General features: G+C 66.7%; 107 protein-coding genes and 1 pseudogene (1 of these 108 running past the window's edge). 51 read left to right on the forward strand and 57 right to left on the reverse strand.

Annotated elements, in window-relative coordinates; all coding sequences use genetic code 11:
* The 5 genes in view from HMUK_RS14810 to HMUK_RS14830 are tightly spaced (at most 34 nt apart) and all read right to left on the reverse strand, a layout consistent with a single transcriptional unit that may run on beyond the window.
* Nucleotides 1-109 carry the beginning of a DUF7283 family protein gene (locus HMUK_RS14810; protein WP_015764002.1) on the reverse strand. It extends 356 nt beyond the left edge of the window, so the window shows 109 of its 465 coding nt (coding positions 1-109); its start codon is at nt 107-109; its stop codon lies off the left edge, out of view.
* Between the two features lie 34 nt (nt 110-143).
* Nucleotides 144-1838: a hypothetical protein gene (locus tag HMUK_RS14815; protein ID WP_015764003.1), complete on the reverse strand. Its 1695-nt coding sequence runs from the start codon at nt 1836-1838 to the stop codon at nt 144-146.
* The gene (locus HMUK_RS14820) at nt 1835-3688 is read right to left on the reverse strand and encodes an ATPase, T2SS/T4P/T4SS family (protein WP_015764004.1); all 1854 of its coding nucleotides are present in this window, start codon (nt 3686-3688) and stop codon (nt 1835-1837) included. Before HMUK_RS14820 ends, HMUK_RS14815 begins: the two co-directional genes overlap by 4 nt.
* 22 nt (nt 3689-3710) lie before the next feature.
* Nucleotides 3711-4166, reverse strand: a complete 456-nt coding sequence (locus HMUK_RS14825) for a DUF7311 family protein (protein ID WP_015764005.1) — start codon at nt 4164-4166, stop codon at nt 3711-3713.
* Entirely contained in the window at nt 4163-4747 is a 585-nt protein-coding gene (locus HMUK_RS14830) for a DUF7310 family coiled-coil domain-containing protein (protein ID WP_015764006.1), read from the reverse strand. Before HMUK_RS14830 ends, HMUK_RS14825 begins: the two co-directional genes overlap by 4 nt.
* Before the next feature lie 80 nt (nt 4748-4827).
* Between HMUK_RS14830 and HMUK_RS14835 the strand changes: the two genes are divergently transcribed.
* Nucleotides 4828-5904 (forward strand): tubulin/FtsZ family protein, encoded by a 1077-nt coding sequence (locus HMUK_RS14835; RefSeq protein WP_015764007.1) that lies wholly within the window; start codon nt 4828-4830, stop codon nt 5902-5904.
* Between the two features lie 287 nt (nt 5905-6191).
* Here HMUK_RS14835 and HMUK_RS14840 read toward each other — a convergent pair whose 3' ends face one another.
* Complete coding sequence (locus tag HMUK_RS14840; RefSeq protein WP_015764008.1) at nt 6192-7535, reverse strand: alkaline phosphatase family protein; 1344 nt, start codon at nt 7533-7535, stop codon at nt 6192-6194.
* Between the two features lie 371 nt (nt 7536-7906).
* On the reverse strand, nt 7907-8440 hold the full coding sequence (locus HMUK_RS14845) for an inorganic diphosphatase (RefSeq protein WP_018258046.1): 534 nt from the start codon (nt 8438-8440) through the stop codon (nt 7907-7909).
* Between the two features lie 240 nt (nt 8441-8680).
* On the opposite strand from HMUK_RS14845, the gene HMUK_RS14850 reads away from it, so the two are divergent.
* Nucleotides 8681-9040 (forward strand): PadR family transcriptional regulator, encoded by a 360-nt coding sequence (locus HMUK_RS14850; RefSeq protein WP_015764011.1) that lies wholly within the window; start codon nt 8681-8683, stop codon nt 9038-9040.
* An 18-nt stretch (nt 9041-9058) separates the two neighbouring features.
* Here HMUK_RS14850 and HMUK_RS14855 read toward each other — a convergent pair whose 3' ends face one another.
* Nucleotides 9059-9655: a DUF7108 domain-containing protein gene (locus tag HMUK_RS14855; protein WP_015764012.1), complete on the reverse strand. Its 597-nt coding sequence runs from the start codon at nt 9653-9655 to the stop codon at nt 9059-9061.
* Nucleotides 9648-10241: a ribonuclease HI gene (gene rnhA / locus HMUK_RS14860; protein WP_015764013.1), complete on the reverse strand. Its 594-nt coding sequence runs from the start codon at nt 10239-10241 to the stop codon at nt 9648-9650. Before rnhA ends, HMUK_RS14855 begins: the two co-directional genes overlap by 8 nt.
* 171 nt (nt 10242-10412) lie before the next feature.
* On the opposite strand from rnhA, the gene HMUK_RS14865 reads away from it, so the two are divergent.
* A complete protein-coding gene (locus HMUK_RS14865) occupies nt 10413-10889 on the forward strand; it encodes a DUF5797 family protein (RefSeq protein ID WP_015764014.1) in 477 nt (158 codons plus the stop codon).
* A 1-nt stretch (nt 10890) separates the two neighbouring features.
* Here the strand turns inward: HMUK_RS14865 and HMUK_RS14870 are convergent, their stop codons facing one another.
* Nucleotides 10891-11958 carry a DUF5787 family protein gene (locus tag HMUK_RS14870; protein ID WP_015764015.1) on the reverse strand — a complete coding sequence of 356 codons (1068 nt, stop codon included), beginning with the start codon at nt 11956-11958 and terminating at the stop codon, nt 10891-10893.
* A gap of 104 nt (nt 11959-12062) precedes the next feature.
* Here HMUK_RS14870 and HMUK_RS14875 point away from each other — a divergent pair, with 104 nt between their 5' ends.
* On the forward strand, nt 12063-12515 hold the full coding sequence (locus HMUK_RS14875) for an RDD family protein (protein WP_015764016.1): 453 nt from the start codon (nt 12063-12065) through the stop codon (nt 12513-12515).
* A gap of 13 nt (nt 12516-12528) precedes the next feature.
* Here HMUK_RS14875 and HMUK_RS14880 read toward each other — a convergent pair whose 3' ends face one another.
* The gene (locus HMUK_RS14880; RefSeq protein ID WP_015764017.1) at nt 12529-12954 is read right to left on the reverse strand and encodes a bis(5'-nucleosyl)-tetraphosphatase; all 426 of its coding nucleotides are present in this window, start codon (nt 12952-12954) and stop codon (nt 12529-12531) included.
* Nucleotides 12955-13179: 225 nt separating this feature from the next.
* Between HMUK_RS14880 and HMUK_RS17695 the strand changes: the two genes are divergently transcribed.
* The 4 genes from HMUK_RS17695 (at nt 13180) to HMUK_RS14895 (ending at nt 15362) form a co-directional block, all read left to right on the forward strand.
* Entirely contained in the window at nt 13180-13341 is a 162-nt protein-coding gene (locus tag HMUK_RS17695; protein ID WP_164731970.1) for a hypothetical protein, read from the forward strand.
* A gap of 53 nt (nt 13342-13394) precedes the next feature.
* Entirely contained in the window at nt 13395-13721 is a 327-nt protein-coding gene (locus HMUK_RS14885) for an uS10/mL48 family ribosomal protein (protein ID WP_015764019.1), read from the forward strand.
* A gap of 181 nt (nt 13722-13902) precedes the next feature.
* Nucleotides 13903-14880, forward strand: a complete 978-nt coding sequence (locus tag HMUK_RS14890) for an aldo/keto reductase (RefSeq protein WP_015764020.1) — start codon at nt 13903-13905, stop codon at nt 14878-14880.
* Nucleotides 14881-15035: 155 nt separating this feature from the next.
* Complete coding sequence (locus HMUK_RS14895; protein ID WP_015764021.1) at nt 15036-15362, forward strand: hypothetical protein; 327 nt, start codon at nt 15036-15038, stop codon at nt 15360-15362.
* Between the two features lie 15 nt (nt 15363-15377).
* Here HMUK_RS14895 and HMUK_RS14900 read toward each other — a convergent pair whose 3' ends face one another.
* The 3 genes from HMUK_RS14900 to HMUK_RS17700 are packed head-to-tail and all read right to left on the reverse strand — an operon-like array spanning nt 15378 to nt 16839.
* Nucleotides 15378-16190, reverse strand: coding sequence for an endonuclease III domain-containing protein (locus HMUK_RS14900; RefSeq protein ID WP_015764022.1), 813 nt, complete (start codon nt 16188-16190; stop codon nt 15378-15380).
* A 33-nt stretch (nt 16191-16223) separates the two neighbouring features.
* A complete protein-coding gene (locus tag HMUK_RS14905) occupies nt 16224-16640 on the reverse strand; it encodes a DUF371 domain-containing protein (RefSeq protein WP_015764023.1) in 417 nt (138 codons plus the stop codon).
* A 25-nt stretch (nt 16641-16665) separates the two neighbouring features.
* Nucleotides 16666-16839, reverse strand: a complete 174-nt coding sequence (locus tag HMUK_RS17700; protein WP_015764024.1) for a hypothetical protein — start codon at nt 16837-16839, stop codon at nt 16666-16668.
* Between the two features lie 108 nt (nt 16840-16947).
* On the opposite strand from HMUK_RS17700, the gene HMUK_RS14910 reads away from it, so the two are divergent.
* The 3 genes from HMUK_RS14910 to HMUK_RS14920 all read left to right on the forward strand — a co-directional run bounded on the left by HMUK_RS14910 (nt 16948) and on the right by HMUK_RS14920 (nt 20679).
* Nucleotides 16948-18777, forward strand: coding sequence for a glycoside hydrolase family 2 protein (locus tag HMUK_RS14910; protein WP_015764025.1), 1830 nt, complete (start codon nt 16948-16950; stop codon nt 18775-18777).
* A gap of 254 nt (nt 18778-19031) precedes the next feature.
* Entirely contained in the window at nt 19032-19922 is an 891-nt protein-coding gene (locus tag HMUK_RS14915) for a coiled-coil protein (protein WP_015764026.1), read from the forward strand.
* A 91-nt stretch (nt 19923-20013) separates the two neighbouring features.
* Nucleotides 20014-20679 (forward strand): LysE family translocator, encoded by a 666-nt coding sequence (locus tag HMUK_RS14920; RefSeq protein WP_049940851.1) that lies wholly within the window; start codon nt 20014-20016, stop codon nt 20677-20679.
* On the opposite strand, the gene HMUK_RS14925 is transcribed toward HMUK_RS14920, so the two are convergent.
* On the reverse strand, nt 20676-21395 hold the full coding sequence (locus HMUK_RS14925) for an HD domain-containing protein (protein ID WP_015764028.1): 720 nt from the start codon (nt 21393-21395) through the stop codon (nt 20676-20678). The genes HMUK_RS14920 and HMUK_RS14925 overlap by 4 nt on opposite strands.
* A 660-nt stretch (nt 21396-22055) precedes the next feature.
* Between HMUK_RS14925 and HMUK_RS14930 the strand changes: the two genes are divergently transcribed.
* The gene (locus tag HMUK_RS14930; protein ID WP_015764029.1) at nt 22056-22781 is read left to right on the forward strand and encodes a GNAT family N-acetyltransferase; all 726 of its coding nucleotides are present in this window, start codon (nt 22056-22058) and stop codon (nt 22779-22781) included.
* Nucleotides 22782-22868: 87 nt separating this feature from the next.
* On the opposite strand, the gene HMUK_RS14935 is transcribed toward HMUK_RS14930, so the two are convergent.
* A complete protein-coding gene (locus HMUK_RS14935) occupies nt 22869-23048 on the reverse strand; it encodes a hypothetical protein (protein WP_015764030.1) in 180 nt (59 codons plus the stop codon).
* Between the two features lie 114 nt (nt 23049-23162).
* On the opposite strand from HMUK_RS14935, the gene HMUK_RS14940 reads away from it, so the two are divergent.
* Nucleotides 23163-23579 (forward strand): Rieske (2Fe-2S) protein, encoded by a 417-nt coding sequence (locus HMUK_RS14940; RefSeq protein ID WP_015764031.1) that lies wholly within the window; start codon nt 23163-23165, stop codon nt 23577-23579.
* Nucleotides 23580-23624: 45 nt separating this feature from the next.
* On the opposite strand, the gene HMUK_RS14945 is transcribed toward HMUK_RS14940, so the two are convergent.
* Together HMUK_RS14945 and HMUK_RS14950 are read right to left on the reverse strand one after the other, a co-directional pair.
* The gene (locus HMUK_RS14945) at nt 23625-23915 is read right to left on the reverse strand and encodes a transcriptional regulator (protein WP_015764032.1); all 291 of its coding nucleotides are present in this window, start codon (nt 23913-23915) and stop codon (nt 23625-23627) included.
* Nucleotides 23916-24120: 205 nt separating this feature from the next.
* Nucleotides 24121-24756 carry an FAD-dependent oxidoreductase gene (locus HMUK_RS14950; RefSeq protein WP_015764033.1) on the reverse strand — a complete coding sequence of 212 codons (636 nt, stop codon included), beginning with the start codon at nt 24754-24756 and terminating at the stop codon, nt 24121-24123.
* A gap of 178 nt (nt 24757-24934) precedes the next feature.
* Between HMUK_RS14950 and HMUK_RS14955 the strand changes: the two genes are divergently transcribed.
* From HMUK_RS14955 to HMUK_RS14965, 3 genes are all read left to right on the forward strand, one after another.
* Nucleotides 24935-26698: a 2-oxoacid:acceptor oxidoreductase subunit alpha gene (locus HMUK_RS14955; RefSeq protein ID WP_015764034.1), complete on the forward strand. Its 1764-nt coding sequence runs from the start codon at nt 24935-24937 to the stop codon at nt 26696-26698.
* A complete protein-coding gene (locus tag HMUK_RS14960; RefSeq protein WP_015764035.1) occupies nt 26695-27558 on the forward strand; it encodes a 2-oxoacid:ferredoxin oxidoreductase subunit beta in 864 nt (287 codons plus the stop codon). Before HMUK_RS14955 ends, HMUK_RS14960 begins: the two co-directional genes overlap by 4 nt.
* Before the next feature lie 501 nt (nt 27559-28059).
* Complete coding sequence (locus HMUK_RS14965) at nt 28060-28377, forward strand: RPA12/RPB9/RPC11 RNA polymerase family protein (RefSeq protein ID WP_015764036.1); 318 nt, start codon at nt 28060-28062, stop codon at nt 28375-28377.
* 174 nt (nt 28378-28551) lie between these two features.
* Here HMUK_RS14965 and HMUK_RS14970 read toward each other — a convergent pair whose 3' ends face one another.
* Nucleotides 28552-29718, reverse strand: a complete 1167-nt coding sequence (locus HMUK_RS14970; protein ID WP_015764037.1) for a hypothetical protein — start codon at nt 29716-29718, stop codon at nt 28552-28554.
* Nucleotides 29719-29845: 127 nt separating this feature from the next.
* On the opposite strand from HMUK_RS14970, the gene HMUK_RS14975 reads away from it, so the two are divergent.
* The 3 genes from HMUK_RS14975 to HMUK_RS14985 are packed head-to-tail and all read left to right on the forward strand — an operon-like array spanning nt 29846 to nt 32354.
* Nucleotides 29846-31078, forward strand: a complete 1233-nt coding sequence (locus HMUK_RS14975; RefSeq protein WP_015764038.1) for a digeranylgeranylglycerophospholipid reductase — start codon at nt 29846-29848, stop codon at nt 31076-31078.
* Nucleotides 31079-31129: 51 nt separating this feature from the next.
* On the forward strand, nt 31130-31873 hold the full coding sequence (locus HMUK_RS14980) for an NAD(+)/NADH kinase (protein WP_015764039.1): 744 nt from the start codon (nt 31130-31132) through the stop codon (nt 31871-31873).
* 52 nt (nt 31874-31925) lie between these two features.
* Complete coding sequence (locus tag HMUK_RS14985) at nt 31926-32354, forward strand: DUF7313 family protein (RefSeq protein WP_015764040.1); 429 nt, start codon at nt 31926-31928, stop codon at nt 32352-32354.
* A 370-nt stretch (nt 32355-32724) separates the two neighbouring features.
* Here HMUK_RS14985 and HMUK_RS14990 read toward each other — a convergent pair whose 3' ends face one another.
* The 8 genes from HMUK_RS14990 to HMUK_RS15025 all read right to left on the reverse strand — a co-directional run bounded on the left by HMUK_RS14990 (nt 32725) and on the right by HMUK_RS15025 (nt 37822).
* The gene (locus tag HMUK_RS14990) at nt 32725-32997 is read right to left on the reverse strand and encodes a DUF7314 family protein (protein WP_015764041.1); all 273 of its coding nucleotides are present in this window, start codon (nt 32995-32997) and stop codon (nt 32725-32727) included.
* Nucleotides 32990-33304: a DUF7315 family membrane protein gene (locus HMUK_RS14995; RefSeq protein WP_015764042.1), complete on the reverse strand. Its 315-nt coding sequence runs from the start codon at nt 33302-33304 to the stop codon at nt 32990-32992. The genes HMUK_RS14990 and HMUK_RS14995 overlap by 8 nt, the downstream gene beginning before the upstream one ends.
* A gap of 64 nt (nt 33305-33368) precedes the next feature.
* The gene (locus tag HMUK_RS15000) at nt 33369-34136 is read right to left on the reverse strand and encodes a cytochrome b family protein (RefSeq protein WP_015764043.1); all 768 of its coding nucleotides are present in this window, start codon (nt 34134-34136) and stop codon (nt 33369-33371) included.
* Between the two features lie 2 nt (nt 34137-34138).
* Entirely contained in the window at nt 34139-34942 is an 804-nt protein-coding gene (locus HMUK_RS15005) for a cytochrome b (RefSeq protein ID WP_015764044.1), read from the reverse strand.
* A 4-nt stretch (nt 34943-34946) separates the two neighbouring features.
* Nucleotides 34947-35804 (reverse strand): Rieske 2Fe-2S domain-containing protein, encoded by an 858-nt coding sequence (locus HMUK_RS15010; RefSeq protein ID WP_015764045.1) that lies wholly within the window; start codon nt 35802-35804, stop codon nt 34947-34949.
* Nucleotides 35805-35806: 2 nt separating this feature from the next.
* Nucleotides 35807-36223: a DUF7318 family protein gene (locus HMUK_RS15015; RefSeq protein WP_015764046.1), complete on the reverse strand. Its 417-nt coding sequence runs from the start codon at nt 36221-36223 to the stop codon at nt 35807-35809.
* Nucleotides 36223-36897: a halocyanin domain-containing protein gene (locus HMUK_RS15020; RefSeq protein ID WP_015764047.1), complete on the reverse strand. Its 675-nt coding sequence runs from the start codon at nt 36895-36897 to the stop codon at nt 36223-36225. Before HMUK_RS15020 ends, HMUK_RS15015 begins: the two co-directional genes overlap by 1 nt.
* A gap of 61 nt (nt 36898-36958) precedes the next feature.
* Nucleotides 36959-37822, reverse strand: coding sequence for a DUF7319 domain-containing protein (locus HMUK_RS15025; RefSeq protein ID WP_015764048.1), 864 nt, complete (start codon nt 37820-37822; stop codon nt 36959-36961).
* Nucleotides 37823-37936: 114 nt separating this feature from the next.
* On the opposite strand from HMUK_RS15025, the gene HMUK_RS15030 reads away from it, so the two are divergent.
* Nucleotides 37937-38422 (forward strand): DUF7321 family protein, encoded by a 486-nt coding sequence (locus tag HMUK_RS15030; protein ID WP_015764049.1) that lies wholly within the window; start codon nt 37937-37939, stop codon nt 38420-38422.
* A gap of 19 nt (nt 38423-38441) precedes the next feature.
* On the opposite strand, the gene nth is transcribed toward HMUK_RS15030, so the two are convergent.
* Both nth and HMUK_RS15040 read right to left on the reverse strand, forming a co-directional pair.
* Nucleotides 38442-39128: an endonuclease III gene (gene nth, locus HMUK_RS15035; RefSeq protein ID WP_015764050.1), complete on the reverse strand. Its 687-nt coding sequence runs from the start codon at nt 39126-39128 to the stop codon at nt 38442-38444.
* Nucleotides 39129-39308: 180 nt separating this feature from the next.
* Nucleotides 39309-39770, reverse strand: a complete 462-nt coding sequence (locus tag HMUK_RS15040; protein ID WP_015764051.1) for a redoxin domain-containing protein — start codon at nt 39768-39770, stop codon at nt 39309-39311.
* 109 nt (nt 39771-39879) lie between these two features.
* Between HMUK_RS15040 and HMUK_RS15045 the strand changes: the two genes are divergently transcribed.
* From HMUK_RS15045 to HMUK_RS15055, 3 genes are read left to right on the forward strand one after another with little or no spacing between them, the layout of a single operon-like run.
* Complete coding sequence (locus tag HMUK_RS15045) at nt 39880-40413, forward strand: GNAT family N-acetyltransferase (protein WP_015764052.1); 534 nt, start codon at nt 39880-39882, stop codon at nt 40411-40413.
* 34 nt (nt 40414-40447) lie between these two features.
* Nucleotides 40448-41890 carry an RNA-splicing ligase RtcB gene (locus HMUK_RS15050; RefSeq protein WP_015764053.1) on the forward strand — a complete coding sequence of 481 codons (1443 nt, stop codon included), beginning with the start codon at nt 40448-40450 and terminating at the stop codon, nt 41888-41890.
* A gap of 5 nt (nt 41891-41895) precedes the next feature.
* Nucleotides 41896-42147 (forward strand): hypothetical protein, encoded by a 252-nt coding sequence (locus HMUK_RS15055; protein WP_015764054.1) that lies wholly within the window; start codon nt 41896-41898, stop codon nt 42145-42147.
* A 56-nt stretch (nt 42148-42203) separates the two neighbouring features.
* On the opposite strand, the gene HMUK_RS15060 is transcribed toward HMUK_RS15055, so the two are convergent.
* On the reverse strand, nt 42204-43346 hold the full coding sequence (locus tag HMUK_RS15060; protein ID WP_015764055.1) for an acyl-CoA dehydrogenase family protein: 1143 nt from the start codon (nt 43344-43346) through the stop codon (nt 42204-42206).
* A gap of 168 nt (nt 43347-43514) precedes the next feature.
* On the opposite strand from HMUK_RS15060, the gene HMUK_RS15065 reads away from it, so the two are divergent.
* Nucleotides 43515-44315, forward strand: a complete 801-nt coding sequence (locus HMUK_RS15065; RefSeq protein ID WP_049940852.1) for an RIO1 family regulatory kinase/ATPase domain-containing protein — start codon at nt 43515-43517, stop codon at nt 44313-44315.
* Between the two features lie 6 nt (nt 44316-44321).
* Here the strand turns inward: HMUK_RS15065 and HMUK_RS15070 are convergent, their stop codons facing one another.
* Both HMUK_RS15070 and HMUK_RS15075 read right to left on the reverse strand, forming a co-directional pair.
* Nucleotides 44322-45203 (reverse strand): DMT family transporter, encoded by an 882-nt coding sequence (locus HMUK_RS15070; protein WP_015764057.1) that lies wholly within the window; start codon nt 45201-45203, stop codon nt 44322-44324.
* Between the two features lie 61 nt (nt 45204-45264).
* Complete coding sequence (locus tag HMUK_RS15075) at nt 45265-45846, reverse strand: NAD(P)/FAD-dependent oxidoreductase (RefSeq protein WP_015764058.1); 582 nt, start codon at nt 45844-45846, stop codon at nt 45265-45267.
* A gap of 150 nt (nt 45847-45996) precedes the next feature.
* Here HMUK_RS15075 and HMUK_RS15080 point away from each other — a divergent pair, with 150 nt between their 5' ends.
* On the forward strand, nt 45997-47949 hold the full coding sequence (locus HMUK_RS15080) for a methyl-accepting chemotaxis protein (protein WP_015764059.1): 1953 nt from the start codon (nt 45997-45999) through the stop codon (nt 47947-47949).
* Nucleotides 47950-47989: 40 nt separating this feature from the next.
* Here the strand turns inward: HMUK_RS15080 and HMUK_RS15085 are convergent, their stop codons facing one another.
* From HMUK_RS15085 to HMUK_RS15115, 7 genes are all read right to left on the reverse strand, one after another.
* Entirely contained in the window at nt 47990-48469 is a 480-nt protein-coding gene (locus HMUK_RS15085; RefSeq protein ID WP_015764060.1) for an SRPBCC family protein, read from the reverse strand.
* A 121-nt stretch (nt 48470-48590) separates the two neighbouring features.
* Entirely contained in the window at nt 48591-49844 is a 1254-nt protein-coding gene (locus HMUK_RS15090; RefSeq protein WP_015764061.1) for a Glu/Leu/Phe/Val family dehydrogenase, read from the reverse strand.
* Between the two features lie 84 nt (nt 49845-49928).
* Entirely contained in the window at nt 49929-50759 is an 831-nt protein-coding gene (locus tag HMUK_RS15095) for an HpcH/HpaI aldolase/citrate lyase family protein (protein WP_015764062.1), read from the reverse strand.
* Nucleotides 50760-51059: 300 nt separating this feature from the next.
* A complete protein-coding gene (locus tag HMUK_RS15100; RefSeq protein WP_015764063.1) occupies nt 51060-52211 on the reverse strand; it encodes a double zinc ribbon domain-containing protein in 1152 nt (383 codons plus the stop codon).
* Nucleotides 52212-52253: 42 nt separating this feature from the next.
* Nucleotides 52254-53405: a PP2C family protein-serine/threonine phosphatase gene (locus HMUK_RS15105; protein WP_015764064.1), complete on the reverse strand. Its 1152-nt coding sequence runs from the start codon at nt 53403-53405 to the stop codon at nt 52254-52256.
* Complete coding sequence (locus HMUK_RS15110) at nt 53402-54622, reverse strand: FHA domain-containing serine/threonine-protein kinase (RefSeq protein WP_015764065.1); 1221 nt, start codon at nt 54620-54622, stop codon at nt 53402-53404. Before HMUK_RS15110 ends, HMUK_RS15105 begins: the two co-directional genes overlap by 4 nt.
* Before the next feature lie 25 nt (nt 54623-54647).
* Nucleotides 54648-55829 carry a vWA domain-containing protein gene (locus HMUK_RS15115; RefSeq protein WP_015764066.1) on the reverse strand — a complete coding sequence of 394 codons (1182 nt, stop codon included), beginning with the start codon at nt 55827-55829 and terminating at the stop codon, nt 54648-54650.
* Between the two features lie 832 nt (nt 55830-56661).
* Between HMUK_RS15115 and HMUK_RS15120 the strand changes: the two genes are divergently transcribed.
* The 4 genes from HMUK_RS15120 to HMUK_RS17705 all read left to right on the forward strand — a co-directional run bounded on the left by HMUK_RS15120 (nt 56662) and on the right by HMUK_RS17705 (nt 57898).
* Nucleotides 56662-56946, forward strand: a complete 285-nt coding sequence (locus HMUK_RS15120; protein ID WP_015764067.1) for a hypothetical protein — start codon at nt 56662-56664, stop codon at nt 56944-56946.
* A gap of 83 nt (nt 56947-57029) precedes the next feature.
* Complete coding sequence (locus HMUK_RS15125) at nt 57030-57224, forward strand: hypothetical protein (RefSeq protein WP_049940853.1); 195 nt, start codon at nt 57030-57032, stop codon at nt 57222-57224.
* Between the two features lie 2 nt (nt 57225-57226).
* Nucleotides 57227-57673 (forward strand): hypothetical protein, encoded by a 447-nt coding sequence (locus tag HMUK_RS15130; protein ID WP_015764069.1) that lies wholly within the window; start codon nt 57227-57229, stop codon nt 57671-57673.
* A 60-nt stretch (nt 57674-57733) separates the two neighbouring features.
* On the forward strand, nt 57734-57898 hold the full coding sequence (locus tag HMUK_RS17705) for a hypothetical protein (RefSeq protein ID WP_015764070.1): 165 nt from the start codon (nt 57734-57736) through the stop codon (nt 57896-57898).
* Between the two features lie 34 nt (nt 57899-57932).
* Here HMUK_RS17705 and HMUK_RS15135 read toward each other — a convergent pair whose 3' ends face one another.
* From HMUK_RS15135 to HMUK_RS15145, 3 genes are all read right to left on the reverse strand, one after another.
* Nucleotides 57933-58901, reverse strand: a complete 969-nt coding sequence (locus HMUK_RS15135) for a phosphoadenosine phosphosulfate reductase family protein (RefSeq protein WP_015764071.1) — start codon at nt 58899-58901, stop codon at nt 57933-57935.
* Between the two features lie 177 nt (nt 58902-59078).
* Nucleotides 59079-59678, reverse strand: coding sequence for a DUF7110 family protein (locus tag HMUK_RS15140; RefSeq protein ID WP_015764072.1), 600 nt, complete (start codon nt 59676-59678; stop codon nt 59079-59081).
* A 205-nt stretch (nt 59679-59883) separates the two neighbouring features.
* On the reverse strand, nt 59884-60222 hold the full coding sequence (locus HMUK_RS15145; protein WP_015764073.1) for a 2Fe-2S iron-sulfur cluster-binding protein: 339 nt from the start codon (nt 60220-60222) through the stop codon (nt 59884-59886).
* A gap of 224 nt (nt 60223-60446) precedes the next feature.
* Between HMUK_RS15145 and HMUK_RS15150 the strand changes: the two genes are divergently transcribed.
* On the forward strand, nt 60447-61823 hold the full coding sequence (locus HMUK_RS15150; protein ID WP_015764074.1) for a geranylgeranyl reductase family protein: 1377 nt from the start codon (nt 60447-60449) through the stop codon (nt 61821-61823).
* Nucleotides 61824-61991: 168 nt separating this feature from the next.
* Here the strand turns inward: HMUK_RS15150 and HMUK_RS15155 are convergent, their stop codons facing one another.
* Both HMUK_RS15155 and HMUK_RS15160 read right to left on the reverse strand, forming a co-directional pair.
* Entirely contained in the window at nt 61992-63263 is a 1272-nt protein-coding gene (locus HMUK_RS15155; protein ID WP_015764075.1) for an amidohydrolase, read from the reverse strand.
* 78 nt (nt 63264-63341) lie between these two features.
* A complete protein-coding gene (locus tag HMUK_RS15160) occupies nt 63342-65246 on the reverse strand; it encodes a beta-CASP ribonuclease aCPSF1 (protein ID WP_015764076.1) in 1905 nt (634 codons plus the stop codon).
* 236 nt (nt 65247-65482) lie between these two features.
* On the opposite strand from HMUK_RS15160, the gene HMUK_RS15165 reads away from it, so the two are divergent.
* From HMUK_RS15165 to HMUK_RS15195, 7 genes are all read left to right on the forward strand, one after another.
* Nucleotides 65483-65971, forward strand: coding sequence for a hypothetical protein (locus tag HMUK_RS15165; RefSeq protein ID WP_015764077.1), 489 nt, complete (start codon nt 65483-65485; stop codon nt 65969-65971).
* 47 nt (nt 65972-66018) lie between these two features.
* Complete coding sequence (locus HMUK_RS15170; RefSeq protein WP_015764078.1) at nt 66019-66744, forward strand: hypothetical protein; 726 nt, start codon at nt 66019-66021, stop codon at nt 66742-66744.
* 84 nt (nt 66745-66828) lie between these two features.
* Nucleotides 66829-68283 carry a proline--tRNA ligase gene (proS, locus tag HMUK_RS15175; protein WP_015764079.1) on the forward strand — a complete coding sequence of 485 codons (1455 nt, stop codon included), beginning with the start codon at nt 66829-66831 and terminating at the stop codon, nt 68281-68283.
* Between the two features lie 377 nt (nt 68284-68660).
* On the forward strand, nt 68661-70532 hold the full coding sequence (locus HMUK_RS15180; RefSeq protein WP_015764080.1) for a NosD domain-containing protein: 1872 nt from the start codon (nt 68661-68663) through the stop codon (nt 70530-70532).
* A 519-nt stretch (nt 70533-71051) separates the two neighbouring features.
* Complete coding sequence (locus tag HMUK_RS15185) at nt 71052-72305, forward strand: Glu/Leu/Phe/Val family dehydrogenase (protein ID WP_015764081.1); 1254 nt, start codon at nt 71052-71054, stop codon at nt 72303-72305.
* Nucleotides 72306-72567: 262 nt separating this feature from the next.
* Nucleotides 72568-77136: a glutamate synthase large subunit gene (gltB, locus tag HMUK_RS15190; protein ID WP_174259128.1), complete on the forward strand. Its 4569-nt coding sequence runs from the start codon at nt 72568-72570 to the stop codon at nt 77134-77136.
* 162 nt (nt 77137-77298) lie between these two features.
* Nucleotides 77299-78285: an NAD-dependent epimerase/dehydratase family protein gene (locus tag HMUK_RS15195; RefSeq protein ID WP_015764083.1), complete on the forward strand. Its 987-nt coding sequence runs from the start codon at nt 77299-77301 to the stop codon at nt 78283-78285.
* A 217-nt stretch (nt 78286-78502) separates the two neighbouring features.
* On the opposite strand, the gene HMUK_RS15200 is transcribed toward HMUK_RS15195, so the two are convergent.
* Nucleotides 78503-79441: a hypothetical protein gene (locus tag HMUK_RS15200; protein ID WP_015764085.1), complete on the reverse strand. Its 939-nt coding sequence runs from the start codon at nt 79439-79441 to the stop codon at nt 78503-78505.
* Nucleotides 79442-79582: 141 nt separating this feature from the next.
* Here HMUK_RS15200 and HMUK_RS15205 point away from each other — a divergent pair, with 141 nt between their 5' ends.
* Nucleotides 79583-80641 carry an NAD(P)-dependent glycerol-1-phosphate dehydrogenase gene (locus HMUK_RS15205; protein ID WP_015764086.1) on the forward strand — a complete coding sequence of 353 codons (1059 nt, stop codon included), beginning with the start codon at nt 79583-79585 and terminating at the stop codon, nt 80639-80641.
* A gap of 146 nt (nt 80642-80787) precedes the next feature.
* On the opposite strand, the gene HMUK_RS15210 is transcribed toward HMUK_RS15205, so the two are convergent.
* Both HMUK_RS15210 and HMUK_RS15215 read right to left on the reverse strand, forming a co-directional pair.
* Nucleotides 80788-81261, reverse strand: coding sequence for a hypothetical protein (locus tag HMUK_RS15210; protein ID WP_015764087.1), 474 nt, complete (start codon nt 81259-81261; stop codon nt 80788-80790).
* Nucleotides 81262-81375: 114 nt separating this feature from the next.
* Nucleotides 81376-83166 carry a S9 family peptidase gene (locus tag HMUK_RS15215; protein ID WP_015764088.1) on the reverse strand — a complete coding sequence of 597 codons (1791 nt, stop codon included), beginning with the start codon at nt 83164-83166 and terminating at the stop codon, nt 81376-81378.
* 151 nt (nt 83167-83317) lie between these two features.
* On the opposite strand from HMUK_RS15215, the gene HMUK_RS15220 reads away from it, so the two are divergent.
* On the forward strand, nt 83318-84151 hold the full coding sequence (locus HMUK_RS15220) for a hypothetical protein (protein ID WP_015764089.1): 834 nt from the start codon (nt 83318-83320) through the stop codon (nt 84149-84151).
* Between the two features lie 11 nt (nt 84152-84162).
* Here HMUK_RS15220 and HMUK_RS15225 read toward each other — a convergent pair whose 3' ends face one another.
* The gene (locus tag HMUK_RS15225; protein ID WP_015764090.1) at nt 84163-84891 is read right to left on the reverse strand and encodes a Yip1 family protein; all 729 of its coding nucleotides are present in this window, start codon (nt 84889-84891) and stop codon (nt 84163-84165) included.
* 123 nt (nt 84892-85014) lie between these two features.
* Between HMUK_RS15225 and HMUK_RS15230 the strand changes: the two genes are divergently transcribed.
* The gene (locus HMUK_RS15230) at nt 85015-86073 is read left to right on the forward strand and encodes a glycosyltransferase family 4 protein (RefSeq protein WP_015764091.1); all 1059 of its coding nucleotides are present in this window, start codon (nt 85015-85017) and stop codon (nt 86071-86073) included.
* Nucleotides 86074-86149: 76 nt separating this feature from the next.
* Here HMUK_RS15230 and HMUK_RS15235 read toward each other — a convergent pair whose 3' ends face one another.
* On the reverse strand, nt 86150-88420 hold the full coding sequence (locus tag HMUK_RS15235) for a methyl-accepting chemotaxis protein (protein WP_164731969.1): 2271 nt from the start codon (nt 88418-88420) through the stop codon (nt 86150-86152).
* 411 nt (nt 88421-88831) lie between these two features.
* Between HMUK_RS15235 and HMUK_RS15240 the strand changes: the two genes are divergently transcribed.
* Entirely contained in the window at nt 88832-90724 is a 1893-nt protein-coding gene (locus HMUK_RS15240) for a DEAD/DEAH box helicase family protein (protein WP_015764093.1), read from the forward strand.
* A gap of 115 nt (nt 90725-90839) precedes the next feature.
* Here the strand turns inward: HMUK_RS15240 and folP are convergent, their stop codons facing one another.
* The 6 genes and pseudogenes from folP to HMUK_RS15265 form a co-directional block, all read right to left on the reverse strand.
* Nucleotides 90840-91934, reverse strand: coding sequence for a dihydropteroate synthase (folP, locus tag HMUK_RS18150; RefSeq protein ID WP_394324821.1), 1095 nt, complete (start codon nt 91932-91934; stop codon nt 90840-90842).
* 138 nt (nt 91935-92072) lie between these two features.
* Nucleotides 92073-93344: pseudogene (locus tag HMUK_RS18155) on the reverse strand (bifunctional folylpolyglutamate synthase/dihydrofolate synthase); the annotation flags it as partial.
* 97 nt (nt 93345-93441) lie between these two features.
* Nucleotides 93442-95133: a glycosyl hydrolase family 18 protein gene (locus HMUK_RS15250; RefSeq protein WP_015764095.1), complete on the reverse strand. Its 1692-nt coding sequence runs from the start codon at nt 95131-95133 to the stop codon at nt 93442-93444.
* A 195-nt stretch (nt 95134-95328) separates the two neighbouring features.
* Complete coding sequence (locus HMUK_RS15255; protein ID WP_015764096.1) at nt 95329-95859, reverse strand: hypothetical protein; 531 nt, start codon at nt 95857-95859, stop codon at nt 95329-95331.
* Nucleotides 95860-95898: 39 nt separating this feature from the next.
* Complete coding sequence (locus tag HMUK_RS15260; protein ID WP_015764097.1) at nt 95899-96477, reverse strand: SHOCT domain-containing protein; 579 nt, start codon at nt 96475-96477, stop codon at nt 95899-95901.
* 127 nt (nt 96478-96604) lie between these two features.
* Nucleotides 96605-101374: a PAS domain S-box protein gene (locus HMUK_RS15265; RefSeq protein ID WP_015764098.1), complete on the reverse strand. Its 4770-nt coding sequence runs from the start codon at nt 101372-101374 to the stop codon at nt 96605-96607.
* A gap of 320 nt (nt 101375-101694) precedes the next feature.
* Between HMUK_RS15265 and HMUK_RS15270 the strand changes: the two genes are divergently transcribed.
* From HMUK_RS15270 to HMUK_RS15275, 3 genes are read left to right on the forward strand one after another with little or no spacing between them, the layout of a single operon-like run.
* Complete coding sequence (locus tag HMUK_RS15270) at nt 101695-101928, forward strand: HalOD1 output domain-containing protein (protein ID WP_223270960.1); 234 nt, start codon at nt 101695-101697, stop codon at nt 101926-101928.
* A 2-nt stretch (nt 101929-101930) separates the two neighbouring features.
* Nucleotides 101931-102086 carry a hypothetical protein gene (locus tag HMUK_RS17710; protein WP_015764100.1) on the forward strand — a complete coding sequence of 52 codons (156 nt, stop codon included), beginning with the start codon at nt 101931-101933 and terminating at the stop codon, nt 102084-102086.
* 47 nt (nt 102087-102133) lie between these two features.
* Nucleotides 102134-102901: a PAS domain-containing protein gene (locus HMUK_RS15275; protein WP_015764101.1), complete on the forward strand. Its 768-nt coding sequence runs from the start codon at nt 102134-102136 to the stop codon at nt 102899-102901.
* A gap of 75 nt (nt 102902-102976) precedes the next feature.
* Here the strand turns inward: HMUK_RS15275 and purH are convergent, their stop codons facing one another.
* Nucleotides 102977-104587: a bifunctional phosphoribosylaminoimidazolecarboxamide formyltransferase/IMP cyclohydrolase gene (gene purH, locus HMUK_RS15280; protein ID WP_015764102.1), complete on the reverse strand. Its 1611-nt coding sequence runs from the start codon at nt 104585-104587 to the stop codon at nt 102977-102979.
* Nucleotides 104588-104698: 111 nt separating this feature from the next.
* Between purH and HMUK_RS15285 the strand changes: the two genes are divergently transcribed.
* The 3 genes from HMUK_RS15285 to purB are packed head-to-tail and all read left to right on the forward strand — an operon-like array spanning nt 104699 to nt 107720.
* On the forward strand, nt 104699-105262 hold the full coding sequence (locus tag HMUK_RS15285) for a hypothetical protein (protein ID WP_015764103.1): 564 nt from the start codon (nt 104699-104701) through the stop codon (nt 105260-105262).
* A gap of 47 nt (nt 105263-105309) precedes the next feature.
* Nucleotides 105310-106299 carry a PrsW family intramembrane metalloprotease gene (locus HMUK_RS15290; protein WP_015764104.1) on the forward strand — a complete coding sequence of 330 codons (990 nt, stop codon included), beginning with the start codon at nt 105310-105312 and terminating at the stop codon, nt 106297-106299.
* A gap of 38 nt (nt 106300-106337) precedes the next feature.
* Nucleotides 106338-107720 carry an adenylosuccinate lyase gene (purB, locus tag HMUK_RS15295; protein ID WP_015764105.1) on the forward strand — a complete coding sequence of 461 codons (1383 nt, stop codon included), beginning with the start codon at nt 106338-106340 and terminating at the stop codon, nt 107718-107720.
* A gap of 87 nt (nt 107721-107807) precedes the next feature.
* Here purB and HMUK_RS15300 read toward each other — a convergent pair whose 3' ends face one another.
* Nucleotides 107808-108260, reverse strand: a complete 453-nt coding sequence (locus tag HMUK_RS15300; RefSeq protein WP_015764106.1) for a winged helix-turn-helix domain-containing protein — start codon at nt 108258-108260, stop codon at nt 107808-107810.
* Nucleotides 108261-108413: 153 nt separating this feature from the next.
* Here HMUK_RS15300 and HMUK_RS15305 point away from each other — a divergent pair, with 153 nt between their 5' ends.
* The 4 genes from HMUK_RS15305 (at nt 108414) to HMUK_RS15320 (ending at nt 112071) form a co-directional block, all read left to right on the forward strand.
* A complete protein-coding gene (locus HMUK_RS15305) occupies nt 108414-109028 on the forward strand; it encodes a hypothetical protein (RefSeq protein WP_015764107.1) in 615 nt (204 codons plus the stop codon).
* A gap of 46 nt (nt 109029-109074) precedes the next feature.
* Nucleotides 109075-110403 carry an MFS transporter gene (locus HMUK_RS15310; RefSeq protein ID WP_015764108.1) on the forward strand — a complete coding sequence of 443 codons (1329 nt, stop codon included), beginning with the start codon at nt 109075-109077 and terminating at the stop codon, nt 110401-110403.
* A gap of 66 nt (nt 110404-110469) precedes the next feature.
* The gene (locus HMUK_RS15315; protein ID WP_015764109.1) at nt 110470-111354 is read left to right on the forward strand and encodes an alpha/beta fold hydrolase; all 885 of its coding nucleotides are present in this window, start codon (nt 110470-110472) and stop codon (nt 111352-111354) included.
* A 39-nt stretch (nt 111355-111393) separates the two neighbouring features.
* Nucleotides 111394-112071 (forward strand): helix-turn-helix domain-containing protein, encoded by a 678-nt coding sequence (locus HMUK_RS15320; RefSeq protein ID WP_015764110.1) that lies wholly within the window; start codon nt 111394-111396, stop codon nt 112069-112071.
* Nucleotides 112072-112081: the final 10 nt, after the last annotated feature.

Below are 112081 nucleotides of genomic sequence, written 5' to 3' on the forward strand. Positions count from 1 at the left end.
CGTCGGGCGGTGCGGTCGTGGGGAGCGCGACGACGACGCCGAGCACCGCGACGCTGACGGCCGCGACGCCGAGCCACGCGTACAGTGCGTCGACCGGGACCTCGAACATGGCACGCCCTGGCCCCGCCTTCGGACTTAAACCCTCACACGAGCGAGGTCGCGCCGACGAACGCGGTGAGGTACGTCGCCGTCGCGGCCAGCAGCGCCAGGCCGACGCGATAGCCGACGAGCGACCGGTCGAGCCCGTCGGTCAGTCCGGTCGCCAGCGTCGTCAGGACGATCGCGAGCACGAGGACGTACCACCCGACTGCGAGGCCGAGATCGGCGGTCGCGACGCTCCCGCCGAGGGGACCGGCCGATCCCATCGCGGCCGACAGCGCGACCGTCGCACCGCCGACCAGTGGCGCGAACACGGCCGCCGTGTTCGAGAGCGTGTTCGTCACCTGTGCGACCGCACGGCGGTTCGCCTGCTCGGCCTCGTCGATCGTCTGGAGGTGATCGGCCATCGCCAGCAGGGCGTCCCCGGCGGGTCGCCCCTCCCGAGCCGAGAGGGCCAGTAGCGAGGCCGCGCTCTCGGCCCGTTCGCTCGGCACCGTCGCCAGCGCGCCGCGTTCACCGACGAACGCCGTCCGGAGGTCGACCCCGAGGCGACGCTGACGACCGGCCACCTCGGCCAGCACCGTCCCGGTCGCTCCCGGAACCGCCGTAGCGACGTCTTCGACGGCGCGCTCGGTCGCAGTCCCCCGTGTGACGCGCCGGCCGATCAGCGAGAGCGCGTCGGGGAGACCCGCTTCGACCGCCTCGACGGTCGACCGGACCGACTGCATCGGCTGGAAGGCGACCACCAGCGCAGTCCCCAGCCCGGCCCCGGCCGCGGCGACGAATCCCATCCAGTCAGAGAGGACGAGACGGACCGACCAGCCGGCGAGGAGAGCGGCCGCGATGCCGGCCACGGCGGCGTGAGTGGGACGAGACCACACGTCCGGATGGGATCGGCGTACCGGCGTCGGGCGGAACGCGACCGGCCGCTTCGTCAGCAGCCAGGCGCTGGCGAGGGTGACTGCGAGGGGCAAGAGCACGTCGTAGACGACCACGAGCAACGACAGCGGTGCCGGCACGCCGGCCGCGTCCAGGGCGGGCAAGAGCGCCACGAGTGCGAGGGGCAACAGGACGCCGAAGGCGTACAGCGCGGTCGCCGGCCCGCTGATCGAGGCCGCGAACGCGGCCGTCCGGTCGTGGATGCCGTCGAGGACCGTCGTCCGAGCGCGTTCGAGCGTCGCCCCGCGCTGCTGGGCCGGTTCCCGCCCGGCGCTCTCGACGAGCGAACACGCGCGTTCCAGTTCGGGCAACCACGGTCGCCACTCTCGCCCGAACGACTGGAGACCGGTGTTCGGCCCGTTCGCCGTCCGGCGGACGTGACTCGCCAGACTGTCGGCTAACGCTCCCGGAACGGACCGGGCACCGAACGCCGCGGCGGCCCCCGGTGCCGGCGTCAGGGACAGCCGCATGGTGAGCCGAGTCACGAGCGCCGGTGCGTCACCCAGCGCCTCCGCTCGCCGGACGCTGGCGAACGCGACGACGAGCTTCGACGTGGCGAGCACGATCGCGGCACAGACGAGACAGCACCCGGCGACGGCCAGCCCGACACTGCCGCTCAGGACGGCCTGAACGAAGACGCCAGCCGTAGCCAGCGCGACGGTCGCCGCGTAGCTCGCCCCCACGACCATCTCGGCGTCGACGCCCCAGCCGAGGAAGGCGACCGCACGACGGAGGTCGGGGTCGGGTGACACGGAGAGAGGCCAGCACCGCGCGACGCCCCGGAGCAGCGCCCGCTTCATGCCTCGACCGTCCGGCCAGTTCTTCGTTCCCGGCGTCTGATCTCGTCCGTGCGCTCGGTCAGTCCCGCACGCACGTCGGCGTAGGATTCGTCGCTGTCGGCCAGCGCAGCGAGGAGTTCGCTGTTGCCCCGTTCCAGCCGATCGGTCGACTGCAAGCGTCCCTCCCGGAGCCGATACAGCGGCTCGAAGTCCACCGCGTCCCCAGCGGAGACGACCTCCTCGATCGCCGCGACGCGACGCGCCGGCCCGTCCTCGGTCTCGAAGCGCCCCATGGTGACGACGAGATCAGTCGTCGCGAACGACGAGGCGGGCACGTCGAGGTCGGCGACGACGCGTTCGCGCACGTCCTCGCCCCCGTCGCCGTGGATCGTCCCCAGAACGGCACTACCGCCGGCACCGACACGCATCGCCTCGTAGAGGACCTGGGCCTCCTCGCCGCGGACTTCGCCGACCGCGAGCGCCCCCTCGCCGAGTCTGAGCGCCGTCCGCAGCGTCTCGTCGGCCGGCAGTCCGGGACCGTCGCCCCGCGCCGTCACCAGTGACTGGACCTCCCGTCCGTCGGCCTGGAGCTGTGCGACCGGCAGCTCCGGGGTGTCCTCGATGACCAGCGTTCGTACGCCGGGGTCGAGCTCCCACAGCAACGCGCCCAGCAGCGTCGTCTTGCCCGCTCCGCGGGGGCCGGCGACCAGCGTGGCAGCCGCACGGTCGACCGCCAGCGAGAGCAGTGCGGCGGCTGCCGGCGGGACGGTGTCGTTGTCGACGAGCTGTGGGAGCGTCCACACCGTCCGGTCGTGGGCTCGCAGCGCGAAGGCCGGGCCGTCACTGACCGGCGCTGTCGTCCCGGCGATCCTGACCCGCCGGTCGCCGACCGTCGTGGTGGCGTCAAGCGTCGGGCTGGCTCGCGAGAACGCCCGTCCGCTCTCGCGGCGGAACTGCGAGGCGAGTGCTTCGACGCCGCGCCGGCTCACCCGAACGTTCGTCGTCGCCAGTTCCCCGTCGACGCGTACCCGAAGCGGGTTCGACGCGACCGGCGCGGTCGCGAACACGTCCGTCACGCGCGGGTCGTCGAAGCACTCGGCGAGGACGCCGTACCCGGCGGTGTGTCGGTCGAGCACGCGTCCGAGCCGTTCGACCGGATCGTCCTCGCAAGCGACGGTCCGGATCGCACGCCAGGCGGCACGCTCGCCGGTCACCGTCCCGTCGGCGACGAGCTCCCGACCGCGTTCGAGCGTCGCCATCGCAGCGTCGTCCAGCGTAGCCCCGAGCGGTTCGAGGTGATACACCGGGAGGTCGTCGTCGCGTTCGTAGAGTCGCACGCGTCCGCCAGTCGAGAGCCGCCGGCTGTCGCGGAGCCGACCGTCGGCCGGCGGGTCGGCCCCGAGACGGGTGTGTCCGATGGTCGGGCCGACGTGCGGGGAGAGCGACGCGATCTCGCCGACTCGACGAGCACACAGCCCCAGGCCGGTCTCCGCTGCGATCGACGCGACTGGACCCGCGCGACCCACGGCCTCCCGGGCGGCGTCGATCGGATCGGTCACGGCCCGTTCGGCGAGGGCCTCGTCGTGGAACCGCGTCCGTTCGACGAACCGGCCGGCCGCACAGAGCAGGGCCGCGTGATCGTCGAGATAGGCCCGTTCGCGACCGTTCGACCGCGTCACCACGCGCTCGGCGTCGCGTTCGGCGAGCGCCTCGACGACCGTCCGGCGACAGGCTGGCGACTCGGCCAGTCGACCGCCGTCTGGACAGTCCGTGGCGTCGACCAGCAGCGTCTCGCCGGTGTCGTTGCGTCCTCGTCGTACTGTACATCCGCAGTCGGGGGCCGGCGTCGAACGGCTGAACCACCCTCGCATGGGCGGCGGTGGCCCCCTCATCTCACTTCAACCGTCGGACGGTGAGCACCGGCGCACCCGGCCGCCCGTCGAGCGAGAGGACGAGCCGGTGGCGACCGCCGCGTCGGAGCACGACGGGACCACCGTCGGGCGTTCTCAGCGGGACACCTGGGAGCTGTCGCGTTCGGGGCTGTCCGTCCGTGAGGAGCCAGGAGAGCCGTGCCGGGGCCTGGTCTGTCGGAGGGCGCAGAGAGACGCGCTCGACGCCGCCGCTGGTCCACGTCCGGGTCGGAACGCGGAGCGTCACGACGCGACGCGCACCCGGCCCGTCGAGCGGATCGTCCGTTTCGAGGAGCGTGTCGGCGACGCGTTCGATCTCGCTCGCCTGATCCGAGACCATCGCCGAGGTGCGCTGTCGACGCGCGTCGTCGATCGGGCCGAGCGTCGCGGCGACGAGCGCGGTCGCGAGCACGACTGCCAGCACGACGCGATAGATCACAGCCGCGACCGGAGTCGGGCGAGGACACCGCTCTCGTCTGCGCTGTCGCCGCCATCGACGCTGTCAGTGCCGTCGGGCCCAGCGGCCCCGTCGATCGGGCCGGCACCACGGTGGCCGTCGCCCGTCGCTCCGGAGACGGGCCGGTCGCTCCGGTCACGCCTCGGCGAGTGGGCCGATCGCTGTGTCCCGCTCGCTGTCCCCGTCGACACCGGTTCTCGGCGGTGGCCGTCCGGAGCGGCGTCGGTGGGATCGGTCGGCCGCGACGCGCTGTCTGATCGGCGATCGGCCGCGCCGTCGGCGAGTCGCTCTTCGAGTCGATCCACCGCGGCCACCGCGGCGTCGGCCCGTTGCTCGACGTCCTCGTTGACCGACCGGACGTTGCCCACGTAGCCACGGAGCGCCTGCGTCGCGGCTTCGAGCTCGTCGATCCGTCGCTGGGCACTGTCGAGTTGTTCCTCCAGTTCCTCGACCCGGCGGGCGAGATCGCCTCGTTGCTGGAGGGCGTCGAGATCGTGATCGTCGCCCGTCAGCGTCCGTTCGACCGCCCGCAGTCGCCGGTCCAGGCGTTCTCGGTCTGGCATGGCCGTCGGTGGTCCTGTCATCGCATTTGAACCCTCGGAACGGGGCAACGTTGATTAGTCGCCCTGTTCAGTCCTACAGTATGAAAGTCGTCCTGATTGGTGTCGGTCAAGCCGGGGGGAAGATCACGCAGGCACTCGCAGAGTTCGACTACGACATGGGCTTCGACGCCGTCAAGGGGGCACTGGCGGTCAACACGGCCCGTCCGGATCTGAGCGAACTCGACATCGACACGCAGCTGATCGGCCAGGACAGGGTCAAGGGCCACGGCGTCGGCGGCGACAACGAACTCGGCGCGGAGATCATGCAAGAGAGCGCCACCGAGGTGATGGACAACCTCGACGGCCGACTCACCACCGAAGCCGAGGCGATCGTCGTGGTCGCCGGCCTCGGCGGCGGGACGGGATCTGGCGGCGCACCGATGCTCACGCGTGAACTCCAGCGCATCTACAACATCCCCGTCTACGTCCTCGGCGTCCTCCCCGGCAGAGACGAAGGCGGACTGTACCAGGCAAACGCCGGCCGCTCGGTCAAGACCTGCGCCCGTGAGGCCGACTCGCTCGTCCTCATCGACAACGACGGCTGGAAGGCTTCCGGAGACAGCCTCGAAGCCGGCTTCGAACGCATCAACGACGCCATCGCCCAGCGGATCGGCCTCCTCTTTGCCTCCGGCGAGGCCGTCGAAGGCGTCGGCGAGAGCGTCGTCGACTCCTCGGAGATCATCAACACGCTCAAGGGTGGCGGCATCGCCTCCGTGGGCTACGCCGCCGCCGAATCGAGCGAAGACCCCGGCGAGAACGTCAACACGATCACCAGTGTCACCCGCAACGCGCTCCTGACGAGCATGAGCCTCCCGGACGCGATCGACGCGGAGCGTGGCCTCCTCGTGATCGCCGGCCATCCCGAGCGGATCTCGCGAAAGGGCGTCGAACGCGCCCGCAAGTGGATGGAAGAGGAGACCGGCAGCCTCGAAGTTCGTGGCGGCGACTTCCCCATCGACAGCGGGAAGCTCGCCTCGCTGGTCGTCCTCGGCGGCGTCGAACGCTCCGAGCGCGTCCAGGAGTTCATGGATCGCGCACGCGAGGCCGAGCAAGAGAAGAACAAGGAGATCGATCCGATGGAGGGCCTCGAAAACGACGGGCTCGACGATCTGATGTAAGACCATCTTTTTCCCGCTCGGGTTCGAGTCGCGCCTCCGGCGCGCTCGAACCACTCACGGCAAAAACATGGGTGAAAAAGGCTCGCTCTCACTGCGTTCGAGCGAGTGAACCGGCCGACCTGCCGGGTCCTGACGGACCGCTCGGTCGCCCGGATGCTTCCGGTGATCAGTACAGGGAATAGGAACAACACATCGGTAAGAAATTGTTGAATTCGCACGCGGATTGAACATCCGGTTCGCCCGAGAGGCGCTGCGAAGCAATTCACGCAGAGACGGAAACGGGCGTCTCAGACCAGACTGGAGCCGTCGAACTCCGTCCTGTCGAAGTCCACGTCCATCAGGTCCAGAATCGTCGGCGCGATGTCGTAGAGGTCGGCGTCGCTGATCCGGGCGTCCGGGTCGTCGACGAACAGCGTCGCGTTGTCGAAGCTGTGCATGCCGTTGCGCGGGCCGACGCCGAAGACGTCGTCCGAGCCCTTGAAACCGGCCTTGAGGTCGAAGCCGTGGTTCGGGACGACAGTCAGGTCGGGCGCGATCTCGTCGTGGTCGCCGCGGTAGGCCTGTTCCTTGGTGACGACGCGGTCCGCGACGGGGTTGCCGTCGGGACCGGTCAGGTTCTCCAGCTTCTCCCGGAGCTCGTCGCGGACGGCCTCGTACTCGTCTTCGGGCACGGAGCCACGCGGCTCGCGGCCTTCGAGGTTGATGTAGAAGCGACCGGGGATCAGGGAGTACGCCTTCGTCGACTCGTCGATGTCGCCGAGCGTCTCGTGGTCGTCGTCCTCGTAGGTGAGCCACCCCTCCTCCTGGAGCCACTCGTTGAGGTGGACCTCGTAGTCGAGACTGGTGAAGCCGTGGTCGGAGGCGACGACCATCGTGACGTTGTCGGCCAGCAGGTCACGGAGCCGTCCCAGGTAGTCGTCGACCTTGCGGTAGAACTCCAGGAACTCCTCTTTGTACTCGCCGTCCTCCTCGTAGTGTTTGAACAGGAAGTGGTTCACCCGGTCGGTGGTCATGAAGACGCCGAAAAAGAGGTCCCAGTCGTCCTGTTCGATGTAGTGTTTGAACGCTTCGAAGCGCCGGTCCAGAGTCTTGTGTGCGTCTTCGATGAACTCCTCTTTGTCCTCGCTGTGGCCGAGCTTGGCGTTGACGTCGATGCGGTAGTCGTTGTCGTCGAGGTAGTCTCCGAGTTCGTCGGGATAGGCGGCGTCGTCGACGCCCGGCGAGAGGAATCCGGAGACCATCCGCTGGACGTTGCGCTGGGGCGGGAACGTGACGGGGACGTTCAGCACCGTCGCGTCGCCGCCGTCGTCTGCGACGCGGTCCCACAGGCGTGTTGCCTGCACGTCGCGGCCCATCGGAACGTAGGTGTCGTAGGAGCCGATCTCGCGGTCCTGAAAGCCGTAGACGCCGGTCTCTCCGGGGTTGACGCCGGTCGTCAGCGCCGGCCAGCACGCGCTGGACTCCGGTGGAACGATGCTGTCGATCGGTCCGGCGGTGCCGTCCTCGGCGATCGCCGCGAGGTTCTCGAACTCGTCGTAGTGGTCCGCGATCAAACTGTGCGGTACCCCGTCGACGCCGAAGAAGGCGACTCGGGGTCCGTCGTCGCCGCGAATACGGTCGAACAGGCCCATGTCACCTCGTTCATCGTTCGGGGACAAGAAGCTTCTTTTCGCGGCCGAGTCGGGTGTGCGTCACCGGAACCGGCAATCACTGCTCGGGCTCGGCGGGGTCGTCGTCGGCCGACGAGGAGTCGTCGCGATCGAAGTTCGCCGGAACGACCGTCAGGTGGTTCATACCGACTGTCTGTTTCGTAGCCATCACGGGAGACAGTTCACCCTCGAAGGTCAAGTAATTACCCATAATCATAATTAATCGGCAAGACGGACCGCCATTACTCCGGAACATGCAAGCGCCGTGTCTGTTCGATTCCCGCAGCGATGGCTGGGTGGACGGATCGTACCACCTCGCAAAAATAGCGGAGTCGAACAGCGACGCGGCTCGCTTACGCGATCTGCTCGTCGTACAGCTCCTGGGCGTGTTCGATCGCGTCGTAGGCGGCCTGCTTGTCCTCCCAGCCCAGCGTCTCGACTTCCTTGCCGGCCTCGAGGTTCTTGTAGGTCGCGAAGAACTCGTCGATCTCGTCGAGTTGCTGCTGTGGGATGTCGTCGAGGTCCTCGATGTGGTCGTAGCGCGGATCCTCGCTCGGGACGGCGATGACCTTGTCGTCTTGCTCGCCGTCGTCGTCCATCTTCATCAGAGCGACCGGACGCGCCTCGATGATACAGCCGGGGAACGTCTGGTCCTCGACGAGGACGAGCACGTCGAAGGGATCCTCGTCGTCGTAGTACGACTGCGGGATGAAGCCGTAGTCCGACGGGTAGTGGACGTTGCTGTGGAGCACGCGATCGAGGACGACGCCGGGAACGTCCTTGTCGTACTCGTACTTGTTGCGCTCGCCTTTCAGGCACTCGACGACCGCGTAGATCTCTTCTGGCGGGTTCGGACCGGTTTCGAGGTCTTCCCAGAGGTTCGTCATCATCGGCGACTCCGACGGGCGTCCAAAAAGTACTTTCGTAATCAACTACGACTACCGAGAGGAAGCGCAAGACGACGGGTATTTCCCCGCCGGTGATATTCGCTGGTGATAACAACACCCGTTATTTGGAATATTTTCGATACACTGACGCAGCGACCACGACGGCGCAGTCTCTCGGTAACGCGCCGACCTGCGAGCGAGTTAACAAGTGTTAAATAGCTTGATGACATTCAGCTAACCATGTCAGAGGCACAAACCAAAACTGACACACCCGGTATCGCAAGTGAATTGACGGCGTTCCAGCAGAACATCCTCGTCATCCTCTCCGAAGAGCCACGCTACGGGCTGGCCATCAAGCGAGAGCTGGAGAGCTACTACGACGACGAAGTCAATCACGGGCGTCTGTACCCGAACCTCGACGACCTCGTCGAACTCGGCCTCGTCGAGAAGAGCGAACTCGACAAGCGAACGAACCAGTACGGACTGACCGAAGCGGGGAAGGAAGCTGTGCTCGACCAGCTTTCGTGGGTCTTCGGGAAGTTCGTCACCGAGGAATCGCGCGCCGAAGAACTCCGGGACCTCGTCCAGCAGCACGAGTAAGAAACACGATCCCCCGAGTCACTCGGGGTGATCGCTGCCGAGTGGGTACGGCACGTCCATTTTTTCGAAGGTGCGACGAAGTGACTCGTTCAACAGCGACGCCTGCCGGTCGTCGGGCCAGACGTTGCGCTCGAAGTAGTCGTCCCGAAACTCGACGAGCTCTGCCCGCGTGAGGTCCTCGATCGGTTTCGCGTAGTGGTTGCTCGCGAAGTCCGCCAGCGCGCGGGCGTTCGCTGCGTGGACCTCGCCGTCGGCGTCGGCGACCGCTGCGACGAGTTCGTCGTTGTGTTCGGCTACGACCGCCCAGTCGCTCCCCTCGCCGGGACCGGACAGCGGCCGTTCGATTCCACGGTCCACGTCGTCGATCCGGTCCGGATGGATCCGTCCGTCGGAGGCCCACTCGCGCGGGTGACAGACGAGCACGTCCCTGGCGTCGTCTTCGCGGACCCGAGCGGTGTACTCGTGCTCGGCGAGCAGTTCGTCGCGCTCGTCGCGGTAAGCCCGCGCTTCCGCGTCGTCGACGGCGTCTCTGGCCAGTCGGGTGAGTCGCTCGGCCTCGTCGACCACGTCGGTCGGCAACGCCGAATCCGTCGTCGAGTCGTCGTGTTCAGGCATCGTCGAGTGCCTCGTTGGCCAGTTCGTCTGCGCGTGCGTTAATCTCTCTCGGTACGTGTTCGATCGACCACTCCTCGAAGGCCATCAGTCCCTCGCGGGCGTCGACGCGGTGCTCTCGGAGTTCGGGATCGTTCGTGTTCCACTCCCCGCGGACCTGCTTGACGATCAACTCGGAGTCGCCCCGGAGGCGGATCTCGTCGAACCCGTGATCGCGTGCGACTTCGAGCACGCGAAGCAGCGCCCGGTACTCGGCCTGGTTGTTCGTCGCGGTGCCGATCCGCTCGCCGCCGTCAGCGACGATTCCGTCGTCGGTCACGAGCACCCAGCCGACCGCGGCGGGGCCGGGATTCCCGCGCGAGGCCCCGTCGAAGTACGCGTGGACCCGCCCGCCGTGTTCGCGAAGGAGCCCCTCCAGCCGGGCCGTGTCGCCGCCCTGGACGACGACTTTCCCCTCGTAGGCGACCGCCGTCCCACCACCGTGGCTCGCCCGCCACTCCTCGTGGTCGGTGTTGCCCGCCTCGACGGTGACGCCCGCCGCTTCGAGGCGTTCGCGAGCCCTCGTCTCGTCGCACTCGATCGTCGGCATCGTCTCGTTGATCACCGACGGATCGATAAAACGCTTCCCTCTCCGAGACCGGCGGCGGGTCACGGCACACGTGTGCCGCGTCGTGCGGCGGGACACGCCGCGGCGACGCCCAACCGCCGGCTGGCGAGAGTCCAGAACCACCAAGTATGGTGGTGGTCGTACAGGCTACCGATGGCACTTTCCGAGGAGGCTCGCGACCGGCTCGCCGACATCGTCGAGCTCCAGCCCACGAAAAACGCGGATCTACAGGATCGGTGGGGGATGGACAGCGGGAGCGAGGTCCACCAGTACCTCGAAAACGAGCTCAAGGAGTACTACTACCGCGACGAGAGCAGCCTCATCTGTGCCACGCCGGAGGCCGTCGAGGTCGTCGGCGGCGATCCGGCAGACGGCCAGCAGGTGACGGTCACGGAGCTACAGCAGGCGGTGATCGACTGTCTGGCCGGCCCGGACGAGGAGAGCCAGAGCGTCGTCTCGGTCCTCCACGACCTGCGCGAGGCGGGCCACGACCCCGAGGTGGACGACGTTCGATCCGCGCTGCGGTCGCTCGCGGACAAGGGGATCGTCGAAACCGTCCAGAAGACCGTCCCGACTTTCCGGCTGGCCGTCGAACACGAGCGGATCGACGTGGCACAGCTCGACGACTGATTCACCCGGTCCCGTCGTCGAGGCCGGGTCTGTGACGCCGTCGCTGGTCGTCGAGCAGGCGTCTGATCCCCGCGCCGGGTCCGCCGTCGATGGGCCACCCGCCGGTTCGCCAGGCCGGTGGTTCGGGCTCGCACTCGCGACAGCCCGAACGACACGTCGACGGCGTCGGCACTCGTTCCTTCGCTTCGCAGTACGGTACGACGCTGTCGCCCTCGGTCCGGAGCTGGAAGTGCCGACAGTCCGGGCGCAGCGAGTCCGCGTAGGCCCGCCAGCCCCGTTCGTAGGCGCGTTCCGCGATCGAACGCCGCTTCTCGGCCTTCCACTCGGGATCGACGTACTCGAAGCGCGCGGCGCTCAGGTCGTCGTCGGGTCGCTCCACGATGCGCGTGCCCGGCTCCGAGACCGCGAGAGACTGGGGGTACCACGCCACGTCGGCCTCGACCGTCGACGGATCGACCGTCAGGACGCCGGCCGCCGCGGGCAGATCCTCCAGCAGGATCGGTTCGATTCGCTCGTCGGTCCGCTCGGTCGCGACCCACACCTCGTCGGCCAGCCCCAGCGCCACGTCCCGTTCGAGCTGGGGCGCGAGCCTGCGGGCAGCACTCGCGTCCAGATCGGGCTTGTTCTCGATGGCGACGATCCGCTCGATCCAGTCGGGGTAGGCGTGCCGCCGTCGAATCTCGATCCGGTTGCCCCGCTTGCGCCGGTCCAGAACGCCGCGGTCGGCGGCCGTGTGGATCGCCTCGCGGACGTACCGCCAGGGGTAGCCGGGGTCGGGCAGCGCGTCCCGGTAGTACGCCCACTCGGTGGGCGCGTGTCCGAGGACGTGACGGAGGTCCGAATCGAGTCGCTGGCGGCCGAAGTTCGCTCGCTGGCGGAGTCCCGCGGGATCGCACTCGACGACGATCGTGTCCCAGCGGCGTCGCTTCGTGCCCAGTTGCCGAGCGACGAGAACGGGGCTGTCGCGGTCGCCGTCTGGCGGCCACGCTCGCTCGGCCCACTGGCAGACGTGCAGTTCGAAGGCGAACTCGGAATTGGCCACGGCCAGACGTGGCTCCCCAGCCAGCATAAGTGACTCGCTGGTAGAATGGCCTGGCCGGTTCGGCCCACTGCACGAATCTGACGGGTATAGATCACGAAGATTTATCCTGCGATAGGCTGCACCCAAAGTGTATGCAAAAGCATCCAAGTGGCGACCTGAATCGGAAAGCTGGCATCGGCTCGCGGTTCCTGGCGTTCTTGCTCGACAGTCTCCTCGTCGGTTTCGTGGCGGGGATCCTCGTCAGTGTCCCAATATTTGCCCTCGGATTCGGTTCCGACAGCGGAGCGGTGTTCGGACTCATGGCGGTCCTCCAGCTTGTGAGCGTCGCACTGGTGGTCGGGTACTTCTTCGTCTTCGAAGCGGTCTATGGCTACACGTTGGGCAAGTACGTGCTCGGGATCGTCGTCACTCGCGACGACGGCTCGCCGATCGGCTGGTCCGAATCGATCATCCGAAACATCCTGCGGATCGTCGACGCGCTCCCGACGCTGTACTTGCTCGGTGCGATCCTCATCTTCGCGACCGACGACGAGCAGCGCCTCGGCGACATCGCCGCCAACACGGTCGTCGTCAAGCGGGCCTGACCGCCAGACCGAACTACTCCGCTAGCTTCTCGTCGAGGAACTCGTGAGCCTGTTCGAGGATCTCACGAGGACCGTCCTGCGTAACGGTGTTGATCGCCTGCTCGTAGTCGCGCCACTGCAGGTCGCGGTGTTCGTTGGACAGCTCTGCCGATGCCTCGTAGGACTTCGCGACGAACAGGTGCACCGTCTTGTGGATGGTGTTGCCGTTCGCCTCGAAGACGTAGTCGTAGTCTTCGCGAAAGCCATCTAACAGCCGGAAATCGCCGATTCCGGCTTCCTCTTTCACTTCGCGGATGGCGGTCTGTTGTAGCTCCTCGTCTCCTTCGACCCCGCCCTTGGGGAACTCCCAGTCACCGGGTCTGCTCTTGAGCAGCAGGTACTCCCGCCGGCCACGCGTGTCGCGAAAGAGGATGGCTCCCGCGCTCGTGGCCTCGATCATTAGCGTAGCTTAGACCGGCCCTACTTATGAGGATATCGGAGCGACGACGGCCAGACGGACACCCGCCGCGGGCACGATCGGTCCACCACGCCGGGACTCGCCCCCTCTGTGCCGTCCGTGTGCAGCGTCGCCAGACCGGACTGGCGGCCCTCGTCACGACCGCGGGCCGACGGTCCCGACCGCGATGCGACACTGTTTTGATCGTGGTTTCGTATGCAAAAACGTATGCCGTACATGTCGGCCGACGACTTCTCGGTCCACGACGACGACTGCGAGAAACAGGAGAGCGACTGGATGCCGCTCTCGGACCTTCCCGACGAAGTCACGTCGATCGACGACCTCGACTGCGAGTGCTGGGCGGACTACGAGTCGCTGTCGGAGATCTAGTCCGGTCCGAAAGCGAGCCCTTTTGAGCACGCTCGCCGACACAAACACCAGAGATGCCCTTCGTGACGAAACTCACACTGGAGAGCGGAGATCGACGGCGTCTGGACAGCGTCGTCGACGAGATCAAAGAACAGGCCGAACGGAAGGGTGTCGAGCTCAAGGGGCCACACCCGCAGCCACCGGACCACCTGCGCGTGCCACAGTCGAAGACGCTCGGTCCCTCGGGCGGACGCTTCGAGTCCTGGGACTACACCGTCTACACGCGCACGATCGAGATCGTCGACCACGAGGAGTTCGCCCGCGCGGTCGCGGGCCGCGAGTTCGACGACGGGATCCACGTCGCCGCCGAGGTCGAACAGCGCAGTCATCTGGGTTCCTGACGGGACCCAACAGGAGAGACCACAGGCCCCGATCAGTATTTTCCCGCTTGGACGTTCGGCACAGACGCACAGCCGGTAGCACCAGCGACGGCAGCCGTCACCGCCCCGAAGCCGGGACCGCCGTCCGGCGCAGGCCGTCTAGACCACGATTTTTATGTGAGTAGAAAATCGTTCACAACACATGGAGTACACACGACTCGGTTCGACCGGGCTGCAGGTGTCACCGATCTGTCTCGGAACGTGGCGGTTCGGGCTGGAACACGAGGACAGCGGCGTCGTCGAGACCGACCGCGAGGACGCCCACGAACTGCTCGACGCCTTCGCAGCGCAGGGCGGGAACTTCATCGACACCGCCAACGGCTACGGGCAGGGCCGCAGCGAGACGTGGATCGGCGAGTGGCTCGAAGACCGGGACCGCGAGGACTTCGTCGTCGCCTCGAAGTGCTACTGGTCACAGGTCTCTCGGTTCCAGGAGAACCTCTCGAAGAAGAACGTCAAGGCGGAGGTCGAGGGCTCGCTCGACCGGCTGGGCACCGACTACCTCGACATCCTCTACTGCCACCGCTTCGACGACGGGACGCCGCCAGAACACACGCTACGCGCGCTCGACGACCTCGTCAGCCAGGGGAAAGTCCACTACGTCGGCATCTCGACGTGTGACGCCTGGAAGCTCACGAAGGCGCTGTGGGAGGCCGACGTGAACAACTACGAGGCCTTCACCGTCACTCAGCCCCAGTACTCTGCGACCTACCGCGAACCGGTGGCGGAGTACCTGGACGTGTGCGCCGATCAGGACCTCGCGGTCTGCCCGTACTCGCCGCTGCACGGCGGCTTCCTCACCGGCAAGTACGAGCGCGTCGGCGACGGCGAGGTCGAGGCCCCGGACGGTTCCCGCGGCGACATCGACGACCACTTCGAGGACTGGTATCTCACAGAACAGGCCTGGGACGTGCTCGACGAGGTTCGGGCCGTCGCCGACGAGGCCGACGCCACCCCCGCGCAGGTCTCCCTGCGCTGGCTGATGGACCACGAGCGGTTCACCTGTGTGCCGATCATCGGCGCTCGAACGACCGACCAACTCGACGAGAACCTCGACGCCATCGAGGTCGAACTGACCGACGACCAGTTCGACCGCATCGACGACGCGATCGAGGCGTAAGCGTTCGAATCCTGATTTTCTGTCGCTCAGACCGGTCGAGTAGCCCCCGGCTCGCCGCTCGTTCGCAGCGACCGTTTCCGTTGCGTCCTGTAACAGCTCGCAACACTTCGTTGCAATTCGTTACGCTTTTTGCTATCCCCCGGGAATAGAGATGCATGTCCGAGACGGTGCGAATCCGAGACGAGGACTACGAGAAGATCGAGGCCGCACAGGAAGTGCTTGGACTGTCCTTCCCGGAGGTCGTCCATCTGGCGCTGAACACCGACGTTCTCACGGAGAGCCCCGCGCAGAACGCCCGCCGGGCGATCCGGTACTACTACACGTACATCGTCATGGAGTACGACGACGTGCAGGACGTGCCGGTCGAGGAGCTATCCCTCGACAGCGCGGACCAGGCCAAGGCGGGGCTCACCGTCGGTGCCGAGAAACACGAGAACGATCTGGAGAAACAGCGCGCGGCCGACGCGGAGTCAGGGGACTAAGCCGTTTCGACCGACTCACTCTGCTCGCTCGGCGGGATCGAACACCTCGCCGGTCGCCGGTGAGACGCCGAGCTGTTCGCACTGATCAGCCAGCGGACAGGCCTCGGGATCGTCGAGACACGCCGGTTTGCGGGCCGAACAGTACTCGCGACCGAACTGGATCATCGCGGTGTGACCGAAGCCACATTTCTCGGCGGGAATATCATCTTCGAGGGCCGCACGGACGCCCTCGTGATCGGCGTCGGCGGGTGCAAGCCCCATCCGTCGGGCGATGCGGTGGACGTGCGTGTCGACGGGGAAGACGCCGCCGCGACCGCCGGCGAACAGGAGCACACAGTCGGCGGTCTTCGGCCCGACCCCTTTCATGTCCAGCAGCGCCGAGCGCACGTCGCCCGGGTCGCCGCCCCTGACGAACGCGTCGAATTCGGCCCCGAAGCCGTACTCCTCGCACACGCGCCCGGCGAGTCGAACGATCGTCTCCGATTTCTGGTTGTGCAGGCCCGCCGGCTGGATGGTCTCGGCGAGGCGTTGCTGGTCCGCATCGGCGAGCGTCGCGGCCAGATCCTCCCCGTCGGCCCCGTACCGCTCCATCAGCGCGTCGTGGGCGGGCTGGCTGGCCTTGTCGGAGGTGTTCTGCGAGAGGATGGTCCGGACGAGACACTCGAAGGCGTCTCGGCCGCCGTAAGCCTTCGTCCAGTAGAGCTCTCCCAGTCGGTCGACGACTGCTTCGGCCCGCGTCTCGGCGTCGGCCGGTTCGAACTCGACTGCCGCGCCGCCCCCGCTCTCGCCGCCGCTGATGTTGACCGAGGGCTCGGCGTCGTCGCTCATGCGTGGCAGTGTGCCCGCCAGCAACTAAAGGACTCAGACATCGACGCTGAAGGTGATCGTCGCCTCGGCGCCGTCAGCGAGCGTGTCGACCAGCTCGCGATCGAGGTCGGTCGCCGCCGCGTCGGCTTCGACCATCACCGTCCGGTCGTCGACGTAGTCGCTGGTCCGGCAGACGTGGCTCCGGTCGCTCTCGAAGGTCAGGTCGGGGTGGCCGTTGCCGGAGACCGTCGTCGAGTGGCCGTCGGCCTCGATCGTCGCCGTGATCGTCGCATCGGCGTCCTGGCAGGCAGCGACGAACTCGGGGGCGAACTCGCCGGGTACCCGGTCGGCCTCGATCGCGAGAATACAGTCGCCGGCGGGCGTGAGGAAGTCGTCGCTGGTGATCTCGAGCGTGCTCTCGTGCTCGGCGCTCACGTGTTCGTGACCGTGTGCGTGTACGACCTCGTCCATACCGACGGGAGCCGACGAGCGCACTTCAGCGAGTCGACTCGGTCCGGGAGACGGTGATCGTCACCGCACCGCAGGCACACTCGTAGGCCGACTGGCGACCGGCGGCCGTCTCGAAGACGATAGACGGTTCGTCGGGCAGCGTTCGGTCGCAGTCGGGGGCCTCGCAGGTGTCTGACCCGGTCGTGAGTTCTTCGATCATACTCGTTCGTAGGCCCCGACCCCACGTCAAAGCCCGCAAACCCCGGAGTGAAAGTGAAAGTGGTAGTCGAGGGTAAAGGATATGCCCACGGGGAACGCCCGATGATGCATGTCGCTGGAGTGGAGCGCTGGGGCGGTCGATCCGGGGGGAGATCCGCCGTCAGCCGAGACCTGGCAGCCGATCGACGTGCCCGGGCGACCGACCGAGTTCGTCGACGCCGAGGCCGTGGCCTACCGGGCGACGTTCGAAGACCCACGGGATCCGGCACAAGCACACGCCGTCCTCGTTCTCGAAGGAGTCTACGCTCACGCGCGCGTGTGGCTCGACGGTGAACTGATCGCGGAACACGACGCGTACTTCGAGCCACTCCGAGTGCCCTTGCCCGTCGGCGAAGACAACGAGTTGCTCGTCGAGTGTCGCCGTCCCGAAGATCGGTTCGGCGGGATCTACGACACCGACCGCGTTCCGACCGCGTCGTCCGTGCCGGGAATCTGGTGGGACGCACGCATCGAGACCCACCCGGACCCGTACGTCGCCGACCTGAACGTCGCCCCCCGCGTCGACGGGGAATCGACCTCGGTCGAGGTCGAGGCGACGGTCGTCACCGACGAACCGCTCGACGACCGGCTGACACTCTCCTTGCGGCCGACCGGCGAGGTTCGGGGCGGAGGCATGATGAACAGAGCGCGGGTCGACACCGACGCCGGCCGAGCCACGGTCACCCACGAGATCGACGTACGAGACCCCTCGCTGTGGTGGCCCCACGACGTGGGGAGCCAGCCGCGCTACGCCGTCCGGGCGAAGCTGGCCGACGACGAGCGGACGGTAGAGACCGGACTGCGGTCGGTGTCGTACGATGAGTCGGGACTGCTCGTCAACGGACAGCGCGTCCCGGCGCGGGGCGTCACTCTCGTCGACGGGACGGTCGAAGACGTTCGGCGGGCGGTCGACGCGAACGCGAACCTCGTTCGAGCCCACGCCCACGCGCTCTCGCCCGCAGTGTACGAGGCCTGTGACGAGCAGGGAGTGCTCGTCTGGCAGGACCTCCCGCTGACCGGACCCGGCGGATTCGACGCCGACCGCGCGGCGGCTCTACTGGAGCGGCTCGTGTGGTCGCGCCGTCGGCACCCGAGCCTCGCGGCGGTCAGCGTCCACGACGGGCCGATCCCAGACTACGCCGACGGGCTGGGTTCGGGACTGCTCGACCGAGTTCGGTTCCGCTGGCGGGCGTGGCGTGCCGACTACGACGGTGCGCCCGCGGGGCGGGTGGCCGACGGCGTCACCGAGGTCCCGGCGTTCCCCGTCGTCGGGCCGGCGGGCATCGACCCCGACGCGGCGACGATGTATCCCGGCTGGACGTTCGGCGAGGCTCGCGACGCCGAGTGGCTCTGTGATCGCTACGGGCTCGGCACCGTGGTCGCAGCGTTCGGTGCCGGGGCGCTCGCGAACGGCGACGACGAGGCCACCGACTTCGAGGGGGAACGCCGCGCTGCCCGCGTCGACGGCGGTGTCGACGACTCCCAGGCGATGCAGGCCAGCGTCGTCGGGACCGTCGCCGAGACGCTCCGCCGACGCGACGCCGACGTACTCGCCGTCGACACGCTCCGAGACGCCGACGGGGCCGGCATGGGCGTCCTCGCCGAGGACGGGACGCCCAAAGCCGCCTTCGAGCGACTCCAGAGCGCCTACGAGCCGACACAGGTCCTGCTGGCCGACCCGACGCCGGGCGACAGCGAGGTGGTACTGGTCCACGACCGGCCCACCGGCGGTCTCGCGACGGTCGAGTGGGACGTAGACGGCGACAGAGAGCAGACCGAAGTCGAGATCGAGGCCTACGGTCGCCAGACGGTGACGACGATAGCGCCGCCGGCCGGCTCGGACGTGACCCTCGCGGTCGCGATCGACGACGTGGTCGCACGGAACCGGTACACGGTTTAAGTTGACTGCGTTCCGTGTGAATATCTCACAATCACCGTTCTGGGCCGTGTGACGGGCAACCACGGTAGTTGGTGCACCGGAATATTTAAACCATATCCACCCAAATGTGTAGCTACCAGAACGTCTTCGACGTTCAGGCAGTATCGCGTTACGCCCAGCATGACAGGGAACCCTGCTTATCGGAGACAGCCCATCATCGTTAGGGAGTCGACTGCCCAGCGTCGTGGCGGACATGGCATCGAGGATTAACAACAATGGTAGATTCGATAGATCAATCGAAGAACGTAGAACTCACAGAAGACGATCTCGAAAACAAGTCCAAAGGCGAGCTCATCAAGCTCGCGGGACAGCTTCGAGACCGACGAAACGAACTCAACCAGATGGCGTCCGAGCGCGCGTCCGACCGGGACGATCTCAACGCCAAGACGCGTGAGAAGGTCGACGAGGCCCAGGAACACCGCGAGGAGCGCGACGAGCTCAACGAAAAGGTTCAGGAACACAAAGAGAGCCGCAACGATCTCAACGCCGAGGCCAACGAGCTGTTCGACAAGGTCGAGCAGCTGAAAAACGAGATGGAGCTGGACGAGGGCAAGTCCATCGAGGAACTCGAATCCGAGATCGAGGACCTCGAATTCAAACAGCAGACGGAAGTCCTCTCCAGCGAGGACGAGCGCGAACTCATCGAGAAGATCGAGGAGAAGCGCGACAAACTCGCCAGCAAGAAAGAGAAGCTCGACCAGACCGAGGACCTCGACGGCCTCAAAGAGGAGGCCGAGGAGGTCCGCTCGGAGGCCAGCCAGCACCACCAGAAGGTGACCGAGCTCGCCGACGAGGCCCAGAAGCACCACAACGAGATGATCGAGGCCTATCGCGAGGCCGACGACATCCGTGACGAGGCCGACGAGATGCATGAGAAGTTCGTGGAGGCCCAGGAAGCGGCCGACCAGCACCACGAGGACTTCGTGCGCGTCCAGAAGCGCCTGCGCGAACTGGACAAGAAGGAGGAAGCCGAGGAACGCTCGGCTCGCGAGGAAAAGCAGGAGGCCGCCCGCGAGGAGGCCGAAGAGATCTACCAGAAGTTCAAGGAAGGCGAGACCCTCGACACCGAGGACCTCATGAAGCTGCAGAAGGCCGGCAAGCTGTAAGCTCTCTTTTACTCTCTCCCGTTTGCACCCGTCCAGCAGTGCCGACGGTCGCGAACGACAGGATTACACCGGACAGAGACCAACGCCTCCCGTGGAACTGTTCGTGACACTGCTTGGCGGCGTCGTGTTCGGACTCGCGCTGGCGGCCCCGCCGGGGCCGATGAACGCCGTGATCGCCGAAGAGAGCGTCCTCCGAGGGTGGCACGCCGGCTTCCGGGCCGGCCTCGGCGCGATGATCGCCGACCTGGCCTTTCTGGGCCTCGCGATCGTCGGTCTGGTGACGGTCGTGCGCGACAACCCCAACGTGGAGACGGTGATGCTCGCGGTCGGCGGACTGTTGATGCTGTACTTCGCGGTGGGTGCGGTCGACGACGCACAGACGTTCGTCGGCGACGATCCGGGAGACGGAAACGGGTTCTGGAAGGCTTTCCTGCTGGCGCTGACGAACCCCTATCAGGTGGTGTTCTGGCTGACCGTCGGCGTTGGACTGCTGGAGCCGGGTCGACTGGACGTGCTGGCACCGCTTCCCGTCGTCGGCCCGTCGCTGGCAGAGCGGGTCGTCGTCCAGACCGGCCATCCAGTCCTGCTGGTCGGGCTGTTCGCGGGCATCGTACTGTGGATCACGAGCTTTCCCGCGGCGCTCGTAGGGGCCCGAGAGCGTGTCGAGCGCCTCGCACCGGCGGTGGCGTGGCTGTCGGCGCTCGTGCTGGCGGGCTTCGGTGGCCTCTTTCTCGTCGAAGCGGTGGGTCGGCTCTAGTCGTCGCCGCCGACGCCGGTGGCCACGTCGCCGACCTGCGAGTCGTCGTCCATCTCGGCGACTTCCATCTCCAGCCACTCCTGGAACCACTTGGCTCGCTTGAGCCGGCGGTGGACGATCGCTTCGGCGGTCTCGCTCTCGATGCGCTGGCGAGCGTCTTCGCCGCGTTCGATCACGCGGCCGACCATCTCGGCGGCGTCCATGTGCGAGCGCGACTCGTAGCCCATCCGCAGGAGCATCAGCGCCGTCCCGTTGGCACCGACCTTGTCGAGCACGTCGGCCTCGATGAGACACTGAGTCTCCAGCGGGAGGTCGGTCAGATCGTCCTGGTAGGAGTGGTCGCGGACGGCGCTACACACCTGTTCGACGAACGAGTCCGGGTAGTCGCCGTGGCTCAGCAGGTACTCGCGGGCGATGGTCGCGCCGACCTCCGCGTGGACGTCCTGCTCGGCCTCCAGCTTCGCGATGTCGTGAAACAGCGCGGCCACGCGGGTCACGTCGACGTTTGCCCCCTCCTCGCGTGCGATCTCGACGGCGAGATCGACGACGTTCAGGATGTGGTTGAAGCGATACTCCGCGGAGTGCCACGGGTACCACCGCATTCGGCCGCCTTCCTCTTCGTTCTCGACGCTCGCGGCGAGATAGTCGTGGACGAAGTCCCGCATCGCCTCGAACTCGGCGTCCGAAACCGGTGATTCACGGATTTCGACGCCCACAGAAGCACCTCCGTCGTCGCAGTTCGGTATTCATCTTACGTACAAAAAGGTCCGTTCGACTCTTTAGCGTTACGACACCTCCAACGACTCGAAACGATCCCGAATTCCCCCACGAGCAGGCACTAGAAGCGCCACAGCGACACTCTCCGTGTCGGCCGGTGCAAAGAGAGGGACGAACGCGTGTCTCAATCGTGGTCGTCGAACGTCACTGCGCGTCCGATAGCGACTGGACGAGTGTTCACTGCTCCGTCGGTCGGCTGTCAGAGCCGTCGGCTGACACACGGTTAGAGAGCCGCAAAACGAAAAGAGACAGGGGCGACAGATTCGACCGCGGTCGTGGTTGAGCGACGTATGGAATGCGGTCGAGACCTGTCACCGAGAAGTACGCTCTGGAGCGTCGACTGCCAGAGCAGAGCCGATGGGATCTTCTGTCACCGTTCGAGCTTTCGTTACCGTATCGTACACCTCCGACAACAGAAGGCAGGCATTCGGACAGTAATAAGCGTTTCTTCGGGAAAGAATAAAGTAGTAAATCACGGCCCCCACACCTCTAGGAGTTCTAGGGAACTGTGCGGGGAAGCGGGGCGAGAACACACGACTCCACCAGAAGTAGTGTTGCTCGTCTGAATTTTTATGCCACCGGAGCCCGAACGAGGACGTATGTCGATCAGAAGAGCGGCGTCCGCCGACAAGCCCGCGATCCGCGACGTTGCCCGACGGTCGTTACAGGCGTCGTACTCGCTCGGACCGCACGCGATCACGAGTGCGATCGAGGAGTGGTACGGCGAGGAGCGACTCGACGAGACGCTGTCCGACGACGGTCGCGTGCTGCTTGTCGCCGTCGAAGACGAGCAGGTCGTCGGATTCTCCGAAAGTACGCTGGCCGGCCCAGAGATCGGGACGCTCCTCTGGTTGCACGTCGACCCGGCCTACCGGGGTCACGGCATCGCCTCGGAGCTGTTCGAGGCGACGAGGACGGAACTCGAATCGCTCGGTGCCGAGCGAATCCACGGACGCGTGCTCTCGGACAACGCGGACGGTAACGCGTTCTACCGTTCGAAGGGCTTCGAGCCTGCCGGCGAGGAGTCCGTCGAGATCGACGGGCGAACCTACGTCGAGCGACGCTACGTCGAAACCAGCCCGAGCGGTCGCGAGCCAATCGAGACCGACGGTACCACCGTGTTCGTCGACCACGACGCGACCGAGAACGGCTCCGTCGACGCCTTTCACGTGGTGTACCGAGACCAGGCGGGCAGCGAGCTGTACGGGTACTACTGTGCGAACTGTAGCACGCTCGCGAACGCGATGGACGCGATGGGACGGATCGAGTGTGACAACTGCGGCAACGCCCGCAAGCCCACGCGCTGGGACGCCGCGTACCTCTAGGTGCGTCTCCTCGTACGGATGTTACAGCGGCAGAGAGACGCCGTCACGAAGAGAGCCGAGAGAACGGGCATCGATGGGGCCATCGACTCAGGGATCGGAGCCGCGGCCGTCCCGTGCTGGGCGTAACACGAGCGCGTAGTAGAGGACGAACACTGCGATCGCGATGGCGACGCCCAGAATCGTGTCCATCAGGACCGTTTCGAGCGACGAGTGCAACGCGACGGCTGAAGCGATCGTACTCCCGAAAACGAAGCTTCGGACGAACATGGGCGTAGTTCGAACCACCGTTATATAAACGGAGATCCCCGTTTTCAGTCGCTGGGAGAGGCCCGTACAGAATCGGGGCGTTGAAACGGACCTCCCTCCAACGGAGAGGCGAGCATGGACGCCGACCGACGTATCGTCGATACCGAGGCCGTTCCCGACGACGGTACCGTGCTGTTCACTATCGTCGACGGGAGCGAACGGAGAGAGGGGATCTTACTGCGACTGTCCGACGGCATCGTCGCCTTCGAGAACTACTGTCCACACTGGCGAGACGTGCGTCTCGACAAGGGTTCGGGAGCGACGCTACGGGGAGCCGAACTCGTCTGTGAGAAACACGGCGCGACCTTCGAGACCGACACCGGATACTGCAACTTCGGTCCCTGTGAGGGCGCGACACTCAGCGAGGTCGACGTGACCGTCGCGGACGGCGGCGTCTACCTCACCGAAGACGGCTGCGAGTTCGGCGGGCTGGGACCGGCCGACGACGGAGACCTGTCCTCGGGGAGCCGGATCGGCTTCTCGGGGAACTGAACACGGCACGCCGAGCAGTCTGTCGGAGCCCCGGTCCCGACAGCGTCACTCGATGCGATAGGCGGGTTCGGAGATCGCCTCGCTCTTGCACTCGGGGCACCTGCTGGGTCGGTTGGTCAGATCGTCGAAGTCGTCGAACCCACACTCCTCACAGGCCGGCGGTGCGACGAGCAGCTGCTCGTCTGTCGACTCCAGCGAGCGAGCGATGTGTTCGACGTGATCGAGCGCGTCGCTGGTCCGTATTTCGAACTCTCGAGCGATCGCGCCCGCGGCGAGCGCCTCGGCCCGGAGTCGGTCGGCGATGCGCTGGCGCGTCGTCCGACTTGCCTCGCGCATGGTATCCTTTGGCACACTATCGGTAAAATACTTTTTGTCTCCGGAATCGCCCGGCGACGACGGTTCCGATGCCGCAGTTGTACTGTGGCTGTTACGAGAGGCCGAGCTCCCGACGAGAGACAGGCAGCAGAGGCGAACGGCGAGCGGTGCCAGCAGACGACGCTGTCCTCCCGAGGCCCCCAGCAGAGCACCCTGGGACTCCCAGCTATCCGAAGTTCTCGATCTTGGCGTCCTCGGTCGTCCCGCCGGCATCCTCGACGGCGGCCGTCGCCGCGTCGATGAAGTCGGCGAACCCGTAGACGAACAGCTGGCCGCCGTCTTCGAGCGCCGCGGCGGTGGCGTCGGTCAGATCCTCGTCGATGTCCAGGAGTCGCACGAACGCACCGGCGTCGTCGAGAGCCGCCAGTCGCTCCTCGTGGACCGGCTCGTCGTCCCGGTAGACGATCGCCGCGTCGTTTCCTTCGGCCAGCGCGCGCTCGGCGATCCCGACGGCGGGGCCGACACCGGGACCCCCGGCCAGCACGACCGCTCGTGACTCGTCCTCGTAGTAGTCGCTGCCGAAGGGACCGGCCACGGTGACGGTGTCGCCGGCCGTCAGATCGCCAAGCAGCGGTCCGACCGTCCCGTCGGGATCGATTCCGACCGTGATCTCGAACGTCTCGGCCACCTCGGACGAGGAGATCGTGTAGAATCGCGGTTCGGTCTCGCCGTCGACTTCGAAGGTGAGTTTGACGAACTGTCCCGGTCGAGCCGAGAAGTCCGTCGGCGTCTCGATGTCGATCGCCACCGTGTCGGGGCCGACCTCTCGGACAGCCGCGACGCGACAGTCGGTGTCGTCCATGGGATCGCTTGGTGGATCGGCGGCAAGCCGGTTTCGGTCCCGACGACACACCGTGTGACGAAAGTTGTGACTCGGAACCGGGTATATGTTCCCGCCGCCACGATCGCAGCATCACTTCACCCGATAGTCAACGGTTTACAGAAGGTTTTTCCTTTGGCGACGGGTACCCGAGGCTAGAATGCCCGAAGACCTCAACTGGGCCATCGGCGGCGAAGCCGGCGATGGAATCGACTCTACCGGGAAGATCTTCGCCCAGGCACTCTCACGGGCAGGTCGACACGTCTTCACGTCCAAGGACTTCGCGTCGCGTATCCGCGGTGGGTACACGGCCTACAAGGTCCGGACAGCTGTCGACCGCGTCGAGAGTGTCGTCGACAGACTGGACGTACTCATCGCACTGACAGAGCGCACCATCGACGAGAACATGAACGAGCTCCACGATGGCTCGGTCATCATCTACGACGGGGAGCGGACGACGATGCAGAACGTCGAGATCCCCGACGAGATGATCGGTCTCGAAGTGCCGCTCAAGCGACTCGCCGAAGAGGCCGGCGGCGCGATCATGGCCAACGTCGTCGCCCTCGGTGCAGCCTGTGAAGTGACCGGCTTCCCCATCGAGAACTTAGACGAGTCCCTGGAGAAGCGCTTCGGCGACAAAGGCGAGGCGATCGTCGAGAACAACAAGAAGGCGGCCCGCGCCGGCCAGGAGTTCGTCCAGGAGGAGTACGACCACGACTTTGGCTACTCGCTGGAGACGACCGACAACGATTACGTCCTGCTCAACGGTGACGAGGCCATCGGCATGGGCGCGATCGCCGCTGGCTGTCGGTTCTACTCCGGCTACCCGATCACGCCCGCGACGGACGTGATGGAGTACATGACCGGCCGCGTCGACCAGTTCGGTGGCAAGGTCGTCCAGGCCGAGGACGAACTCGCCGCGATCAACATGGCGCTTGGCGCTGCCCGTGCCGGCGCACGAGCGATGACGGCCACGTCCGGCCCCGGGATCGACCTGATGACCGAGACCTTCGGGCTCGTCGCGACCACCGAGACGCCGCTGGTGATCTGTGACGTGATGCGCTCTGGCCCCTCCACGGGGATGCCGACCAAGCAGGAACAGGGCGACCTCAACATGGCGCTGTACGGCGGCCACGGCGAGATTCCGCGGTTCGTCGTCACGCCGACGAACATCTCGGAGTGCTTCTGGAAGACCGTCGAAGCGTTCAACCTCGCCGAGAAGTACCAGACGCCGGTCTTCCTCGTGTCCGACCTCGCGCTGGCAGTGACCGAACAGACGTTCGCGCCCGAGACCTTCGACATGGACGAGGTCGAGATCGAGCGCGGCAAGGTCGTCGACGAGGACGATATCGACGGCTGGCAAAACGAGAAAGACCAGTTCCAGCCACACTTCCCCGCCGCCGACGGCGTCTCGCCCCGTACCTTCCCCGGGACGAGCGGCGGCGCACACATGACGACCGGCCTCGAACACGACGCGCTCGGTCGCCGCACCGAAGACACCGAGGTCCGCGAGGAACAGGTCGAGAAGCGCGAACGCAAGGTCGAGACCGCCCGCGAACAGGAAGACTGGGACTACCGCGAGTTCGGCGATCCCGACGCCGACACGCTGGTCGTCTCGTGGGGCTCGAACGAGGGCGCGATGCGCGAAGGACTGGAGATGCTCGCCGAGGACGGCCTCGACGTGCGCTTCGTCTCGGTGCCCTACATCTTCCCGCGGCCCGACCTCAGCGAGGAGATCGAGGCCGCAGAGCAGACGATCGTCGTCGAGTGTAACGCCACCGGGCAGTTCGCCGACGTGATCGAACACGACGTGCTCGAACGCGTCGACCGCGTCAACAAGTACGACGGCGTCCGCTTCAAGGCCGACGAACTGGCCGAAGAGATCAAAGACGCGGTCGCCGAGGAGACAGAGGTGTCAGCATGAGCTCAGACATTCGCTTTACCGACTTCAAGTCCGACAAGCAACCGACCTGGTGTCCCGGCTGCGGTGACTTCGGGACCATGAACGGCATGATGAAGGCCCTGGCCGAGACGGGCAACGACCCCGACAACACCTTCGTCGTGGCCGGGATCGGCTGTTCGGGCAAGATCGGGACCTACATGCACAGCTACGCGCTCCACGGCGTCCACGGGCGCGCGCTCCCGGTCGGCATCGGCGTCAAGCTCGCCAACCCCGACCTCGAAGTGATGGTCGCTGGCGGCGACGGCGACGGCTACTCCATCGGTGCCGGCCACTTCATCCACGCCGTCCGCCGGAACGTCGACATGACCTACGTGGTCATGGACAACCGAATCTACGGGCTCACCAAGGGACAGGCCTCGCCGACTTCCCGGGAGGACTTCGAGACCTCGACCTCGCCGGACGGTCCGAACCAGCCGCCGGTCAACCCCAAGGCCCTCGCGCTGTCGGCCGGCGCGACGTTCATCGCTCAGTCCTTTTCCTCGAACTCCCAGCGCCACGCTCAGCTGGTCCAGGAGGCGATCGAACACGACGGCTTTGGCTTCGTCAACGTCTACTCCCCGTGCGTGACGTTCAACGACGTGGACACCTACGACTACTTCCGCGACTCCATCCAGGACCTAGAGGAGACCGACCACGACGAGACCGACGCCGATCAGGCCAAAGACAAGATCCTCGACGGCGACAAGGAGTACATGGGCGTCCTCTACCGCGACGACGACTCCGTGCCCTTCGACGAGCGTGAAGGGTTCGACCAGAATATGGCCGAGATCCCGGACGGCGCACCCGACGGTGCGATGGATCTCGTCCGAGAGTTCTACTAGACCACCTTTTTCCGCTTCGGGTTCGCGCGGAGCGCGAACCGCTCGCGCAAAAACGTGGGCGAAAAAGACCGCGAGTCGTGCCTGACTCACGGCTTCGCCGTTCGTCTTTCGAGATTCCGAAGGAATCTCGCCACCGGCGCGCTCGCGGTGTTGTGCGTGAACACCGCGAACGCACTGCTCGTCAGAGCTTGCTCTGACGGTGAATCGCGCGAACGACCGGGTTCTTCGAGCCGTTCGTTCGCACGAGTGCTACAGTTCTCCAACCGGCTACGATGATCTCGATCAGTACGATCAACACGAGCAGTTACCGGCTGTTGATTCTTGTCGCCGTTTGCCCGGGCCACGGCGTCCGACTGAACGCTGTGAGAACCGGCTCTGGAGACGAGGGCCGGAGTCTCCCGGTGACGTACGGTCGGTCCGGTAACGATCGACAGTCCTCCGTCTGAAATCCACGAACGAAAGTTAACACATATATCCGACAACCGCGTGTTCCGACGGTGTATGCGATTCTGTGACGAGTGTAGTTCGATGATGCACACGGAGGGCGACACGTGGGTGTGTCGCTCCTGTGAGAACGAGGAATCACGGGACTCGCACGCCGAAGCGGCGATGACGACCCAGGACGGACAGCGGGACGACGGGGCACCCGCCGTCGCCGACGCGACCCAAGACGCCACCGAGACGATGCACGAGTCCTGTCCGGCCGAAGGCTGTGACAGCGACCGGGCCGGCTACGAGATGCTGCCCAAGCCGGGCGGCTCCTACGAGGTTCGACTGTTCACCTGCGTCGAGTGTGGCCACAAGTGGCGCGAGTCCTGACGGCGCAACGCCCGTCGAATCAGGGTTTGCCCGGCAGTACTTCGGGCTCTCCAGACCGATGGATATCCTGGCAACCACCTTTTTCCCGCTCGGGTTCGCGCTTCGCGCGAACCGCTCTCGGCAAAAACGTGGGCGAAAGAAGCGGGATTCGCACACAGCGCGAATCCCGTCGAATCAGGGTTTGCCCGGCAGTACTTCGGGTTCTCCAGACCGATAGATGTACTCCACGGCCACGCCGGTCAGCGGCGAGTCGACGGCGGTCGCGTACTCCTTGGCCAGATCGAGGTACTGTTCGGTGATGTCGACGACGCGGCGGTAGGCGGCCTCGTCGTCGGGGGCCAGCAGGTACTCGGCGGTGACTGGGGTTAACTGTCCCTCGCGGCGGTCGTCGGCGTAGTCGTCCACGTCGTCGAGCCAGATCTGTGCGCCGACGATCGCGAGCACGATGGCGCGGGCGAACTCGTCTTCGATGTCGAGGCCGGCGAGTCGGTACAGGTCGAGCATGCCGTCGTACAGCACGCCGACCCGAGCGTACTGCGTCTTCATGTACGGTAGCGCTCGTTCGGTCTCGGAGAACAGTTCGGCGACGTCGTCGTCGGTGAACGCGGCGAACTTGTACTCGTCGCGAACGTCTGCGAGTGCCGTGTCGTCGCCGTCTTCGGCGGCGTCCACGAGGTCCCGAAAGTGGGCGTCCCGGTCCTGGTGGGCCTCACTGTAGTCGACGGCCCACTGGTAGCGCCGGGCGACGATCGGCGGCAGCCCGTCGAGGATCTCTTCGAGGTGGTCCTGGAGCGCGCGCTGTGCGACCTCGGCGACGCGGCGCATCTCGTCGGGCTCGAAGTCGACGGCGAAGTCCTCGAACTCGGCGTCGTTGATCGCGTCGCGCATGTCGCCGTCGATCAGCGCCTCGATGGAGAGGCGGGTCATCTGCTCGGCCCGAACGACCATCTCTCGGGGCGACAGCTCCTGACCGGGGCCGGCCTGGAGCGCCGTCTCGTCGACGCCGGGAACGCCGCTTTCGATCTCGTCGGTCACGGGGTCCTCGCCGGCCCGCTGGCGCGCGCGGCGGTAGACGTAGCCAAGCGTCAGCTGTGCGGGCAACACGAGCTTCGTGTCGTACTCGAAGCTGACGCTGTCGCGGTCGAACGCCTCCGCGAGAGCGTCCTCGACGAGCGCGAACACGTCGTCGATCATCCGCTCGGTTCGATCGTCGATCTCGCCTTTCAGCGACAGACTCCCGTAGTCGAAGACGCCAGCGTCGGCGTAGTAGCCAAGCACCGCTCTGACTGCCGTCGGGAGCCGACTGCTGTCGGCGAGTCGCCCTGCACCTGTCTTGAGCATTGAGACCACCTGCGGACGAAATCGCCCGCGCTATCGAAGTGCTGTGCTCGGCGGGGGCTTTACGCTTTCGAGAGACGCGGCGACGACGTTCAGCAAGACTCATTACCGACACGTCGTATCACAGGATATGAGTGAGCGTTTTGACGTGGTCGTCGCCGGTGCCGGGCCAGCAGGAGCCCAGTGTGCCCGGGACCTGGCTGCGCGGAACTACGACGTTCTCGTCCTCGAAACGGAGCCAGAAGACGGGTTCCCACGTCAAAGCAACAAGTCGACGGCAGGTACCTTCCCCTCGATGATGGCGTCGTTTTCGATCCCCGACGACGTGGTCATGCAGTACACGGACAGCGTCGTCCTCGAATCGCCCAACGACTACTACGTCCAGGACCAGGCCGGCGCGGTGCTGGAGTTCGCCGAGTTCAAGCAGTTCCTCGTCGCCGACAGCCGCGAGAAGGGCGCAGAGTATCGCTTCGACTCGCGGGTGACCGCCCCGATCACCGAAGACGGCGAGATCGTCGGCGTCAGCTACAACGGCGATCGAGAGGTCTACGCCGAGATCGTCGTCGACGCGACGGGACCGGCCGCGCCGCTGGCGAAGAAACTCGACGTGTGTGACCTGAAGCGCGAGCACCAGGCCATCGGGATCGAGTACGAGTTCGAGAACGTCGACGTGAACCACCCCGAGTACGCCGACCTCCGGGACGCGATGATGCTCCGACTGGACCACGACCTCGCACCGGGTGGGTACTCGTGGATCTTCCACACGGGCGGGCGCTCGGCGAAGGTCGGGCTCTGCTACATCCAAAACGACTCTCACAGCCAGCGGGCGAAGGATGGAATGGGCATCGACGACTACCTCGACTACTGGCTCGACCGCGATCCCCGCTTCGACGACGCCGAGAAGCTCGAATCGAAACAACACCGCGGCTCGGCACACATCCAGCGGCCGTCCTCTATGAGCACGGACTCGTTCATGGCGATCGGCGACACCGTCCCGACGATCGATCCGCTGTGGGGCGAGGGGATCCACAAGGGGATGAAGTCGGCTCGGATGGCCGCGATCACCGCCGACGCCTGCCTCACGCCCGAGACGCCCAACACCGACGCCGAGACGATGGCGACCTACGACAAGCTCTGGCACAGCGAGGTCGCACCGCGGGCCCGCGAGCGGCTGTTGATGACGGAGCTGCTCTATCTCGTTCCCAACAGCCGCTACGACCAGCTGATGGCCGACCTGAAGGAAGTCGGTGCGGGGACGCTCGCACGCGTCAACGCCGGTGAGAAGCGCGCGATCAGCAAGCTGTTGCACCTCTCGGACCTGCCGACGCTCGTGAAGTACGCCCGTCGGCGACTGAGCGCCTGACTGTCGCGGTCGTTCAGCAGCTTTTTTGCCGGCCACCCGGATGCACTACCAATGAGTTCTGGGGCACCAGTCGTCGGTGTCGTCGGTGAGGTCGACGACGACCTCGCCGACGCAATCGAAGACGCAGGGGGCCAGGTGCGAACCGGCACAGCCGAGGCCGTCGTCGCAGACGCCCCTGACGTAGTGGTCGCCGTCGGCGAGCCCGCGACGCTCGCGGTCGCACGCCAGCGACCGTCGATGCCGGTCGTGCCCGTCGACGCGGGTCGTGGGCTCCGCTCGGTTCCCGGAGCGGCCGCCGTCGAGGCGGCCCCCTCGATCGTCGCCGGAGAGTGGACGACAGAATCTCACCCGCTCGTTGCCGTCGAGTTGGACGGCGAGCGAGTCGACTGCGCCCTGCTCGACGTGACCCTCGTCACGTCGGAGGCCGCCCGGATCTCCGAGTTCGCCGTCACCGCACGGGCGACCCACGTCGGGCAGTTCCGGGCCGACGGCGTCGTCGTCGCCACGCCGGCCGGAACGCCCGGGTACGCACGGCAGGTCGGAACGCCGATCGTCGCCGCCGAGACCGGCGTCCTCGCGGTCGCTCCGATCGCACCCTTCGCGACCAACCCCGACCACTGGATCGTGGGCGACGAACGGATCACTCTCACCGTCGAACGGGACGAAGCCGACGTGACGCTGTTTGCCGACGATCGGTCCGTCGCTCCGGTCCCACCCGGAGAGACGGTGACACTGACGACAGAACGATCGGTCACGGTCGCCGTGCTTCCGGCGAGTCGGCCCAGATTCCCGTAGGCCGGACCGAGAATTGGAAAGACACTAATGGGCGTCGGACGGATTTGCTTCTATGGAGCCGTTCGTCAACATCTTCGGGCAGCTGGACACGCTCCAGAGTTTTATCGAGCCTGTCCTGCTCGTGCTCGTCGTCGCCAACATGGCGACGCGATACCTCGCCCACAACCGTCACGTCGAACAGTACGAGGACGGCGGTGCGGACGCGATCAGCCGCTTTATTCCTCACGAGGCGACCAACGTGCTGTTGATGCTGGCCTCGTTTTACTACCTCACCGTCAACCACCACGGGGGGATGGTCCTCTCGATGTTCGTGGCGGGACTGCTCATCACCGACCTCTTCGAGTTCGAGTCCCGGAAGGTCGAAGCCCGTCGTGACGTCCCGCTGGATCGGCCGAAGGCGTCGCTGAGCCTCTGGACGCTGTCGCTTCTGTACCTGGGCTTCCAGATGCTCTTTACCGGGACGATCGGAACGATCATCTGAGACGGGCCGTCGCCGTCGTCCGGTCGACCGCACGTGGCGTGCGGTCGGCCGGTGATTGCTACCGAGCAGTGTGGGACCGACAGTCGTCGCTTCGTCTCCGATCGGGGACACGCATTCGTGGCCACGTTTTTGCTCTGTGATTGGCAGCTCCCGTTTCGACGCCGCCAGAGCGCTCGCCGGCTCAGCGCCCACAGTGGTGTAGTCGGCCGTCGCCGTCACGAGCGCTGCGCTAGGCCCGGTACGAACTGTGTCGAGACGGCGCAAGCGATGTTGCTGGCGTCGCCCGCTCCACGAAGCACCGCAATCTCACGGCAGAGAGCAAACCCGCTGTCGACCTCACGTGCCGGAACACCGAGACCGACGCCGTCGATCAGTTGCTACGCTCGGCCCAGACCTGACGGCCTTCCTCGACCAGCGGGATCAGGAGCCAGAACGTGAGCGCGCCGATGATGGCGAACCAGAAGAAGGCGTCGCCCATGAACAGGGCCACCTGGTCGTAGACCGTCAGCGCCTCTGCGGGGGGCGCTTCACCGGTCAGCTGTGCGCCTTCGAAGCTCGGAGTCTTGTACCAGCCGGCGACCGTCATCCAGCCGAGACCCCCGATCACGAGGGCAGATAGCCCTTTGATGAACTCGTCAGCCATTACCTGAATCTTCGGCAGCGTCGTCTTTAGACTTTCCCATTTCCTCGGTGCGAAAGCGCGTCGAGAAGGCGTAGACGACGGCACCAAACACGATCAGTCCGATCCCGGCGAGTGCGACGATCGGGTCGATCTCCGAGGCCGGAAGCGTCGCTCGTTCAGTTGCCCGGTCGACGAGCACGAAGCCACCGACGACGCCGACGACCGCAAAGAGCGTCGAGAACACGGTGACGGTCTTGTACACCCGGAGCGGGACGACCACGTCTCGGTCCTGGTCTGTGTCCGCGTCGACCGACTGTTCGTCCGTCATCGGCTGCTCTAGGAGCGGCAGCTACTTATATGGGGCGAGACGGCGACAGAAGAGCGACGACGGATTACTTCGGCGGTCGCAGCCGGTAGTAACGGCGGTTGAGGTTGAACATGTACCCCTCTCGCATCGTCCGGAGCGCGGCGTAGGTGATCGCTCCACAGACGATCGGGAACAGGAAGCTCAGGTCGAGCAGGAGGTCCGAGCTCATGGGAATGAGGTTCTGGACCGACAGCGCCGCGATGGTCAGGCTGAAGACGACGCCAGCCATCCCGACGGCCGCCCAGAACGGCTGTTCGACCGGCCGGCGCGCCGAGCCCTTGTTGAGGAAGGGGACGATCGCGACGAATCCGACGACGACGACGTTCGCGATGACGCCGTACATCCGGTCGCTCATCAGCTTCTGGCCGCCGAGGAGGCTTATTTCGGGATTGAGCGACTGGAGCTTCAGCAGGCCAAAGGACCAGTACAGATACCAGTCGGGCAGGATGATCGCCGGGGTCTGGTTGGCGTTGGCCGGGTGGGGCATCTCGGGGGGGAGCGCGGCCGAGAGGAACAGGATCATGCCCACGAAAAAGGAGGTGAGCGCGAGGTTGCGCATCATCTCGTGGGGCCAGGCCGGGAACGCCAGCACGTCGCGCTCGACGTAGTCCGACTGCTGGCGCAGGTCCTGGTCTTCACGCCGGGACCGCTCGAAGTACTCGTAAGTCAGGCGCGCGAGTCCCTCGGTTCGTTCCTTGCGCTCTCGCCACGTCGGCGTCTCGTCGTCCGGCGCGACGATGCCTGTGCCAGACCCGTCCGTGCGAACGTCGTCGTTGGTGTCGTTGTCGCTCATGATTAGTGTGGTTCAGCGATGCCCTGCATCCAGACGATACCGATGTGGACCGCGATGATCGCAGTCGTGATGAACGGCAGGAAGAACACGTGCAGGATGTACATCCGTTGTAACGTGCTCTGTGACAGGGTGAACCCGCCGAACATCAGCTGTGCGACCCACTCGCCGATGAGCGGGATCGACAGCGCCATCTCGACGCCGATCTGGCCGGCCCAGTAGCTCAGCTGGCTCCAGGGCAGCAGGTAGCCCGTGTACCCGAACACGAGCGTCAGCGAGATCAGCACGATGCCGATGATCCAGTTGACCTCACGGGGTTCCTTGTACGCGCCGGTGAAGTAGACCCGGAGCATGTGGAGGAACACGGCGGCCACCATCACCTGCGCGGACCAGCGGTGGATCGAGCGCAGGAGGTACCCGAGGTTGAGCTCGCCCATGATGAGCTGGACCGACTCGTAGGCGACCGTCGCGGTCCCGTCGGAGGCGGCCGCGGCCGGTGCGTAGTAGAACCCGAGCAAAGCCCCGCTGATCGCCGCGACGACGTAGGAGATCGTCGAGAACGACCCGAGCGCGTACAGCGGGTACCAGTACCAGAACTTGTTGTCGAGGTTGTACTGTTCCGTGTGGCTCTTTGGCATCTGCATGTTGACCTTGTAGTACAGGTCTTCGAGCAGTTCCAGGTAGTCGACGATGCGCAGTCGCTTGTCGAGCCACAGCAGCGCCGTCAGGTAGATGGATTCCAGCGTCGTCAGCTCTCTGGACTCCATCCACCCTTTGTGGTCGTGGTCGTCTTTGCGTTCTAAACTCATTGTTCTATTGTAGTGGCCGCGGCAGCGCGGTGAACGTCACCTGGGTCGGGCTGAACGGATCGTACACCGACTGGTGGCACTGGCAGTACACCTTGTCTTCGGCGTTGTACGCGGCAGCGCCCGAGAGCGTCTTGTAGCCGGGAACACAGCAGAAGTGGGTACACTTGTTGACCCAGGCCATGAACGACTGTTCGGTCGCCTCGGCGAAGTACTGCTGGACCGGGCCGGGGATGCTGGAGTACTTGCCTTCCCCGTTCGCGATCTTGGGGACCTCCGGGGATCGGAGGACCTGGACGGTGATGTTCTGTACGTCACCCTCGGACCGCCAGTTCGCGGTCGCGGGTTTGCCCAGTCCTTCGCTCCCGATGTCGTTGCCCCACTCCTCGTAGTCGTCGAACATGTCGACCGTGAGGGGGTCGCCGTCGGAGTACTCGGACTGCCAGTCGTAGTCACCCGTCGTCATGGTGAACGTGTTGTTCTGTTCGGCCTGTGGCTGGACGCCCTCGGCCGTCTGGAGTCCACAGTACTGGAGCATCTGCGAGGAGTAGGGGATACCGCTGCCCCCGAAGTCGTCCTCGATTGCGATCCCGCGCTCGGGGTCGTACTCGGGCCAGTGACCCTGTAGCTCCCCGCTCTCGATCGTGATCGGGATGATCGGCATACCTCGTGGAGCCGGACCCGCCGTGTTTTCGATCGCGACGTAGGTCGAGGAACCGCCACCGACACCGCCCGACGAGGTCGTGGTTTCGAGGGCCGCCGCGCCGCCAGCGCCGACGCTCGACAGCGTCGCGCTCCCGACGACGCCCTTGACGAACCGTCGACGGCCGGATTCGGCCGGATACTTGTCTTCGTCTAGTGGCATAGTTATTTCTTGTAGTAGGGGTAGACCGCTCGTTTGATGCTCTCGACGGGATCGTCACCGCCGAAGGACTCGCCGTCGACGTCTTCCTCTCGGATGTAGAGGTCTTCCCACTTGCGACGACGCTTCTTGACGATCATCACGTCGGGGAGGAACTCCTTGCGATACAGCAGCATGATAAAGGCGAGGTCGACGAAGATCACGGTCAACACGCCGCCCATGAACATGTTGGCGTTGATGAGCCGCGATGTCAGGGACGGCCCGACGCCCGAGGCCCAGCCCGCGAGGATGCCGTAGGTGAACAGACCGACGAAGACGACCTCGATGATCGTCAGGAGGACGATCCCCAGGGCTGCCGCCGTACTCTCTCGTGGCTGTTCGTAGCGATGAATGTCGCCGTAGTTAGAGCCTGTCGAGGACATCAGTTGTTCCCTCCTTTGGTGTTCGCCGATTCACCGTACTTCAGCAGGTAGAACGTGAAGATCGTCGAGACGACCATCGCGAGTCCTGCACCGATACCGACCCAGTGGGGCTGGATCGGCACACCGGCTTCCTCGGGATCGAGGGTCTCGACTTCACCGCCGCCGTCGCCGCCGGAGTCAGCCGTGGGGTAGTCGGAGCCGACGACGATGGCACCTTTCATGTTGAGGCTCTTGTGGGGCACACAGTAGTACGGGTAGATACCGTCCTCTTCGAAGGTGTGCTCGTACTCGACGCCGGTCGTGTCGACGGCGTCGCCGGAGTCGAGCGGTCCGTCGCCGTCGGAGACGACGTTGTGTCGGCCGCCTTCGCCGGTCCACTCGAACTGGACGGTCGCACCGTTGTCGACGTGGACCGCTGCTGGCCCGAAGCCGAAGGCACCGCCGTTTGCCTGGACGCCGACCTCGACGGTCGTCGAGTCCTGCCCCGTGGCGTCGACGGTCTCGCCGTCGAAGTTGCTCACGCTGCCTAACCAGTCGCCGTAGTCCGGTGTGCCGCCACCGCCGCCGCCGTCGCCGCCTTCCTCCTCCTGGGCGACGGCAGCACCGGTGGCGCTGGCGGCCGCGGAGGCCCCAGCGACACCTCCGGCAGTCCGGACAAACTCCCGCCTATTCATAGACGTGCTGAACTCAGGACCGAATTTGTATAAACCCACCGAATACCGCCAGCAGGCACCGTTATCCTTCGTGTTGACCGTCCTCACTCTCCCCGGAACTGTCGGGTTCCAGCGCCGGTACGAACTCCGGACGCTCTCCGTCCGAGAGGCCGATCGCCCGGAGCCGATCGCGGTACTCCTCCGAGCGGAACTTGTCCGAGAGGCGGGCGTTGGCGACCACCAGGAAGAGCACGAGCGCGATCGCCAGGAACGCCAGCCCGGCGACGATCAGTAGGACCGGGCTCGCACCCGCACCGCCGATCTGATCGATCGCTGCGAGGAAACCGCCGCCGAGCAGTACGATCCCGGCGAGCAACTGGATCCCGGCGATCAGCTGGAGCATCCAGTTGCCAAGCTCGCTGCCCCCCTCGGGGACCTCGTCCGGTTCCGGGAGCGGGTCGTCGCTGGGCGGTTCCGGCACGTCGTAGTCGTCCATCGAACAGAGCGCGACGGTCGGCTTCACGTCGCGCAGCACCGTCCCGTGCCCCTCGACGGTCCCGTCGGGAAAGACCAGCGCGTACCCCTCGTCGGAGTACGCGAGCACGCGCTGGGGGTCCGTGTGGCGTTCGACGCGGGCGAACACCTCGCGGGTGGCGACGCGCGAGCGGAGGTCGTCGGCCACCCGATCGAGCAGCGCGCCACCGGTGATCCAGCTCTCCTCCTCGAAGGCGACTTCCCACTCTTGGGCGGTCATCTTCGCCATGTCCTCGGGGCCGAAGTCGTCGAAGTCGTACTTCTCTTCGACCTCCGCCCGGAGCGCCTCGACCGACGCCTCGTCGGTGGCTGACCCGGACGACTGCTCGCCGTCGGCGTCGATCCCGCTGTCGGCTGTCGCCCCCTGCTGGTCGGCGTCGTCTCCCGGCGGCGTCGATTGCGGGTCGGCCATGTGGCGACGCTAGGTCCCAAAGGCTCTTGTGCTTTCTGACATCACCGCTGTCGCCGTCCGGCAACGCGATCGGGGCTCCGGCACGTTTTAGCGCGGGCTTTCCCTAGGTTGGGTATGCCGGTCTCCGACGCCCTCGTCGCGACGATCGTCTTCCTGGCCGTGACCGCGAGTCTCCCGTGTTTCCTCTACGGTGCGTACTACATCATCGAGACCGAGCCCGTCACCTGGGGGGTCCTGATGCACCACCTGAAGTTCGTCGTCACCGGCCTCGTGTTGACGACGGTGCCGATGCTGGGCTGGATGCTGCCCCGGCTGCCCGACCAGTTCGGTGGCCTCTCGGCGCTCCACGCCGTCCTCGGACTACAGGCGTACGCGATGCTGTTGTTCGGGATGACGGGGATCGTCCGCATCTTCAAAGCGAAGTACGAACACGACCTCTACGAGGAGTACGATCAGGACCTGCTGCTCGACGAGATCGGCGGCGACCGGATGGACCACTGGCGCAGTCGCCTCCGGATCGGCGTCTTCGGTTACGTGATCTTCTGGCTGCTGGCCTACGTGGTCGGCGTCGTCCGCTACGTCATCAGATACCTGCTGTGACGGGCCGACACGCACCCGATCACGACCAGGGCTCGCCGCTGGCGAGGTCCACGTCGCCGTCGCCCTTCTGGGACGGACAGATGTCGGCCAGCACGCAGTCGCCGCAGTCGGGGTTGCGAGCGTCACACACCGCGCGGCCGTGGTCGATCAGCAGGTGTGTGAACTGCTGCCACTCCGACTCGGGGACGATCGGCATCAGGTCTTCCTCGATCGCTTCGGGGCGCTCTTCGTCGGTCAGTCCCAGTCGTCGCGTGATGCGCTGGACGTGCGTGTCGACGACGATCCCCTCGACCACGTCGTGGCCGTGCTGGAGCACGACGTTGGCCGTCTTACGTCCCACGCCCGGCAGGTCGGTGAGCCCGGACATGGTGTCCGGCACCGCCCCGTCGTACTCCTCGACCATGATCTGGCCGGCCGCCGTGAGGTAGCCGGCCTTGTTGTTGTGGAACGTGATCCCGTAGATGTCCTCGGCCAGTTGCTCCTCGTCGGCCTCGGCGTAGTCGCGGGCGGACTGGTACTTCTCGAAGAGGTCTGCGGTCACTTCGTTGACCCGTTCGTCCGTACACTGCGCCGAGAGGACGACGGCGACGAGCAGCTCCAGTCGACTGGCGTAGTTCAGCGAGATCGCGGAGTCGGGATACTCCTCGTGCAGTCGCCCGATGACTTCCTCGGCCTGTGCCTCCCGCGTCGCGAGCGTCGTGCCCATAAGCGTGGGTCGGCCCGGCGGGGCTTGAGCGATTCGACTCCGGCATGCCTGGCGATACCTGTGACCGCCGACGGAACCACTGCGAACAACCAGAGAGTTCCACCCTCCGGCCGGTCGGTCGGCCGACAGTGATCGAAGGGGCGATTCTACGAGCGGGACGCCAGTCTCGCTCTCGACAGTTCAGAGGGACGCGAGTGTCCCGAGCACGTCGTCGATCGGCGGATCTGGAGCCGGACCGTCCGCACGCCACGCGAACCTGAACCGACAGGAGCGGTCGACGACGAACAGCGCGTGCCGAGGCCGCCGGCCCCCTGGCGTCTCCGCGAGGGCGTCGTACCGCTCGGCGAAGAATGCGTTCGGGTCCGCGAGCAGCGGGAACGGGAGATCGAGGTCAGTGGCCAGCGCTCCGACGGTGTCGAGATCGGCGACGACGACCCCGAACACCGAGAGCCGGTCGATCGATCGCGACCAGTCGACGACCGCGAGATTTCGGAGGAGCGCCGTCCCCGCGTCGTCGGGCGCGACGAAGGCGACGACGACAGGCGCTTCGCTGGCCGCCGCCGAGAGGCGATAGGTCTGGTCGCCGTCGGCGGTCGGGCGCGGGAGGTCGAAGTCCGGAGCGGGATCGCCGGCATCGAGCATACCGAAACGGAGGGGCGACCGGCACAAGAAAGCGCGGTGTGTCTGAAAATGCGGTACCACGAACCACACCGGGGAAACACTCAGGTGTGTCTCACCGGTGGGTTGGCGTATGCCCGGCCCAGTGTTCATCGACGGCGACGGCGTCGAGTTGCGGACGATCGAGCGCGAAGACCTCGACTTCTGTCGGCAGACCCTGAACGATCCGGCGGTCCGTTCGGGACTCGCCGCGACCGATCCGCTGACGAGTAGCGACGAAGAGGAGTGGTACGAGCGCCACGTCGTCGAGGGAGACGACGTGCACTTGCTGGTCTGTGACGACGGCGAACCAGTGGGGACCGTCGGCCTCAACGGCGTCAACGAGACGTTCGGCAACGCGGAGCTTGGCTACTGGATCGCCCCCGACTACCACCGGAACGGCTACGCGACGGCGGCGGCCCGAGCGCTCGTCGACTACGCGTTCACGGAGCGGCGGCTCCACAAGGTGTACGCCAACGCCTTCGCGTTCAACGAGGGATCCCAGCGTGTCCTCCAGAAGGTCGGCTTCGAGCGGGAGGGAGTCCACCGAGAGCAGGCCTTCATCGACGGCGAGTACGTCGACGTGTACCGATACGGCCTCCTGGCACCCGATCACACGGCACCGTGAGGTTCATGCGCGCGAGCGGAGTATCACCTCGCGTATGATCGAACTGACGGGTGACCACACCACGGCCCGGGTCATGGTCGAGGACGAGTCGCTGGTCGAGGAGAACTGCCTCGACCAGATCCGGACGCTGATCGACCACCCCGCGTTCACCGAACCGGTCCGCGTGATGCCAGACACCCACTGGGGAGCCGGCGCACCGATCGGCTTCACGATGCCACTCGGCGAGCGCATCGTCCCCAACATCGTCGGCGTCGACGTGGGCTGTGGGATGGCCGCGACGAAGTTGGGCTCGACGCTCCCGCTCTCGGACGCCGAGCGCGAACGCCGCGTGCGCGAGGCGATTCCGATGGGCCAGACCGTCCACGACTACGACGACGCGGTCCACCTGGTAGAGGAGTTCCCCTTCGAGCGGGCCAACGAGGTCTTCGAGGCGTTCGCGGCCAGCTTCGAGGAGCGGTTCGGCACCGCGATCGATCCCCTGGAGTTCGACTTCGAGGGCTACGACGCCGACTACTTCGAGTCGCTCTGTGAGCGGGTGCTGGCCCAGCAACGCCAGAGCATGGGCTACGTCATCCGCGGGGTCGGGACGCTGGGCGGTGGCAACCACTTCGTGGAGTTCGCTCGCGCCCAGACGACCGGGGACTACTGGCTGATCGTCCACAGCGGCTCGCGATACCTGGGCAAGTCGGTCGCCGAGTACTGGCAGGGCAAAGCGACCGAGCGGCGCAACGTCGCGACGATCCGCGATTCACTCCCGGAGCGGTACCACGAGTACCTTCAGTTTGACCCCACGGCGGTCTCGGATCGAGACCTCTACGAGTGGGTCACCGGCGGCAAGGGCGAGTCTCACCTCCGGAAAGACGCCATCCGCGAGGCGTTCGACGGCGGCGAGATCGAAGACGTCTTCGACCGGCTGAGCGATCTCCGGCCCGACAGCGGCGACCGCAACACCGACCTCGACTACCTGGTGGGCCGGGAGGCCCACGGCTACTACGTCGACATGCTGTTCGCCCAGCAGTACGCCCGCTGGAACCGCGCGGTCATGTCCGACCGGATCTGCGAGGTCATCGGCGTCGAGCCCGTCGAGCGCTTCCAGTCGATCCACAACTACGTCGACTTCCGCGACCTGACGATCCGCAAGGGCGCGACGCCCGCTCGCGAGGGCCAGCGACTGATCGTCCCCTTCAACATGGCCGAGGGGTCGCTGCTGGCACGCGGGCGGGGCAACGACGAGTGGCACGACACGGCCCCCCACGGCGCGGGCCGCGTGATGGGCCGAGGCGAGGCCCACCGCACCGTCGACATGGACGAGTTCGAGGCGGCGATGGAGGGCGTCTACTCCGAGTCCGTGGTCGAGTCGGTCCGCGACGAGGCACCGATGGCCTACAAGTCCGCCGACGCCATCGCCGACGCGATCGAACCGACCGCCGAGGTCGAAGACTGGCTCGACGCCGTCCACAACCTCAAGGCGAAGTAGCGTCGATGCAGATTACAGCCCCGCACTCGATCGACCTGTTCCACATCCTCTTCAGCTGGCCGATAATCCTCACGGCGTATCTGGGGACCGTCCTCGTCTACGTCGACGCGCGCCGCCGCGGACTCCGAGCGAAGTCCTGGGCGGTCGTCACGTTTCTCGCGGGACCGCTCGCACTGACGGTGCTGGTCGTCTACTGGATGCACACCAGGGAGCGAACGGGACCGTTCGATCCGATCGGCCGCCAGGGCGAGCCGTAGTCCGGGACGGCGCGGTGCCACGAGAGCAGCGACGCCGACGCTGGTGACGCGCCCAGCTACAGCCCCAGTTCCCGTCCCAGTACGAGCCGCTGGATCTCGCTGGTTCCCTCGCCGATCTCCATCAGCTTGGCGTCGCGGTAGAACCGCTGGGGTGCGAAGTCGGTCGTGTAGCCGTAGCCCCCGAGCACCTGGACGGCGTCCTCGGCGACCTCCCGGCAGATCTCGCTGGCGTCGAGTTTCGCCATCGAGGAGAGCCGTCCCACGTCCTCGCCGGCATCGTACTTCGTGGCGGCCTTGTGGGTCAGCAGTCTGGCCCGCTCGATCTTGCGGTCCATCTCGACGAGCATGTCCCGGACGGCGTCGAACTCGCCGATGGGCTGGCCGAACTGTTCGCGCTCTTTCGCGTATTCGAGGGCGGCTTCGAACGCGCCCTGTGCAAGCCCCACGGAGAGGGCGGCGATCGAGATACGCCCGCCGTCCAGCGTCTTCTTCGTCTGCTCCCAGCCGTCGCCGGGCTCGCCCAGCATTCGGTCTGCCGGAATCCGGCAGTCGTCGAACCGGATCTCGCAGGTCGGCGAGGCGTTGAGGCCCATCTTCTCCCACTCCGTCGTCACTTCGAATCCGTCGTCGGCCTCGGGATCGACGAGAAAGGTCGAGATGCCGTCGTAGCCCGCGTCCGGTTCGGTGACGGCCTTGACGACGAGCGAGCCGGCGACCGAGGCGTTGGTGATGAACTGCTTGGTGCCGTCAAGCACCCACTCGTCGCCCTCTCTGGTCGCGGTCGTGCTCATGTCGCTGGCGTCGCTCCCGCTCTCTGGCTCGGTCAGCGCCCAGCCGCCCAGATACTCCCCCTCGGCCAGAGGCCGGAGCCAGCGCTCGCGCTGGTCGTCCGTGCCGAACAGCTCGATCGGCTTCGAGGCCAGCGAGACGTGGGCTGCGTAGGAGAGCCCGATCGAGCCGGACACTCGGCCCAGTTCCTCCGTCACGAGGGCGTACATCAGCTGGTCGCCGCCCAGTCCGCCCCACTCCTCGTCGATGGGGACCCCCATCACGTCGAGTTCGGCCAGCTGATCGAAGATCTCGGCGGGGAAGCGGTGCTCGTCCTCGATCTCCTGGGCGATGGGCTCGATCTCGGCCGCACAGAACTCACGGACCGAATCGCGAATCATCCGGTGTTCGTCTGGGAGGGTAAAGTCCATGTCACCGCCTTCGAGGCGAGCAAACATATAGCATGGTGGCGGCTGGCGTCAGAACCGCTTTGATACGGTTTATTGTAGTTGCGTGCCGGCGATCGTCGCCACGGGGTAGACGATCGCCGGTACGTCGCTACAATAATTCGTATGAGTGTGGCTCCCCTCGGTACGGCCATGGCGTTTCGACGGTTCCTGCGCGGTCGCGTCCCCTGGGAGACCCTGGAGGGCGTCGCCGGGGAGATGTGCGAGCGGTACGACGAGCCGTCGGTTCGCGTCGAGTTTCTCGACGCGGACAACTGGCTGTCGACTCCGATGGCCGTCGACGATCGCTGGTTCGTGAAGCTGATCACCGAGCAAAACTCTCTGGTCCACGCGCTGTTGACCGCCGGCCGGAACCTCGGAGCCTTCTCCTCGGGGACCGAGGGCTTCTTCGAGCACTTCGGGACGCCCTACGAGATGGCCGACCACGAGCTGGCGGCGACCCGGACCATGCGCGAACTGGGAGTGAACGCGCCCGAGCCGATCGAGGCCTTCGAGTACGAGGGCCACGGGGTGCTCGTACTGGAGTACATTCCCGACTTCGCCGTCCTCGAAGAGCTGTCGGACGAGACCGCGAGCGACCTCGCACCGGTCGTCTTCGACTTCCTCCATCGGATGCACGAGGCGGGGCTCGCACACGGGGACTTCCGGGCCGAGAACGTCCTCGTCGCCGACGGCGAACTGTACTTCATCGACGCGACGAACGTCCGTGACGGTGCGATCGACGACGCCCGGTCGTACGATCTCGCGTGTGCCCTGGGTGCGTTGACGCCCCTGACCGGCGGACGGCGGGCCGTCGACGCCGCTGCCGACCACTACACGCCCGCAGAGTTGCTCGCGGCCCGCGAGTTCCTCGATTTCGTCAACATCCGACCGGACCACGACTTCGAGGCCGCCGGCCTCAAAGGCGAGATAGAGAAGCTCGCAGAGCAGTAGCGGCGATCACTCCGACGACCGCGCGGTCAGCGTGATCCCGGCCAGGACGACCGCTCCGCCCGCGACGGTCCACGACGACGGCACTTCCGTGAGCAAGAGCAACGCCAGGAGCGCGCTGCCCAGCGGTTCGCCAAGCAGCGTCACGCTGACCAGGCTCGATTCGACGTGAGCCAGCGACCAGTTCACGAGCGTGTGCCCGAGGATGCCGGGACCGACGGCCATACCGAGAAAGAGGAGCCACTCTCGACTCTCGTAGCCCGTCAGCGGAAGTCCCTGGGCGAGGACGACCGCCAGCAGCGCCAGCGCGGCGACGCCGTAGACGACGGTGACGTAGGGGAGCAGCGGGAGTCGCTGCCGCAGCGACCGACCGGCGAGGACGTAGCCGGCGGCCATCAGCCCGCCGACCAGTGCGAGGGCGTTGCCGTACAGCGGTCGCGGTCCGACGGCCGTCCCGCCCAGCAGATCGCCGAGAGACATGACGACGATCCCGGCGATCGCGACGACGACCCCCAGGACCGTCCGCCCGGTGACGCGCTCGTTCAGGAGGAGCCACGCGCCCGTGACGACGAAGATCGGCTGGGACTGGACGAGCGTGACGCTGGCGGCGACGCTGGTCCACGAGAGGCTCTCGAACCAGGCCGCGAAGTGCGCGGCCAGCGCCACCCCGGTGAGGCCGGCGGCCAGCAGGTGCCGGCCGGAGAGGTCGCCGACCGCGTCGGCGTGGCGAGCGAGCAGGACGGGAGCCAGCAGCGCGGTCGTCAGCAGGACACGGTAGAACGCGGCGACGACTGGCGGGGCCGTACTCCAGCGGATCAGGATCGCGCTCGTGCTGATCGCGACGACCGCGACGGCGAGCGCGAGACGTGGCCGGGCAACGCTGTCGCTCACGGCCGTACGTGGAACAGCGATGGCTTGAACGCTGGGAAGTCGGCGAGGCGGTACCCGGCCGTTACTCGGCGTCGGCCGGCACGTCGAAGTCGTGGAAGTGCTCGCCCTTTTCCTTCGAGAGGATGTTCAGCGCCGCCGCCGCGCCGTCGCCGGCGGAGATGACCGCCTGCCACTCCTCCGCCCGGACCATCGCGCCGGTGGCGTAGGCGTCGTCGACGCTGGTCTCCATCGAGACCGTCACGTCGACGGTGTCCTCGTCGGTGAACGCACAGCCCAGCGAGTCGGCCAGCGACCGGTCCGCGCCGGTCGCGAGCACGAGGAAGCGGCCTTCGACGGTCTGGTCGCCGGCCTCGCCGGCCTCGGACTCCGCTTCGGTCGTCACCGCGAACCCCTCGGCGGTCTCTTCGACGGCCGTCACTGCCTCGTCTCGCAGCGTGACGCCGAACTCCTCGACCTGCTCGCGAGACTGGGCGACGAACTCGGAGCCGTCCATCGAGTCGATGCCGAGGTAGTTGAACAGGTGTGCCTTGTGCATCCACGTCTCGTCGGTGTCGAAGACCACAGTGTCGAGACCGTTCTTCTCGGTGAACAGGGCACCACTCAGGCCGGCGGGGCCGCCGCCGACGATCACAACGTCGTGCATAGCCGTGTGTTCGTGACAGTGGCATAAATAGCTCCGGCGACACCGCTGTAACCGGGTGTGCTGAAAGAAACGATCGGAAACGATCCGCCCGGTTATTGGCGCTGATAGCGTGGCCACATCGCTTTTGCTGTCACCGTCCCACGGTGAGCTATGGCGGACATTGCAGCGGGGCCAGACCAGAACCACAGTCGACGAAGCTGGGGAGCGACGCTCCGAGAATTCGTCGAGTACATTCCGAGCGGCGACACGATTCCAGACGAGACGTGGCGTGGACGCCACCGGAACGTGCTCCGCTTGCTGGTGGCACACGTGCCCGTCCTGCTGGCACTCGGTCTCGCCGACGGGACGGAGTCGATGGTGACCGGTGCGCAGTTGCCAGAGATTCCGGTCACGCACGTCCTGGCGGAAGTCGGCGTCGTCGTCACGCTGGCGATCGCAGCGTGGCTGGCGCTGTTCAAGCGGCGAACTCGGACCGCGCTCGCGACTCTGGGGCTCGTGACGACCTCGGGATTCCTGGTTCACTTCTCGGGGGGCTACATCGAGGCGCACTTCCACTTTTTCGTCGTGATGGCCGTCGTCGCCGTCTACGAGGACTGGCTCCCCTTCGTTCTGGGGATCGGGTACGTCGCGCTCCAGCACGGCTACTTCGGCATGATCGATCCGAGTCGGGTGTACAACCACGCTGCCGCGATCAACAACCCCTGGGCCTGGGCGTTCATCCACGCCGCGTTCGTGCTGGGCCTGGCCGCCGCACTGATGGCACACTGGTACTCGACCGAGCGGTCCCGAGAGCAGGCCCAAGAGCAGCTGCGGCAGGCCCGCGAAAAGACCGAAGAGATCGAGGATCTGGAGGCGAAACAGGCCGAGATCGAGCGCGCGAAAGCCGAGGCCGAGGAGGCGAGAGCAGCGGCCGAGGCCAAACGCGACGAGGTCGAGCAGCTGTACGAGCGACTGGAGGCCGACGCCGACGACTGCAGCGCAGCGATGGCACGAGCGGCAAACGGCGACCTCACCGTGCGCCTCGAAACCGACAGCGACAGCGAAGCGATGGCCCAGATCGCGGTCTCGTTCAACGAGATGATCGCAGAGACCGAAGCGACGATACAGGAGATCCAGTCGTTCGCCCAGGAGGTCGCGGACGTCAGCATGCAAGCAAACGCCAGCGCCGACGAGGTCAAGCAGGCCAGCGAGGGCATGAGCGGCTCGATACAGGAGATCGCGAGCGGCGCGAGCGAACAGCGCGAGCGGCTCGCCAGCGTCGCCGACGAGATGACCGACCTCTCGGCGACGGTCGAAGAAGTGGCCGCATCGGCCGAGACGGTCGCCGACAGTTCGCGCGAGACCGCCGAGATCGCCGAGGCCGGCGAGACGACCGCACGACGAGCGATCGAGAACGCACGCGAGGTCCAGGCCGCCATCGACGAGACGGTCGACAACGTCGAACTTCTCGACGAGCAGATGGCAGAGATCAGCGAGATCGTCGAGCTGATCGGCGACATCGCCGAGCAGACGAACATGCTGGCGCTCAACGCCAACATCGAGGCTGCTCGTGCCGGCGGCGAGAGCGGGACCGGTGGCGGTGGGGGGTTCGCCGTCGTCGCCAACGAGGTCAAGCAACTGGCCGAGGAGACCCAGGAGTCGGCCGCCGAGATCGAACAGCGGATCGAACGGACCCAGAGCCAGACCGACGCGACCGTCGAAACGGCCCGCAGCGCCGAAGCGGACATGCAGTCGGAGGTCGAGGCCGTCGAAGCGGTCGCCGAGTCGTTCCGGCAGGTCGCCGAAAACGCCGAGCAGACCGACGACGGCATCCAGCAGATCAGCGAGACGGCCGACGATCAGGCGGCCAGCACCGAGGAAGCCGTCTCGATGGTCGAAGCGGTCGCAGACATCAGCGAGTCGACGGCGGACGAGACCGAGAGCGCGTCCGCGGCGGCCCAGCAACAGGCCGCGTCGATGAACCAGGTCAGCACCAGCGTCGAGGCCCTCAGCGAGCAGACCGAGCGCCTCCAGACGCTCCTGGGGAAGTTCGAGGTGAACGCGACGGCGACGGACGGCGGGACCGACGCAGGAACGGGCGACCGCGACGCCGGCCGTCGCTGACGCGGGCTCTCTGTTCGAGATCGCTATCGCTCTTCGGAGACTACTCCAGCAACTGCTTCGTAGTCCGGTGTCGGTATCGGAACATCGGCTCGAAACCGACGTAGGCGAAGGGGCCGACGGCTTTGCCGAGCGGTCCACCGGGGAACTGGTACTCGACCCGGTCGTGGACCAGCGTCGCGTCGCCCTCCGCGACGAACCGGTGGGTGTGCAGCCAGTGGGCGAACGGCCCCTCGGTCATGTGGTCGCGGAACATCGCGTGCTCGTCGCTCTCCTCGCGGGCGACGATCTCGGAGGTCCAGGTCTGGCGCGGTCCGACGCCCAGCGGTCGGACCGACGAGACGATGACGGACCCTTCCGTGAGCACGTCGGGGTCCGGTTCGCCGTCGGGGCCGCGTGACTCCTCTACGACGAGGTTCATCCAGTTCGGCGTCAGGGCTTCGAGCCCGTCCCCGGTCGAGTGAAACTCCCACACGTCTGCCAGTGGCGCATCGACGCGGACCGACCGCTCGTAGACGCTCATGTGAAGACATAGGCGGGCAGCGGTGAAAAGACAGTGGTCCGCGACGGCTCCCAGACGGATTATCGTCGGTCGTTCCCGGATCGACTGCGCGCCACCGAGAAAACGGCGACAATTACCCGTATCACGGCCAGGTCCCGGCTTCCGCGGCCGCGCGGTGGACGCGCTCGATCGCGACGGCGTACATCGCGGTCCGCAGCGTCGGCGCGTCGGTCGCCTCGTACCGCTCGATCAGGTCGTCGAACGCCGACGTGATCACGGTCTCCAGTTCGTCGTTGACACGCTCCAGCGACCACGAGAAGCGCTGTCGGTTCTGGACCCACTCGAAGTACGACACCGTGACGCCGCCAGCGTTGGCGAGGATGTCGGGGAAGACGGCGATCTCGCTGTCGGCCAGCACGTCGTCGGCGTCGGGCGTCAGCGGCCCGTTGGCGGCTTCGACGATCACGTCTGCGCGTACGTCACGGGCGATGGCGGCGTCGATGGCGTTTTCCAGGGCCGCCGGCACGAGCAGATCCACGTCCAGCGTGAGCAACTCGCGGTTGCTCAACTCCTCGCTGGCCCCCTCGAAGCCCGTCACCGACCCGGTTTCGCGCTTGAACGACTTGGCCGCGCTGGTGTCTATCCCCGCCGGGTCGTACACCGCCCCCGAGGAGTCAGAGACCGCGACGACGGTCCCGCCCTGCTTGGCGATCAGTTCGGCCGCGACGGACCCCGCGTTGCCGTAGCCCTGGACCGCGACGGTGGCGTCGGCGATGTCCCCGCCGAGGTAGTCGAAGGCCTCGCGAGCGACGATCGCGACCGATCGGCCAGTCGCCTCGACGCGACCCTCGCTGCCGCCGGACTCGATCGCCTTGCCGGTGACGACGCCGGGAGCAGTCGTGTTCTCTAGGGTCTCGTAGGTGTCTTTGAGCCAGTTCATCTCGCGCTGGCCCGTGTTCACGTCGGGCGCTGGCACGTCTCGATCCTCGCCGATCAGCGGCCGCAGTTCCGTCGCGAACGCGCGGGTGATACGTTCGATCTCGCTCTCGGAGTAGTCGCTGGGGTCGAAGGCGATTCCTCCCTTGCCGCCGCCGTAGGGGATGTCGACGGCGGCGCACTTGTACACCATCCACCCCGAGAGGGCCTTGACCTCCTCGCGAGAGACCTGCGGGTGATACCTGATCCCGCCCTTGTACGGGCCGCGGTCGCCGTTGAACTGCGAGCGGAAGGCACGGATCGTCTCGATCGATCCGTCGTCCAGTTCGACCGACAGCGTCGTTTCGAGGACCCGTTCGGGTCGCTTGAGGCGTTCGAGCGCGTCGTCGGGGACCGCGACGAAGGCCGCGGCGTCGTCGATCTGCTCCTGGAGGCTCTCGAAGGGATTGACCTCGGACATGCCGGGAGTGACGGCCAGTGGGCGCAAAAGTGTATCGGCAGTTGACGTGTCACATATCTCGTCTGGCGGTAGCTGCCAGCCGGATCACTCCTCTGCCCGCGCGAGGATGCGCTCGGCCTGACGGACCTGTGGCGCGTCGATCATCTCCCCGTCGACGACGAACACGCCACGCGCTCGCTCGTCGGCCGCCTCGCTGGCCTCGACGATCCGGCGAGCCCAGGCGATCGCCTCGTCGTCTGGCGTGAACGCCGCGTTGACGACCGGGACCTGCGCCGGGTGGATCACCATCTTGCCGTCGTAGCCCAGCCGCCGAGCCTCCGTAGCTGCCTCGCGCAGCCCCGCCTCATCCTCGTACGCCGGGTAGTGGGTGTCGATCGCGTCGACGCCCGCCGCACGTGCCGCCAGCAGTGCGTGCTGGCGCGCGTGGGCGACCTCGCGACCGCTCTCGGTGCGGGTCGCTCCGAGATCGCCCGCCAGATCCTCGGCACCGAACAGGAGCGCGTCGGTCGCGTCGACGGCGGCGATTTCCTCGGCGTGGAGGACGCCAGCGGCCGACTCGACGAGCGCCAGGACCGGACCGCTCGCGTCGCGTTCGGCGAGCATCCCGGCCAGCGTCTCGACGGCGTTCGCGTCCGGCACCTTCGGAGCCATCACGCTGTCTGGCTCGCCACCCGACAGAACGACCGAGAGATCTCTGGCCGCGCCGTCGTCGATTGGGTTGACCCGCACGCACAGTTCACACGTCGACTCGACCGTCGCCAGCACGTCGCGGACCGCCTCCCGTGCGGCCTGCTTCCGGTCGGGAACGACGGCGTCTTCCAGATCGAAGACGGCGACATCGGCCCCGCTGTCGGCCGCCTTCCGCAGTTTATCGGGCTGGTCACCGGGGGCAAAGAGGACGCTCCGTCGAGCCATATCGCCGCTTCGACGGCCAGCTATGTAACTGTCTGGCACGCTGTCAGGGTAGTGTTCAGATAAGCCGCTGTATTTTCTGAGTTGCAGACACGGAAAGCCCTCGGCCCGCTAGCCAGATCTGTGGCGGATATTCTCCCTCCGGTCGAATAGTGCCGCCGCAGATCGAGCTACCGTGCCTCGCCCTTTCCGTGCCTGAATGACGTTACTCTCTATCTCTTACCTGAACACCGCCGCTGTCAGAGAGCCACCCGAACGCAGTCGCTCCGCCCGGACCACCAGCAAGAGACCCCCGCTCCGCCCTCAGGGCGTCTCGACGTCGAGGGTCACCACGTCCGACAGGCGGAGTTCGTCGCCGGGTCCGATCGGTTCCCGATCGCCCTTCGACAGCCGGGTGCCGTTGAGCTCGGTGGGATTATCGCCGAGGTCGACCACGTAGAACTGGTCGTCGTCGCGCACGAAGCGGACGTGTTCGCGGTGGATCAGCACGGACGTGTCGTCGTCCTCCCCGGCGTCGGCCAGCAGCGACCGGATCTCTCGACCGACGGTCTCGTCGTCGCCGACGACGACAGACTGCCCGTAGGCGGAGAGCGCGAGTCGAGACGGCGCGACGGTCCCGCTCGCGTCGCTCCCGCGATGGGCGTCCAGGTCCTCACCGCAGGACGCACAGAAGGCGTCGTCGGGACCCACGTCGCTCCCACAGCCGGGACAGGCGTCGAGGGTCGTCTCGTCCGCGCCGCGGTGGGCGTCCAGATCCTCACCGCAGGACGCACAGAAGGCGTCGTCGGGACCCACGTCGCTGCCACACTCCGGACAGGCGTCGAGGGTCGTCTCGTCTTCGTCTTCCTCGGCGGTGCGGTGGGCGTCCAGATCCTCCCCACAGCCCGGACAGAAGGCGTCCGACGGGTCGACGGCAGTGTCACACTCGGGACAGCTCCCCAGCGTCGCCGTCTCGTCGGACTCGCCCGTTTCGTCGTCGGCGTCGTCCGCGGTGTCGGCAGGCTCGCTCGTCTCCGCGCCCCCCTCGCCGACGGCGTCGTCTCGTTCCGGCGCGTCGTCGGCGTCCTCGGTGCTCGGGCGCTCTGGCTCGTCCGTCGCCGCGTCGGTCGCCCCGTCCGCGGTGTCTGTGGACTCGCTCGCCGCGTCGGCGAGCGGCGAGTCGTCCGGCTCGGCGTCCGCCTGTGGATCGGTCGGATCTTCGAGATCCAGATCGTCGTCGCCGAACAGCGGGTTGTCGCTGACGGCGTCGCCTTCTGGGTCGTCTTCCGGTGTCGCCTCGTCTTCGGACGCCGTCTCCGCGTCGGCTTCCGAGTCCTCGTCCGAGGTCGATTCGATCTCCCCGTCGTACTGCCACTCCCCACACTCCGAGTTCGTACACCACCCCCCTGCAGCGGTCGGATCGAACGCTTCGCCACACAGCGGACATTCGACCGACCTACTGGTACTTTCTGACATACGTGTTCGATCAGTCTACCTACGCATAAAAAATAGTTTTCCTCACGGCGTTTCCCCTTCCTCCGGGAGCAGAACCGTCTCGCGGTCCTCGATGGGGTCCGTCGCCAGCGCGCGGGTCAGCGGTCGATGCTCCGGTGTCGCCGGGAGCGCCGGATCCTGCAAGAACAGCGTCGAGAGGTTGTCCTTCCCGCCCCGGTCGTTGGCCATCTCGACGAGCGTCTCGCTGGCCGCGGCCAGCGATTCGGCCGTCATGACGCACTCTCTGATCTCCTCGTCCGTGACGACGGCGTCGAGGACGCGCTGGGCCGCCGCCTCCGAGCGGTCCGACTCGACGTACTCGTCGTACAGTTCCGGGGCGTCGGTCTGGGCGTCGATGAGGCCGTCGCTGGTGACCAGCAACACGTCTTCGGCGTACAGCGGAACGACGTTGCTGTCGACCGCGACCGTCGCAGCGTCCGGGTCCTGGTCGGCCCCGCCGCCCAGTGCGCGGGTGATCTCGTTGCCTCGGGGGTGGACGTGGGCCGCCACGTCGTCGATCTCGCCGCGATCGCGGAGTTCCGCCACGACGCCGTGGTCCTTGGTCAGCAGTTCGATCGTCTCGCGCGCCTCGTTGAGCAGGTACGCGCGGCTGTCGCCGACCCAGGCGTAGTAACACCGACCACCGAAGCAGAGGCCGGCGACGACGGTCGTGTACGCTCGGTTGCCGGTCTCGTTCGTGTATCGGATGATCTCGCGGTGGGCGGTCGTGATGGCCGCCTCCAGCGCGCTCTGGATCTCGGCCGGCGTCGGCGGGTCGGTCGCGACCGCATCGGGCAGGGTCACGTCGAAGGCGTCCGGGTCGCTCCGGAGGGCCCGACTCGCAACGTCCTGCAGTTCGGTCGTGATCGTCGTCGTGGCGACGTAGGAGGCCACGTCGCCGGCCTCGTACCCGCCCGCACCGTCGGCCAGGACGAACGTCGCGACGCTGCGGTTCCGTGGCTCCGATCGACCCTCGGACTCCTCGCCCGTCTCGTCGCGTTCTGCCTCGGCGTCGGTGCCGTCGTGGGAGTCGTCCGTCTGGCCGTCGGCCTCCTCCGAGCGATCACGGAGGCCGTCGCGGTGGCCCTGTTCGATCACGTCGACCGCGAGACTGTCCTCGTTGATCCCGCTGGACCGCTTGCGTTCGCCGATGTCGTAGTTCGTCGCGTAGATCATGTCTGAGAGACGTTGAACTCGAATGTCGTTCCGTAGCTCGGGTGGACGAGCGCGATGAGGTCGCCGTCCCCGAGCGCGTGCTCGCTGGGCGGATCCTCGCCGTTTCTGTCGGTCGGATCGCCGCCACGCGCTTCCAGTAGCTCCTTGCCGCCGGGCTGGAGGAGTCGCTGCCAGCCGGTCTGGGTGTTGACGTAGGTCCCGTTGAGGCTGTGGTCCTCCAGTCGCCAGATCGCCTCGTCGTTGCTCGTATCGAAGCGAACGTGGATCGGAGAGACGTGCTCGTCGGCGTCGTCGAGCGTGATCGACGGCGTCGTCGCGCCGCCGTCCCGGCCGATCGTGTCGCCGGGGTGGACGGTGAACGACCGGTCTTCGCCGAGCGCCTCCAGGCTCGCCTGTGGCGGCGGACTGGGGTCTTTGGCCTCCAGCACGTACTTCATCGAGGTCGCGTTGGGGTAGCGATCCCGGTAGTCGGTCTGTGTCGCGCGGGCGATGATCTCCGCGAGGTACGTCGGGCAGTCGACGCCGAAGTCCCGAGGGTCGACGCCGTCTTTCTTCGGGACGGTCCCTTTGAGCAAGAACAGGAGGATCTTCCCGATCGAGTACACGTCCGACCACGGGCCCTGCCCGTCCTCGGCGTCGCTGGCTTCGGCGATCTCTCGGGGCTTGTACGGCCCGAGAATCGTCGTTCCGGCGTCGTCGGCGTCGGTCCCGTCGAACCCAGTCGCCGTGTTGAAGTCGATCAAGATCGGGTGGTCCTGTCCGGCGAGCATGATGTTGTCGGGCTTGAGGTCCCGGTAGACGATGTCGTTCTCGTGGAGGAAGCTCATCGCGTCACAGAGCCCGATCCCGACCCGCCGGACCTCCGGGGGATCGAGCGGTCCGACGCGGTCGATGGCGTCGTCCAGCTCGTAGCCGTCGACGAACTGGACGACCAGCACCGGGGTGTCGCCCTCGTCGGTGCGCTCGATCAGGTCCATCACGTTGTCGTTGCCCCCCGCCGCCCGGACGGTTTCGAGCGCGTCGGCCTCTTTCAGGAAGTACTGCTCGATCACGTCCCGGTCGTTGCTGGAGCCGGCGTAGTTGGGAACCTTCACCGCGACCGTGTCGCCGCTGTCCTCGTCGATCGCCTCGTAGGCGACCGCGAAACCGCCGCTGCCGGCCTCGCCCTGGATGCGATACTGGCCGGCGACGAGATCGCCCGCTTCGAACGTCGTCATCGAGTATCACCGGCGACGCGGGCCATCACTGGATGCCGTCGTCGCTGTCGACGATCTGGGTCGCCTGGCTCTGTTCGGCACGACCGCCCTCTTTGACGATCTCGGTCTGGCGCTCGGCCTCCTGGACCGCCTCGGCGTCCTCGCCGTGGATCACTGTCATCTGCTCGACTTTCGTCTCCGCGGCCTCGACGTTGCCCTTGCCGAGCTCCGTCCGGATGACGGTCTGTTTGTGGTCGATGTCGACGGACTCGTTGTGCTCGGCCAGCTTCTCCTGTTCGTCCGTGTACTCGACGCCGATCTGGTCGCTGGCGGTGTCGCCGCGGGCCGAGAGCTGTACGTCCGCGAGCACCTCCTCGCTGCCGGGCTCGCGGGGCGGCGCGTGGATCTTGAGGACGACCCGCTGGCTCTCCCGTTCGATCAGGTCGGGGAGCTTGACCCGGGTGGCGTTTGCCTCCCACTCGGGCGAGACTTCCTGGGCCTGCGGGAGCGCGCGATACACCTCGCTGACCTCGACGCCGGGGGCCACGTCGAGGTCGAGGTGGGCGTCCGGCGCGACGACGGAGCCGGCCTGCTCGACGGCCTCGCCGAAGAAGTCCTCGATGTCGCCGGGCGCTTCGAGGTGGGTCCACGTCCCGCGCCCGGCCGTCCCGAGCGTCCGGATCGTGGCCTCGTTGTAGTCGGTCCCGATCCCGGCCGACTGGATCCGGATCCCGGCGTCGTCGATGGCTTCGGCCAGCCCCTCGAACTCGTCGGGCGTGCGTTCGTTGTCCTTGCCGTCCGAGAGCAAGAGGAGTCGCTTGACCGTGTCGGGCCCGGTCGCGGAGGACGACAGCGTCTCCTTGGCGGCCTTGAGCCCGTTGTACATGTCGGTGCCGCCGCCGGCAGTCAGCTCCTCGACGTGGTCCATCGCCGTCTGGCGGTCGAGATCCGACCACCGTGTCGCGGGCAGGATCACCGTCGCCTCGGTGTCGAACGCGACGATACTCACGTAGTCCTCGTCGGCCAACAGCCCGAAGACCCACGCAGCGCCGTCGCGAGCGCGTTTGATGTTGTCACCCTCCATCGACCCGCTCGTGTCGATACAGAGCGCGATGTGGCGTCGCACGTCCGTCTCCTGTTCTCCCGGCTCGACGTCGATCTCGGCGGTCACGGTCGTGCCGTCGGCCGGTACGTTCGGCCGATTGACGCTCGTCTCGATAGATGCCATGGGTGACAGTAGCTCGCGACTCGTATGTATAAATTGTGCCTGTCGGCCGACAAAACAATGGCTAGTCGCGAGCCGTCGCGTCGGGAACCAGTCCGCGGACGGTCGCGTCGAGGGGCGCGGCGAGTGTGTCTCGTTGGCACGGCCGTACAACGTGGGCGACTGGCAAGGACTTTGTCGCGAGGGCGGACGGCAGCCGCCACGGCGGTCGGTGGTGTTCCCGCTCGACACGCGCACCTGGTGGTGTTCAGATAAGCCGCTGGATTTGGTGAGTTGTAGACACCGAAAGCCCTCGTGCAGTTGCGGTCCCGCGACTCGCGAGAGCCACAGGCTCTCGCTGGCCTTCGCTCACTTCGTTCGCGAAGAACTCGCTGCGCGCGCTTCGCGTGCTTGCCGAGAGGGACTCTCCGAGTCCCTCTGGCCGTGCGAACGGGCGCTTTGCGCCCGTGAGCAGACTTCGTCGGGGTTCCCGCAAGGGCCGGCCGGTAGAACCGGCCGGCCATAACGTGACGGCGAAGCCGTCACGCAGCACTCGCCCTTTCATCCGCCAGGGTTTAGACTGTGAGGCAGCCGAATCCTGGCGTCTGTGCGAACAGGGTGAGCACAGGCTCAGGAGAGCGTGCTCTCCTGGCGGATGAAAGGGCGAGGCGCGGTCCGGGGTTCTGCGGCGGCACTATCCGAACGCAGTGAGGATATCCGCCACAGAACCCCGGAGCGTGCCGAGGGCTTTCGGTGCTTCAGACTGCCTTCACCGATCTCTTATCTGAACACGACCGCGCACCTAGCGGCAAATTTTATGGTAAAGTAGCGAAAACTTCCGCACGGAGAGATATGTATGCACACACCACAGTCGAACGGCGAGGGCGGACCAGAGACCCGAGAGAGCACTGCGTCGGGAGCGTCTAACCCCGGAGAACACGCCGCCTGTGGGCTGGTGGCGCTCCTCGTCATGGGGGTGGCGACACTCTATCTGTATCCCACACTGGTGGTCGCCACGCGACCCCTGTTGCTGCTGTCCTCGACGGTGATCGTAGTCGCGCTCCTCTGGGTGTGGCTCTCCGTCTGGCTGAGCATCGAGATCGTCCTAGAGTGGCAGACCGCACGAGCGCGTACAGAGTGAGGGGCTGCGGTGGCCGTCGCCCCAACATCCCGAACCGCCGACAGCGCCGAAACCTCCAAATCCTCGGGCCGCCCAACACGACCGTGGCAGACATCACGACCCGCGTCGCCGAGACCGTCGCCGAGGCGGCCGGCAGCGACGGCTGGTGTTCGCGCGACCAGATCGTGGCGCTGATGACACAACGGGGTGTCGATCGGATGGAGATCCAGCGCGCACTCCAGCGCGGCGTCGACGAGCGCCGGCTCGAACGGGACGGCAAGCGGTACCGACGACGCTGACGATGCCTGCGCCAGACGAGGACGGCCGAGAGCGACCCGGCGGCCGTCGACCTGACGACCTGTCTCTCCGGTCGGGCGAGCCACGCATCGGCGGGCGACTGGTCGCCGCACTCGCGGAGGGGCTGGGGTTGACCCTCGTGGCCAACGGCTTCTACCTCCCGCTGTCGGGTCCCGACAGCACGTGGGGCCACCTCGCACTGGCCGCCTTCGGCGGCGTCGTCGTACTCGCAGGCGTCCTCGCTCACCGCGGGGACACGCCGTGGCTGACTCTCCCCTTCCCGCTGGTCGGGCTCGCGCTCCTCGTGGTGACGCCGGAATTCGGCGTCGGATCGCTGTCGGTGACGGCGTGGGCGAACCTCGCAGCACTCGCGACCATCGGCGCGCTCCCGCTCGTGTGGTACCTCCGACAGCGAGCCACGGCGCGCCACCGGGCCAGAAAGCGCCTCTGATCGACCGCTGGCCAGCCGACAGTCATCAGCCTTTTCTCCCGCCTCGGTGCAACGGAGGACATGACCGACACGGCCCTCCGACAACGACTGGACGCCGCCCTCGTCCTCCTCGCTGCGAACTTCCTCCTCCTGCTGGTGGTCGCGTTCGAGGTCCACCCGCCGGGTGCTATCGGCGCGCTCGCCCTGACGCTGCTGGTCGCGTACGGACATTTGCGCGGATCGTGACAGCGATCGCGAGAGGCGAAAGAAAACCGCCCGTCTACATGTAGCCCAGATCGCGCAGGCGCTCCATCAGGTCTTCTTTGTCCTGGGCGCGGCCGGCGCGCTCGGTCGTTCCTTCGAGGTCCTGCTGCCAGGCGGGCTCCTGGGCTGCCTTGTCGGTCGAGACTTCGGAGCCGAGCGAGCGGAACCCGGCGAAGTACTTCGGCGAGACGGGGATGTCGTCCTGCTCGATGCCCTCGGGCAGGTCGTCGTCCGTTTCCGGAACGTAGCCTTCCTCGGGGAACCCTTCGACGGTGTCGGGCACGACGAAGTTCCAGAAGGCGTCCCAGACGGCGGCCTCGTCGAACTGGAGGATCGTCTGGATGCGGTCGTGTGGCGGGTAGATGTCCGGGTCGTGGCGCGGCGAGAAGAACGTCTCGTCGGCGCGGGACTCCTGTTCGTCCCAGCGGATGCCCGAGATGATGCCGTCGACGTCGTGCTCCTCGATGGCGTCGTTGAGCGCGACCGTCTTCAGCAGGTGGTTGCCGACGTAGGTGTCGAGCAGGAAGGGGAAGCTGTCTTCCTCGTACTCGAGGATCTCGCGGACGTGGTGCTGGTTGTGCTCCGAGAGGGCGTCGATTGGGATGTCGTCGCCCGGATCGAGTCCGTTCTCGTCGACGTAGTCGCCGATGTCGGTGTTGCGAGCCCAGATGACTTCGAGGTCCCACTCGTCGGCCCAGTGCTCGACGAACTCGATGAGCTCGTCGAAGTGCTGGTAGTGGTCGATGAAGACGACCGGCGGGACTTCGAGGTCGAAGCGGTCGGCGACCTCCTTGACGAAGTACAGCGTCAGCGTCGAGTCCTTGCCGCCGGTCCACATGACGACCGGGTTCTCGTACTGTTCGAGGCCTTCCTTGGTGACTTCGATGGCCTTCTCGATCTTGTGGTTGATCGACGGGTAGTCCTCCGGCGTCTCGCCCTCGCCGTCGGTGTAGTCGACGTCGAGGTAGTCTGGGAATGCTGCCATGAGTAATGAGATATAATTAGATGCGCTGTAAGTACTTTTTGGATGTCCGACAGGTATGTGGGATATTCCCATACTGTGTGGGAATCGGCGCGGTCCCGATCGGCCACTTTTCGAGCGTGCTCTTGGCCCTGCAGAGGTCGTCGTTTCCGTCGAATGACACAGAAGCAGACCGCAGAATCAGCTGATGAACTCGTTGTTGCGCCAGTCGACGCTCTCGTTTTCGGCGTCGTCGCGGGGTTCCTCGACGACGTTGATCGTCGCAGGGAGTTCCTCGCCGTCGACGATCCGGACCGCTTCGAGGCTCTCGTCGACACAGACGATCGCGGTAAGAGTGCCTTTCTCGGCGTTTTTCGCGACTTCACAGAGGACCTGGAACATCGGATACTGCAGGGCCGTGTTCTGGAGGACCGTTTCGAGGTCGCCCTTGAAGCAGGCGTACTCGACCAGCTCCGACGGGATCTCTTCTTCTTCCTCCTCGAATGAACCCCACTGGGGACTGCCACCACCGCTGTTGGGACCGGGTCCGGGTCCGTCCATCTCTTCGGGATCTTCCTCGTAGACCCGATTCTCCGTGACGCTGGCCTTCAACTGGGCCGTCGGCGTGTACTTGCTGATCGTGTCGTCGGCCGAGACAGCGCTGATGATCAGCGTGTTGTTCCGCCGCGTGATCTCGACGTCGGCGATTTCGGGGGGAAGATCGGGTTCCTCGAAGAGGTCGTACGTGTCTTCGAGTGGCAGTTCGAGTGTCGAATGAAGTCTGTATACACGGCTGGTCATGATTGTGCAGGTGTGGCAGTCTCCGACGGCTGACCCCTGGCGCGGGTCTGCAACGATTCGATTCGACGTAGGAGCCACTCGCTTATATGATCTGTCCTTCTCGAAAGTGCGTGGTAACGTCTCTGAGACCGACAGAACGCGGACGAGGTGGGTTCGAGATTCAGTTCCGCGATTCTTTCCGAGACGGATCGAGGAATTAATGGACTCAGTCGTCGGCGGCCGCCTGCTCGTCGCCGGCCGCGTCGGCCGAACCCGCCGCCTCGATACTGGGCGGGTACTTCCCGCGGTCGAGTTTGAGGTCCGAAGCCGGCCGCGCCATACAGGTCAGCGCGTAGCCGTCCCGCTCTTCCTCGGTGAGTCCTCGTGCGGCGGGCTGGACGACGTCGCCGTCGACGATCTCCGCCGAACAGGCCAGACACATCCCCACGCGACAGGAGTACTCCTGTGCGATCCCCTCTTCGAGACACCGGCTCAGGATCGTCTCCTTCTCCGAGACCGTGATCTCCTCGCCGGTCCCCACGAACTCCACGGTGTACTCGGTCATGTCCCGGCGTTCGGAACCACCCGGCAAAACTCTTGTTATCGGGCGGATCGAGGCCGCCAGCGGATCCGGATTCGGCCGACACTGCCCGCCGTGCCCGTACCATCGACCGACCCAGCAGCGGGGAGGTCACGGAGTGCCAGTCAGCAGTGCGAGCGCCTCTCGAACCGACGGATACCGCGTCGTCGGAATAAAGAGTTTTCTCCCTCGGGAGATAGGTCCCGTCCATGACCACCCACGAGTACGACGTGGCCGTCGTCGGCGCGGGCACGTCGGGCTGTTACGCCGCAGCGACGCTCGCCCACGAGGGCTACGACGTCGTCATCGCCGAGCGCAAGGACGCCCAGGAGGCGGGCCACATCGCCTGTGGCGACGCGCTGAAGGGGGCCTCGAACTTCCCGACGGCGATCCCGAAGTCCCAGATCGAGGGCGCGTTCACGAACACCGGCGTCGACCACGGCCGGTTCGAGATCCCCGAAGAGGACACGGTCCTGGAGATCCCGGTCCCCGGCGAGCTGGCCGTCATCGATCGCTGGGAGTACGGCCGACTACTCATCGAGGGTGCCGAGCAGGCCGGCGTCGAATTCCACTACGACACCGTCGTCCAGGACGTACGGCAGGACGACGACGGCCGCGTGACCGGGCTGGAGGCGATCCGGAAGGGCGACCACGCGAGCTACGAGGCCGAACTGGTCGTCGACGCCGCGGGGGCGCTGTCGATCATCCAGGAGAAGGCGACGCTCGATTCGGCGACCTTCGACACGAACGTCAGGTACTCGCAGTTCTGCTCGGCCTACCGGGAGATCGTCGAGACCGAAGAGCCGGTGCCGTGGGACGACGCCCTCGTGTTCAAGCCTGCCAAGCGTGCGGCGGGATACGTCTGGTACTTCCCGCGGACCGACACCGAGATCAACGTCGGCCTGGGGTTCCAGATGACCGAAGACGAGCCGATGGAGTTAGTCGACGACCTCAAGCAGGACCTCCAGGGCCGTTCGGAGTTCGAGAACGCCGAGGTACAGGACAAGCTCGGCGCTGCGCTGCCGACTCGCCGTCCGTACGACTCGGCGGTCGCACCGGGCTTTATGGCCGTCGGCGACGCGGCCGGCCACGTCAATCCGACGACCGGCGGGGGCATCGCCGGGGCGGCCTACGCAGGCCAGTACGCGGGCGAGCAGGCCATCGAAGCCATGGAGGCCGGACGGGTCGACGAGGAGGCGGCGCTGTGGGAGTACAACGAGCGCGTGATGGACCACTTCGGCGCGCGCTACGCCGCCCTGGACGTGTACAACATCTTCACGACGGCATACGACGTGGACGATCTGATGGGCCTGCTCGCCGCGATGCCGGCCAACAAGATCGCCGACGCGCTGTACTCGGGCTCGGCCGACATGGGGCTGGGACTGAAGCTCAAGACCGCGATCAAGAGCTTCGGCCACTGGGGCACGATCTACGACCTCTACAAGACCAAACAGCTCGCCGACCGACTCCTCGAACACTACGAGTCCTATCCGTCGAGTCCCTCGGAATTCGACCGCTGGCAGTCCGAGCGCGACGACCTGATGGACGAGATCTACGCCGTCACCGGTGCGGATCCGAAGTACTGACCGTTCATACGGAATATTGTAGCGGTGTACCCGAGATCGTCTGCCCCGTGGCGGCGATCGCCGGTACGCAACTACGAGAAACCGTATCATACGGATTATTGTAGCGATTTACCGGTGATCGTCTACTCCGTGGCGACGATCACCGGTACGCAACTACAATAAACCGTATCAGTCGTCTTCGTCTGCGATCTCGCGTACCGTCTCCGAGAGCCAGTCGACGCCGATCGCCAGCGACGGCTCGTCCACGTCGAACGTCGCGGTGTGGTGGCCGCCGGGGTGGTCGGTGCCGACACCGACGTAGGCCGCAGTGCCGCCCGTCTCCTGGACGCGTCGCATGAGCACCGTCGCGTCCTCGCTGCCGCCGAGTGGCGCGGTCCGGAGCCGCGAGTCGACGCCGGGAATCCCCTCGGCGACATCGTAGCCAAGCGAGACGAGTTCCTCGTCGTTGGTCGCGCTGGGCGCTTCGCCGGTGCGCTCGACGGCGTACTCACAGCCGTGCATTCCGGCGGCGTGTTCGATCACGTCGTTCGCGCGCTCGCGCATGTACGCCATCAGTTCTGTCGTCTCTCCTCTGACCTCGCCCTCGATGCTCGCGTGTTCGGGGATGATGTTCGAGGCCGTCCCGCCCTCGACGACACCCGCGTTGATCCGCGTCGGACCGTCTTCGTTGCGCGGGATGGCGTAGAGGTTCTGGACGGCCGCCGCCATCGCCTGCACGGCGTTCGTACCCTGTGCGGGGTGGCCACCCGCGTGGGCCGGCTCGCCCGTGAACTCGGCGTGGAACTGGCTGACCGCCAGGAAGTCCGTCACGCCAGCGACGACCTCGCCGGTCGGGTGGTCGAGCCCGATGTGTACCGCCAGCAGCGCGTCGATGTCGTCGAGGTGCCGGTGGCTGACGGCTTTTGCACCGCCGATGATCTCCTCTGCGGGCTGGAAGAGCACCTTCAGCGTCCCGGTGAAATCGCTGTCGGCGATCGCTTCGAAGACGCCGACGCCGATGGCAGCGTGGGCGTCGTGGCCGCAGGCGTGCATCGCACCGGTCTCCGAGCGGAAGCCCTCGGCGACGGGTTCGTGGTCGGGGTCGTCCGACTCCTCGCGGGGGAGTCCGTCGATGTCGACCCGCAGCCCGACCGTCGGCCCCTCGCCGCGCTCCAGGACGGCCAGGAGCCCGGTCTGTCCGTCTTCGAGGTGCTCGACGGTGTCGCGGTCCGCGCCGGCATCGAGGGCGCGCTCGCGCCACTCGGCCAGCGTCGCCTCCTCGGGAACGCTCAGACGGTCGTCGGCGTCGAGAAAGTCGGGGCCGACGATCAGCTCGTCCGCGGTGGGTTCCAGCACCTCGACGAGACGGGCCGTCGTGTAGAACTCCCGCCAGGCGGGCTCTGGGTGTCGGTGGAGGTCGCGTCGTAACGTCCTGAGTCGCTCGTACTGCGAGTCGTCCATACTGACCGGGAACGGCCCCAGCGTCTTACTGGTGTCGGAGCCCCCCAGAGATGCCGGCGCTCACAGCGATCGGCGGCCCTACACGAACCGGAACGTTTCGAGGTTCTTCGGGGAGAACGTCCGGAGATTGTGGTCGTGATACAGGGCAGACGAGAGGTCCTGTGTCGCGGACTCGTCGCCGTGGACACAGAGGACTTTCTCGGGGCTGGGGTTCATCGTCCGGACGAAGTTCTCCAGTCCCTGTCGGTCGGCGTGGCCCGAGAAGCCGTCGACGCTCTCGACGCGCATGTCGAGTGATACGGTCTCGCCGCCGTCGCCGATCGGGAGGTCGTCCCAGCCGTTCCGGATGCGACGGCCGAGCGTGCCACTGGCCTGGTAGCCAAGCATCGCGAGCGTCGAGTCAGCGTCGCCCGCGAGGTGTTCGAGCCACGAGTGGACCGGCCCGCCGGTGACCATCCCGTCGGGTGCGAGGACGATCCCGGGCTCGCCGTCGGCCAGCGCGGCCCGATCGGCGTCGCCGTCGACGGGCTCGAAGGCGTCCGCGAGGAAGGGGTTGTCCGCCTCGTCGAAGATACGGTCCCGCAGGTCCTCGCGCAGGAACTCGGGGTAGGTGGTGTGAACCGCCGTCGCCTCCCAGATCATCCCGTCGAGGTAGATCGGCATCTCGGGGATGTCGCCGGCCCGCATCGCCGCTTCGAGGACGAGCATGAGCTCCTGGGAGCGGCCGACCGCTGGCGAGGGGACGACGACCGTCCCGTCCCGATCGTGGGTCTCCCGGACGAGTTCGAGGAGCTTGCGCTCGGCGTCCTCTCGGTCGGTCTGGTAGTCGTTGCGACCGCCGTAGGTCGACTCCAGGACGAGCGTCTCCACGCGGGGGAACTCGTTGGTCGCGCCCTCGAACAGCCGCGTGTCGTCGTAGTGGATGTCTCCGGAGAAGGCGACGTTGTAGAGCCCGTCGCCGATGTGGAAGTGCGTGACGGCCGACCCGAGCGCGTGGCCGGCGTCGTGCAGCGTCAGCTTGATGTCGGGTGCGATGTCGGTCACGTCGCCGTACTCAAGCGTGATGGTGTGCTTGATGGCGTCTCGAACGCGCTCGGAGTCGTAGGGCGGTGCGTGGCCCTCACCCGTCGTCGCGTCGAGCGCGTCGAGGGTCAACAGGCCGAGCAGATCACGGGTCGGCTCGGTACAGTAGATCGGGCCGTCGTAGCCGTACTCGAAGAGCAGCGGGACGAGCCCAGAGTGATCGAGGTGCGCGTGGGTCAGCACGACCGCGTCGATACCGTTCGCGCCGGCACCGAACGCTTCCGGGATCTCCAGATACGGCTGTTGGGAGGAGCCGGGCACGTCGCCACAGTCGATCAGGACGCGCGACTCGGGCGTCGAGAGGATGAAGGCGTTGCGGCCGACCTCTCGACAGCCCCCGAGCATCGTGATCCGGACGTACTCGTCGTCGGACATCGGCTCGCGGTGGATCTGCCGGCCCACGCGTTCGAGCACGTCTCGGCGCTCGTCACGTTCCTGCTGGAGGAGGTTCCGGACGTTCTGGACCGTCGCCGACTCGATCGGCGGGGTCCGGACGACCTCGGGGGTCCAGCCGACCCGCTGGGTGATCTTCCGGAGGGTCTCGCCGCTCTGGCCGATGACGACGCCCGGCTTCGTCGCCTTGATCAGGACCTCGCCGGTGTCGGCGTGGAAGTCCAGCTCCGAGATCTCGGCTTCGTCGGGCACGGCCTTCCTGATCGCCTCCTCTGCACGGGACGGCGGCGTCAGCACGTCCGGGTCGGGCCGGACGGAGATTCGCTTCCGAAGCTCGCTGGCCAGTCGGCGCACCAGATCACCGTTGCGCGCGAACTGCTTTGGATCGCGGGTGTAGATGACCAGTTCGGGCCCCTCGTAGGTCACGTCGGAGATCGTGATCTCGCGAGGAACGACTTCGTCGATCGTTTCACGCACCGTTTCGAGTTGCTTGTCTACCGTACTCATAGCTCAGAGAGTGCCCCCGGCGTCGTGGGCGGTCGGCGTACGCCGGGACGGACGCTGTGTAGTAACATAGTTCACGTAATCGGCGACCGTCGAACGCTGCAGGCCGGAACCGACGGCCGGAAAACCGATCCTACCTCAGCGTATTCCCCACAGGTAATAAAAGCCTTCGCAATAGGCAGTCCGGTGAGTCCACGCGACGGTGAGACACAAGTGCGGGGCGTGTGTGAGAGCGAACGATGAACGTGACACCCGAGACGGTCAGACGCGAACGCGACTGGGTCCGAGCGCGTGCAGACGTGATCGTCCCGCTGCTCAACGAGACGAGAGCGCACCTCGGCGATGCGTTCGAGGTCTCCGTCGAACCCGTCGACGAGGCGGCGTACCTGGCCGCCGTCGACGAACTGTTTGCCGACGGCGACCGCGCGGTCAACGTCGCCGCGCTGATCGGCCTGCTGCGTGATCTCGACGTGACCGACGACTATCCCGGCTTCGTCGTCGACGAACTGCTGGGTCGCGAACTGGCCGCGATGATCGCCGGAAACCAGCCCTTGCGACTGCTCGCAGAGGCCACCTTCCACTACGCGGACGTGACGACACACGGCACCCCAGACGATCCCGCGGGTGCCGACGACCTCGACGCCGCGCTGGCCGCTGGCTTCCAGACGCGACTCCCCGGGTGGCCGTGGCGAGAGACGGACAGCCCCTTCGCGGTCGGGGATTCGTGAGAGCCGTTGGCCATACTCTTTTGAAACACGGCTTCGTGGGGGCGATTATGGATACGATCGGGGTCATCTGTGAGCCGGACGACGCCGTCTTCGGACGGGCGGCCGAGCGGCTCGCCGCCAGGGGGTTCGACGTGGAGTTCCTGCCGCCCGGAGAGCCGATCCGACCCGAGGACATCGACGCGCTCGACGCGCTCGCGAACAGAACCATCTGTCGGCAGTCCTTCGACGCCCTCTCGTATGCGGACCGCAACGGCGTCGAGACCCTGAACGGCTTCTTTCCGACGACGGCGCTGTCCTGTCGGCTCGTCGTCCTCAACGCGCTGGAACGGATCGGGTACCGCGTGCCCGCGATCGCCTTCCAGAAGCCCGACGCCGACTACGTCGGGAAGAACCGCTTTCGGTGGGACGAGCCGGCGGGGGTCGACGCCGATCCGGAGTTCTACCAGCAGGCGGTCGGGACCGAGCCGTCGATCGAACGCTACTACGCGCTCGACGACGGGATCGAGACGCACTTGCAGGCGCTGACGATCAGGACGAAGCTGACCGAACGGCGGCCGGTGCTCGAAGAGACGAGCGTCCGCGTCCAGCTGGCGACGCGCATCCGCGAGCTGCTCGACCGGTTCGACGCGCGCGCTATCGGGGTCGATTTCGTCGTCGACGAGCACGACGAGTGTTACGCCGTCGACATCAGCCCGGTGCCGAGCTTCGACGGGGCCGGGATGGAACGACGGCTCGCGGATTCGCTGGCGTCGCTGACGACGATCGGTGCGTAGCTCCGGGAACCGACGGCGACACGGGCAGTGGCGGCGACCGGGGAAACACAGCGCGTTTATCCCCCCGGTGTCAGAGTGTTCGGTATGAGCGAAGAGCAGGAACTCGGGATCACGGAGAGCAAGGAACACAGTCCCGGCGAGTGGTACGCGGAGGTCGTCCAGAAGGCCGGTCTCGCGGACTACGCGCCGATGGGCGGATTCATCGTCACGCGCCCGCGTGGCTACGCCATCTGGGAGCAGATCCAGACCCACCTCGACGGGTGGTTCAAGGACACCGGCGTCCAGAACGCCTACTTCCCGATGTTCATCCCCGAGAGCTACCTCGAACGGGAGAAAGACATCGTCGAAGGGTTCGACCCCGAGGTCGCGTGGGTGACCCACGGCGGCAACGAGGAACTCGAAGAGCGACTCGCCGTGCGTCCGACGAGCGAGTCCATCATCGCGCCGTTCCTCGCCCAGTGGACGCGCTCGCACCGCGACCTGCCGCTGCGGATCAACCAGTGGTGTTCGGTCGTCCGGTGGGAGGCCACCGAGACGAAGCCGTTCTTCCGCACGAAGGAGTTCCTCTGGCAGGAGGGCCACACCGCCCACCGCGACGAGGACGACGCCTGGGAGGAGACGATGACGCGGCTCGACCAGTACGAGAAGCTGTACGAGGACGTACTGGCGATGCCGCCGCTGAAGGGCCGCAAGCCCGAACACGACAAGTTCCCCGGCGCACACACCACGACGACGGTCGAGACGCTGATGCCCGACGGCAAGTCCGTCCAGGCCGCGACCTCCCACTACCTCGGGACGAGCTTCGCCGAGGCCTTCGACATCACCTACGTCGACGAGGACGAAGAGGAGGAGACCGCTCACACCACGTCGTGGGGCCTCTCGTGGCGCGCGATGGGCGCACTCATCATGACCCACTCCGACGATCAGGGGCTGGTGCTCCCGCCGACGCTCGCGCCCAAGCAGGTCGTCGTCGTGCCGATCTGGCAGGAAGACACCAAAGACGAGGTGCTTGAGTACGCCGCCGACGTGGCCGCCGAACTCGACGAGGCGGGCGTTCGCGTCCACTTCGACGACCGCGACCACCGCAACCCCGGCTTCAAATACAACGACTGGGAGCTCAAGGGCGTGCCGCTGCGCGTCGAGATCGGCCCCAACGAGGTCGAAGACGAGGAACTCACCCTCTCGCATCGCCCCGACGGCGAGTCGATCACCGAGAGCCGCGACGGTCTCGAAACCACCGTTCGAGACCACCTCGACGAGGTCTTCGCGAAGCTGTACGCCAGCGCCGAGGAGACGCTGGAAGGCGAGATCCGCGAGGCAACGTCTCGCGAGGAGATTCTCGGCACGATCGGCCAGCACGGCGGCTACGTCAAGTGTGGCTGGTGTGGCGACGAGGACTGCGAAGAGCCTATCAAAGAGGCCATCGCCGCAGAGATCGTGATGGTCCCCCTCGACCGCGACGAGGAACCGATCCACGAGGAGTGTGCCATCTGCGGTGAGAACGCCGAGGAGACCGCCTACTTCGCGAAGTCGTACTAGCATACCGCGCCGAAGGCGCGGTTTCACCGAGTGCGAGCGGAGCGAGTACTCGGCTTTTTCATCGACGTTTTTCGAGGAGTGGTGCCCGCAGTGAGCGAAGCGAGCGAGGACACCCGACGCTGAAAAAGGTCGGAGTGTGCCATCTGCGGTGAGAACGCCGAGGAGACCGCCTACTTCGCGAAGTCGTACTAGCATACCGCGCCGAAGGCGCGGTTCACTGCTGGCGGAGACGCCGAGGAGACCGCTCACTCTGTCGGGAGCAGTTGCGGGACTCGGCTACAGACGTACGCCACCAATTTTTATGTCGAACTAGCTCGTGAGAAACGATAGCTGACCGGCCTCCGGGGTGGTGAGGGGCCGATCGGACACAGGGGATCATGGGACACAGCAACAGCACGCACAGGGGTGTGGCTCTCGTCGTCCTGGCACTGGTGGTCGCAGCCGCGGTGCCGGGCGTCGTCGGGAGCCAGACCGCGAGTATCGACGAGTGTCGGACGATCGAACAGAGCGGGACCTACGAGCTGTCGGGCGCGATCGAGGCGACCGACGTGGACCGCTGTCTGGAGATCCGGAGCGACGACGTCGTCGTCGAGGGCAACGGCCACACGCTGGCCGGCGGTGACCGGGACGAGGGGACGGTCGGGATCCACGTCGGCGGGAGCGAGAACGTCCAGATCCAGAACGTCGTCGTCACGGGATGGGACACCGGTCTCCATGCCGCGGCCGCGGACGGCGCGACGATCAGCGGCGTCACCGCCGTCGAGAACACGGACGGAATCGAGATCGTCGGCAGCGACGGCGTGACTCTCAACGGTCCGACTGCCCGGGCGAACACAGAGCGGGGACTCTCACTCGGGCGCGGAGCGACCAACACCGTCGTCCGCGGCGGAGTCGCGGCCGACAACGGGGCGGACCTCGCCGTCGCGGGCGGCGACGGAAACCGAGTCCGATCGCTCTCGCTGGGCGAATCGACGGCCCCGGAGACGAGAGTCTCCGCGACGCCGATCAGGAACGCCACGATCCGGAGTGTGGAGTCGATTCCGAACTCTCCGGACGGACAGCAGTCGGCCGGTCGGGCCGCCGCGATCACGGCGCTGGGCAGCGACACCGAGCTCTCGCTGCGCCTCCACTACGAGGACGGTGACGTCGACGACGAGTCGGCGCTGTCGATCTGGAGCTACGGGGCCGAGAGCTGGGCGACGGTCGGCGGCAGCGTGGACGCGGAGCAAAACAGGGTCAGCGCATCGATCGACCGGTCGGCGTTCCCGACGGGGACGACGCGATTCGCCGCGCTGGCCGGCGAAGGGAGCTCGACGCGCCAGACGGCGACGGAGACGCCAACGGCGACGCCGACCAGCACGCCAGTGTCGACCGAGGCGACGGACACGGCGACGGACGGTACCGAAGCCGCGACCGCGACTTCGGCGGGCGGCGGCGACGACGAGACGCCGAGCGACGAGCGCGAGTCGACCGACACGGCGGAGACGACCCGAGAGGGCGACGAGTCGGCTGCCGGCGATGGGACGGCCGTGAACGCGAGCGCCGACGGCGCGGCCGACACCGAGAGCACGGGCGGCGAACGGACCGGCACGACGACGAGCGAGGGGGCCGCTGGCGAGAGCGGTGGCGGAGTGTTGATCTACCTGCTGGCAATCCCGCTCCTCGGGCTCGTCGTCGGCGGAGTCGTCACGGGCGGGCTCCTCGTCCGGCGATCCGACCGAGTCGGCGAGTGGCTTGCCGGTGGAGAGGGAGACGACGAGAACGACGCGGACGAAGGTGACGATCCGAAAGCAGAGACCGAAGGTCAGACGACCGGCGACGCCGTCCGTGGCGTTCGAGATCTGACCAACTGTGGGGACTGCGGGGAGATCGTCGGGACGAACGAGCAGTTCTGTAGCCAGTGTGGTGCGAGACTCCGCGAGAACGCCGACGACGACCCCGAGAGACCGGTCCCGACGACGCTGACGCTGTCGGTCGGCGGCCGCGAGATTGCGGTCAGAGACGGAACGACCGTCGACGAGCAACTCCGCTCCCTGTTGCGCGACGGCGGGAAGCCCGAACAGACCAAGTGGATCGACGACGGGCATCTCGTGTTCCAGCGAACGGACGACGGGTTCGTTCTCACGACCCGTGGCGACAACCTGACCAGAGTGAACGGCGAGCGAGTGCGCCCCGGCAAGACGGCGCACATTGCGCCCGGCGACGAGATCGAAGTGTCGGGACTGCTCGCGCTCTCGGTCAGACAGTAGCACGCCGCCCGCTACCGATCCGAGAGCTGTCGACGTACCGGACAGGCAGTCGCCTGATACGGACGGTTGTAGGCGTTTACCCAGTCGACCGCACGACGGCGTGCGGTCGATCTGGTAAAGACCTACAACTTCCGTATGAGAGAAGCAGAGCCGCCGCTGTCGTCGACGCGGTCTGTCACGTGAGAGCGGACGAGCGACGGCCGTGACGAAACGAAGATGGGGTCGAGGGAGCGTGTGACATTCTCCGGTGCCCCCGGGAGAGAGTGGCGGATGGTTCACCATAAAAGGGCGTCAGACTGTCGTGTGACAAACGACAGACTGAGGGAGGAATGCGGACCTTGTTGCCGTTAGAACGGTCGATCACCGCCTTGTGCGTGATATAGTCACATACAAGGAATATGTGCGCCACCAAATAATACATATTCATCGGAGGAATATTACGTCATGTTTTTATATTGGATGGTCATGCACTCTGTATCGTTTCGTTATCTTTTAAGGTCGGTGTACAAACATTCAGTTATGGCAGACGTGAACCCGTTCGAGAGTTTCCAGGAGCAGGTAGACGACGCGGCAGCGTACCTCGACGTCGACGAGGGAATGCTCGATCGTCTCAAGAACCCGGAGCGCATTCTGGAGACGAACCTCGCCGTCGAGATGGACGACGGCTCCATCGAAGTGTTCCGCGCGTACCGCTCGCAGTTCAACGGCGACCGCGGCCCGTACAAGGGCGGAATCCGCTATCACCCGAACGTCTCTCGCGAAGAAGTGAAAGCACTGTCGGGCTGGATGGCCTACAAGACGGCGACGGTCGACATCCCGCTCGGCGGCGGTAAGGGAGGTATCATCATCGACCCCAGCGACTACTCCGAGAGCGAACTCGAACGCGTCACCCGCGCGTTCGCGAAGGAGTTGACGCCGCTGATCGGCGAGGACCGAGACGTGCCCGCGCCCGACGTGAACACGGGCCAGCGCGAGATGAACTGGATCAAAGACACCTACGAGACGATCGAGCGCACGACCGAGCCCGGCGTCATCACCGGGAAGGACCTCGCGAGCGGCGGCAGCGAGGGCCGCGTCGAGGCGACCGGTCGCTCGACGGTCATCGCCGCCCGCGAGGCTTTCGACTACCTCGGCGAGGACATCGCCGACGCCACCGTCGCAATCCAGGGCTACGGGAACGCGGGCTGGATCACCGCCAAGCTCGTCGAGCAGATGGGTGCGACGGTCGTCGCCGTCTCGGACTCCAGCGGTGGGATCTACAGCGAGGACGGCTTCGACGCCGTCGCAGCGAAAGACCACAAGCGTGAGACCGGCTCCGTCGTCGGCTTCCACGGTGCCGACGAGGAGATCACGAACGAGGAGCTCCTCCAGCTCGACGTGGATCTGCTGGTCCCGGCCGCACTGGAGAACGCGATCGACGCAGAGATCGCCGAGGGCGTCCAGGCGGACGTGATCTCGGAGGCAGCCAACGGCCCAATCACGCCCGACGGCGACGACGTGCTCGAACAGAAAGACGTGCTCATCGTCCCCGACATCCTCGCCAACGCCGGTGGCGTCACGGTGTCGTACTTCGAGTGGGTCCAGAACCGCCAGCGCTTCTACTGGGACGAGGAGACCGTCAACGAGCGGCTCGAAGACATCATCGTCGAGCAGTTCGACACGCTCGTCGACGCCTACGAGGAACACGACCTCCCGAACATGCGCATCGCGGCCTACGTCGTCGCCATCGAGCGCGTGCTGACCGCCGCCGAGCAGTCCGGCACCTGGCCGTAGACCGGCCTGGGACCGTCGTCGAGACGCCTGTCGTTGCGTTCCCGTTCATCGGCGACGCTACCGTCGCCAGCGACGAGCGGAGAGACTACAGAACCGTCTTCTTTGCCGTGTAACGGTCGGTCGTACCGGCGATGTCGGAGACCCTCATGATTGATCCGTATAGAACCTTATATGGTAATAATACTCATGGAAATGTGTATAGTGTACCCTTATTGTATCAGGGACACCCTCTTGTGGGGGAACCACTATGCTCGGATCACATATGGTTGAGCGACAGCAGAGTGACCGGTCCGGGAGCGCCGCAGGGCTCGCGGACCCGACCGATGCTCGGTCGAACTGCGGTGTCGGGGTCGTCATGGATCTCGACGGCGGGTCACACGACTGGGTGGTACAGGACGGACTCGAACTACTGGCGAACCTCGAACACCGCGGGACCACCGGTGCCGAAGAGGACACCGGCGACGGCGCAGGTATCATGCTGCAGATCCCACACGATTTCTTCGCGGACGAACTCGACATCGATCTCCCCGACCCCGGCGCGTACGCCGTCGGGACGCTCTTTCTCCCACAGGACGACGACGAGGCCGCGGCGCTGAAAGATCTCGTCGAATCGACGCTGGCCGAAGAAGGGCTCGACGTGCTGGCCTGGCGCTCGGTGCCGACGGACAACGAGGATCTCGGCGCGACGGCACTCGAATCGGAGCCGGACGTGACACAGGTCGTCGTCACGTCGGCCACCGGCGCGACCGGCGACGCCTTCTCGCGACAGCTCTACGTCGGTCGCCGCGTGCTGGAGAACGAAATCGAGACGGCGGAGCCGGCGGGCCACGAACGGTTCTACGTCTGCTCGCTGGACCACGAGACGATCGTCTACAAGGGGCTGTTGAAGGCGGAACAGCTGTCGGGCTACTACCCCGATCTGAGCGACGAGCGGTTCGAATCGACGTTCGCGCTGGTCCACGCCCGCTTCTCGACGAACACGCTCGGCGCGTGGCACCTCGCTCACCCGTATCGGAACATCATCCACAACGGCGAGTTCAACACGATCCAGGGCAACATCAACTGGATGCGCGCCCGCGAGACCGACATCGAGAGCGACGCGTTCGACGACGGCGAGCAGAGCGCGCAGTCGGACATCGAGAAGATCAAGCCGATCATCGACGATCCCGACCAGTCCGACACCGCGAGCGTCGACAACGCGCTCGAACTCCTCTTGCAGGACGGTCGAGACCTGCCCCACGCGCTCCGGATGCTCATTCCGGAGGCCTGGCGGGGCGAGATGAACGACGTGCAGGGCGACCGGCGGGACTTCTACGACTACCACGCCTCGCTCGTCGAACCGTGGGACGGTCCGGCGCTCGTCGCCGCCACCGACGGTGACCGCGTCGGCGCAGTGCTCGACCGCAACGGCCTGCGCCCCTGCCGGTACGACATCCTGCAGGACAACACGCTGGTGATGTCCTCCGAAGCCGGCGCGCTCGATCACACCGCCGACGAGATCGACGAACGCGGCCGTCTCCAGCCGGGGCAGTGCTTCCTCGCCGATCCCGAAGAGGGTCGCGTCATCCCCGACGAAGAGGTGTTCGAGGACATCAGCGACGAGAAGTACGGCGAGTGGGTCGAACACGAACAGGTCGGCATCGACGACATCGCCGGCCGCGAGTCCGACGCGCCGATCGGCGACGTGGACGGACTCCGGAGCCATCAGGCGATGTACGGCTACACCTACGACGAGGTCGACCACCTCATCCAGCCGATGGCCGAGAAGGGGAAAGACCCCGTCGGCTCGATGGGCGACGACACGCCGCTGTCGGTGCTCTCTCAGTTCAACCGGCCGCTGTTTACCTACTTCAAGCAGCTGTTCGCACAGGTGACGAACCCGCCGCTGGACTACATCCGCGAAGAACTCGTCACCTCGCTGGAGTCGCGGCTGGGCTACCAGCGGAATCTGCTGGCCGAGACACAGGAACACGCCCGCCAGCTGGTGCTCGACTCGCCGATCCTCAGCGACGAGGAGACGGCGGCGATCAAAGAGCTGGACGAGAACGGGATGTCGTCGGCCGTCCTCGATATCACCTACGAGAGAGGGACCGACCTCCGGGAGGCGATCGAGGACGTTCGCGACGAGGCGACCGCGGCCGCGACCGACGCCGACGTGCTCGTGCTCTCGGACCGCGCGGCGGGCGAAGACCGCGTCCCGATCCCGAGCCTGCTGGCGGTCGGCGGCATCCACCACCACCTCGTCCGCAACGGGCTTCGCAACCACGTCGGACTCGTCGTGGAGTCCGGTGATCCACGGGCGGTGCATCACTTCGCGACGCTGATCGGCTACGGTGCGGGTGCGGTCAACCCCTACCTCGCCTACCAGACGATCGACGACCTCGTCGCCGGGCCGGACGGTGCGGACCTGGAGGCAGCGATCGGCGCGTACATCACCGCCGTCGAGGACGGACTGCTGAAGACGATGGCCAAGATGGGCATCTCGACGGTCGAGTCCTACCAGGGAGCCCAGATCTTCGAAGCCGTCGGGCTCGGCTCGGACTTCGTCGCCGAGTACTTCGAGGGGACGACCTGCCGCACGGAGGGGATCGGCATCGACGAGATCGAGGCCGACCTCCGCCAGCGCCACGATATCGCCTGGAGCGAAGAGGAGCCGGACATGCCCCGACAGGGCGAGTACGAGTTCCGGTCGGACGGGATCCACCACCAGTGGAACCCGGATACGGTGGGCAAGCTCCAGCAGGCGGTCCGGATGGGCGACTACGAGACCTACAAGGAGTTCGCAGCGGAGATCAACGACCAACAGCAGACCCTCCAGACGCTGCGGGGCCTCCTGGAGTTCGACGACGATGCCCGCGAGTCGATCCCGGTCGAGGACGTAGAGCCCGTCTCGGAGATCGTACAGCGCTTCGAGACGGCCGCGATGAGCCTCGGGAGCCTCTCTCCCGAGATGCACGAGAACAACGCCATCGCGATGAACCGGATCGGTGCCAACGCCAACACCGGCGAGGGCGGCGAGCCGCCCGAGCGGTTCGGGACCGAGAAGGAGTGTACGACCAAGCAGGTCGCCTCCGGGCGCTTCGGCGTCACGAGCGACTACCTCGCCTCTGCCGAGGAGATCCAGATCAAGATGGCACAGGGCTCCAAGCCCGGCGAGGGCGGGCACCTGCCCGGCAAGAAGGTCAACGAGATGATCGCCCACGTCCGGTACGCGACGCCGGGCGTCGGCCTCATCTCTCCGCCGCCGCTGCACGACATCTACTCCATCGAGGACCTCAAGCAGCTGATCCACGACCTGAAGGCGGCCAACCCCGACGCCGACATCAACGTCAAGCTCGTCGCGGAGGACGGCATCGGGACGATCGCGGCCGGCGTCGCGAAGGCGAACGCCGACGTGGTCCACATCTCGGGCCACTCCGGTGGGACCGGCGCGTCGCCGAAGACGTCGATCAAGAACGCCGGCCTCCCCTGGGAGCTGGGGCTGGCCGAGGCAAACCAGATGCTCAGCGCGACCGAACTGCGCGACCGGATCAGAGTCACCTCCGACGGCGGGATGAAGACCGGCCGCGACGTGGCCGTCGCCGCGCTGCTGGGCTCGGAAGGGTACATCTTCGGAACCGCGTCGATGGTCACCTCGGGCTGTGTGATGGCCCGACAGTGCCACGAGAACACCTGCCCGGTCGGCGTCGCCACCCAGAACGAGAAGCTACGTGACCGCTTCCCGGGCGAACCCCAGCACGTGGTCAACTACATGACCTTCATCGCCCAGGAGCTGCGCGAGATCATGGCCGAGCTCGGCTTCGAGACCATCGACGAGATGGTCGGTCGAGCGGAGCTGCTCCGACAGCGCGACGACATCGAGAACCCCAAGGCCAAGAAGCTGAACCTCTCCGGACTCGTCGCCGAGCCGGAGGGCGACCAGCGCATCAAGAGCCGCGAGCAGGACCACGACATCGACGAGCAACTCGACTGGGAGCTCATCGAGGCCGCCCGGCCGGCGCTCGAAGACCGCGAGCCGGTCGCGATCGAGACGGAGATCGACAACGTCCACCGCGCGGTCGGTGCGACCCTCTCGAACCGCATCAGCGAGCGGTACGGCACCGACGGACTGGCCGACGACACCATCCGCGTCGACCTCGACGGGACGGCCGGCCAGTCGTTCGGGGCCTTCCTGCAGGACGGCGTGACCATGGCGCTGGACGGGACCGCCAACGACTACGTCGGCAAGGGCCTCTCCGGCGGGAAGGTGATCGTCGAGACGCCACAGACGGCCGCCTTCGACCCCGCCGAGAACATCGTCGTCGGCAACGTCGCGCTGTACGGCGCGACCCAGGGCGAGGCCTACGTCAACGGGATGGCCGGCGAACGCTTCGCCGTCCGCAACTCCGGGGTCAAGGGCGTCGTCGAGGGCGTCGGCGACCACGGCTGTGAGTACATGACCGGCGGTGCCATCGTCGTCCTGGGCGAGACGGGCAAGAACTTCGCGGCCGGGATGTCCGGCGGCGTCGCCTACGTCTACGACCCCGACGGCGACTTCGAGCAGCGAGCCAACACCGGGATGGTCTCGCTGTCTCGAACGCTGGAAGGGAAAGACGAGCAGATGCTCACCCGACTGGTCGAGAACCACGCCGCCTACACGGACTCCGAGCGGGCGAAGACGCTGCTCGACGACTGGGACGCGGCGCTGTCGGACTTCGTGAAGATCATGCCCGACGCCTACGCCGAGGTCATCGACGAGCGCGACCGCGACGACGTGCGCAACGAACCGCCCGCGTCGGCCACGCCCGAGGCTGGCGCGGCCGAGGGCGGTATCGCGACCAGCGACGACTGATCGAGACCATCGGGCTCGATTCCCGGGTCGATCGGCGGACGACTCTTTTTTGCCGCTCGGCTGTGGACCACCGGCCGTGCCTCCACAGTCCGTTCCTGACGCACCACGCGAGTCGGTACCCGTAGGACCAACCGTTTTCCCGTCGCCGCTCGACCTGCCAGTATGGACTCGGTGCTGATCATCGGCGGGACGCGCTTCATCGGCCGGGCGACGGTCGAGGAGTTCCGCGAGCACGGCTACGACGTGACGATCTGTAACCGCGGGAACCACGCCAATCCCTTCGCAGACGATCCCGGCGTCGGTCACGTCGAGGGCGACCGACGCGATCGCGACGACCTCGAAGCGGTTCGCGAACAGGTCGACCCCGACGCCGTGATCGACTGCGTGGCCTACTTCCCCGAGGACGTGCGCGTCGCGACCGACGTGTTCGCCGACGCCGAGGCCTACGTCTACGTCTCCAGTGGCGCGTCCTACGGCGTCGAGCGCGTCCCGAAGCGAGAGAACGAGACGCCGCTGTGTGAGTGTACGCCCGAACAGGCGACGACCGACAGTGCGGCGACCTACGGGCCGCGGAAAGCCGAGGGCGACCGCGAGGTGTTCGCGGCGGCCGAGCGCGGGGTACGCGCCATGAGCGTCCGCCCCACCGTCGTTTACGGGCCACACGACTACACCGAGCGCTTCGACTACTGGATCGATCGCGTGGACAACCACGACCGCGTCGCCGTGCCGGGCGACGGGCTGAGCCTCTGGCAGCTGGTCTACGTCGAGGACGTCGCCAGCGCGCTCCGGGTCGTCGCCGAGTCGGGCACTGCCGGCGAGGCGTACAACGTCGGCGACGACCACGTCCCGACGCTGGGCGAGTGGGTCGATCTGCTGGCAGCGGCCTGTGACACCACGGTCGAACGAGTGGCGGTGAGCGAGCGCGAACTGAGGCGTGTCGGACTCGAATCGACGGAGTTCCCGCTGTATCGGGCCTCGCCACACCTGCTCTCGACGGCGAAGCTGCGCTCGCTGGGCTGGTCGTCGACGCCACACGAGGCGGCACTGGCGGCGACGGTCGACGAACACCGCGAGAGCGAGCGCACGGGGCGAGGCGAGGGGCCCGACCGGGCCGACGAGACGGCGCTGTTGGCGTCGCTCGACGAGTGAGCCGGCGACAGCGCCGAGACTCTCACCTCACACCCAGTCTGCCAGGCAGTCCGTCGAGCAAAACGTCAGGTCCACGTCCGAGTCGGCGTCGTTGACGTGGGCTCTGAGCGTGTACGCCCGCGTGTCGGTGTCGCAGTTCACACAGGACATGACACCCGTTCTTCGAGGCCCGGACGGATTGTTATAGAGTGGTTACCGGTTCGTCGCCGAGTCGCTATCAGAGCGGGCCCGGTTCGAAGAGGAACACGATCGCTTCGCTGGTGACGAACAGGGACGCGTACGCGAGCGCCGGAACGAGCAGCGAGTCCGTCCGCTCGTAGGTGTAAGCGGCCACGCCGAGCGTCGCCAGGTTGGCGAATCCGTACAGTCCCGCAGCGATGGAGTCGATCGAGGCGACCCACTGGGTCCCAGAGAGGACGACGAACAGCACTGCTGGAACGGCGGCGACAGCCCGGATCCACCTGGCGTCGAAACGTGTTCGGGAGACGTGGACAGCGAGCGACGCGAGCGCGAACAGGCCGACGCCGACGTACTTCGGGGTCTCGCCGATGCCGCCGACCAGTCCCTGATCGCCCAGCACGAACGCACCCAGTAACGTCGTCAGGACGATCGCGGTGTCACTGCTCGTGATCGATCGAACGCTCCCCTGAACGAGGACCTGGTTGAGCACCAGCGCCAGCGGAACGGCGACGAACACCCTGGCAAGCGTCGTGCCGGCGACGAAAGTGAACGGGGCCCGTTCGGCGTAGGCCGTGAGCACGAGCGTCTTGAACGGGACGCCCGTGACGTTACCGACGAGGTCCGTCACGCCGATCAGGACGGCCGGCGTGACGACGGCCAGTGCGACCAGTGCCAGATCCGATCTGCCGGGAAGCGCCGTGCCGACGGGCAGATTTCGGGCACGGACGTAGACGGCCGCGATGACCACGAGGCTCGCGACCAACGGCCCGCTGTAGACGAACGAACTCGCGAGGAAGGCACCGAAGCCGTCGACACCGAGCGCGTCGGCCAGCGGGAGGTTCCGGACCGAGGGACCGACCACCCGCTTCCACAGCGTCCCGGTCCACAGCTGGACCGCCAGCAGCGCCGCCACGACGATCAGTAGTTCCGTGGCCAGCGGGCGACGAGTCTCGCCGAGTGGGCCCGTCGTTGCCATGTCCGTTCAGTTCCGTCCCACCCGATAAAAAACGGAGGGTCGGTCGACGAATGCGCGCGTCGGTCGCTCGACCGACCCGCCGTCCTGGAGCGACCGCCGGCCACGACAAGTGTTTTCACGCCTGGCTGACCACCCACGGGTATGTTCGACAAAACGAGCTGGATCAGGCTCCCCCACAACGTGGTGGTGGGCCACGGCGTCCTCGACCAGACTGTCGCGGCCGTCGAGGACATCCACCTCTCCGGGCGGCCGCTGATCGTCGCCAGCCCGACGCCGTACAGCGTGGCCGGCGAGCGCGTCGTCGCGCAGTTCGAGGACGCCGACGCAGATCCGGCCGAGGTGATCGTCGAGGAGGCCAGCTTCGAAGCCGTAGAGTCGGTCATCGAGACCGCCCGCTCGGTCGACGCCGGCTACCTGCTGGGCGTCGGCGGCGGGAAGGCCATCGACATCGCGAAGATGGCCGCCGACGAGCTGAACCTGGGCTTCGTCTCCGTGCCGACCGCTGCCAGTCACGACGGCATCGTCTCCGGACGCGGTTCGGTCCCGGAGGGCGATACGCGCCACAGCGTCGCCTCTGAGCCGCCCCTGGCCGTCGTCGCCGACACCGAGATCCTCGCCGAAGCCCCCTGGCGGCTGACCACCGCGGGCTGTGCCGACATCATCTCGAACTACACCGCGGTCCGGGACTGGCAGCTGGCTCACCGACTGAAAAACGTCGAGTACTCGGAGTACGCGGGCGAGCTGGCCCGGATGACCGCGGAGATGCTCGTCGAGAACGCCGGCTCGATCAAGCAGGGACTCGAAGAGTCGTCGTGGATCGTCGTCAAGGCGCTGGTCTCCTCCGGCGTCGCCATGTCGATCGCCGACTCCTCGCGGCCCGCCTCCGGCGCTGAACACCTCTTTTCCCACCAGCTCGACCGAATCGCGCCCGACGCCGCGCTCCACGGCCACCAGGTCGGCGTCGGCTCGATCATGACCGAGTACCTCCACAGCGGCGCGAAAGGGCAGTGGATCGACGTTCGCGACGCGCTGGCCTCGATCGGCGCACCAACGACGGCCGACGAGCTGGGGATCGACGACGACACCGTACTGGAAGCGCTGACGACCGCCCACGAGATCCGAGATCGCTACACGATCCTGGGCGACGGCATGAGCGAGGCCGCCGCTCGGGAGGCGGCGACCGTGACCGGCGTTATCTGATACTACCGGCTGTAAATCTGTGAACGATTTCGCCACCCCGGGGTGGCGAAGATCTTCACGAAGTTACAGCCGGCAGTATGAGACGGCCTCTTGTCGCAGTTTGCCCGGTCGACCGTACGATTGCGTACGGTCGATCCGGTACCGACCTACACGAATTCGGGGATCTCCGACTCGGTTGCCCAGACGCCCCGCTCGGTCTGGCCGCCGTCGTAGACCGCGTCGACGAGGACGAGCAGCCGGTACACGGTCTCGGCGTCGGTGTCCTCGGCGTTGCGGACGCCAGCGATCGTGACGCGGACGATCCCGTCGATCGTACAGTCGATGCCGGTCGCGTCCGCGACGGCGTCGCGCGCCCGCTCGGAGAGGGGCGTCTCGCTCCCGCCGACACAGCGCGGGACCCGTCTGCGGTCTTCACCCTGAACGTGTAACACCTCCCCGTCGTCGTTCTCCACTCGGACGTACACGTCCGCGAACCCGTCGCACGCGCGCTCGACGGCGGCGTCGTACGCGTCGGGAGAGAGACTGAGTGTCGTCTGGTTCACCGGGAAGGGACCGTGGTGCTGCTGGAGCGCCTCGATCCCCTCTCCGATCACGTCCCGAGACCCACCCACCGATTCCATACGTCGTACTCGTCAGCGACACCAATAAAAGCAGCCAGTCGTTTGCGAGACGTGAGAACGCCCCGTTCACCCACCAAGTTGGGCCGCTGTGGGTGTTCCAGAGCGAGCGTCGCCTCAGACGTGCTCGTCGAGGAACTCGACGACCCGCGTGTAGGCCTCGATCCGGTTCTCTCGCTTGGCGATCCCGTGGCCCTCGTCGTCGAAGACCAGCAGTTCGACCGGAACGTCCTGCTCGCGGACGGCGTCGGCGATCTGTTCGGCCTCGCCGACCGGGACCCGCGGGTCGTTCTCGCCGTGGATGACGAACAGTGGCGCGGCGATCTGGTCGGCGCTGTGGATCGGCGAGACGGATTCGAGGAACCCGCGGTCGTCCTCCAGTGAGCCGTACTCGGCTTCGCGGAGCGATCTTCGCCAGTCGCCGGTGTTTTCGAGGAAGGTGACGAAGTTCGCGATGCCGACCACGTCGACGCCCGCGGCCCAGAGGTCGGGGTACTCCGTCATCGCGGCGAGCACCATGAACCCGCCGTAGGAACCGCCCTTGGCCACCAGTCGGTCGGGATCGACCGCCGGATGCTCGTGGAGCCAGTCGACGCCAGCGCGGATGTCGCGGACGCTGTCCAGCCGGTTTTCCACGTCGTCCAGTTGCATGTAGTCGGTGCCGTAGCCGCTCGATCCCCTGACGTTGGGTTCGAACAGCGCGTAGCCACGCGAGAGGAAGTACTGCTGGAGGCCGGAGAAGGAGGGCCGGCGCTGGCTCTCGGGACCGCCGTGGATGTCGACGATCACCGGGACGCCGTCGTCGGCTCTGACCTCGGCCGGCGGCAGCGAGAAGAACGCCGGAATCTCGCGCCCGTCGAAGCTCTCGAAGTGGACCAGCTCCGGCGGGACGAACGTCGAGTCGGGAATGCCGGCCGTCGAGGCGTGCGTCCAGCGGGTGGCCTCGCCCGTCTCGGTCTCGACGACGAAGACGTTCGTGTTGACCGTCCGGCCGGTGACCGTCACGGCGAAGCGCTCGGCGTCGGGTCCCCACGAGACGCCGCCAGCGATCCCGCCGGGCAGCTCCGGCGTCGGGAACGTCTCGATGGTGGTCTCGTCGGTCAACCGTCCGACGGTCAGGTCAGTGTAGCCGTCGACGTTCCGGGAGTAGGCGAGCCGTCCGGTGTCGACGTCGACGGACACGCCGTCGACGTTCCAGTCGTCGTCCGAGACGACCTCGCGGAGCGTCTCGTCGAGATCGAGGCGGGCCAGCCAGCGCAGGTCCGCATCGCTGTCGGTGACGAGATAGACGCCGTCGCCGTCGGGTGCCCACTGGGCACTCCCGTAGCGCACGTCGCCGTGGTGGGGCGTGAGGTGCTCGAAGTCGCCCGATTCCAGGTCGAGGACGAAGAGATCCTGGTCGACGTTCGAGTGGGCCTCGCCGACGAGGAGTTTCGTGTCGTCGGGCGACCAGCCGCCGACGGTGAGCCAGCCGTCGCCCTCGTGGACCAGTGTGGCCTCGTCGTCGTCCCGGCCCTGCACGTAGATGTCGAAGACGCTCTCGTCGCGGCGATTCGAGGCGAAGGCGAATCGCTCGCCGTCGTGGCTCCAGCCGCCCCAGCGGTGTTTGGCGTCCGGACTGTCGGTGAGCGACGTGATCGTGCCGTCGGCGTCGAGGCGGAACAGCTGCATCCGTTCGTCGCCCCCCTCGTCCTTGCCGAAGATCAGCTCCGGCCGTTCGGGCGAGTACGAGGCGAAGGACACGGAGTCCTCGTAGAAGGTGCGCTGCTGGGGCCAGCCGCCCGGTTCGTCGACGTTCCAGAGCTGGAACGTGCCGGTCGCGTTCATCCGGAAGGCGAGCTGTCCGTCGGGCCCGAGCGTCGCCCCGGTCGCAGATCTGACGTTGAGATAGCGTTCGAGATCGTACACGCCAGATGTCTGGGCGAGCGCGAGTATAACGGTTTGGCGCTGGCTGCAGTGATCGCACTACGGAGAGTATATATGTATATTGGTTAGAAATAAAATAATAGATATGTAATCTAGAAGTATTTTATGGCTGTCATCGAAATCAAAAATTGCAATGCCAAACCGAAGGACATTCCTCCTCACTGCGGGTTCGCTCGCGACTGTCGGAGCCACCGGCGCTGTCACTGCACAGCGACAGTCACAGAAACCGACGACCGACGTAGTCGGCGAGGCGTTCCACCAGGGACTGGTGCGAAACGGCTCCGAGGGCGCGACTCGCGCGCTCGAAGGCTTCCGACTGGAGCCGTCGGTCGAGGCGACACGGGACTTCCAGGTCAACGAGGACGTGCAGGCGGATGTCGAAGCCGAGACGAACGACACCGCCACCGAACAGGACGTGGAACCGGAGTACACGTACAACGACCCGGAAAACTCGGACTCCGAGCTGGTCGTCGGCGTCAGCGACGCGGGCGGCGACGAGGTGTGGGTCGCGGTCGGGATGACACTGGAGGGGCTCAACCGCACCATCCGGAACTCCTGGTGGTGTGACGACGCCATCGGAATCGGGTACATCAACGGAGACTGGGCCCCGGTCGGAGAACCGAGCGTCAGCGCGACGGAGCGTCACTCGGCGAAGTTCACCTCCGACGACGTGGCTCAGGACGCACTCGCCGGGACGGTCGACATCGTCAATCACAACGACTTCGGTGCCGCGGCCGGGGACTCGCTGCCCAGTGCGTCCGCGAGCCTGACCGCGAAGTTCCGGCTGCGCGACGGCGGCGAACCGAGCACGATCTGGGGATCGTACACGCACACCTTCGCCGGCTCGCCGACCTCGTCGATACAGGGCATCTCCGGCGGTGCCGGTGGCCTCTCGGTCAATCTGAGTCTGGGCGCTGCGAACGCGTGGAGTATCGCACACCCGACCGACCCAGAGGACAAACTGTAACGCCGAGCCCGCTAGGCCAGCCCGACGACGAACAGCAGGAACGCGACGCTACCGGAGACGATAGCTGCCCCGATCAGAGAGACGTTCCGGCCACGCTCCAGTCCGAACCCCCAGATCACGGCCCCCCAGAGCGAGCCGACGGCGTTGAACGCCAGCGCGATCGGGGTCCAGTTCTCGATCTGGCCGAGGAGCGTCGATTGGAACGTGGCGGGCTCCATCCCCTGGCTGATCGTCATGGGATCCATCGTCACCCACAGCGCCGCGATCGCCAGGGGCATCGTCACCAGTGCCGGGACGAAGCCCCAGGCGGCGACCGTCAGCGTGTTCCCGAACGAGCCCTGTCCGCCGGCCAGTGCCGTTCCGAGATGGAGCAGTCCGGCGACGACGAACAGAACGACCGGTACACCGACGAGCAGCGGGCCGTAGAACTGTCCCATCGCGTCGTCGATGATCGTGTCGATGTTGCGCTCGATCTCGGCGGGCTCGTCACAGCCGAAGGTGGTGTTCATCTCGGAGAAGCTCTCGTTCATCCGCCCGTCACAGAACTGGTCGGAGGGTCGGTCCGGATTGTCGACCATCACGGTGCCGTCGATCTTCGCCGTGAAGACCGCGCCGAGTCCGGCCACCATCACGAGCGTGCCGACCACGACCAGTGCGGCCACGATCAGGCCGCGATCGAACGTCGGCTCGCGGTCTGCGAAGTATCTATCCGGGCGGAGGAGGGGCGTTCGCGGGGCCATGTACGGACGGCTGCGGAGACGAATGAAATGCTTTGTGGATTCCGATGAGAGAGCGAACGTCGCGGGACCGACGGACGCCCCGGCAACGGTTGGATTTTTCACGGGCCACGTTGACCGTCAGGTATGCGCGTCGCGTTCGTCGCCATGGAGACGACCCACCACCGGGACACAGAGGGGGCCCGCCGACTCGAACGCGTCGCCCAGCAGCTGACCGAGCGGGGCCACGAGGTGACGATCTACTGCGCTCGCTGGTGGGACAGCGACCTGCGGACCTTCGAGCCCGACGACATCACCTACCGCGCGGTGACGGCGACGCCGAACGCGGCAGCGTTCGCGACGCGCCTGCCCGTTCGTCTCGCGCGCCACCCGCCGGACGTGATCCACGCCAGTCCGCGCCCGCCCGGTGGCGTCGTGGGGGCCAGCGTCGGCGGGACGATCACGCGCGCCCCAGTGCTGGTCGACTGGTTCGGCGACGAGGCGATCGGTGGCAGCCGACTGGTCGACCGCGCGGCAAAGAGCCCGGACTGCGTGGTCACGCCGTCGGAGATGGTCCGGACGACCGTCCGGGAACACGGTGCCAGCAGCGACCGGACGGCGATCGTCCCGGAGAGCATCGACATGGGGCAGATCCGAGACACCGATCCCGCAGCGACCGTCGACGTGGCCTTCGCCCATCCGTTAGACGAGAGCGCCAACGTCGAGAGCCTCCTGCTCGGCCTGGCAGAGCTCCGGGAACGGGACTGGTCGGCGAAGATCGTCGGCGACGGCCCCTACCGCGAGGACTACGAGCGACAGGTCCGCGACCTTCGCATCGAGGACCGCGTCGAGTTCGTCGGAGCCTGTGACCGCGAGGAACGAATCAGCATCTACCGGGGCGCACACGTCTTCGTCCAGACGGCCTACCGGGAGTACTTCGCCAGCGAGTTGCTGTGGGCACTCGCCTGTGGCTGTATCGGCATCGTCGAGTATCAGGCCCGCTCTAGCGCCCACGAGCTGATCGAACACCGCGAGCGCAGCTTCCGGGTCACGAGCACCCAGCAGATGGCCGACGCCATCGTCGCGAGCGGCGACTACCCCCACGAGACGATCGACGAATCGCTCGCCGAGTACGACCACGACGCCGTCCGCGAGCAGTATCTCGAACACTACCGGCGGCTGATCGAGGCCCACGGCCTGCTGTGAACGCTGCGCGCGGTGATACAACCGACACAGTGGATTCGTGAGGGCAGTGGCGAGGATCGCTCGAAGACACAAGTCGTCACTCGTCCGTATCGTCTGTGTCCGCCGCTCGTGGTCCTGGGTGCCCACCGTCGGCCGTCGCTGTCACGCCCTGAGAAGGCGTACTTGCGTCGTGGTCCGACCGCTCGCTGGCATCCGAATCGTCCCCAACAGGTGAGACAACAATTTCAGTCTCTGACTTGCCCTCGACTGCCATATCGTTCGCCGACAGCTCGGCGTCGTCCGTACCAGTGGGACTGGTCTCCGCCGACGGCTCGGCATCGACGGCGAAGCCATCGACGGTCGTCTGGAGGCGAGTCGCCCGGTCACTGAGCGTCTGAGCACTGTCCGCGATGGCAGCCGCGGAGTTCGTCTGCTCGTTCGCGGCTCCGGACACGTCCGTAGCAGTCTCGTTCATCTCGCTGCCGTGGGCCGCGACATCCGCCACCATCTCCTCGACTTCGCGGGTGGATGCCGCCTGCTCGTCGGTTAGCGCGTCGATGGACTGGACGCCCTCGTCAACGGCCTCGACGAGGTCGACGATTGCCTCTATCTCTCTGAGCCCGGCTTCGATCGTTTCGGTGCCGTCCTCGACGGTGGTCTGCATGGTCCGCATCTCTGTGGCAGCGTCGCCCGCCGAGTCCCGTACGTCCTCGACGATCTCGTCGATCTCGTGAGTCGCGGACTGGACCTCAGAGGACAACCGCTTGATCTCGTCGGCGACGACACCGAACCCATCACCGTCCTCGCCGGCTCGCGCTGCCTCGATCGAGGCGTTCAGTGCGAGCATGTTCGTCCGATCAGCGATGTCTTCGATGAGTGTCGTGATGTCGCCGACACGCTCGATATCGGCTTCGAACTGCTCGATGTCGGCGGCGGTCTCGTCGGCCTGTCGCTCGATCCTGCGCATCGTCGAGGCCGACGTTTCGGCGAGGTCACGGCCGGCGTCACCGCGCTGTGCGGCCCGCCGGGAACGGTCCGCCACCTCGTCGCTCGCGTCCGCTATCTCTTCGATCGCCTTCGAGAGATCGCTCACAGAATCGTCGATACGAGAGAGTTGCTCCTCTTGCTTTGCCGCTGCCGAGGAGATGTCCTCGATGGAGACCGAAGCCCGTTCACTCGCCTGCCTGATCGCCGCCGATCGGGTGTCGACAGTGTCACTCGCCTCGTCGACGGCCGACGCGAACGAACGGATCTCGGAGACCGTCTCCTCCAGTTGTTCGATCATCTCGTTGAACGCGGTAGCGATCGAACGCATCGCCTCGGTTTCGAGGTCGGTGTCCAGCCGCTGTGTCAGGTCGCCGTCGGCAGCCAGCTCCATGCTCTCGCCGAACTCCTGTGCGCGGGCTTCCAGCGATGTCGCGAGTGTCGACGCCTCTCGGTGGGCCGCTTCGGCCTCGGCACGAGCTTCCTGTGCGGACGCTTTCGCCTCCTCAACGCGCTGGCGTTCGGTCTCGACCGCGTCGATCTGGTCCCTGAGCGAGCGTCGCATCCGGTCGAGAGAGTCGTACACCGACCCGAACTCGTCTTCACGGCCAGTCTCGATCGGTGTCTCCAGATCGCCGTCGTCGAGGGCTGCTGCATGGGCTTCGAGATCCGAGAGCCGCCGTACCGTGTTCCGACCGATCGTCGCGCCGACAACGCCGAGACCGAGCAAGAGAACACCGAGGAGCACGACGATCCGGTCACCGACGGTCGATTTCAGCGCGTACGCCTGCTCGGACGGGACTCGATGGAGAACGGTCCAGGGTTGCCCTTCGACGCCAGAATACCCGACGGCAGTACCACCGCCAGCGCTGTGGGAGTAGAATCCGGTCGCGTTTGCCCGCTCGTCGAGCCCATCGGCCGTCGGATCACGGGTCAAGATCTGGCTGTGGTTGTCCGAGAGGACGACCCGTCCTCGATCGTTGGTCACAGATAGCGTCCCGCCCTCGTTGCTCGCCTCCCCACTCCCGAGCAGGCGCTCTGAGAGCGCCGGAAGTTCGACCACGACGACGATAGCTCGTTCGTCGTTGCTCGGTATCTGTGTGGCCACGAGCATGACCGGCGTCTCGTCGGGAGCCCGGAACGGCGGCGAGTGCTCGACGGTTCCGGCGGCACCTGCGACGGTGGTACTGACAGTCTCCGAAAGATTACCGGTGATACGATCGTCGTCGGTCGTGATCCGACTATCTCCGCTGTTGACCGTTGCCATCCCCGTCGATTCGTTGACGACGTAAGCACCGGAGATCGCCTCGCGTTCCGCGAGGCGAACGAGACGGTCACCCATCCGGAACTGGTCTCCGGAGCGGAACGCGGTCGTCCGCCGCATCGAATAGATCTCCCGGTCAGTTCGGTCGAACCAGTTGTCGATCTGATCGGCTTCACCGTGTGCTGTCGACGTGAGCCGATCGCGCGTTTCGCCGTCGAGTCGGTCGTCGACGGTCGTGTATATCGATGCCCCCGCAATGCCCGTCAGTGTGAATATCAGGAATAACAATAAACCGAACCGGTACGCGTACCGCCTCTCTATTGCGTTTCGAAGTGTTCTGAGCGGCATCAATTTACAAGATATGATATTCGTAGAAAGAAGTAGCTATGAGGGATCTATATAAGTATATACCAGGTTCAATGGAACAGTTAGATTCCGTCCGAGAGTGCTTTTTCGGCGAGTAATTCCGGCCGGGACTCTCGACAGCCGGTGACACAAGGTGTTTACTCGTCGGGCCGATACCCATCCCCAGTGACCACAGAGGACGACGCCGAGGCCGGCGGTGACGACGCGGGCGACCAGCCCGAGACGGTGACCGTCGCCGACGTGTACGACGCCATCGACGCGGTCGGCAAACCACACCTCACCCCGGCGGAAGTGGCCGCCAAGACCGGACTCACCGCCGACGAAGCCCGCGAGGCGCTTGAACGGCTGGGCGAAGACGCGGAACTGGAGCGCCAGGACGTGAGCGGCGCAGAGGCGGTCTACTACCCGCCGGATCTGGACGCGGTGACGGATCGGGAGCGCGTGATCCTCTTCCCCGACCGCCACGAGGTCGTCGTGGAACACGCGGACCAGTTCACCCGGGCACAGCTCTCGCAGTTCGCCCACCTCGTCGACACGAACCGCGCCGGCGGTGCCATCTACGAGATCCGCGAGGAGGACGTGTGGCAGGCACCCTACGAGTCCCTCGACGAGCTGCTGGCGACGATCCACGACGTGGTCGGCGAGCGCTCCGAACACTTAGAGGAGTGGGTTCGGAGCCAGTGGGAACGCGCCCGGAAGTTCCGGCTCGTCACCCACGAGGACGGCTACACCGTCCTCGAAGCCGAGAACGACGACCTGATGGGCAACGTCGCCCGCCAGAAGCTCGACGACGACGTGTTGCGCGCGCCGATTTCGGACTCGGAGTCGTGGGTCAACGAGGAGATGACCGCCCAGCTGAAACGGACGCTGTACGAGGCCGGCTATCCCGTCAGAGACGACCGCGATCTCGAGGACGGCGACGCGCTGTCGGTCGAACTGGGGCTTCCCCTGCGGGACTACCAGGCCGACTGGGTACAGCGCTTCCAGGAGCAGGGGTCGGGCGTGTTCGTCGGCCCGCCGGGATCGGGCAAGACCGTCGCGACGATGGGCGTGATGGAGGCGGTCGGCGGCGAGACGCTGATTCTCGTGCCGTCGAGGGAATTGGCGAGCCAGTGGCGCGACGAACTCCTCCTGCACACGGATCTCGACGAGAGCCAGATCGGCGAGTACCACGGCGGCGAGAAGGCGATCCGACCGGTGACGATCGCGACCTACCGCACCGCCGGGATGGACCGCCACCGCAAGCTGTTCGACGAACGGCGCTGGGGACTGATCGTCTACGACGAGGTCCAGCACATCCCCGCCGACGTGGCCCGCCGGAGCGCCCGCCTGCAGGGCAAACACCGCCTCGGGCTGACCGCGACGCCGGTCCGCGAAGACGATAAGGAAGAGGAGATCTTCACGCTCGTGGGCCCGCCGATCGGCACGGACTGGTCGGCGCTGTTCGACGCCGGCTTCGTCCAGGAGCCGGAGGTCCAGATCCGCCAGATTCCCTGGAGTGACGACGAAGTGGCCGACGAGTACGTCTCCGCGGTGGGCCACGGCCGCCGCCAGACCGCCGCGACGAACCCCGCGAAGATCGACGAGATCCGCCACCTCCTGACCGAGCACCCCCACGCGAAGGCGCTCGTCTTCGTCGAGTACCTCGACCAGGGCGAGGCCATCGCCGCAGAGCTCGACGTCCCTTTCATCAGCGGGGAGACCCGCCACGCCGAGCGCGAGCGCCTGTTCGACGAGTTCCGACGCAACGAGCGGGACACGCTCGTGATCTCCCGGGTCGGCGACGAGGGGATCGACCTCCCGGACGCCGAACTGGCCATCGTCGCCTCGGGACTGGGTGGGTCCCGCCGCCAGGGCGCCCAGCGAGCGGGCCGGACGATGCGCCCCGTCGGCGACGCGCAACTGTACCTGCTGGCGACCCGTGGGACCGAAGAGGAGGACTTCGTCCGCCAGCAGATGCGCCACCTCGCGTCGAAAGGGATCCGCGTGACCGAGCAGGACGCCGAGGCCGTCGGGGAGCGCTCTGGTCGAGCGGAAGACGACGCAGGCGACGAGTAATCCCTCCTTTGATGCGGTGGCGCACGCTGTCGCTCGCTTCGTCGAGCGACGACACTGTGCGAGGGATGAGTGAGTGAGCACAAGCGAGCGACAGTGCGCGCCACAGCGTGCTCGGTTAGCCTTCGTCGACGAACGACCCAGGCTCGTCGGCGGCTTCGACCACGTTCACGGCGGTCACGGCCTCGGGCACATCGTGGACGCGAACGATGTCGGCCCCGCGCTCGGCGGCCAGGGTCGTCCCGGCGATGGTGGCGTCCAGGCAGTCCCCGGCCTCGGCTCCGACGAGTTCGAACATCGACTTGTGGGAGTGACCGACCAGGATCGGGCAGCCCAGCGACTGGAACTCTTCGAGTCGGCCCAGCAGTTCGAAGCTCTCGGCCGCCGATTTGCCGAATCCCAGCCCCGGATCGACCACGATCTGTTCGCGGTCGAGGCCCGCTTTCTCGGCCAGCAGGACGCGTTCGGTCAGCTGGTCGATGCAGTCCTCGACCACGTCGTCGTAGTCGACGGCGCTGTCGGGATCGACCGGTACCTCGATGCTGTGCATCACGACGACGGGCACGTCGTAGTCTGCGGCGACGAGGCGCATCTCGGGGTCTTCGAGCCCGGACACGTCGTTGAGGATGTCCGCACCGGCGTCCAGCGCGGCGCGGGCGACCGGTGCCTTGCGTGTGTCGACGGCGACGGCGGCGTCGAGGTCGGCGAGGCGCTCGATCACCGGGACGATGCGCTCGATCTCCTCCTCGACGGGGATCTCGTCCGCGCCGGGGCGGGTGGACTCGCCGCCGACGTCGAGGACGTCGACGCCGGCCGCGACCATCGACTCGGCGCGGGAAACGGCGTCCTCGACGGCGTCGTACTCCCCGCCGTCGTGGAAGGAGTCCGGCGTGATGTTACAGATCCCCATGACTGCGGTGCCGTCGTCCCAGGGATAGCCCCGGTCTCGATCGGGCTGCTGGATGTCCAGCGCGGTCCGGAGTTCGTCGGCCAGCGACGCGAGGCCGTACGGTTGGCCGTCGAGCTTGTCCGTCAGGCGGCGGAACTGGGCCATCGTCCCCATCAGGAGTACGTCCAGCATCTCCTCGTCCTGGTCGTTCAGCCCCGAGGTCGCACAGTCCCCACCCAGCGAGAGCAGCTCTTCTTTGAGGTACTGTGCCTGTCGGGGCTGGACCCGCGTCTTGAGGAGGCGGTGGACCGCCTTGCCGCGCATGCGCCACGCACCGGCGTCGGTGACGTGGGCGGCGTCGATCGTCTCGCGTGCCGACGCCACGCCGTCGACCCGCTTGGGAATCGTCGGCCGGATCCAGCGCTGGCGAGCCTCTGCGACGGCGTAGAGCGAGCCCGTGACCAGCACACAGTCGTCCTCGCCGGCCCCATCGAGGGCGACATCGAACGCGCCGGCCACGTCGCTGCGCGTCTCGACGCTGGCCGCAGTCTCGTCTCGGAACGCCTTCGCGACCACCTGCTCGTCTTCGGCCCGGTCTCGGTCGGGCTCGCAGGCGACGACGTGGTCGGCCCCGTCGAGTGCGCCCGCGATGGCACGCAGGTCCTTGTCGACCATCGACCCCGCGACGACGTGGAGCTCGTCGTAGTCGAACGCGGCCAGCGTCTCGACGACGCGTTCGACGCCGCCGGGGTTGTGCGCGCCGTCCAGTACCACCAGGGGATCCCGTCCCATGATCTCGAAGCGACCGGGCCAGTGGGCGTTTCGCAGGCCGCGTGCGATCGTCGCCTCGTCGACATCCGAAACCTGGCGACACAGCGTCGCGGCGATCCCGGCGTTGATCGCCTGGTGGGCACCGAGCAGCGGGAGCTTCGTCTCGACGCCCCACTCGTCGCCCGCGATCGAGACCGATCCCTCCAGTCCCTCGCGGCCGTGGTCGGTGACCGACACGTCGCCGGCCTCGCCGTCAGCGGTGTCTGCGACGGTGACCACGTCGCCGGCCACGTCCCGGACGGCGTCGAGCGCATCGCCCTCTGTGGCAGTCACGAGCGGGCGGTCCGCGGGCGCGACGTGTGCCTTGTCTCGGGCGATCTCGCCGACCGTGTCGCCCAGGATGTCCGTGTGTTCGAGCGTCACCGTCGTCACCGCGCTGGCGACGGGGTCGACGACGCTGGTGGCGTCGAGCTTGCCACCGATGCCGACCTCGATGACCGCCACGTCGACCGACTGGCGCTCGAACTCCCAGTAGGCCAGTGCCGTCAGCGTCTCGAAGAGCGTCGGCGAAGTGCCGTCGGCCGCGCGGTCGGTGACGTACGGCTCGACCGATTCGACGAACTCGACGATCGCCGACTCGGTGATCTTCCGGCCGTTGACCCGGATGCGTTCCCGAACGTCGTCTAGGTGTGGCGAGGTGTACAGGCCCACGTCGAGCCCCGCCTCCCTGAGCGTCCGTTCGACCATGCGAGCCGTGCTTCCCTTGCCGTTCGAGCCGGCGATCTGCACGCAGTCGAGCGAGTCGTGCGGGTCGCCCAGCTGGGCCAGCAGCGACCGAGTGGCCTCCGTGCCCGGTCGGAGCGCGAATCGGCGGAGATCGAAGAGGAAGTTCGCCGCCTCGTGGAACTTCATGCCCAAAGCAATCCGGTGGGCGCGCTTTAGAGTGGCGGTTATAGTAGCCATTGAAAATCAATGCACACCCGATCGCACGATGGCAGTGCGATCGGTGTGTAAATCGTTTCAATTGTTACTATAGCGGCGTGTCACAGTCGACACAGTATCACTTCCCGAGCGCGTCGTTGACCGCGTCGATCAGCGTCTCGTTGGGGTCGTGACCGGAGGCCCAGTACATGATGGGGTGGCCCCGCTCGTCTGCGTAGTCGGCCTTGACCGCGACCGACTCCTCGTCGTCGTAGCTCAGCAGGCTACTGCCGTCGAACTTGTAGGGCACCTTCGCCTCGTCGTCCCAGTAGCGGGTGTGGCCCCCGAACTGCTGGTCGATGTCGGCGAAGCCGGTGGCCCCGCCGCTGCCTCCGAAGGGCTGGAGCAGCCCGTCGTTGGCCGTGCTCTCGACGCCGGTGAACTCGCGGCCGTAGAAGGCCAGTCCCATGACGAGCTTCTCCGCGGGCCATCCCTGCTCGCGCATGTACGTGAGGGTGTTGTGGATCGAGTCGTCGCTGTCGGCTCCGGAGGTGGCGTACAGCGGCGAGTTGTGGTTGGTCTCGTCGACCCAGACCGGCGAGTGCATGTCGTAGGTCATCATCTTCGCGTAGTCCAGCGCGTCGGCGAGCCGGTCGTGGGGGAGTCCGGAGAGATGTGACTCCGCGTGGTTCAGCGCCGCTGTGAGGTAGTACTCGGTGTCGTCCTCGGCGGCGGCCGCGTCGAACTGTCGGCGACACTCCTCGATCAGCGCGGCGAAGTTCTCCTCGTCGTCGGGGTACGACGTGAGTCCGTCGGGACCGTACGGACCGGGGAACTCCCAGTCGATGTCGATGCCGTCGAGATCGCGGTCACGCAGGAGCGCGACACACTCGCTGGCGAACGTCTCCCGGCTCTCCCGATCGCTCGCCAGTTCCGGGAACCCCTGGGAGTTCTTCCAGCCGCCGATCGAGAGGAGCGTGGTGACGCCGTCGATACCCCCGGCGTCCCACGGTGCCGAGACGGAGCCGTCGGCGCTGACGCTGCCGAACGTCTGGATGACGTGGGTGAGCTTGTCGGCCGGGGCTGCCCCCTGGAACTCGTAGGCCATGACCGGGTGCTCGTCCCAGCCCGGCGAGGACCCGTCTCCCTCGGAGACCGACACCGTCGTCGTGGCCGAGTCACTGGCCCCCGAGCCGTCGGTGACGGTCAGGCTGACGGCGTACTCCCCGGCGTACTCGAACGACCGCGTGTGTTCGACGCCGGTCACCGTGTCGCCGTCGATGGTCCACTCGTAGTCCAGCGCGTCGCCGTCGGGGTCCGAGGAGTCGGCCCCGGAGAAGGTCACCGTCTCGCCCGGCGTCGGTGCCGAGGGAGTGACGCCGACGACGGCCGTCGGTGCCCCGTTCTCGTCGCCGTCGGAGCCGTCGTCGCTCTCGACCAGTGCCCAGACGGTCGCGTCGGCGGCGGGCTCGGTCCCTTTCGTCCACCACGCCGCCTCCCAGACGGAGCCGTCGTGAGTCACCCGGTCCCCGCCACTGTAGGCGACGCTGGCGTCCCAGGCCGGGTACGAGCCGTCGCCGGAGTCGTCACCGCCACCGTCGTCGGCGTCGATGCGTTCCCAGACCGCCGCGTCCGTCGACGGGGGCGTCCCCTGGGTCCACCAACTGGCCTCCCAGACGGAACCGTCGTAGGTCACTCGATCCCCGCCGGTGTAGACCGTGCCGTCGTCGTAGGCCGGGGGTGATTGCTGTGCCGCTGCTGTGCCAGCGCCGGTCAACGCTGCGACCAGCGCCGAGGCGTTCCGAAGAACGTCGCGTCGTGTTTCTCTCATAGGTACGAACGGCCGACCGATCGGGGCGCTCCGCCGGAGAACCCGGCGCCCAACATCCCCCCGCGTCGGTGGCTAGACAGTAACACACGAAGAACGGGAATAATACTGTCGGTGCGAATCGAAATAATGTGTCGAAAGAGAGAACGACCACCAGTCGCTTCGCTCCTCGCCGCCGGCTTTCGCGTCGCGGACCGGTCAGCGATCGCGGTCGTCGGGCCGCTGGACGCGGCGCAACACGGCACCACCGAGCGACAGCAGGGCCATTCCGACCAGCGGCGCGGCGTCGACCGTCTCCCCGTCGGCCGCCGACCGAGATCGCTCGGGGCTCGGCTCGTCGGCGTCGCCGAACGGCCCCGGTAGCGTCCCCACGTCCGGGATCGGAACGTCCGGCAGCGTTTCGCCGGACCGCCGACGGTACACCACCACGGCGAGAACCGTCAGCAGCACCACTGCGGTGCCAGCGGCGGCCACCAGGAGCGTGCGACGCCCGCCGTCGCTCGCTTCTGGACTGTCATCGGCGGCGTTCTGATCGCCGGCACCGGGCGGCGGCGTCTCGCCGACGCGTGGGCCGGTCCGCTCGCCGTGCGGTTCGCTCGCACGCTCGTCGTCGATCTCGTCGGGCTCGAACGCCGCTGGCACGGACGGCTCGACGCCGAGCGATTCGAGGAGGGCACGCATCGCCTCGGCGTCGACGTCGAAGCGAAACACGCTGAACTCGTCGGTCATACGATTACCGACGGCGGGCCGCGGTATAAAATCAGCGTGCTACTCGGCGTCGGATTCGAGTTCGGTACTGGTGGTTCCGCTGTCGGCCGCTCTTCGGGCCGTCGTCTGCTCCCCGCCAGCGGCGAGGTCGGCCTCGATCTGGTCTCCGGCCGACGCGACCGCGTCGTCGGCCTCGGCCAGCAGTGCCTGCAACCGGCGCTCGTACTCGACCTCCGTGATCTCGCCGTCGACGTAGCGCTCTTTCAGCCGCTCGCGCCTGGTCTCCGTCGAGACGGCGAAGCGGTCGGCGAGTGCCAGTCGAGACAGCGGCGGGACGATTCGCTCGGCGCGTTCGAAGCCGTCGGCGACACGGTCGTTCTCGGGCAGAGAGGGCAGCGACGCCCGGCGTGCGAGGGTGACGAGAAAGGCCAGTGCGAACGCGACGTCTGCGGCGACCAGGAGGGCAGCGATCGACAACACGAGCGCCACGTCGCCCAGCACGGCACCGAGACCGGCACCGCCGGCCAGTCCGGCGAGGACCGCGACCAGCCCGACACCGACGGTCCCGACGGCGAGGACCGTCGTCACCGCGACGAGCGCGAGCAACAGCCAGTGGCGATTGCGGCTAAACCAGGACACGGGCGGGCTTGGAGCGGCGGCGATAAAAACGCGCGGTGACAGCGTCGTACGGATCGCTGTCGATCGGTACCGGATCGACCGCACGACTGCACGCGATCGACCGGGCAAGCGGCGACGAGACTCCGGATCACTCCGCTTCGGGCTCGTCGTCGAACAGCCGTCGCATGACTCGCTGTTGGCCCAGTCGGAGGTGGCGGTTGACGGTCGGCTGGGACACGTCGAGCATCGCCGCGAGTTCCTGGCCGGTCGTGTCGCGCGGCCAGTTGAAGAACCCCGAGAAGTAGCCCGTCCGGAGAACCTCCCGCTGGCGGTCCGTCAACGCCCCCAGGATCGACTCGGCGAGCGCGGGGTCGGACTCCGGAGAGCGTGCGCGTTCGCGTCGGCTGACCAGTTCGACCGTGCCGTCGTCGGTGAGCGTCTCGACGAACGAGCGCACGTCCACCGAGGTCGGCACGTCGACCTCGATGTCGATGCCGGACCCCTCGGCGGCGATCTTTCGCACTCGCCCGCCCTGCCGGGCGAGTCGAGCGAGGACCGTCTCGCCCCGGATCGTCACCTCGAACACGCCGCCGTCCTCGCTCTCGGAGACGAGGTGGTGGTCGGCGATCGTATGCCGATCGGCGAGCAGCTCCGAGACGGTCGCGGGAGCACAGCCACTCACCCGGACGAACAGTCGAGTCTCGTCGGACGAAACGGTACCCACGCCCTCGTAAGTGACCGTACAGCCGCTCTCGAACGCGATGTCGAGCAGCGGGTCCGTCGTGTCCTCGACGCACAGTTCGAGCGCGGTCAGCGTGTCGGCGTTGAGCGCCTGCCGGGTCGTGATGCTCGTGATCGCGTTGGCGATGCTCGTCCCCAGCTCCGCGAACACGGCTGTCTCGAACTCGCCGAACACGTCCGGCTCGTCGGCGTACACCGCCAGCACGCCGTACTGGTAGTCGTCGAGCGAGACGGGGACCGCGAGCGCCGACTGGTGACCCACGGCGAGTGCCGCTCGTCGCCACGCCGCCTGCTGGACGTTCTGGGCGATGTTCGAGACCGCGACCGGCTCGTCGTCCACCGCCGCCGAGACGGCCGGGTCGGAGTGCGTCGCCGAGCGGTCGAACGAGGGCGTGTCCAGATACGACTCGCCCTCACCGGCCCACGCACGGGCCTGGAGCGTCTCGCCGCCGGAATCGAACGACCCGATCCAGGCGAAGGAGATGTCCTCGTCGTCGACCAGCCGCTCGCACACCGCCGCTTCGAGCTGGTCTCGATCGGTCGCACCGATGAGGGTCTGATCGACGGAGCGGATCGTCTCGTTGGCCCGGATCTGGCGTCTGAGCCGCTCGTTCTGGGCCTCGATCTCGGCCTCGCGCTCGCGCAGCGTGGCCTCGCTTTCGAGTCGCTCGAAGGCGGCCGCCGCGGTCGCGACCAGCGTCTCGACGAGGGAACGATCTCTCTCACCGATCTCGCCGGCCTCGTCGAGTGCGGCGAAGACGCCGTGGCTCCCGATCGGCACCACGATGCCGGTGTCGACCGCGTCGACGAAAAGGCCCGACTCGCCGCTGGTGTCGACGCCTTCGAGGACGCTCTGGGTCCCGGTGACGTAGGCGTGCCAGAGGAACGACTCCGTCCCCGGCCCGACGGCATCCGGCTCGCCGCCACAGAGCGCTTCGAAGCCCGGAGACACCGAGGCGGGTTCGAGCAGGTTCGTCGTCTCGTCGTACAGGTAGATCCCGACCGCTGCCTGGTCGAGCAGCGATGCGGCCGTGTCGACGATCAACCGGGTGGCGTCGTCGATCGACTCCGTCGTCAACAGCCCGCGCGCCGAGTCGTGGAGCGACTCCAGCGCGAGTTCGCGTTGCTTCTGTGCGGTGATGTCCTGGACCGAGCCCCTGATCTCGACGACAGTGCCGTCTTCGAGAACCGGCTCTCCGATGGTGTGGACCCACCGCTGGGTGCCGTCGGGAGTGTCGAGTCGCAGTTCCTGCTCCCACCCGATCCCGTGGTCGAGCGCGCGCTCGATGGCGTCGCGGTGTCGCTCCCGATCGTCGGGGTGGTAGAACTGGGGCATCGCCTCCACCGAGCGGGCCTCGTCGTCGGCCAGCCCGAAGATGTCGAACAGTTTGTCGGTCCACGTGGTGTCGACGGCCGCGCCGTCCTCGACGACCGCCGCCCAGCCGCCGATCGCCGCCATCTCTTCGGCTCGCGAAAGCAGGTCCGTCGTGCGTTCGAGCTGGCGCTCCCGGCGCTTTCGCTCGCTGATGTCTCGCCCGATTCCCGCGACGAGCTGGTTCCCGTCCGGGTCTTCGAGAGCGACGGCGACGAACTCGTGTGGGACCTGCTCGCCGTCTTTGGTCAGGTAGGGAACCTCGACCACCGCGTCACCGGTCGCTTTCGTCTCTTCGATCGCCGCCTCGATCTCGCTGCGGTGTTCGGGCGCGAAGAAGTCCGTCGCGTGCATCGATTCGATCTCCGCGTCCGAGTAGCCCGTCACCTGCGTGTGTGCGCTGTTCCAGCGCTGGAGGGAGCCGTCCTCGTCGAGGACGTAGAACACGTCGTCGACGGCGTCGAGGATGTCTTCGGTGAACTCCCGGTAGCGGTCGAGTTCGCGCTGGTGTTCCCGGAGCTGGCGCTCCTGGCACTTGCGCTCCGTGATGTCCTCCATGACGGCCATGATCCCGGTGATCTCGCCGTCGACGTCTCGCAGCGGGGCCGCCGAGAGGCTCACGTCGATCAGTGTGCCGTCCGTGCGGCGTCGTCGCGTCTCGACGCTGCTGATCGACTCGCCGGACAGCAGCCGCTCGCGGAACGCGTCGAACTCGGACTCCCTGTCGGCCGGGACGAACGGCAGCGTGTCGCCGACGACCTCCGACTCGCTCCAGCCGAAGATGCGCTCGGCGGCGGGGTTCCACAGCTCGACGACGCCGTCCGGGTCGGTCAGAATGAGGGCGTCGGGCGAGGCGTCGATGAGCGTGTTGAGCCGCTCGTTGGTCCGGCGAAGCTCGCGCTCGCGTGCCTTGCGATCGGTCACGTCGGTGACGACGCCCTCCAGGGCTCGGACGGTCCCGTCGTCGTCGTAGATACCGACGCCGCGTTCCCACAGCCACCGACGCTGCCCGTCGGCGGTCTCGATCGGATAGGTGACCTCGAACTGTTCGTGTTCGTCGACAGCGCGCTGGACCGTCTCCCACAGCTCGTCGTTGTCGCCGACGATGATGTCTTCGGCCCAGTTGACCGCCCCGCTCCGGATCGCCGCTGGCTCGTACCCCGTCAGCTCCCGGCACCCGTCGCTGACGAACTCGAAGGGCCAGTCGGGTTCGTTTCGACAGCGATACACCATCCCCGGGAGGTTGCTCATCAGGGTCGCGAGCTCGCGCTTGCGCTCACGCAGCTTTCGTTCGCGTGCCTGTCGCTCGGTGATGTCCTTGCTGATCCCCATGACGCCGATGATCTCGCCCGACTCGTCTCGGTACGGGTACTTGTTGTCGAGGAAGGACCGGCGCTCGCCGTCGATCTCCGCCGTCGTCGTCGTCGTCACGGTTTCGCCCGACGACAGGACGTTGCGGTCCTCCGAAATGAGCGCCTCGGTGGTCCCGCTGTCGAAGAGTTCGTCGTCTCGCTTCCCCAGAATCTCCGCCGGCTCGCGGTCGAACAGCTCCGCAGTCGCCTCGTTGACGAACTGGTAGACGCCGTCCGAGTCCTTGATGTATATCTGGTTGGTCGTGTTCTGGACGATCGCCTCCAGCTTCCGTTCGTGTTCCTTTCGCTCGGTGACGTACTGCGTGACGCCGATCAGCCCACACACCTCGCCGTCGGGTCCTCGCCAGGGCACTTTGGAGGAGACCACCCACTCCTCTGCCACGGGATTGTACTCCTCTTTCCCGATGATCGGTTCGCCCGACTCGATGACCTGCATGTCGTCGGCGTAGGTCTGTCGGGCCAGCTCCTCGTCGTAGATGTCGAGGTCGGTCTTGCCGCGGTACCACTCCTCGTCGTCCGGGAACTCCGTCACCCGGTCGGAGACCGACTTGCGGAGGTGTCTCCCCGCCTCGTCTTTGACGTACAGGGAGACGGGCAACTCCTCGAACAGGGAATCGAGCATCGAGGCGTGTCGCTCCAGCGTCTCCATCCGTTCGCGGCGCTCGACGGTCTGGCTGATCCACCGACCCACGAGATCGACGAAGGCCTTCTCTGCGTGGCTGAACGGACGCTCTCGGGGCTCCGGGCCGACGAAACAGAGCGTCCCGTACAGTTCCCCATCGACGAGTAGCTTCGAGCCGATGTAGCTGCGCACGTCCGAGTCCGCGTACTCGGAGTCGTCGAGGTCGCTCGCCGCGGCCGTGTCGGCGATACCGAGCACGTCGTCGGACGTGATCGTCCGACGACAGAGCGTCTCGGAGAGGTCGAACACGCTCTCCTCGGCGACGAGCGGGCCGGTCGCCCGCTCGATCTCGTAGCGCCCGTCGGCCTGGTCGATCTGTGCGATGAAGCCGGTCTCGACCCCGAGTCGCTCACAGCCCAGTTCGAGCAGCCGGTCGAGTTTCGCGTCGTCGTCGAGCGCCGGATCGCTCGTGATCTCGTAGATCGAACGGCGAAACGCCTCGTCGGTCTGGTCCTCGGCGTCGGTCGCAGTGACGAGGTCGTCGATCGCGTCGTACAGCGCACCGATCTCGTCGTCGCGGTCGGTCGTGAACGTGACGTCGTCCGCGCCGGCTGCCACGCGACGCACCTTCTCGGTCAACTGTGCGATCGGATCGTCGGCGTCGCCCCGGACCGCCAGGCCGACCAGTCCGGTAAGCACGAACGCGATCGAGAACGTGTCAAACCCCGTCACGCCGCCGGAGACCGAGAAGAACCACTCCCCGCTGGCCGCCCCGACGAACGGGACCACGTCGTGCCAGAGTGAGATCATGTGTCTAAGTTAACAACGGACGATAATGACTTGCAGGGGTCACGCGGACGAGCCCGCGCGTCGCAGTCGAACACTGATACGGACGGTTGTAGGCGTTTACCCAGTCGACCACACGACGGCGTGCGGTCGATCTGGTAAAGACCTACAACTTTCCGTATGAGAGGGTCCCGCGACACCGGCAGTGAAACCACACGGCGGAGCCGGGGCGACGGCGAGACGCTATATGTATAGCCCAGAGACACCGCTGCCACGAATACAGTTCTAGGGGAAGCCAAAGGAGACAGCGGGCTACGTTTCAATCAGAAATGACGACCACATCCGTGAAACGCCACGCGCAAACACCGTCGCTGCGCGTCGTCGACGCAGTTGCAGCCGAAACCGACACCGATCCGACCGAACTCACGCCGCTTGGCACAGTCATCGACGCCGACGCGCTCGACGCACTCGTCTCGTCTGCCGGCGACCTCTCCGTGAACTTCGAGTACGAAGGTTACCGAATCTCGATCGACAGCGACGACCAGCTCGCGCTCGAACCGCTGTCGGAGGAGATCTGAGGATGTCGACGAACGAATCGACACAGGCCGACGACGAGCAGATCCGCGAAACCTACGAGGAGTACGTCATCCGAGGCGAGAGCGTCGCGATGATCGCGGATCCCGAGCGCACCCACGCCTGGATCCAGTCGGACGTGACCGTCGAAATCGAGCAGTGAACCCACCGCCGTGTCGTCCCGGCCAGTCCAGCTCGACAGATCCACCAATGGACACGACCACCGAGACGCTAGTTCGGCCCACGAGCGCGCGACCGGCGACAGCCCTCTGTGTCGACGACGACCGCGAGTACCTGTCGGCGATCGAACGAGCCTTCGAGGATCGCGACGAGCTCCAGATTCGCGTCGAGACCGACCCATCGGCCGTGCCCGACCGGCTCGACGGCGTCGAGTGTCTGGTCAGCACCGTCCGACCCGACGGCCCTGACGGGCGCTCGCTGCTGAGAGCGGTCCGGGAAGTCGCCCCGAACGTCCCGTTCTTGTTTCACTCGGCCGTCCCCTTCGAAGAGATCGATCGGGACGCCCTGTGGGACGGTCCGACGGACTACCTCGAAAAGGGCTCGGGCGACTCCCACATGGCACTCCTGGCGTATCGCATCGGCCGACTCGTCGGGCAACACCGCCTGACTGCGAGCGCGCGGCGCTGTCACGAGGCCCTCGAAGCGAGCCGCGAGGCCACGCTGATGGTCACGCCAGACGGTGCGGTGACCTTCGCCAACAACCGACTCGCGACGGAACTGTCCGCGTCGCCGGCCGAGCTGCGCGGCCGAGAGTGGACCGAGCTGCTATCGGAGGCGTCCATCCAGCGACTCCGGACAGAGGCGTTCCCCGTCGCCGCCGACGGGTGGAGCTGGACCGGACAGACGACGCTCGCTACCGACACCGACGAGCCGAGCAGTTCGCGGACGACGCTGTCGACGCTCGACGACGGGAGCGCGATCCTGGTGTTTCACGAACTGGATCGGACCGACGAGTAGCGTAATCGAGCACGCGCCCGACGGACAGATTCCGGACGAGCAGCGACTGCAGAACGCGATCCCGAGACGCGTCGATCAGTCGTGTCGGAACGACCGCTGGCCGGTAAGGACCATCGCCACGTCGTGTTCGTTCGCGGCCTCGATGACCATGTCGTCGTTCTTCGAGCCGCCCGGCTGGATGACCGCCTCGATGCCCGCCTCGGCGGCGGCTTCGAGGCCGTCCGGGAACGGGAAGAAGGCGTCGCTCGCCATGACCGCGCCGTCGGCGTCCTTGCCCTGGGCGTGCTCGTCGGCCTTCATCGCGGCGAGGCGGACGGCGTCGACCCGAGAGACCTGGCCCATCCCGATGCCGACCGTCTCCGTGCCCTTGGCAAAGAGGATGCCGTTCGATTTCACGTGCTTGAGCGTGTGCCAGGCGAACAGCATCGACTCGATCTGCTCGTCGGTGGGCTCGCGGTCGGTGACGACTTCGAGGTCGTCGGCCGTGAGGTGCTGGGTGTCCCGCTCCTGGACGAGGCGGCCGCCGACGAGTGGTTTCTCCGTGATCGGCTCGGTCACGTCGTAGTTTTCCGGCCGGCCGGACTCGCCCGTCCGGCCGTCTCCAACGTCCAGCACGCGCAGGTTCTCCTTCTGGAAGAGCACGTCGAGCGCGTCGTCGGTGTAGCCCGGCGCGACGACGATCTCCTTGAAGGAGTCGACGATCTGCTCGGCCGTGGCAACGTCGCACTCGCGGTTCAGCGCGACGATGCCGCCGAAGGCGCTCTGGGGGTCCGTCGAGAGGGCCCGCTCGTAGGCCTCGGCGACGGAGTCGGCGGTCGCACAGCCGGCGGGATTGGTGTGCTTGATGACGGCGGCGGCCGGCTCGTCGAACTCCTTGATCAGATTCAGGGCTCCGTCGGCGTCGTTGTAGTTGTTGTAGCTGAGTGCCTTCGCGCCCTCGTTGAGCTGGTCGGCGTGGACGACGCTGGCCTCTTCGGTCGTCCGGTCGGCGTACACCGCGGCGTCCTGATGCGGGTTCTCCCCGTAGCGCAGGTCGGCGGTGCGGTCGTTGCTGACGAGCCGGCGCGCGGGGAACGGACCGCCGTCGTCGCCCTCGACGGTGACGCTGTGGGCGTCCCAGTCGACGGTGACGCGGTCCTCTGCGAACCACTCGATCGCGCGCGGATACGCAGTGAACTCGCCCTCGTAGAGGACGCGCTCTTTGAGGTCGGCCACGTCGTCGCCGTCGTACACCGGGATCGGTTCCTGCGTGACGATCGGGCCGTCGTCGACCTCCTCGTCGACGACGTGGACGGTACAGCCGGTGGTCTTGACTCCGGCGTCGAGCACCTGCTCGTGGGCGTCCATGCCCGGGAAGGCGGGCAGCAGCGACGGGTGGACGTTCAGCGTCGTGGGCACCTCGTCGAGGAACGTCTCCGTGAGGACTCGCATGTAGCCGTCCAGACAGACCAGATCGAAGTCGTACTCCTCGATGGCGTCCAGCACGCGCAGTTCGTGGGCTTCCCGCTCCTGGTCGTCGGGGCGCTCGACGACCTCGGTGGGAATGTCGCGCTCGGCGGCGGCCTCTATGACGGGCGCGTCGGCGTCGTTCGTGAGCACGACCGCGAGCTCCGCTCCACCGGGCGCGCGGTCGGCGACGTTCATCAGGTTGCGGCCACGGTTGCTGGCCAGACCGGCGATTTTCATGGTCGAGAGGGCGCGGCGGGCGCGCAAAGTAATTGCGGTGTCGGAATGACACAATCGACACGGTTCGGCTCGACAGTAACGCTTTCAGGGACCGCCGCCGAGCGACGTGATATGACCGAAGCTGAGCGCCCGTGGGCACAGCTGGCGCTCGCCGTCGGCGGCCTCTGCTGGATCGGCTGGAGCCTGGCGACGATCGTCACCGGATCCGCCGACGGATCCGTCCGGCTCCTCGTCGGCGCGTCCGGATTCGTACTGGCGGTCGGACTGCTCGGCGTCGTCCTCCGGCTTCCCTGGATCTACCAGTTCCCCGGCGGCGAGGGCTGTGGGTTCGCACTGCTGGGCGGCCTCGCCTTCGCCGTCGGCCAGTGGTCGAGGGTGCTGCTGGGCGGGACCGGGTGGTTCGCCGAGGGCATCGTCGCGCTGGGCGTCCTCGGACTGTCCGGCGGGACCGTCCTGCTGGCCGCCGGTGTCGTCCGGGCTCGCCGGGTCCCGCCCTGGCTCGGCGTCGCCCTGCTCGTCGGAACCGTACTGTTTCTCGGGTTCGGGAACGGGGACGGGCTGCGTGCGTGGCTCGCACCGCCGCTGGGCCTGGCGTGGCTCGCGCTCGGGGGCTACCTCCTCCGGTACCCGGAGCAGCCCTCGGGCCACCTCGAACCCAGCGCGATCAGCCGGTGACCTCGTCCAGCGAAAGACATTCTACGGCGGCCAGTGATAGCCGAGTCATGCCCGACCGTGATCCCGTACAGGAAAGACTGGCCGGCGAGGACCTCTACGACGTGGCCGAGTGGGACGCTCGATCGCTGTTGGATCGATTCTCCGTGGCGCTGTACGGCCTCTTACACGCGAGTCGTCGCTGGGCGCTGCTGATCGTCGCGCTGGTCCTGTTCGTCGTCCAGCTCGGGTTCGCCGGCCTGCTGGTCGTGCGCGAGCCGAACCTCGGCGTCCTAGCGCTGCTGTCTGCCGTCCCGGCGGTCGCGCTCGTCGCGTACGTCTGGTACGGCGACCCGACTCGGCGGGAACCGATCGACACGCTGGCGATCACGTTCGTCCTCGCGGTCGTCTTCGCGGCGATCGCAGCACTGATCAACACGCTGTTGAGCGGCGTCTTCGAACTGATCCCGATCGTCGGCCTCCCGCTCTTTTTCTTCCTCGTGGTCGGCCCCATCGAGGAGACCGTCAAGTGGCTCGCGATCCGGACCTACGCCTACGAGACCGAGAGCTTCGACGCCGTCGTCGACGGGGCGGTGTACGGTGCCGTCGCCGGACTCGGCTTCGCGACGATCGAGAACGCCCTCTACATCGCGCAGGGCTACCTACAGGCCGCCAGCCTCGGTGAGATGGTACAGCTCCAGCAGGCCATCGGCACCTCGCTGAGCCGATCGCTCGTGGGGCCGGGCCACGTGCTGTACTCCGCGTTCGCCGGCTACTACCTCGGACTGGCGAAGTTCAACCCCGACAATCGCGGGCCGATCGTGGTCAAGGGGATCGTCGTGGCGGCGCTGATCCACGGGGCGTACAACACGCTCGTTTCGACGCTGCCCTCGATCCTCCCCTGGAACATCGTGACGCTGCTGGCCTTCGTCGTCGTCTTCGACGGCGTCGTCGGCTACGCGCTGTACCGGAAGCTATCGCGCTATCGGTCGTACTACGCCCGAGCGAACGAGGCGACGGACGCAGTGACCGAGACGGGCGACGGTCCCGCCGAACCCTGATCGACACGCTTTTTCGCCGGCCTCGCACATCCCTCGGTATGACTGACCGGGGTCCACTCGACGCCGTCTCGCCGCTCGACGGCCGCTACGCTCGTTACACGGAACCGCTCGTGCCCTACGCCAGCGAGCGCGCGCTGATGCGCGCTCGCGTCCGGGTCGAAGTCGAGTACCTGCTCGCGCTGGCCGATCTCGACGCGACGCCGCTGACGATCGACGCGGCCCAGCGCGACCACCTGCGAAACTGCTACGAGGCCTTCGACGAGGAGGACGCGGCCCTCGTCAAGCAACTCGAAACGGAGGGGTACGGCGAGTACGCCGCGACCAACCACGACGTGAAAGCCGTCGAGTACTTCGTTCGCCTCCACCTCCCCGACGGACTGGACGCGGCCAACTGGATCCACTTCGGACTCACCAGCGAGGACGTGAACAACCTCGCTCACCGGCTGCTGGTCGGTCCGGCCGTCGAGGACGTGCTCGTCCCGGAACTGCGCGCCGTCCGGGACCGCCTGGTCGCGTTCGCTCACGACTACGGCGACCTCCCGATGCTGGCCCGCACCCACGGACAGCCCGCGACGCCGACGACCTTCGGCAAGGAGATGGCCGTCTACGCCTCGCGGCTGGGGAGAGCCATCGCGCGGATCGAAGCCGCGGCCGACGACCTCTCGGGCAAGCTGGCCGGCGCGTCCGGCACCTACGCCGCTCACCACGCCGCGTATCCCGAGGTGGACTGGCCCGCCGTCTCCGAGGCGTTCGTCGCGGACCTCGGGCTGGAACACGAACCGCTGACGACGCAGGTCAACCCCTGTGACGACCTCGAAGCCGTCTTCGACGCGGTCCGCGGAGCCAACAACGTCCTCCGGGACCTCGACCTCGACATGTGGCTCTACGTCTCCGATCGCTACCTCGGACAGGAGGCCGTCGAGGGCGAGACCGGCTCCTCGACGATGCCCCACAAGGTGAATCCGATCGACTTCGAGAACAGCGAGGGGAACCTCACGAAGGCGAACTCGGACCTGACCTTCCTCGGGGACTACGTCACCACCTCCCGGCTCCAGCGGGACCTCTCTGACTCGACGGTCAAGCGCAACATCGGGTCGGCGTTCGCCTACTGTCTGATCGCCTACCAGAAGTGTCAGAGCGGCCTGGACAAGGTCGTCCCCAACGAGCGGGTCATGCGCGAGGAGCTCGAATCGACCCCCGAGATCGTCGGCGAGGCCGTCCAGACGATCCTCCGGCGCGAGGGCCACGACGACGCCTACGAGCAGGTGAAGAAAGCGACGCGGGGCAAGTCCGTCACTATCGAGGACTTCCGGGAGATGATCGCGGGCCTGGACGTGAGCGAGTCCGTCCGCGAGGAACTGCTCGCCGTGACGCCCACGGGCTACACCGGCGTCGCCGACGAACTGGCCGACGACGTGTAGGCACGAGCGCGGTTCTCCGATCACCGCACACGGCACAGCCCCGAGACGCTGGTCGCTAGCGTCGACTGACGCTGGGCGGTCGCGCGATCAGTCCTGTGCCGTCGCGCCGCGGCTCTCGTAGTCCACGTCGGGACGAGTCTCCAGATTCTCGATCGCCTCGATCCGGTCGGTCCGCTCCATCTGCTCGTAGACGCTGCGCCAGACCGCGGCCTCCTCGTACATGCTGACTGCCCTCAGGAGAGCGATCCCCTCACCCGTGACGGCGTAGAACGTCGTCGGCGGATCGTCGACGCTCTTGGCGCGCGGGACCGGGATCTTCTCGACGATGCCGCGGTCGACGAGCTCGTCGACGTGGTACCGGAGGTTGGCCTCGGTCTCGTCGGGGTTGCGGTAGAGAAGCTCCTCGACGGAGAGGACGCCGTCGGGCTGGGCGAGGATCTGGTGGAGGACGTCGAGGCGAGTCTCGTGGAGGACGAAGCGCCGTCGCTCCAGTTCGTCCCCGAAGCCGTTCGGTCGCTCGCCGCGGTCTTGCGTCGCCATGTCTAGTCGGTGCCGTTCCTCGCCGATAAGCGTTCTGGTCAGTACTGGACCGTTGTAGTCGTCACTACACTGGTAAAGTCGTTCTGAGAGCGTCGACGACCGACGAGGACCGGACCAGCCACGGTTATATACCGCCCCGCCGACCGCGAAAGCATGAGCGGGCCGAGCTTCGACGGGCAAGAGGTCCTCGACGAGACGCTGTCCTTCCTCGGGAGTCTCCCACCCGAGCAGATCACGGCGATGCGGGACGCGGTGTACGGCGACCTCGGCCGCTACGAGGAAGCCGACTGCACGTACTTCGTACTGGGCAACTACGACGAGTACGAGAAAGAGCGCGTCCTGTCGGTTCGTGACTCTCTGACCGACTCTGCGGCCGGCCGAGTCGCGTTCACGCTGGAGGATATCGATCCCGGCGTCGACGCCTGGCAGAACTTCTACGTGAAGTTCCGGGTGTTCGCCCGGCGGGCAGATCACATCGTCCTCGTCGCCGAAGACAACGACGGGGGGCACAAACTGGAGCTGGGCGAGGTGGATCGCGAGCGGCTGTACGTCCTCAAGCGAGACTACGACGGGGCGTCGCTCGATCCGCCGGACGACGACGAGCGATCGGCCGCCGACCCGGCGTTTGGCGACCTCGACTACGAGCGCTTCGACGCGATGATGCTGACGCTGTTTGCCTACCTCGACGACGAGGGACGACTGTTCACCTGGGCCAGCGAGAGCGGGCTCGCCCGTGCCGTCGACCGCGTGCTCGCCGAGACAATCTGACAGTCGAGCACAATCCTCACGGGGTTCGGGACCGACTGGCTGGTAGATGGTACTGGACACGGACGGTCGCGTCCTGACACTGGCGTTCGCGCGGATGGCCGACGCGCTGGGCAACTCCTTTCTGATCATCGTCCTGCCGCTGTACATAGCCAGCGGCCAGATCTCGCTGTCGGGCATCGCCGGCACGGAGATCCTCGGCTTCGTCCTGCGCGAGGAGACGCTGATCGGGCTCGTGCTCTCCCTGTTCGGTCTGCTGAACAGCTTCGGCCAGCCGTTCACCGGGCGGCTCTCCGACCGGACCGGCCGGCGGCGCGTGTTCGTCCTGACGGGACTGGCGATCTTCGCCGTCGGCAGCGCGACCTACCCGTTCGTCACGAGCTACTGGTCGGTGCTCGGGGCACGTGCGCTCCAGGGGATCGGCGCGGCCTTTACCGTGCCGGCCACGGTCGCGCTGGTCAACGACTACGCGGCCAGCGACCGCGAACGGGGCGGCAACTTCGGCGTGTTCAACACCTTCCGGCTGATCGGCTTCGGCTTCGGGCCGATCGTCGCCGGAGTCGTCATCACGGGCGGGCTGGCCGCCGAGACCGTCGTCAGCTACGCGCTCCCGGCCTGGCTCGGCCCCCTGGCCGGCCTCAGGTTCTCCGGGTTCGTCGCCGCCTTCGCCGTCGCCGTCCTCGGAGCGGTCGTCAGTTTCGTGCTCGTCGTCGCTCTGATCGCGGACCCGCCGAAAGTCGTCGGCGGGGCGGGCAAAGACCTCTCCATCGCGGTCCGCGACCGCGACGGAAACGGGCTCGATCCCGTCTTCGTCCTCGGCGTCGGGACCTTCTTCATGGCCACGACGATCGCGCTGTTCGCCACCCTGGAGGGGCCGATCCGCGCGCGACTGGACGAGACGACGTTCCTCTTTTCGGTGCAGTTCGCCGCGGTCGTCATCGCCAACGTCGTCTTCCAGATCCCCATCGGGCGCGCCTCGGACGTGTACGGTCGCCGCCCGTTCATCATCGCGGGCTTCGTCGTCCTGATCCCCGCCGTGTTCGCGCAAGGCGTCGTCACGGGACCGTGGACGATGCTCGCGGCCAGACTGCTCCAGGGCGTCGCCGTCGCGCTCGTGTTCGCGCCGTCGCTCGCGCTGGCTGGCGATCTCGCCGGGGACCGCGGGTCGGGGACGACGCTGTCGGTGCTGACGATGGCGTTCGGACTCGGCGTCGCACTCGGGCCACTCGCTTCCGGCGTGCTGTACAACCTCGGCGGTCTCGTCGCGCCGTTTAGCTTCGGTGCCGTCCTGGCCGTGTTCGCGCTCCTCTTGACCTACTTCGAAGTCGAGGACACGCTGGAGACCGGTCGGGCCAGTGAGCCAGTGCCACAGGAGTGAGATACTCATAAAACACCGGATGCATCCGGGAGCAGCCTCAGACGGCTCGCAGTCAACTGTCACACGATGACCGCATCCTCGACAGCCATCAGGGGGAGACGCGACGCCGACCCCACGACGACGATCTCGCTGAGCGGCGGCCGTCGACTCAGATACGCGGCGTACGGCCGTTCCGACGGGACGCCCGTGCTGTTCTTGCACGGGACCCCCGGCTCGTACAGGCTCGGCTCGCTGTTCGACGCGGCCGCACGAGAACGGGGGGTCAGGCTCATCGCGCCAGACCGGCCGGGCTACGGCGGCTCGACGGCGTGGTCCGACCGGACGATCAGCGACGCCGACCGCTACCTCCGTGCGATCCTCGACGACGCGAACGTCCAGCGAGCCGGGCTGATAGCCTTTTCCGGCGGCGCGCCACACGCACTGGCGATGGCCACGCAGTGCCCCGACATCGTCTCTCGGATCGACCTCGTCGCCGGGGCGACACCGCCGGACGTGACCGGCGAGACACCCACGACACAGCGGCTCCTCGGTGGGCTGGCGACCAGGACGCCGACGCTGCTCGCTGGCCTCCTGCGCGGACAGGCGTGGCTCGCCGAGCGTCTCGACCCGTCGTTCGTCGTCGCACAGTACACCGCGGGCGACGCGGACGAGTCGGTCTCCGAGGAAGTGGCGACGACCGTCGAGGCCGACTTTCTCGAAGCGCTCGCACACACCACGAGCGGCACCGTCACGGACCTCCGGACCGCGGCCACGGAGTGGGCGCTCGACTACGAGGCGCTGGCCGCCGACGTGCGTCTCTGGCACGGGACCGCGGACACGAACGTCCCGATAGCGAGCGTGCGAGCGTTCGAGGACCGACTCCCGACCGCGACGATCGAGACGGTCGACGGTGCCGACCACCTGCGGACGCTCCTTCGAGCGGTGCCGGCAGCACTTGAGGAGTATCGATGACCGCGGCAGGCGTCGTCCGGGCGGCCGCGTGAGGTCTTTATGCCGGACGGACGAACGGCGGCCAACGGCCGCATGAAACGGATCCAGTTCTCGGTCACGTACCCAGATCGGCTCCGTCACCCCCTCCAGAGCCACCTCGAAGGCGACGGGCCGCTCACGCGAGCCGAGCTGTTGCTGTGGAGTCCGACGGCGGACGCGACGACGCTGTGCTGGTTCGACGGCGGGCCGGCGGCCGTCGAGCGCGCGGTCGCGACGATCGACTCGCTGGAGACGACCAGCCACGTTCGGGACGGCGACGGGACCTACGTCTACCTCCAGCAGGACGGGTTCGAGTTTCCCGACGTGGTGCTGGACCTGATCGCCGACGCCGCGGTGATCTTCCGCCCGCCGGTGGTGTTTCGCGACGACGGGACGATCTCGTTCGAGGCCGTCGGCGAGACGAGCGCCTTCAGCGCCTTTCACGACGCACTCGCGGCGGTCGGGGATCTCTCGATCGAGCGGGTCCGGCCGTTCGAACGCTCCAGTCGCCCCGCACGGCTCACCGATCGACAGCGAGCGGCCATCGAGGCGGCGGTGGCGGTCGGCTACTACGAGATCCCGCGCGAGGGCACGATCGGGGACGTGGCGGCGCGACTCGACTGCGCGACCAGCACGGCGGGCGAACTCGTTCGGAAGGCCGAGGCCGCGGTCGTCGAGGGCGTCGTCGACCGCCAGTAGCTATCGACAC

It is taken from the genome of Halomicrobium mukohataei DSM 12286 (assembly GCF_000023965.1).
GTDB lineage: Archaea > Halobacteriota > Halobacteria > Halobacteriales > Haloarculaceae > Halomicrobium > Halomicrobium mukohataei.

Coding starts and splice junctions, on each gene's coding strand:
- HMUK_RS14885 (WP_015764019.1), top strand. CDS start 13,395: ATGCCCTTCGTGACGAAACTCACACTGGAGAGCGGAGATCGACGGCGT.
- HMUK_RS15020 (WP_015764047.1), bottom strand. CDS start 36,897: ATGAATAGGCGGGAGTTTGTCCGGACTGCCGGAGGTGTCGCTGGGGCC.
- gltB (WP_174259128.1), top strand. CDS start 72,568: ATGGTTGAGCGACAGCAGAGTGACCGGTCCGGGAGCGCCGCAGGGCTC.
- HMUK_RS14930 (WP_015764029.1), top strand. CDS start 22,056: ATGTCGATCAGAAGAGCGGCGTCCGCCGACAAGCCCGCGATCCGCGAC.
- HMUK_RS14910 (WP_015764025.1), top strand. CDS start 16,948: ATGTCGCTGGAGTGGAGCGCTGGGGCGGTCGATCCGGGGGGAGATCCG.
- HMUK_RS15030 (WP_015764049.1), top strand. CDS start 37,937: ATGCCGGTCTCCGACGCCCTCGTCGCGACGATCGTCTTCCTGGCCGTG.
- HMUK_RS15135 (WP_015764071.1), bottom strand. CDS start 58,901: ATGGCAGCATTCCCAGACTACCTCGACGTCGACTACACCGACGGCGAG.
- HMUK_RS15255 (WP_015764096.1), bottom strand. CDS start 95,859: ATGACCGACGAGTTCAGCGTGTTTCGCTTCGACGTCGACGCCGAGGCG.
- proS (WP_015764079.1), top strand. CDS start 66,829: ATGAGCGAAGAGCAGGAACTCGGGATCACGGAGAGCAAGGAACACAGT.
- HMUK_RS15170 (WP_015764078.1), top strand. CDS start 66,019: ATGGATACGATCGGGGTCATCTGTGAGCCGGACGACGCCGTCTTCGGA.
- HMUK_RS15160 (WP_015764076.1), bottom strand. CDS start 65,246: ATGAGTACGGTAGACAAGCAACTCGAAACGGTGCGTGAAACGATCGAC.
- HMUK_RS14950 (WP_015764033.1), bottom strand. CDS start 24,756: ATGGACGACACCGACTGTCGCGTCGCGGCTGTCCGAGAGGTCGGCCCC.
- HMUK_RS15300 (WP_015764106.1), bottom strand. CDS start 108,260: ATGGCGACGCAAGACCGCGGCGAGCGACCGAACGGCTTCGGGGACGAA.
- HMUK_RS14980 (WP_015764039.1), top strand. CDS start 31,130: ATGAGTTCTGGGGCACCAGTCGTCGGTGTCGTCGGTGAGGTCGACGAC.
- HMUK_RS15080 (WP_015764059.1), top strand. CDS start 45,997: ATGGCGGACATTGCAGCGGGGCCAGACCAGAACCACAGTCGACGAAGC.
- HMUK_RS15005 (WP_015764044.1), bottom strand. CDS start 34,942: ATGAGTTTAGAACGCAAAGACGACCACGACCACAAAGGGTGGATGGAG.
- HMUK_RS15015 (WP_015764046.1), bottom strand. CDS start 36,223: ATGTCCTCGACAGGCTCTAACTACGGCGACATTCATCGCTACGAACAG.
- HMUK_RS15085 (WP_015764060.1), bottom strand. CDS start 48,469: ATGAGCGTCTACGAGCGGTCGGTCCGCGTCGATGCGCCACTGGCAGAC.
- HMUK_RS15000 (WP_015764043.1), bottom strand. CDS start 34,136: ATGAGCGACAACGACACCAACGACGACGTTCGCACGGACGGGTCTGGC.
- HMUK_RS17710 (WP_015764100.1), top strand. CDS start 101,931: ATGTCGACGAACGAATCGACACAGGCCGACGACGAGCAGATCCGCGAA.
- HMUK_RS15115 (WP_015764066.1), bottom strand. CDS start 55,829: ATGGCATCTATCGAGACGAGCGTCAATCGGCCGAACGTACCGGCCGAC.
- HMUK_RS14855 (WP_015764012.1), bottom strand. CDS start 9,655: ATGCCTGAACACGACGACTCGACGACGGATTCGGCGTTGCCGACCGAC.
- HMUK_RS15075 (WP_015764058.1), bottom strand. CDS start 45,846: ATGCACGACGTTGTGATCGTCGGCGGCGGCCCCGCCGGCCTGAGTGGT.
- HMUK_RS15285 (WP_015764103.1), top strand. CDS start 104,699: ATGACCGAAGCTGAGCGCCCGTGGGCACAGCTGGCGCTCGCCGTCGGC.
- HMUK_RS15105 (WP_015764064.1), bottom strand. CDS start 53,405: ATGATCTACGCGACGAACTACGACATCGGCGAACGCAAGCGGTCCAGC.
- HMUK_RS17695 (WP_164731970.1), top strand. CDS start 13,180: ATGCCGTACATGTCGGCCGACGACTTCTCGGTCCACGACGACGACTGC.
- HMUK_RS15130 (WP_015764069.1), top strand. CDS start 57,227: ATGCCTGCGCCAGACGAGGACGGCCGAGAGCGACCCGGCGGCCGTCGA.
- HMUK_RS14955 (WP_015764034.1), top strand. CDS start 24,935: ATGCCCGAAGACCTCAACTGGGCCATCGGCGGCGAAGCCGGCGATGGA.
- HMUK_RS15050 (WP_015764053.1), top strand. CDS start 40,448: ATGATCGAACTGACGGGTGACCACACCACGGCCCGGGTCATGGTCGAG.
- HMUK_RS15200 (WP_015764085.1), bottom strand. CDS start 79,441: ATGGCAACGACGGGCCCACTCGGCGAGACTCGTCGCCCGCTGGCCACG.
- HMUK_RS15195 (WP_015764083.1), top strand. CDS start 77,299: ATGGACTCGGTGCTGATCATCGGCGGGACGCGCTTCATCGGCCGGGCG.
- HMUK_RS14945 (WP_015764032.1), bottom strand. CDS start 23,915: ATGCGCGAGGCAAGTCGGACGACGCGCCAGCGCATCGCCGACCGACTC.
- HMUK_RS15210 (WP_015764087.1), bottom strand. CDS start 81,261: ATGGAATCGGTGGGTGGGTCTCGGGACGTGATCGGAGAGGGGATCGAG.
- HMUK_RS14875 (WP_015764016.1), top strand. CDS start 12,063: ATGCAAAAGCATCCAAGTGGCGACCTGAATCGGAAAGCTGGCATCGGC.
- HMUK_RS15305 (WP_015764107.1), top strand. CDS start 108,414: ATGAGCGGGCCGAGCTTCGACGGGCAAGAGGTCCTCGACGAGACGCTG.
- HMUK_RS15145 (WP_015764073.1), bottom strand. CDS start 60,222: ATGACCGAGTACACCGTGGAGTTCGTGGGGACCGGCGAGGAGATCACG.
- HMUK_RS15235 (WP_164731969.1), bottom strand. CDS start 88,420: ATGCGGCGGACGACCGCGTTCCGCTCCGGAGACCAGTTCCGGATGGGT.
- HMUK_RS15065 (WP_049940852.1), top strand. CDS start 43,515: ATGGCGTTTCGACGGTTCCTGCGCGGTCGCGTCCCCTGGGAGACCCTG.
- HMUK_RS14870 (WP_015764015.1), bottom strand. CDS start 11,958: ATGCTGGCTGGGGAGCCACGTCTGGCCGTGGCCAATTCCGAGTTCGCC.
- HMUK_RS15250 (WP_015764095.1), bottom strand. CDS start 95,133: ATGAGAGAAACACGACGCGACGTTCTTCGGAACGCCTCGGCGCTGGTC.
- HMUK_RS15205 (WP_015764086.1), top strand. CDS start 79,583: ATGTTCGACAAAACGAGCTGGATCAGGCTCCCCCACAACGTGGTGGTG.
- HMUK_RS14965 (WP_015764036.1), top strand. CDS start 28,060: ATGCGATTCTGTGACGAGTGTAGTTCGATGATGCACACGGAGGGCGAC.
- HMUK_RS17705 (WP_015764070.1), top strand. CDS start 57,734: ATGACCGACACGGCCCTCCGACAACGACTGGACGCCGCCCTCGTCCTC.
- HMUK_RS15025 (WP_015764048.1), bottom strand. CDS start 37,822: ATGGCCGACCCGCAATCGACGCCGCCGGGAGACGACGCCGACCAGCAG.
- HMUK_RS15150 (WP_015764074.1), top strand. CDS start 60,447: ATGACCACCCACGAGTACGACGTGGCCGTCGTCGGCGCGGGCACGTCG.
- HMUK_RS14940 (WP_015764031.1), top strand. CDS start 23,163: ATGGACGCCGACCGACGTATCGTCGATACCGAGGCCGTTCCCGACGAC.
- HMUK_RS15185 (WP_015764081.1), top strand. CDS start 71,052: ATGGCAGACGTGAACCCGTTCGAGAGTTTCCAGGAGCAGGTAGACGAC.
- HMUK_RS17700 (WP_015764024.1), bottom strand. CDS start 16,839: ATGATCGAAGAACTCACGACCGGGTCAGACACCTGCGAGGCCCCCGAC.
- HMUK_RS14815 (WP_015764003.1), bottom strand. CDS start 1,838: ATGAAGCGGGCGCTGCTCCGGGGCGTCGCGCGGTGCTGGCCTCTCTCC.
- HMUK_RS15220 (WP_015764089.1), top strand. CDS start 83,318: ATGCCAAACCGAAGGACATTCCTCCTCACTGCGGGTTCGCTCGCGACT.
- nth (WP_015764050.1), bottom strand. CDS start 39,128: ATGGGCACGACGCTCGCGACGCGGGAGGCACAGGCCGAGGAAGTCATC.
- HMUK_RS15120 (WP_015764067.1), top strand. CDS start 56,662: ATGCACACACCACAGTCGAACGGCGAGGGCGGACCAGAGACCCGAGAG.
- HMUK_RS15315 (WP_015764109.1), top strand. CDS start 110,470: ATGACCGCATCCTCGACAGCCATCAGGGGGAGACGCGACGCCGACCCC.
- HMUK_RS14960 (WP_015764035.1), top strand. CDS start 26,695: ATGAGCTCAGACATTCGCTTTACCGACTTCAAGTCCGACAAGCAACCG.
- purB (WP_015764105.1), top strand. CDS start 106,338: ATGACTGACCGGGGTCCACTCGACGCCGTCTCGCCGCTCGACGGCCGC.
- HMUK_RS15155 (WP_015764075.1), bottom strand. CDS start 63,263: ATGGACGACTCGCAGTACGAGCGACTCAGGACGTTACGACGCGACCTC.
- HMUK_RS15090 (WP_015764061.1), bottom strand. CDS start 49,844: ATGTCCGAGGTCAATCCCTTCGAGAGCCTCCAGGAGCAGATCGACGAC.
- HMUK_RS14990 (WP_015764041.1), bottom strand. CDS start 32,997: ATGGCTGACGAGTTCATCAAAGGGCTATCTGCCCTCGTGATCGGGGGT.
- HMUK_RS14895 (WP_015764021.1), top strand. CDS start 15,036: ATGTCCGAGACGGTGCGAATCCGAGACGAGGACTACGAGAAGATCGAG.
- HMUK_RS14820 (WP_015764004.1), bottom strand. CDS start 3,688: ATGCGAGGGTGGTTCAGCCGTTCGACGCCGGCCCCCGACTGCGGATGT.
- HMUK_RS15110 (WP_015764065.1), bottom strand. CDS start 54,622: ATGACGACGTTCGAAGCGGGCGATCTCGTCGCCGGCCAGTATCGCATC.
- HMUK_RS14900 (WP_015764022.1), bottom strand. CDS start 16,190: ATGAGCGACGACGCCGAGCCCTCGGTCAACATCAGCGGCGGCGAGAGC.
- HMUK_RS15290 (WP_015764104.1), top strand. CDS start 105,310: ATGCCCGACCGTGATCCCGTACAGGAAAGACTGGCCGGCGAGGACCTC.
- HMUK_RS15060 (WP_015764055.1), bottom strand. CDS start 43,346: ATGGACTTTACCCTCCCAGACGAACACCGGATGATTCGCGATTCGGTC.
- HMUK_RS15055 (WP_015764054.1), top strand. CDS start 41,896: ATGCAGATTACAGCCCCGCACTCGATCGACCTGTTCCACATCCTCTTC.
- HMUK_RS15140 (WP_015764072.1), bottom strand. CDS start 59,678: ATGACCAGCCGTGTATACAGACTTCATTCGACACTCGAACTGCCACTC.
- HMUK_RS14835 (WP_015764007.1), top strand. CDS start 4,828: ATGAAAGTCGTCCTGATTGGTGTCGGTCAAGCCGGGGGGAAGATCACG.
- HMUK_RS15310 (WP_015764108.1), top strand. CDS start 109,075: ATGGTACTGGACACGGACGGTCGCGTCCTGACACTGGCGTTCGCGCGG.
- HMUK_RS15100 (WP_015764063.1), bottom strand. CDS start 52,211: ATGTCAGAAAGTACCAGTAGGTCGGTCGAATGTCCGCTGTGTGGCGAA.
- HMUK_RS14880 (WP_015764017.1), bottom strand. CDS start 12,954: ATGATCGAGGCCACGAGCGCGGGAGCCATCCTCTTTCGCGACACGCGT.
- HMUK_RS14865 (WP_015764014.1), top strand. CDS start 10,413: ATGGCACTTTCCGAGGAGGCTCGCGACCGGCTCGCCGACATCGTCGAG.
- HMUK_RS14995 (WP_015764042.1), bottom strand. CDS start 33,304: ATGACGGACGAACAGTCGGTCGACGCGGACACAGACCAGGACCGAGAC.
- HMUK_RS15040 (WP_015764051.1), bottom strand. CDS start 39,770: ATGCTCGATGCCGGCGATCCCGCTCCGGACTTCGACCTCCCGCGCCCG.
- HMUK_RS14850 (WP_015764011.1), top strand. CDS start 8,681: ATGTCAGAGGCACAAACCAAAACTGACACACCCGGTATCGCAAGTGAA.
- HMUK_RS15265 (WP_015764098.1), bottom strand. CDS start 101,374: ATGATCTCACTCTGGCACGACGTGGTCCCGTTCGTCGGGGCGGCCAGC.
- HMUK_RS14890 (WP_015764020.1), top strand. CDS start 13,903: ATGGAGTACACACGACTCGGTTCGACCGGGCTGCAGGTGTCACCGATC.
- HMUK_RS15165 (WP_015764077.1), top strand. CDS start 65,483: ATGAACGTGACACCCGAGACGGTCAGACGCGAACGCGACTGGGTCCGA.
- HMUK_RS15095 (WP_015764062.1), bottom strand. CDS start 50,759: ATGGCTCGACGGAGCGTCCTCTTTGCCCCCGGTGACCAGCCCGATAAA.
- HMUK_RS15180 (WP_015764080.1), top strand. CDS start 68,661: ATGGGACACAGCAACAGCACGCACAGGGGTGTGGCTCTCGTCGTCCTG.
- HMUK_RS14845 (WP_018258046.1), bottom strand. CDS start 8,440: ATGACGAACCTCTGGGAAGACCTCGAAACCGGTCCGAACCCGCCAGAA.
- HMUK_RS14905 (WP_015764023.1), bottom strand. CDS start 16,640: ATGGACGAGGTCGTACACGCACACGGTCACGAACACGTGAGCGCCGAG.
- HMUK_RS15230 (WP_015764091.1), top strand. CDS start 85,015: ATGCGCGTCGCGTTCGTCGCCATGGAGACGACCCACCACCGGGACACA.
- HMUK_RS14840 (WP_015764008.1), bottom strand. CDS start 7,535: ATGGGCCTGTTCGACCGTATTCGCGGCGACGACGGACCCCGAGTCGCC.
- HMUK_RS14935 (WP_015764030.1), bottom strand. CDS start 23,048: ATGTTCGTCCGAAGCTTCGTTTTCGGGAGTACGATCGCTTCAGCCGTC.
- HMUK_RS15045 (WP_015764052.1), top strand. CDS start 39,880: ATGCCCGGCCCAGTGTTCATCGACGGCGACGGCGTCGAGTTGCGGACG.
- HMUK_RS15320 (WP_015764110.1), top strand. CDS start 111,394: ATGCCGGACGGACGAACGGCGGCCAACGGCCGCATGAAACGGATCCAG.
- HMUK_RS14975 (WP_015764038.1), top strand. CDS start 29,846: ATGAGTGAGCGTTTTGACGTGGTCGTCGCCGGTGCCGGGCCAGCAGGA.
- HMUK_RS14970 (WP_015764037.1), bottom strand. CDS start 29,718: ATGCTCAAGACAGGTGCAGGGCGACTCGCCGACAGCAGTCGGCTCCCG.
- HMUK_RS14915 (WP_015764026.1), top strand. CDS start 19,032: ATGGTAGATTCGATAGATCAATCGAAGAACGTAGAACTCACAGAAGAC.
- HMUK_RS15010 (WP_015764045.1), bottom strand. CDS start 35,804: ATGCCACTAGACGAAGACAAGTATCCGGCCGAATCCGGCCGTCGACGG.
- HMUK_RS15225 (WP_015764090.1), bottom strand. CDS start 84,891: ATGGCCCCGCGAACGCCCCTCCTCCGCCCGGATAGATACTTCGCAGAC.
- rnhA (WP_015764013.1), bottom strand. CDS start 10,241: ATGCCGACGATCGAGTGCGACGAGACGAGGGCTCGCGAACGCCTCGAA.
- purH (WP_015764102.1), bottom strand. CDS start 104,587: ATGAAAATCGCCGGTCTGGCCAGCAACCGTGGCCGCAACCTGATGAAC.
- HMUK_RS14985 (WP_015764040.1), top strand. CDS start 31,926: ATGGAGCCGTTCGTCAACATCTTCGGGCAGCTGGACACGCTCCAGAGT.
- HMUK_RS15275 (WP_015764101.1), top strand. CDS start 102,134: ATGGACACGACCACCGAGACGCTAGTTCGGCCCACGAGCGCGCGACCG.
- folP (WP_394324821.1), bottom strand. CDS start 91,934: ATGCGCGGCAAGGCGGTCCACCGCCTCCTCAAGACGCGGGTCCAGCCC.
- HMUK_RS14830 (WP_015764006.1), bottom strand. CDS start 4,747: ATGCCAGACCGAGAACGCCTGGACCGGCGACTGCGGGCGGTCGAACGG.